Source organism: Acinetobacter sp. CY79 (assembly GCF_059515845.1).
In genome coordinates this window covers 57,672-173,014 of sequence record NZ_JCAKMY010000001.1, presented here as the reverse complement: position 1 = coordinate 173,014, position 115,343 = coordinate 57,672, and the positions used below count along the sequence as shown (strand labels likewise).

The following is a 115,343-nucleotide window of genomic DNA, read 5'->3' as shown; positions in this document are numbered from 1 at the left end:
TTTGCCCTGATGCAATCAGAGTACCTTGCGGACTTTGTAGAGTATTAGAAGATGAACGAGTTGAACTTTGAGCAGACGCTTGTGTTGCACCTAAACCATTTGAATATAAATTGTTGAAACGGCTGGTTACACGACGTACGTAGTCTTGAGTTTCTCTAAAGGGAGGAATCCCGCCATACTTTGCTACATTCCCTTCACCTGCGTTGTATCCAGCTAAAGCCAAACTGGTATTGCCATTAAAACGCTTTAATAACCATGCTAAATATTTTGCACCTGCGAAAATATTTTGTTGTGGATCATAGGCATTACTCACATTAAAGCGCTTCGCCGTAGCAGGCATGAGTTGCATCAAGCCTTGTGCACCGACTGGAGAACGTGCATGGATATTAAAGCCAGATTCAGTGTGCATGACCGCTTTAATTAGACCTTCTGAGACACCGTGTGTTTGAGCCGCTTGACGAATATAGTGATCATACGCATTTTTATTTCGATTTTGGCTGGGGAGTACTGAAGCTTCAGAAGTACCCCAGTTACTATAAGCATGAATGTTACTGTCAGGGTAGTAGGTTTTCTTTTCGACTTTGAGTGAATTATAGCGATTCTTTTTATTGGTGAGTAAGGTTGTTCCATTTGAATCTTTAAGTTGATAAATCGTTTCACCTGCGAGAGTAGTAGGTAAAAATTGCGAAATGCTCAAAGCGCTCAACAAAAATGGAAAATGAAAACGCTTAAGTTGTATCGAATATGATTTTTTCATTATTTATAGTTTAAAAATTACGATCCCCAAAGTCATTTTGAGTTTATCAAAGAAAGTTGTATAGAAAAACAATGAATTAATTATTAACAACAGATTTTTCAAAAATCAAGACTTAATTGTTGAGTAAATATCCAAAAAAAATATTTATTTTTATTTAATCTAAGCGACTTGACTTAGTTAAGTTGTTGAATAATATTAAAAATATAAAGTGGTTAAAAAATGATCAATTTAAAGTAGAAGCCCATTTTACCACGGGAAAAGTTTGTCAAGCCCCTAGCCATCCACAATTTTATCCACAGCTTTTGTGGAAAACTGTGGAAAAGTCCAAAATATAAGCGTTGTGATTAAAAAATGAACTGAGCCGTCTATTTTAAATAGGTGAATAAGACAGGAATATGAAAAAAAATGAATAAAGCTTAAAAATAAAAATTCTTTAGATGCGGTTGAGCAGTGAATCAGATAAAATTACGCAGTATTTTTTTTATGGTTAATTTCGTCTATGTACTCGCCAGTTGAGTCCGATCAAGGATTTAATTTTAAACCTGAACCGCCTACGAGTTCTGCATATTATCGCCTATTGAAAAAACTTCGCCGTCAAGTAGGTCATGCGATCCGTGATTATAAGATGATCGAAGAGGGTGATAAGGTCATGGTCTGCGTGTCTGGTGGTAAAGACAGTTACACCATGCTCGATATTTTGTTGCAGTTCAAACGTATCGCACCGATCAATTTTGACGTTGTCGCAGTGAACCTTGACCAAAAGCAACCCGGTTTCCCTGAGGATATCTTGCCACGATATATGGAAGAAAATAACATTCCGTATTATATCTTGGAAAAAGATACCTATAGCATCACGAAGAAGTTGACCCCGGAAGGGAAAACCTATTGTGCCGTATGTTCACGTCTACGTCGTGGCTCATTGTACGGTTTTGCTCAAGAGATTGGCGCGACTAAAGTGGCTTTGGGGCATCATCGTGATGACATCATGGCAACATTCTTCTTGAATCTTTTCCATGGTGGTAGCTTAAAAGCAATGCCGCCTAAATTGTTATCTTCTGACAAAAAGAACATTTTGATTCGTCCTTTGGCTTATGTTGAAGAGAAGGACATTATCAAATATGCAGAAATGCGTAATTTTCCGATCATTCCGTGTAATTTATGTGGTTCGCAGGAAAATCTGCAACGTGCCATCATCAACGACATGTTGCGTGAGTGGGATAAAGCGCATCCTAAGCGCTTGCACAGCATTTTTGGTGCAATGCAGAATGTGTCGCCATCTCAATTGGCAGATCGTGACTTATTTGATTTTGAAGCCTTAGATGCGCAACGTGAACTTGATTTCACGGGTAGTTGCTCAACTGAGGAAGATACAATTCAAAACAAGCGAATTAATATGGTCAATTTAGGCTTTGCAGCAGAATAATATCTGCTGAGTCAGACCATGTTTTGATAAGAAAGGCGCTTTTTAAAAGCGCCTTTTTTTACGTCTTTCAAAAAGGTGATTTTGGATTGTTGCTATAAATAACCCGAATCGCGGATAAGGATTCTTCTTTAAAATCATAATATAAATATAATTTTATGATTGATTTTTAGCGCTATCAGATCAAGGAACAGACTTTTTTATGATCAAAATGATGGATAAGCCTCAAGATGAATGGTCTTATTTTCTTAAGCAGGATTCGGGTTATAAATAAAATTGTACTTTAAATAAAACTGAACTTTCGATTATTTGAATAGACGATGAAACATTAAAAAAATGGATGAAAAAAAGTGAATCTTTTTGAGAAAATGATTTTTTATATCATTTTTTTAAACGGCAAGATATTTTAAATCATTGACTAAAATAGCTTCGAAACCAAATTTAGATTTGTTAATGATTTAATAATAAATTCCGATAAAAATTGAACAGTGAGTACAAAAAAAGGGGTGGATTAATGAAATTTACGTGCTATAACAATAAGCAAGCATTATGCTTCATCATGTGGTTATCTTGGATTGGTAACACAATAAATTGAATAAATATATCGAGGAAAGAACATGCCTGCATTTTTAACTGATGATTGGTTTGCGAATGTTGAAAAATTAACTGCTGAAGCTGGTGACTTAAATCTACCTGCATCATTATCTAACCTAGCATTGAATTTGGTGGTTACTGGTGGTGAAGGAACAACTGAACTTGCATTAGACAGCGGTAAAATCGTAAAGGGCGCTTCTGCAAATGCAAAAACGACATTAACGCTCGATGCTGAAACACTTCGTAAAGTGTTCCTTGAGTTTGATATGGCTGCAGCAATGCAAGCATTTATGACAGGCAAAATCAAAGTACAAGGTGATATGTCTCAATTGATGGCACTTCAAACAGCGAAGCCAAGTCAAGAGCAAAAAGATCTATTCAAAAAAGTACTAGAGCAAACTTCTTAAGTTTTATCTTGATTCTTTTGAATCAAAAAAAGCTTACCCGAGGGTAAGCTTTTTTATTGCATTTAAGAAAGTATCTTAGATCTAATTAGATAAATCCCAATTAAATGCTCTGGAGTTGGGGGGTAGTCTTAATATGCTCTAAATAGGCACGAATACGTGTTACATATTGAACAGCTTGCTTGTAGCGACTGTTACGAGATTGATTGCGATTTAAGTACTCATACACTTCAATCCAATCATGTGGGTTTTTACCTTGAGCGCGTAAACGCTTCATGATTTGATCTGTCGCACCAGGTCCCATGTTATAAGCAATCAAAGCATACCAATAACGATCTTGTAATGGGATTTGCTCATAGCGCGACATCATGAGATCAAAGTATTTTGCACCACCGTGTATACTTTGTGATGGATCTACTCGATTAGAAACACCCATCGCACGGGCAGTACCGTTCGTTAGCATCATAATGCCACGTACACCTGTTGGTGATACTGAGTCTGGCTTAAGATAAGACTCTTGATAACCGACTGCTGCTAGGAAATGCCAATCGAGATTGTATTTTTTTGCAGACTGTTTAAAGCTGGCTTTATAAATCGGCATACGATTACGTAGATCACGTTGAATCGTTTTCCAATCATTTTCCTTCACAACTTTACGGTTGTAGAAAGAAGCCATTTGCTGAATCGAACCATCTTGTTTACTTTGGCATACAAATCCGCTGGCAATGTCTGTCAGAGGATCATCAGCACGTTTGAACACCCAGTTAATGTCGGCATTCAAACCATTTTTGTTCAGACTATTCAAATCACCGCAGGCAGCTGAAAAGCCAGTGAGGTTTTTAGATTCGATGGTGGCGGTTGAGGCCGTGGTCATAGCAAAGTTAGCCTTACCTTGCTGAACCATTTTCAAAGCAGCTTCATTTGAGGAAACTGTTTTAAAATCAAGTTTTACATTCAGACTTTCTGCATAGCTGGTGACTAAGTCATAACCGAAACCATGCTTGAAGTTACCATCTTTAAATACAACCGTAGGATTGGATACAGCAACGACAGTTAATTTATTGCTGTTGACCACTGAGTTGTACTGATTGGTCTTTGTTGCATTGATCGAATGAAATGGAATAAATGCTGTAGCGAGAACCAACGCTTTAAATGTGAGAGAGGAAGTAAAAGAATTAAGGCTAGGCCTAGATCCTGACTGTGAACTACTGTGCATGTTGTCTCCGCTACAAGTAATTTATGCCCAAAAAAAGCAAAAGCGAACCCGCTTTAAAACTTTAATTTAAAGTTGATAAATTCAATAAGGGTGGGCGTCATGAACGTCATTCAAAATGACATGTGGGTGATGAAAAATAAAGAAGAAACCTTCTTTGTATAAAAAGTAAGCAAGCTAAACAATGAGCGCATAATAAACATCGAAATATACATTGTCAAATTTTGTACATGAAAAAAAGAAAATTTGACAATTAACACCATGATAAATATAAGAAATAAAAATTATAAAATGATTGTTTGTGGAAATAGGGTATAAAATATTGCAATGTGTAGCCACTTTGTAAGCAAATTTGCTGAAAAATTAATGAAAAAATCGAACCTGATTACACGTTCTGGACACGATAAGTTGGTCGCAGAATTAAAGCATTTATGGCATGAAGAACGTCCTGAAATCACTCAAAAAGTCAATTGGGCGGCCAGTCTCGGCGATCGTTCTGAAAATGCAGATTATCAATACAACAAGCAAATTTTAAGAAAAATAGATCGCCGTGTTCGCTATTTGGGAAAAAGACTTGAGGAGCTCAGAATTATAGATTTTTCACCTGAACAGGAAGGGAAAGTTTATTTTGGTGCTTGGGTCGAAATAGAAAATGAACAAGGCGAAGTGAAGACTGTGCGTATCGTGGGCATTGATGAAATTTATGATCATCACCCACAACATATCTCGATTGATGCTCCTATGGCACGAGCGATGTTGTCAAAACAAGTCGATGATGAGTTTGAAGTCATTACACCTCTTGGTAAAAAAACCTGGTTCATCAATAGTATTCGATATGAAAAACTCGATAATTCATAAAATCATCCCATATTGAATTAATTTTGAACATTCGCGAATAAAAATGAATAAAAGTATTTGCCAAGCTTGGTTTTTATTTATATGATAGCCGCCATTGGAAGCGTGGCAGAGCGGTTTAATGCACCGGTCTTGAAAACCGACGAGGGCTTATACCCCTCCGTGAGTTCGAATCTCACCGCTTCCGCCAAATACAAAAAACCCTGATCATTGATCAGGGTTTTTTATTTTTAGTTGCTTATTTACAGTCAATTAATTTTCATTGTGATGTGCTAATGAAAATCATGCGAGTATTACAAGCAAGGAGCAGTGAGTGATAGATCAAATTCTTCGATTTTATATTCAAGTTATAGATAAATAGCTTTATAACTTGAATAGTCGACACTGAAATTAGCGAGGTAAATCAAACCAAATCATTTGTGTGTTTTGATTTGCTTTAACACTGGAATCCTCATCAAACATCAGTGCATCGCCTGTTTTTACAATCTGACCTGCAATTTCAACTTCTCCTTCAACCACATGGATATAGTTAAAAGTTTGCGTTTTATTTACATCTAAAGATTGACCTGCTTCTAATACAGCAGTTTTCACCTCAGCATCTTGACGTAAATGCATAGGGGCATTGTCATTTGGACCTGCAATCAAGTGCCACTGATTCGGTATATCTTTAGGATCAAGTTTAATCTGTTGATAGGTTGGGTCGGCATCTTTAATATTGGGAATAATCCAGATTTGAAATAGATGGACATCTTCGTCATATTGATTGATCTCGCTATGGCGAACACCTGTACCCGCACTCATCAACTGCCATTCGCCAGCATTGATATTACCCGCATTACCCATACTGTCTTTATGGGAAATGGCACCTTTAAGCACACAAGTGAGAATTTCCATATTGTCATGTGGATGTGTCCCAAAACCATTATGTGCTGCAATATGATCATCATTAATCACACGTAGCGGGCCAACACCCATCAAGTCAGGGTTATACCAGCTACCAAATGAAAAGCTGTGATGCGTGTTGAGCCAACCTGCTTGAACATGACCACGATCTTCACTGCGGTGTAAATAAGTTGTCATCTCGGTTCTCCAATTCTTAGTATATGTTTAATAAAGCTATCTTAGCTGAGCTTTGATTGAGATGAAATCGAATAAAAGAGACATATTGTTTTATTTATAGGATGATGACTCATTATTTTTTCGAGTGTAATTGAGCTCAATGTTTGATACAAAAAACCCACCCGAAGGTAGGTTTTAATATTCCGTTGAAACCAGCTTCGATTACTCTAGGAAACGAACCGTCACGCCAGATTTCACTTTTTTACCTAAATCATTTGCATCCCAGTTGGTTAAGCGAATACAGCCATGGGAAGCAGTTTTAGAAATAGTCGATGGGTTTGGTGTGCCGTGAATACCAAATGATTTTTTACTCAAACCAATCCAAATATTACCCACTGGACCATTTGGGCCTGGTGGTAAAGATAATGGTTTTAAGTTTTTACCTTGTACGAAGTTACTTGGTGAATAGCTATACCATGGATTTGGTGCTACACCTGTTATTTTATACGTACCTGTAGGTGATGGTGTGTCTGAGCTACCAATCGTTGCAGGGAATGATCCCACCATTTGGTTTTGCGCATTAAACAGGTACAACTGTTTTGCACCTTTATGTGCAACGATCAAATGAATGTTCTCTGGTAATTCATTGCGAATATTCGTCACAATGATTTTTTCACCCACTTTGTTAAATGTTGCTTTTGGATTCAGTTTCTTCAAGAAACCTTCATCCATGTGAAATTTTTCACCCAACATTTCACTAACACGTGTGTAATACAATCCTTTCATTTTGGATTGTAATGCATAGTCATGTGGAATTGATTTCGCATATGGACCTTTTAAATCCGCGGCAGTAATGGTGTATTCCACATAAGCAGGTTTACCCGCTTGACGTGCAACCAAAGCATCCCAAGTTTCTTGCGTCAATACGCCAGTGGCTTTGATTCCATTCATCTGTTGGAAAGAAGCAATGGCTTTCAGCGTATTTTTACCGCTTGTACCATCAATTGCACCTGGAGAAGCGTGTGCATTGTTCAACATCACGTGAGCACGTGCATAAACAGGGAATTGACCTTTACCAATATTATCTGACCACGATGCGTTATTTAAACCATCGAGTGTCCATGAGGCTTTCGCTGCAGAACTGGTTGCTTCAGAAGAAGCAGTAGTATCAGGTGTAAAGGTTGTTGCAGTTGATGCTGGAGCAGCACCAATATCAGCTGTCGTATCTTCAGTACTTTCTAAGTTTTGTAATGTTGAAGCAGCTTGATTCAAATCTTTTTGTTCTTGCTGAGAAATTTGAGCTTCACCGCCCTGTGTACCTGCAGATGAATCAACAGCTAAAGGATCAATCGGATCTTGGATAGCAGCAACTTGATTCACTTTTTTTGGTGCTAGGGGTTGTTCCGCATTTGTATTTGCGGCAAATGCCGTACCTGACAAAATACAACTCAGACTCAAAGCAAGGATTGAGCGAACGAACATGTAATTCAACCTTAAGAATTATTCATTTAGAATTTTAAAAAACCTGTCAAAGTATTGCAGAAAAAATAACGTTATGCAGTAATTGTTTTGTTTAAAATCACATTTTTTAGATCGTGATCATCATGATTTTTAATCTTGGGAATCGTTCCAGTCACACCCTTTTTTGGTATGATGAATGAAAATTAACTTTTGCATTGGAAAAGTAAATGACGACCCTAAAGAATGATCGTTTTCTACGTGCTTTATTACGTGAACCTGTAGATTGCACGCCAGTATGGATGATGCGCCAAGCAGGCCGTTATTTACCTGAATATCGTGCGACACGAGCAACTGCGGGTGATTTTCTTTCACTGTGCAAAAACCAAGATTTTGCGTGTGAAGTGACTTTACAACCACTGCGCCGTTACGATCTTGATGCTGCGATTTTATTTTCTGATATTTTGACTGTGCCCGATGCATTAGGTCTAGGCTTATATTTTGAAACGGGTGAAGGACCAAAATTCCATAAAACGATTCGCACAGAGCAAGATGTCGCAAACTTACCTAAGTTTGATGCCAAGTCCGATTTGGATTATGTGATGCGTGCAGTGAGTACGATTCGTTCTGCATTGGGTGGTCAAGTACCACTCATTGGTTTCTCTGGCAGTCCATGGACACTTGCAACTTACATGATTGAAGGCGGGTCAAGCAAAGACTTCCGTTTCACGAAGCAAATGATGTACTCGCAGCCTGAAGTGTTGCATGCGCTTTTAGATCGATTAGCAGATGCCGTCATTGATTATTTGAATGCGCAGATTGATGCAGGGGCTCAAGCGGTTCAAATTTTTGATAGTTGGGGTGGGGCGCTTGCACACCGTGAATACTTAGAATTTTCGCTTAAATACATGCAAAAAATTGTTGCAGGTTTAAAACGTGAAAATGAAGGACGAAAAGTACCTGTCATTTTATTCACTAAAGGTGGTGGTCAGTGGTTAGAGCCAATGATTGCGACAGGTGCAGATGCATTTGGTTTAGATTGGACAACGCCGTTAAATGTAGCGCGTCAAACCGTAAATGGTCGTGCCGCACTGCAAGGTAACCTTGATCCTGCAACGTTGTATGGCTCGCCGGCAAGTATTGAAAAAGCAGTAAAGTTAATGCTTGATGATGCTTATGCCAATGGTGAAAAAACCGGTTATGTGGCAAATCTTGGACATGGCATTACTCAATGGGTAGATCCTGAACATCCCAAAGCTTTCATTGATACGGTGCATGAATACAGCGCAAAATATCTATAATAAATCCCTTAAAATTGAGTACTATATAGAGGTACCCAATTTTAGAAAATCGATAATGATCTTTTTAAAAGGAATTTTAGAGTTCATCCGTAAGGCAGCCTTCGCTGCCTTATTTGGTATTTTATTACTTATTGCATTTGCAGTGACCGCACCAATGGGTAGTCAGGAATATTGGGGTTTTTTTCGTTATGATTATTTGTTGTTCTATGCACTCATTATTCAAATTTGTTTAATCTATACCAAGCTTGAATCTTGGGCTGAAGCAAAAGTGATTGCGCTGTTCCATATATTGGCGATGATTATGGAGATTTTCCTCACTCATCCGCAGATCGCTTCATGGGTCTATCCCCAACCCGCTCTATTCAAAATCATGACTGTGCCGCTTTTTGCAGGCTTTATGTACTCTGCTGTCGGGAGCTTCTTTGCACGTTGTTTAAGATTATATAAGGTTTCTTTTACTCAGTTACCTACTTTTGCAATGATGCTGACCTTATCAGTCCTTGCTTATATTAACTTCATGTCGAAATTTTTTATCCATGATTTTAGATATCTATTGTTTTTGTGGAGTATTTTGATTTTTTGGAATACCAAAATTCACTTTGAACTTCAACAATACAAAGTCAGGCTGCCGATGTTGCCCATTTTGTTGGTGTTGGCCTTTATTATTTGGGTGGCGGAAAACATCAGTACTTTTTATCAGATTTGGCTTTATCCGTCACAGCAAGATGGTTGGCATATGGTGGGGTGGGGGAAACTCGGTTCATGGTATTTATTGTTGTTATTGAGCTTAGTGTTGGTGCTCAAAATCCTCGGTACGCGTGAAAAAGATGGAGCATGGAAAATAAAAGATAAATAAGATGAGTGATTTAAAAAATAATCATCAAAAATGAATGATTTTGTTTTGCGTTATCAAAAAGATAACGTTATCTTAGCTGAATGCTAATTAAGCATTAATAATGAAATAAAATATTCTAAAATTGATAACTCTGGAGAACTATTATGTTAAAAAAAATCGCTTTAGCTGCTGTTTTGGCTGTAGGTTCAACTGCTGCATTTGCTGATAAAGATGTAGGTTGTGGTATCGGTTCTCAGGTGTGGGCTGGTCAATCTGGTAAAGTGCCTAAAATTTTAGCTGCAACAACGAATGGTTTGTTTGCTAACCAATTGTTTGGTATTACTTTTGGTACTTTAGGTTGTAGCGGTACAGGTACGGTTACTGCTCAGGCTGTGACTTTTACCAATGAAAACGCTGAAACGCTTGCACGTGATATGGCTGTTGGTCAAGGCGAAAGCTTGAATGTTTTAGCTTCACTTCTTAATATTAAAGCTGAAGACAAAGCACGTTTCTTCGCTGTATCTAAGCAAAATTTCTCTGAAATCTATTCAGCTGACAACAAAGATTCTTTACAAGTATTGGCTTCTTTACAGTCAGTGATGGCGAAAGACGAAGTATTGAAAGCTTACGTTTAATACTTGATTTAAACCCTGTCACATGACGGGGTTTTTTCTATCTAAAATTATTAAACCTTAAAAAGGTTATATCAAAATTTCAGCCATCCGATTGAATAGATTTGCATGATCAAACAAAAGTTATCTCTTATTTTACTTAGTCTTTGTGTATTGACGCCTCAAATTGTATTTTCAGAAATGATTGAGCATCCAAATTCTTCACTCAATAGTAACCTCGCTGATCACACACAAAAATATATTATAAAAGCAGATGCATTGAATCTAGAAAATCATCAAACATGGCAAGGGCTGATGTATGTTGATCCTAAAAATCAGCAAAGTGACATCAGGTATAAGGGCTACTTTTTTTCTGATTTAAGTTCATTTAATTTAAAACAAGAACTACACGCGAATATTCAACAACTTTTTCTAACGACAGATGCAAATCAATCCATTCGATGTCGTTTTCCTGCGAGAAGCGATTGGCTCATACAACAACTATCGATTCAAGAAAATGAATTACCACAAGTGCAATGCCCTGAGTTAGAGGAATGGCTCGGGCAGATCAAGCCTCACAAAGCCACATTAATCTACGCAACAGATTTTATGGGTAATCCAAGCTCCATGTTTGGGCATACTTTATTGCGGTTAGATCCTAAGGATCAGCAAGAATTAAATTTAGTCTCGTATGCTGTAAATTACGCGGCAACAGTCACCAGTGGTGATGATTTGGCTTTTGCATGGAAAGGTTTAACAGGACAATATCCGGGCGAGTACTCGTTGATGCCATATTATCGAAAGGTAAAGGAATATGGTGATTTTGAAAGTCGTGATTTATGGGAATATGAACTGGCACTGAATCCTGAAGAAACCTCATTTTTAGTTAAACATATTTGGGAAATGAAGCATGTCACTTTCCCTTATTATTTTGTCAGTGATAATTGTGCCTATCGACTCTTGGGTTTAATTGATCTCGTGAGACCTGAGGCAAATTTGACGGAAAAATTCAAAGTTGCAGCAATTCCCATTGAAACCATTAAAGCTGTACAACAACAAGGGTTAATTAAAGATACAGTTTATCGCCCAGCTTTAGAGACGCAATTGTTGGCACAAGCTAAGCGACATGGATATGATTTGGCGAAAGTGGCACATCAAGTTGGATTTACTGAACCTGAACTGATGTCCGAATCTTTGGATAAATACTCGGTATTAGATCAAGCTAAGATTCTAGAAATGGCGTATGACGATTTATATCTACATTTTATTGGGCTTAAAGTAGAGGAGTCTTTTGCGCAACCTAGACTGAGGACGTTGTTGCAATTGAGAAGTCGTAGTACGGCAGACAAACAAAGAGCGAATCCTGAACAGCCTAAAACAGATCCATCGGCATCACATAAAGCTCGCCAATTATCATTTCAAGCAGGCGAAGTTCAGGGTCAGAAATATGTGGAGTTGGGTCATCGTCAGGCTTATCACGATTTAATCGATCCTCAAGGTGGGTTTCGTACAGGAACTCAGTTGATGTTCTGGGATGGATCAATTCAGTATCGTGATGATAAATTGAAATTTAATCATTTTGATTTTCTGAGTGTGAATTCTTATAACCCCATCACGCCATTTAAAATGCCACTCAGTTGGGGCTTTAATTTGGGCTGGCAACAAGAGGCATTGGATGCCGATGGGCAGTTTAGTGAATTCGAGCAGCACGGTGTTGCAAGCTTTAAAACACAGTTTGGCTACACGATGGCGGATCAAGATCGCCAGCATCTATGTTATGCACAAATTCAGAATCAGGTCCAAGCATCGAAAGCACTAGATCAAGGTTGGCGAATTGGGGTGGGGCCAACCCTAGGCTGTCAAAATATTTGGTCAGATCAAGTGAATTCCTTGGTACAAGTTGAATTGCCGTATTGGGAAGACCGTCATCAATGGAATTTAAAGCTCAAGACGCATCTTCAATATGTTTTAAATCAGCAAAATGCATTAAGACTCGGTTGGGAATATCAATTGCAAAAAGGTCTAGATTGGGATAAATGGAGTTTGGGTTACGTCAAATTCTTCTAAGTTAAAACAGTACGGATAATGAAACAATTAACTATAAGTAATTACTGCCCCTCAATTAAGCAATGAAACATATTTGGACCATTGCTTTTAATTTGCTTATACGACTCGAAAATCAGCATCACTTTTAGCATAATATAAGTATTACTAATTATTTATATCATGTTTTATTATGAATGAGTTGTTGTCGGCTTTTATTGGCGGTGCCCTACTTGGTTTGTCGGTCATTGGTTATTTGTATGTGCATGGTCGAATTGCAGGGATTAGTGGTTTAATCGGTCAAATCTTAAATCCAAAGACAATCTTCAAAACGCCTGCATTGTGGTTTATTCTGGGTATTTTAATCGTCCCATTTTTCTTTCAAACTCAACTTAGTCAATCTGTCGAATTAAATGCTACGCCGTGGTTGATGGTGATGGCAGGTTTAATTGTCGGTATAGGAACTCGAATGGGTTCGGGGTGTACCAGTGGTCATGGTATATGCGGAATTAGTCGTCTATCCAAACGTTCGTTGATTGCGACAGCTTGTTTTATGTTGACAGGAGCGTTCACTGTATTTGTGATGCGTCATGTGTTGGGAGCAAATGGATGAAAAATTTAGTTGCCTTTGGATTGGGTGGATTATTTTCATTGGGCTTGATGTTGTCTGGTATGGCAAATCCTGAAAAAGTATTGAACTTCTTAGATGTTTTTGGTGCATGGGACCCATGTCTTGCATTGGTGATGGCAGGTGCGATTGCTGTCGCATTTATACCGTTCCAAAAAGTGCTTCGACATCCTGAAACGAAGACTATTTATGGTGAAAAAATTCAATTACCCACCAAGCAAAACATCGATAAAAAACTCGTTTTAGGAAGCGCTTTATTTGGTATAGGTTGGGGCATAGCAGGGATTTGTCCAGCGCCAAGTTTAACCTTGATTGGTCTAGGTCATTATCAAGCACTGTACTTTATCTTTGCTATGTTTCTAGGCATATGGGTTTATGACTTTTTAAGCGCTAAGTTCATAAAGCAGAGCTAACGAGAGCATATAAATGAATAAGAACTTTGATAAATATATGTCTGTTTCATTTGATCAGCCACCAATGAATATGCAAATGCAATCCTTCTTTGATGACGCAACTTATACATTTCGTTATGTGGTTGCAGATACGGAAATAGGGTAATGTGCAATTATTGATAGTGTATTGAACTATGATGCAGCTTCGGTCATTACTCAAACCACATGAGCTGATCAAATCGCGGGTTATATTCAGCACAATACATTGCAGGTTCAATGCTCATGCAGATCATTTGAGTGCAGCACAACGCGATTCAATTTAACGCTCATATCAGTTGCTAGAACATTTAGAGTGTTTTTGTGTCATGACTATTTGCTAGAGCCCCGTACTGAATCTATTACTTTGTCAGATTACTTTTTAAGTTCTAATTTATCGATAAGAAACCTGCCGAAGCAGGTTTTTTAATTAAGCAGGAATGGCTTTGGCTTTTTCTTCTCGAACCCAATGACGATGTTCTTGAATGGCTTTTTTAAAATCTTTTTGAACATCTTTAAACGATTTAGAAATAAAGATCGCATCATCTTTTTCTAAATCGAGTAATTCAAGAAGTGTCTCTTTGTCACCTAACAAGACAAAGGGTTTTAAATGCTTATAAGTTTCTTGAACATAATGTTTTGCAACACCATCTGCTTTGAAAGCATCTGAATTATTACCATCAATAACAACTACTGCATCATAAGTAATCGAAGGCTCACCATTTTGTCGACCATCAACCGCAATTTCCTCACCATTTTTTGATTTAACTGGTGCAGCATTCGGAGCGAGCACTTCAGCGATGGCATTCTCTGATTTAGCCCAAGCTTTGACTGCATCCACCGAAGCAGAATTTGCACCGTCATGTACTAAAACGGCAATTTTACGTTGTTTAATATCGGGTGCAGGGAAGGCTTCAATGGATAACTTTTTAGACACCTGAATCGAAGATTTTGATTTAGGAGTTTTTGTCGCATCTTGAGTTACTTTTTTAGACACTTTAAGACCAAGTTCATCTGCAACAAACTTTGCTAGATCAACATCAATATTTACTAAAACTTCGTCAATCACACGTTGTCGAATCGCAACACGATTGACTTTAGAAAGTTCAAAGGCATAAGCGTCCTTAATATGTTGCTGTTCGTGTTTTTCTAGACTGCTATAGTTTAACGTTGCTTGTGAGAAATGATCGGCAAAGCTTTCTGGTCGAACTCTTAACTTGCTGCCTTCCACTTTTTCTGCATGTGTGCGATAAGCATGCTGATCCTCAGTGGCTTCACGCGGATAGTTATCATCTATAGAGTTGGGTTCATAATTGGCTTGACCCTTATGAATATGATGATTTGCGAAACCGCCACGTCGGTTGGTATGGAAAGGGCAGACAGGCTTGTTAATTGGAATTTGATTGAAGTTAGGCGTGCCTAGGCGATGTAATTGCGTGTCTGTATAACTAAATAAACGACCTTGTAGTAATGGATCATTACTGAAATCAATACCAGGAACAATATTCGCAGGGCTAAAAGCAACTTGCTCCGTTTCAGCAAAGAATTCATCAGTATTGCGATTGAGCACAAACTTACCCAATGGCGTTACAGGAACTAATTCTTCAGGTACGAGTTTTGTCGGGTCAAGAACATCAAAATCCCATTTCGCTGCATCTTCTTCAGTAAATATTTGTGCACCAAGTTCCCATTCAGGATAGTTACCTTGATTAATCGCATCCGTTAAATCACGACGATGGAAGTCGGGATCTTTACCATTCAGTTTTAAAGCTTCATCCCAGACCACTTGAGCAACCCCTTGCTTAGGCGTCCAATGGAACTTGACTAAATGAGCTTCGTTCTTTGCATTAATCAATCTAAAGGTATGAACACCAAAACCTTGAATGCTTCTTAAATTTCGTGGAATAGCTCGATCTGACATGACCCATGTGGTCATATGTGCGGTTTCGGTGTTTAAGGAAATGAAGTCCCAAAATGTATCGTGTGCAGATTGACCCGTTGGGATTTCATTATGATCCTCAGGTTTAACCGCATGTACAAAGTCTGGAAACTTGATTGCATCTTGAATAAAGAATACAGGAATATTATTGCCGACTAAATCATAGTTGCCATCTTGTGTATAAAATTTAATGGAAAAACCACGAACATCGCGGACAACATCAGCTGAACCACGTCCCCCTTGGACAGTTGAAATACGTACAAAGATGGGTGTTTGGTTTTTTGTATCTGTTAAAAATTGTGCTTTAGTCCATTTTTCATTGCCTTCATAAGCCTCAAAATAACCATGTGCACCAACACCACGCGCATGTACAACGCGCTCAGGAATACGTTCACGATCAAAGTGAATGAGTTTATCTCGTAGTAAGAAATCCTCAAGCAATGTCGGTCCGGTACTACCCGCTTTTAAGCTATTTTGATTATCTGTAACTTTCACCCCAAGTGAAGTGGTCAGCGTTGTATTTTGAGGGTCTGAAAAAGCTTCATTTTCAAATTGTTTAATTTTTTGATTGTCTTTCTTTTTCATGTTCATCTCGCTATAGATTAAAGATCAATAATAATTTGGCTGATGAAAAAACTTTTAGGTCGTATATAGACTTTCTAACTATGATTAGTTGTAGATAGTAAATAAAGAGCACCTCAAAGTGATTCACTCTTTGAGGTGTCAAAATTTATTTTGCTTTAGATTTAGTCGGCTTTTTAGCAGTTGCTTTTACGCCTTTGGATTTGTCACTTTTAGACTGAGTCGTGGCTTTAGTTTTTGATGTTTTAGAGGTCGATTTTGCTTTACTCTCCTTCGCTTTTGAGTCTTTTGACTTAGAATCTTTATCTTGAGTCTCTTTAGCTTTAGCGGATTTTGTACTCGTTTTCTTGTTTGATTCTGCTGCTTTACCATCTTTTGCTTTGCTATCTTTTTTAGCAGCCGTTTTGGTTGATGATTTGGCTTTAGAATCCTTTGTGCTCGATTTTTCAGCAGATTTTTTAGTCGATTTCTCTGCCTTACTATCTGCTTTGTCATCTTTGGCTTTTGTCGATGATTTGGCAGGTGTTTTCTTTTTGGTTTCTGCAGTTTTTTTAGATTTTGAACCTTTATCTTTATCTAAAGATTCAATGGTTTTTTCAAGTTCTTCTTTTACAGTTTTTAAAAGCTCTTTTGCTTTGCTAGAACCTTTAGAATTAGTGGTTTGAGTCGTAGATTTCTTAGAAGTGTTTGTTTTCTTTTGTGTAGTAGCCATGGGCAAAATCCTTTATGAAATACGTTGTTGGAATGCCGAAAAAATTCGTCACAACTTCAATGTAACGTTTTAAAAATTAAGTTGTGTGTACAATATGTGACCAATTATTTAATTGTAAATTTTAAATTATAAGGGCTTGATAAACTTATTAAAAATAAATTTTAAATGTAATTTGTATTACATTATTATTACATATAAGGTGAGAAATCTAAAATTAGTTGAAGAGAATGAGTATATATTTATCTTAGAAATAGCAAATTATATTGAATAAATTTAAAGTCTTAGAGTGAGACTTCAATATGTTAAAGAATCATTTATTAAAAATTCAGAAGTTCAGACTTCAACGACAACATAATATTTTTTAACTGCTTTAATCACTTCAAAAGTCCCCTGAAATGCGGGAGGAATAATGCCTGCTTGACCCTCTGTCACTTCAATGAAGTTTCCTGAATGATCGTGTATACGGACTATGCCTTCAATCACAGTAAAGAATTCTTGTTTATTGTCCGCGAATACAATATTCCAAGCACCCACTTCGCACTCCCAAAGGCCGCAGTTCATATTTGGATGTTCATAAAGAGTATGTGTAATTCTTTGAGGATTTCCTGAAACCAAACGATCTGGTCTAGGATAATCGATCGTCGGTTCTGCTTGGCTGAGATCTTGACCTGCAATAAAAATAGATGTCATTTTAAATATTCCTAAATACACATTAGAAATCAGAAAGTACTAAAACATGTTTTAAAGTTAAGACAAAATAAAACCCCAACATGGGTTGAGGTTTTGAGACAACATCAATGGCTTTCAGGGACGGCACTTAAGAATTCACGACGGTCTTCTTTATTGGTTTTGAAGTCACCGATGAATGACACGGTTCGAGTCGTAGACTCTTGTTTACCCACACCACGCATCATCATGCACATATGCGCAGAATCAATCACGACAGCTACACCGCGAGCACCTGTCACCTCAGCAACAGCTTCAGCAATTTGCTGTGTTAGATTTTCTTGAATCTGTAAGCGACGTGCAAACATTTCCGTGATTCGAGCAAATTTAGATAAGCCCAAAACATTGCCTTCAGGTAAGTATGCAATATGCACACGTCCATAGAACGGCAGTAAATGATGTTCACATAATGAATAAAATTCGATGTTTTTCACCAAAACCATTTCACGGTTATCTGAAGGGAAGACCGCATTGTTGGTCACTTCTTCAAGCGTTTGGCTGTAGCCCGACGTTAAATACGAAAAAGCTTTTGCAGCACGCATTGGCGTATCTTTTAGACCAGGACGAGTAAGATCTTCACCAACGGCTGTAAGGATGTTGGCGTAGGATTGCTGCATAGACATAAGACGTGTTCACTTACACTGATATCGAACAAGGACGGCATTGTAGCAGAAAACTATTACAATGCCCTGATTTGGGGAAAAAATCCGATTATTGATTAAATTTTGGGTTTTTCTCAGCACGTTTGAGCAAAACAAGGACAGCCCCTGTGCCGCCTTGCTTTTCAGGTGCGCTGACAAATGCCAAAACATCACGGTGCTGGCGAAGCCAACCATTGACATACGTCTTTAAAATCGCATCAGGCCCTTTACCATGTACAATTTTTAAGACATTTTGATTTTCGTCTTTGGCAATTTGAATGATCTGTAATACAGCCTGACGTGCTTCTTCTACGGTACAGCCATGTAAGTCGACCGCTTCAAACCAACGTAGATTTCCAGCTTTTAAATCTTCAAACACTTTATGTTGAAGCGTAGCAATTCGATAGCTGAGATTCGCTTGACTGCCAACAGGGTTGAGCATTGCTTGAGTATCTGATAATTCAGCTAAGTCCGTTTGCATTGGACCTTCTGCAGCAGCCCGTTTTGCAAGAATTTGAGCACTGGGCTTTTTTGAATTTGATTTGTCAATTTTCGCAATATTGCTGTTATCCATTTTTTGGACACCTTGCATTTGTTTGCGAAATAATTCGAGATCATCTTCAGGCTCGGATTGGACTTGAGCTTGTTCCTCGACAGCCTTTTTGATTGCTGTTGTATGAGGATGGGTAATTTGCTTTTTAAATGATTTCAATAAGTCATACTGCGCTTTTGAGAGCGAAGAATCATGTTTACTCATAGTTGAATGAAACATCTAAATAGAAGGATTTGAGGATGATTATAATCGGAAAGTCGATAATTTTGAACTGGATTGAGATTTCAGCTGATTTTTAATCGTCTTATCCGCAGCCTGATAACAATCTCATTAGAAGAAATAGGAAGCCTTCTTAGTAATTTCCTTAAGAGAATATAGTTTAATTTTTTGTGATGCTTAAATTTTTCAATTGTGCTTCACAGCCCGTCTTCTCGATAGGATAAGTATGAGGCGTATCTTTGTTTCAACTGATTGATGAGATTATCGTTGGGAGTGATAAGATCTATCCCACCATCATAAGGGGCAATAATGATATTTTTTTCAAAAGAAATGAAAAAAGCATGAGTTTCGTCATTGGCTATTTGGGTGAGTAAGTCATCGTGTAAATTTTGCGACCATATTGATTGAATAAAGTGCGGAGTAAAGTATCGATTGTTATCTTCACCATCATCAAAATATGTTGGATCTATAGTATGTAAATGAATTGGTTTACCTATTTCAAAATCATAAAGATGAAATGGACTGAGACTGTCATCAGGTGAGCTAATATCTCCATAGGAATAATGACCCGAAACAATATGGATCATAGCTTCTGAGCCAAAACAATCTGAAATGATTTGGTTTTGATGGCGTAGCAACAGTTTCAGCTCAATTTTGCTTTCAGCGTACCTTTTGGCATGAGGAAGACTGTAAATGCGTAGCCAGCTTTCAGAAAAATAATATTTAAACAAATAGCTTATTGGAATTTTTTGAGGGAAAAAGAGATTCCATGAAATTTCAAAATTATGATCTGATGAATTATTCATATTTTTTTAATGATCAAATTAAAATAAAAAAGAAGAGGGTAAACAAACCCTCTTCTTAAATTTAGTTATAACTGTATTGGCTTACCAAACAATTCTGCAAATGCATGATCAGGGCGTGGCTGTTTCATAAAACTTTCCCCAACTAAAAATGAATGAATGTTATTTTCTTGCATCATGGCAACGTCAGCAGGCGTCGCAATACCGCTTTCAGTCACCAACAGGCGAGAAGGTTCTAATAATTTTTTCAAACGGATCGAGGTATTTAAATCGACATCAAATGTTTTCAGATTTCGATTATTGACACCTAAGATACAACGCTCATTCAAGCGAAGTGCACGTTCCAATTCTTCATCATCATGTACTTCAACCAAAACATCTAAGTTTTGCTCAAAGGCAGTTTTAGACATTTCTTCCAGTTGTTGATCCGATAAACACGCCACGATCAATAAAATACAGTCAGCATGCAAAGCACGAGCTTCAATCACGCCGTAAGGATCAATTAAAAAATCTTTACGAAGTGCAGGTAAAGCGCAATGATTACGTGCAATCTGAATATTTTCATCCGCGCCATGGAAGAAATCCACATCAGTCAAAACCGATAAGCAAGCAGCACCTGCAATTTCATATTGCTGAGCAATTTCTGCTGGATTAAAGTTTTCACGAATGATGCCTTTTGACGGTGATGCTTTTTTAATTTCTGCAATCACACCTGGTTGTTTGCTCAGTAAAGACTGAGCAAAACCACGAACAGGTGTTGCGGCTTGAGCAAATTGTTCTACATCATACAAACTACGTTGCTTTAAACGAAGTACAAACTCTTCATGTTTACGATCAATAATTTTACCTAAAATCGTATTTGCGATATTCACCATGAGTCGTTTCCTTGCTTAAGCTTCGTATTGTTTTAGTGTTTTAGTGAATTCAGATAAAACGCTGAGTTTTTCTAAAGCTTGTCCACCATAAATAATGTCATGCGCCAGTGCGACACCTTGTTTATAGCTGGTCGTTAAACCAGACACATAGATACCTGCACCTGCATTGAGTGCGATCATGTTGGCAGCTTTCTCACCAATCGCTGATTTCTTTTTACCGAGTGCATCTTGGATCAATTTAAAGCTATGCGCAGAGTCTTCGATCATCAGACCCGTTAAAGTCTGAGATTCGATATCAACGTCTTCAGGTGTAATGGTATATTCGGTGACTTCACCATTTTTAAGCTCAGCCACATAGGTGGTTGACGCTAGGCTGATTTCATCTAAGCCATCACGTGAATGAACAACCATGACATGTTCAGCACCAAGTTGTTGCATCACTTCTGCAATCGGACGGCATAGTTCTTGCGAGAACACACCGATCACTAAACGTTTTACTCCTGCCGGATTCGTAAGCGGGCCAAGGAGGTTGAAAATGCTTCGGAATGCCAATTCACGACGTGGGCCAACTGCATATTTCATTGCTTTATGATGATTCGGTGCAAACAAGAAACCCACACCCATTTCACGGATACAGCGCTCAGTCTGAGCCATGTTTAGATCAAGATTGATTCCTGCAATTTCTAGCAGATCAGAAGAGCCTGATTTGGTTGAAACACCACGGTTGCCATGCTTTGCAATAGTTGCACCAGCGGCCGCGATGACAAAAGCAGACGCCGTCGATACGTTAAACAAGTTTTGACCGTCACCACCTGTACCTACGATATCAACCAAGTAGGGCACATCGCTGACATCAATCTTGATGGCAAATTCGCGCATCACACGTGCTGCTGCAGTGATTTCATCAATACTTTCACCTTTTTGGCGAAGTCCCATCATCAAAGCGCCAATTTGGGCATCAGTGGCTTCACCATTCATGATGGTACGCATCACGTCTTCCATTTGCGGTTGAGTGAGTTCGATATTTTTAGTGATGTTATTTAAAGCTTGTTGCATGTTCATAATCTGTTTCGCACTCTATCTAAGCGTAAATTTCTAAAAAGTTTTTAAAGACTTGATGACCGTGTTCACTGAGAATTGACTCTGGGTGGTACTGCACGCCTTCAATAGGCAATGTCTTATGTTTTACACCCATAATTTCTTCCATCGAACCATCGGCTTGATTGGTCCAGCATGTGACTTCTAGGCATTCAGGTACAGTCGCCTGATCAATCACCAAAGAGTGATAACGCGTTGCAGCAAATGGAGAAGGTAAATTACTGAAAATACCAGTATTTGAATGATACATATCTGAAAGACGACCATGCATCACTGTTTTTGCACGAATGATATCACCACCAAAAGCTTGCCCAATCGCTTGATGACCAAGACAAACACCTAAAAGTGGAATCTTTCCTGCAAAATGCTGAATCACAGGAATCGAAATCCCTGCTTCAGAAGGGGAACATGGACCAGGACCAATCACGATGTATTTCGGTTGCCATCGCTCAATTTCTTCTAATGTGACTTGATCATTCCGAACAACTTTTACTTGTTGATCTAACTCGCCGAAATATTGGACGATGTTATAAGTAAAGCTATCGTAATTGTCTATCATTAAGAGCATGAGACTGAACCTACTAACCTATTGAAATTTATGCACTGAATTGTGCTTTATAATCCGTTTGCTATCCATGGCATAACGTTTAACATTCATTTGAAGAATGTCCATGTAAGAAATGGATATAGCGCCATCATAGCAAAAAATTAAATATAATCAGTTTAAAAATTAAGTTTTACTGATCACAGTTGCAACTTTTAAAAATGACGCACCTCACTGCATATTCAAGATGATCAAAACAGTATTTTTCAAACAATTTATAAATGTGTGTTTAATTGATATTTAACTGTATCTAAATAATATGTATTAGATCCTATCTGATTGAAAATGAAAACTAAATTTCGTCAATTTTGAGTTATAAAGTTTCGAAACAAATGCTATATTCGAGTTTAAACATAGAGTGATAAATCATCATTTATATGCTTAAAAAATAATTCATAGATCTAATTAGATGAATATTTTTTACAAAGATACGTCGGCTCTAGTTAGAGTTGTTTTTAAATTTTACATTTTATCGTTATTAAAATGAGAGGGTTGAATGAAAGAACAGATCAAAATAGCAGTCTTTGGTTTGAGCCTGAATGTGCTGGAGAATTTTAAATATAAATTAAGCAGTATGTTCGAAGATCTGTTCAAAATTTCTTGGGTTAATATTGGTGATCCGCAGCTAGAAATTTTATTGGTGAATGATATGTTTTTTGGTTCACCAACCATTCAAAATCTGGTGAGTTCCAAACAGCTCCCGTATTTACGCTTGATTACTCAAGCAGAAAGATCGGGATCGATTGTGAATGACACCCTGTATTTACCCTTTACTGAAAATGATCAGGTGAGAATCTGGTTCAAGGACCGTTATGCCAAAGTTCCGCTTAATCAAAAGTTGAGTAAAGAAGTCACTCAAAAACAGTTTGAAATCTCAAAAATTTTAGAAGAATTGCTAAACGAGCGAAACGGAAACCTACAAGTTTTTGATTCTAATGGCCCTATAGGATTGGTAAATACTCGTTCAGAACAAATTTGGTTAGATCCATCTCGGAAAATTGAAGGTACCGATGAAACCTTAAATTATACCTATGCCACCATGCAAATGATGCAAAATGTGAGCTTGACCCAAGGCAAAGATTTGCGATCTTTTTTGTGGAATATGATGTGGTCTTCTAATCGCTTGATACAGGTAAAAAGCACGCAAAAATATTATAAGTTACAGTACTGGCCACACAGTAATTCAGTCAGAGAGCGTACACAAATTTTTAAAATAGCAGCGTGCTTTGAGCGTGGAAGTAATATTAAGCATGTAGAAAACAAATTGGGATTATCTGCTGAAATCATTGAAAAATTTGTTTCTATTGGTTTAATCACGCAAATACTCAAAGAAATTGATGAAGAGCAAGCGCAATTTATCTCTGAACAGGTTGTGGAAAAACAAGGTGTGATTAAAGGTTTTTTTGGTAAGTTGAGAAAAAAACTAGGAATTTAAAAGATTCCAATTATTCATAATATTTTGATCGAATTTTATTAAGAGCTTAGGGGACCAAGATGATTCTACAACAATATAAGATTGTATTTGGTGGAAAAATGGGGGCTGGTAAATCTGAGGCAATTCAGTCCATTTCTGAAACAAAGGTTCTTTCTACAGAAGCATTAAACACAGATCAGGATGCACACAGCAAAGCTTTGACAACTGTTGGAATTGATTATGGAGAAATCCAAATCGAAGATGATATTACTGTCGGTTTGTATGGTACACCGGGTCAGGAACGCTTTGATTTTATGTGGCCCGTCATCTGTGAAGGGGCTATTGGCGCGATCATACTGATTGATCATTCTAGCCGCTCAGCTCTAGATGACTTAGCGTATTACTTTGAAACTTTTAGTAAATTTATTTCAAATCTAGTCATTGGAATTACTCATGTTGATGAAGACTCACAACAGTTGTTAAAAAAATACCGAAATTGGATGGATATGAATAATATTCACTTACCAATTTTTGCAGTAGATGCACGTGTAAAAGATGATGTTCTGTTATTAGTTGAAGTGCTTATTGCACGTGCTGAAGTGCAGTATCTTTAGAAAAATCTCTCCGATTTGGTGCAATAAACAATAATAAATACGCAAAGAAATCAAAGATGATTATTTTCTATTTTAATTGAGATTCCGTCTGATCATGTTTAAAAATCCGAATTCTGGTTAAGGAAGTAAGATTTTTCATCTTGAGACCGATTCAGTATTTTAATTATGAAAAAATCTATGATTTGATTTGGTAGCACCAAAATTGGATTCAAATGAACCAAAAATTAAATTTATTTCATAGTCTTGAATAAAAAAGATTAGCCTTGATTCGGGTTAAAGAAGATTTAAATAATCAATCGACAATGGGTAAATGTTGACTGAAGGATTTATTTTTTTCTCAAAGTGGACTTACATTGAGCCTAACGGGGCCTTAAGCTCTTTTTAGAGGCGTAAAATGCACTAAAATGGTGCGACATAAGTTTCTTGAAAATATAAATATAGTTCTATGTGTGAATATGGTGCATTTACTTTTTGACACAGTATAATAAAGACATTAGCAAATAGTCTAAGCTCGTTTTCTCATAAGGATTTCAAGATTTTAGATTTATTTGTGAAAGTTGGTATGAGAATTGCTTAAGCTATATCAACTTCTAACACGCACTTGAAAGTGCAACAAAAAATTCATTGGAGCAAATGAGCATGGCGAACAAGGTCCTTCAACTCATACAAGAAAGTGGCGCAAAATGGGTCGATTTTCGCTTTACTGATACTAAGGGTAAAGAGCAACACGTGACTTACCCCGCTGACACAATCGATGAAGATTCATTCGAAGACGGTAAAATGTTCGATGGTTCATCAATTGCAGGTTGGAAAGGTATTGAAGCGTCTGACATGATTTTACGCCCGGATGCTGAAACTGGTTTTATTGACCCGTTCTTCGCTGAGCCTACAGTTGTTGTGACTTGTGACGTTATCGAACCATCTACAGGTCAAGGTTATGATCGTGATCCACGTTCGATTGCTCGCCGTGCTGAAGAATATTTAAAGTCTACAGGTATTGGTGATACAGCATTCTTTGGTCCAGAACCAGAATTCTTCGTATTTGATGAAGTTAAATGGGAAATCGACATGTCTGGCGCTCGCCATACATTGATCGCTGAAGAAGCTGCTTGGTCTACGAACAAAGACTACGAAGGTGGTAACTCAGGGCATCGTCCACGTGTCAAAGGCGGTTACTTCCCAGTTCCTCCGGTAGATTCTTCACATGATATGCGTGCAGAAATGTGTGCAAAAATTGAAGACATCATGGGACCTGGTCGCGTAGAAGTTCATCACCACGAAGTTGCATCTTGCCAATTAGAAATTGGTGTGAGTTTCAATACCATGGTGCGTAAAGCGGACGAAGTGCAACAGTTTAAATATGCTGTTTGGAACGTTGCGCACCAATATGCGAAAACTGCGACGTTTATGCCTAAACCAATGGTTGGCGATAATGGTTCTGGTATGCACGTGCATATGTCGATCTCAAAAGATGGCAAGAACTTGTTTGCTGGTGATGAATATGCGGGTTTGTCAGAAATGGCGCTTTACTTCATTGGCGGTGTGATCAAGCATGCGCGTTCATTGAATGCAATCACGAACCCTTCTACGAACTCGTATAAGCGTTTAGTGCCACATTATGAAGCACCAATTATGTTGGCTTACTCAGCGCGTAACCGTTCTGCATCTATCCGTATTCCTTATGTTTCTAGCCCGAAAGGCAAACGTATCGAAGCACGCTTCCCTGATCCAATGATGAACCCGTACTTAGGTTTCGCAGCATTATTGATGGCGGGTATCGACGGTATTCAAAATAAGATTCACCCAGGTGAAGCTGCAGATAAGAACTTGTACGATCTTCCTCCTGAAGAAGAAGCGAAAATTCCTACAGTTGCACACAGCTTAGATATGGCGCTTGAAGCACTTCAAGCGGATCATGACTACCTGCTTAAAGGTGGCGTGTTCACGAAAGAAATGTTGGATGCTTATATCGAGCTTAAAACTGAAGAAGTTCGTCGTTTGAACACGACAACTCACCCAGTTGAATTTGACATGTACTATAGCCTGTAATTTATTTTTAAATAACACTATAAAAAGAACCCGCGCATGTCGCGGGTTTTTTTAATCTCGCGTATTGTTGAGTTAAGATAATGCATTGATTAATAAATTGAGTTGTCATGGCAAAACCACGTAAAAAACATACAGGATTTTTTCCTTGGGTTGATCCACAAGATCATGAAAAAGGTTTTAAGTTGAATTTTTCAGAAGTAATTTATATAGAAATAGGGCGAACGATTGAGGGATATAAGCAAGCTGAATTTATAGAATTGAAAAATCCAGAATTGGCTTTAAGTTTTGATTATCCAAAAATCTTTTATATCAGTGCTGAAGGTTTGATTTTGATTAAAACCCCTCAAGGTCAATTTCAAGTGATTGCTAAAACAGACAATGCTTAGTCATTGAAATATTATGGTTTAAATGTATTGATTTGATGAAGTTTTAAAATTAGCCAATGAGTGATTTATGCAGCATATTCCAAAACAACTAAGTCCTTGGCTAAGTGCATCTGGATCATTGACTCAGCAATTGACAGATCTAGCAAACGGATCATTTAGAGTTCAACCTGTTAAAGAGCACTTTCAAAGATTAAGTTTTCAAGATGCCAAATGGATGCAAATGCCCAAGCATCATACTTCATGGGTGCGAGAGAGTTATCTTTACGGTTGTGAAGAACGGCCTTGGGTGAAGGCAAAAAGTATTTTTCCAATCTTAAGTTTGCAAAAAAAAGCGCGAATATTTCAGCACATTGGTACTAAGCCTATAGGATTATTTTTGTTTCAACGGACTCAACCCGCATGTGATCGTCGTGTGATCTTGCTTGAAGATGGTTGGACCCGTCAGAGCTGTTATACTTGGCATGGGTGTAAATTTATTGTTCAAGAAACTTTTTTACAGAGTTTTGAGCGATTTATACAACAAAAAACTTAATTAAATGTGGTTAAAGACGAATGACTGTGACGGAGAGTATCACTTGGCGTGAACGCTTAGAAGCCTACTATTATTTATGTCGTTTTGATAAGCCGATTGGTACTGAACTGGTATTTTGGCCAACCATGTGGGCATTGTGGATTGCGAACTCGGGTACACCTAGTTTGCCAATACTGATTCCGATGATTCTCGGGACAGTATTTATGCGTGCCGCTGGCTGTGCCATCAATGATTTTGCAGATCGCAAGGTAGATGGTGCCGTAGAGCGAACTAAAACTCGTCCATTGGCAACAGGTGTGATTCGAGCAAGGGAAGCAATCTACGTATTTTTAGCGCTCGTATTCGCCAGTGCGTGTATGTTGTTTTTCTTGCCGATTGAAACATTTTATTGGTCTTTTGGGGCATTATTTTTAGCTTTCATTTATCCATTTATGAAACGCTACACTCACTTGCCACAAGTGTTTTTAGGCGCAGCATTTTCATGGTCTATTCCTATGGCGTATACCGCCATTGGGCAAACGCCTGATTTAACTTGCTGGTTGCTTTATTTTGGTAATTTGGCGTGGACAGTGGCATATGATACTCAATATGCGATAACTGATCGTGAGGATGATTTAAAAATTGGTGTGAAATCTACCGCGATCTTGTTTGGGCGATTTGATATTCAAATCATTTCAATATTGCAGTTGTTCAGTCTAATTTTATTGGGTTCTGCACTCTGGTTGGAAAGTTTAATCATTCCATTTGGGGGGCTTGCGTTGTTGGTTGTTGCAATGGATTTTATTTATCAATGGACACGAACACGTGATAAAAATCCTCAACAGTGTTTCTGGGCATTTAGACATAACCGATGGGTGGGACTGATGATTTTTATCGGCATATTCATCGCTACCTTATAATTTTTGGTTTTTTGAATAAAAGCATCCTAGCCAGATGCTTTTTTTTATGCTTAATTAAAACAAGCCAAAATGGCTTTGAAAAATATAAGAAAAGGATTTAATAATGAAAAAGGTATTTCAACGATCACTGATCGCCTTGATGTGTTCATCTATATTGTTATTGACAGCATGTAACGATGACGATGATCACAAAGACTATCAGCAAATGCCCTCGGTATATCAATCTGAAGTGAAGTATCAGCTGGACTCATTAGATGAGGCCTCACGGATTAATGTCATGACGTATCTTATGCCTAATGTTCAAGGTAAGACATCAAAAGCAACAGCATTGGTGATGTTTCCTAAGACACCTCAGCCTGCAGGTGGGTGGAAGACTGTGGTTTGGGCGCATGGAACAACGGGGATTGGCGACAGTTGTGCACCAAGTAATAATGTATTCCATGAAAGGTTTGAAATCCTAGCCAAAAGTCTTCTAGCGGCAGGTTATGTGATCGTCGCACCTGATTACGAAGGTTTAGGAACATCAGGGATACATCCTTACCTCAACTTAGACAGTGCTGCAAACTCTGCGTTATATGCTGTTAAAGCGGTTCAGGAGAAGTATAAAAATGAGCTGAGTACGTCATGGATGTCGATTGGTCAATCTCAAGGTGGACATGCGTCATTGGGCATTGCTGAACATGCAAATCAAAATCCTAACTTCAAAGGTGCTGTAGCAACCGCACCTGCATCAAGCTTGGGTTATATCATCACTCAAGTCGCCCCTCAGGCGATTGCAGGAATTGAAGCTGGCGAAGGGGTGGGTGACGCGTACCCTTATCCTGTTGGCGCGTCTATAGCTGTATATGCAGAGCTATTGGCTTATGCGGCATTAACGGGCGTAGGGATTAAAGCCTATGAACCTCAATTTGACTTGAGTCAGATTTTTCAGGATGACGCAAAACTGATTGCAGAAAAAGCTGAAGGAACCACAGGTGAAAATGGCTTGTGTTTGGAACCGTTAATGGGCGCATTCATGGCTGATATTACTAAGTTTAAGTTGAGTAATCCTGATAAAAAAATTATGGATTACCCAGGGCTTAAAGCTGGTTTTGAGCAGGATCCCGTGATTGCTAAATTCTTAATTGAAAATCAGCCTGCAACCAAGACCATGAACAAGCCGATTTATGTGGTACAAGGTGAAAAAGATACAGCAGTACCTTATCAAGTAACGGCAGAGCTGGTTCGTAAACTCAATGAGGACTTAAAATCTAACCCTAAAGTACTCCTTGAAATTGTAGCAGATGCAAGTCATACCGAGGCAATTGTCAAAAGAAATGCTGAAGTTGTTGCGTTTATTCAAAAAAATATGCCGGCTCAGTAGTTGAATTAATCATGACTGCATAAGTATGGTATAGGTCTAAAAAGAGGGCATAGTTCCTCTTTTTTGTATATTGATGTTTATGAAAGAAAGGCAGCCGATGTGGCAAACTAAAGATCAATCTTTGACGCTTTGATTGCTCCTGATCATTTGCTTTTCATTGAAGAGTTTAAATAGGCATTGAGCGTGTATAGTCATTTTAAACCTTTCTATCACCTTTTAACTCTGAGCAATATTCGTGTATGGAAATCGAAAGTGATTTGTCATGACGAATGTGTATAATTCGAAGGCTAAGCTGAGACCTATAGGGAGACTACATGATCTTCAATATAAGTTCAGGCTGACGAGATCTATATTTCTTCTGTTAAAGCAGTTAAGGGCAAACGGCATGTCTCAATCTCAAAAAATCCCTAAAGCATTTATATTTGGCACGATAGGGATCATGATTCCTGCCATCATTATCGCGATTGCATTTATGGCTATTCAAAGTGATGCTAAAAATAAGGCTGAATATGATCGCTTACGTGCAGAACAAGTGCAGCGTATCACCGATAAAGCTAAATCTGATGCTACATTGGTACATCAACAAGCAACTTCTACAGCACAGATACTAGAATAAAATCACGAGACAATATCTTTTCTTAAGACTTTAATTGTTGGGATATCTGTATAACGATAAACCTGATATCCCGCTTCATATAGCATCGCATCACGTTGTGCATCTTCAACTTCTTTACCGATATGCGATGGATCATCCAGCTCAATAATCGCGATGACTTTTAATTCTTTATCTAATAATACAAAGTCAGTGACTTTACGATTAAATTTGGATCGAATCTTTAAATGATCATTGGTGATGAGCGCGCTAAAAGCCACTTGCGCCATCACATGATATTGTGGAAAAGCTTCTTTTAGCCGATAAAACATTTTAGTTTCATAACGTGTGATGATGCGCTTTGCATAATATTTTTGCTTAGGGCGATATAGCTGTTGTAGGAAAATAGTTAGTAATGCAAGACTCGCAATACACCCAATGATAAAGAAAGTAATTTGACTGGAATCGAACACGAACGAAATTTCTAATAAGTAGATAAGAAAAAACCCACTCGATGAGTGGGTTTTTAGAATCTTGGCTCTCCAACCTGGGCTCGAACCAGGGACCTGCGGATTAACAGTCCGTCGCTCTACCGACTGAGCTATTGGAGAATCTGGTACGCATTCTAGGGTTCAAACCGAACTTGGTCAAGCCTCAAAACTTAAAAATATAAGAAAAATGAATCAACTGATTTAAAATTAATCTAAATAATGGTTAATTTATATTTTTGATTGCTTTAACTTAATGTTCACGACTTTATTAAGGGAAGGGTTTGTCTACATTCGTTCATCAGCCTGATTAATTGCTTATCAGTCGTATTGGTTTGAATTGAGCTTTTAGTCTGCTGGATGAGTTGAGTATGTGTTTGGGGATTCAATTCATTCGTGCAATGAAAAATACGTTCATCCATCAAAGCTAGAGCAGATTTATTGGACTCCGTCTTTTGCGAGCATTGAAATATGAATATGATTATAGAAATAATGATGATTCAAAGAATCGTAGATTTAAGCCAAGTTTGATTCATATGTTTAGCTTTTTAAATCCGAGTTATTTAATTTAAGACAAATGTGAGTGGATTGATCTTCAAATTTTTAAATAAAAAAAAGCCCACTTCATCATGAGTGGGCTTTTTAGAATCTGGCTCTCCAACCTGGGCTCGAACCAGGGACCTGCGGATTAACAGTCCGTCGCTCTACCGACTGAGCTATTGGAGAATCTGATGCGCATTCTATGGGAGGAATGGAAGTGGGTCAAGACAAAATGTTGAAGAAATCATGAATATTGATTTGTTTGGTTTTTTTATCAACATGAATTGTTTAATTAAATCAAAATGTAGATTTGAAGCACAGACTTCTAGGTCTGTAATATTATAAATTTTTTATAGATTTTCAGAAATTTCGATAATATTTAAACTTATAAAGTTAGAGTTTATTTTTAGCGTGGGGTGTTTAAGAGAGAAATTATTCTGAATACAGAAAAAAAGCCCACTTCGCAATGAGCGGGCTTTTTAGTATTTGGCTCTCCAACCTGGGCTCGAACCAGGGACCTGCGGATTAACAGTCCGTCGCTCTACCGACTGAGCTATTGGAGAATCTGATGCGGATTTTAGAGATGAAAACCAATAAGGTCAAGAGCTTAATTCAAAGAAAGTGTACGATTGCTTTATAAATATTCAGATCTGCACCAAAAAATAAAAAATCACCCTTTATGGGTGATTTTTTAAACTAGAAATCAGGCTTTAAGAAAACCTTATTTCTCTACGCCAGCTTCTTGACCAGCATATTTCGCATTGGCGTAATCCCAGTTTACAAGGCTTTCTAAGAAAGTTTTGATGTAAACAGGACGTGCATTACGGAAATCGATGTAGTAAGCATGTTCCCAAACATCGATTGTTAATACTGCAACTTTGCCATGAGCAAGTGGAGTATCAGCATTTGAAGTTTTAAGAATAGATAAGTTACCGTTTACTTCATCAGCAACTAACCACGCCCAACCTGAACCGAACTGAGTTGTTGCAGCAGCAGCAAATTCTTCAGCGAATTTTTCATAAGAACCGAACGCTTCATCAATTTTAGCAGCTAAAGCGCCAGTTGCTTTACCGCCACCGTTTTTAGCCATACAGTTCCAGTAGAACGTATGGTTCCAAACTTGAGCAGCATTGTTGAAGATCCCTGCTTTAGACGCATCACCAGCAGAAGCTTCAATGATTTCTTCTAAAGTTTTGCCTTCAAGATCAGTACCTTTAATTAAGTTGTTTAAGTTAACAACATAAGTATTGTGATGCTTGTCATGATGGAATTCTAAAGTTTCTTTGCTGATGTGTGGAGCAAGATCTTCGTAACCGTATGGTAAAGCCGGTAAAGTAATCGTTGTCATGTTTTCAATTCCTTGCATTGTGCTGGGTTTTGACATTAAGTGGCTTTATTGTAATAGATTCTGAGGGCAAATTGCGCATTGCTTATAAATAACAATACAGAATAAAGCCCGAATTTATACGTATAAAGAAAAATGCCAAACGCAGTCCAGATAAAATTAAATCGGGTTATTTAATTCGAAATAAATATACTCAATATTAAACTGTTCTGAAATAGCTTTGGCTAAACGTTGAACCCCATATTTTTCAGTAGCATGGTGACCACAAGCATAATAATGCACATTCAATTCTTGCGCTTGATAAAAGGTGCGTTCACTGACTTCACCTGAAATATAAGCATCACAATTTTGATCAGCAGCTTTAGAAATGTAATCTTGAGCGCCTCCTGTACAGAAACCTACTTTGTAAATAGATGTTTTATCCGCAGGTAAATGGATCGCATCAAAGCCTAAACGCTCAGAAACATACGTTTTAAATGCTTCAGGTGACATAGCTTGCTTTAAATAGCCGATATTCCCAATTGGATGTCGCTCAGTCGGATCAAGTTGTTCAAGATTTCGCAGTTCGAGTAAGTCGGCAATGGCAGCGTTATTACCTAAAGTAGGGTGACTATCTAAAGGTAAGTGATATCCGACCAGAGAAATATCATTTTGAATGAGGCTTTTGATTCTTTTTCCACGCATACCTGTAATGGGGTAGGGCTCGCCTTTCCAAAAATAACCATGATGTACCAGTAGCATGTCAGCACCATATGCAATCGCCGCTTCGATTGCAGTTTGGGATGCAGTCACCGCACATAGAATTTTTTTAACCTCGGGTTTGCCTTCAATCTGCAGTCCATTGGGTGCATAGTCTTTAAATTCGGGCGATTTCAGGTTTTGATCGCACCATTGAATAATCTCGTTTAACGTTGCCATAAATGTCCAAAAAGCTAAGATATTGAGTAAATCAAAACATATTTTTTATTGTAACTAAAGCTGAACAAAAGTCTTTTATGAAATTTATGTATAAGTGGCAATTTTGATTACAATAAGCAAATAGAAAATGCTTTCGCATCAATAAATTAAATAATTCTTAGAGGTAAATCAAGTGCGCCGGTCCTTTACATGGTTACCATGGGTGTTACTCATTATTGTGATTATCAGTTTTGTTACTTGGCAGAAGGTACATCAGCCGAAAGCGCCAATAGCAGCTGATGGGGTCAAAATGCCTGCTGAAAAAGTTAAGCCTTTGGTGGACACTTCGCGTTCAGGTGGAGTGGTGTCGTATAGTGCTGCGGTTAAAGTGGCAGCGCCAGCCGTGGTCAATATTTTCACCACGCAGAAAGTCAAACAAATGAATCATCCAGTGCTCAATGATCCTATGTTCAGAGAGTTTTTCGGAGATCAATTACCAGAACAATTCAAACAAGGCCCGAATGAGAATAGTTTGGGTTCGGGTGTCATTGTTCGTCCAGATGGATATATTTTGACCAACAATCATGTGATTGCTCAGGCTGACCAAATTGTAGTCGCGTTACAGGATGGCAGACGTGCTGTTGCCAAAGTGATTGGTACAGATCCTGAAAGTGATTTGGCAGTGATTAAAATTGAACTGGATAAATTGCCCGTACTGCCATTCAAATTAAGTGGTAATGAAGTAGGGGATGTCGTCCTTGCGATTGGTAATCCATTCGGTGTAGGGCAAACGGTTACTCAAGGAATTATTTCTGCGACAGGTCGCTCTGATTTAGGGATCAATACCTATGAGGACTTCATTCAAACCGATGCTGCAATTAACCCAGGTAATTCGGGCGGTGCTTTGATTGATGTGGCTGGTAACCTGATCGGTGTTAATACCGCAATTTTCTCGCAATCTGGTGGTTCAATGGGGATCGGTTTTGCGATTCCAGCGAAGATCTGTCAGCAAGTCATGAATGCGATTTTGAAAGATGGTCGCGTCATTCGTGGATGGCTAGGGATTAGTTTGGTTCCACCTAATCAAGAGGATGTACTTAAACCACGTGAAATGGGTGTAGTGATTGCTGATGTACTTCAGAATGGCCCAGCTGCTGGGGCGGGTTTGAAAGTTGGTGACAAAATTATGCAAGTGAATGGTGAAGTGATTAGTTCATCATCACATCTAATTAATTATGTTGCGCTACAAGCACCCAAGACCACGATTAAAATTTCGATCATTCGTAATGAACAACCGATGGATATAGATGTTGTTGTGGGAGAGCGTAAAGTTCAACATTCGGATGATTCACAATTCATCCCATTGCCGCAACGTTAATCGTCTATATATAAAAAATATTAAAACCCTCTCTGGAGGGTTTTTTTGATTCAAAATGCTATGCGAATAATTAAATTATTCATTAGTATAAAACCATCTATCTATGGAATACAAAGCAATAAAATGAAAACAATAGGATTAATTGGTGGGATGAGTTGGGAGTCGACAGATTTATATTATCAAAAGATTAATCGGCAAATTCAAGCAAAGCGAGGTGGGCTAAATTCAGCGCAAATTATTCTGTACAGTGTCAATTTTCAAATCATTGAACAGTTTCAACGAGAAAGTAAATGGGATGAAGCTGCTACATATTTAGCGAATATCGCTCATAAACTAGAAGTTGCGGAAGTAGATGTGATAGGTTTGTGTACTAATACCATGCATAAAGTCGCAACTGATATTCAAAAACAATGTTCGATTCCTTTGATGCATATTGCAGATCCAACGATTAGTGCAATTCAAAGTCAAGCTTTAAAGAAAATTGGGCTTTTAGGGACTCAATTTACCATGGAGCAAGATTTTTATATTTCCAAGTTTATTGAAAAGAATATTGAAGTTATTGTTCCAAACTCTAAAGAAAGATTAAATGTTCATCAGATTATTTTTAATGAGTTGTGCCAAGGCATAGTACGAGCAGAATCCAAAAAAGAATTTCTTAAAATTATCCATACCATGATCAATGATGGAATAGAGGGCATCATTTTAGGATGTACTGAGATAGGCGTACTGATACAACAAGAAGATTTAAATATTCCTGTTTTTGATACAACAGAATTGCATGTTAATGCATTGGTGGCATTTGCATTAAATGAATCATAATTTTTGAGAGTCATTGATCAATATTTAAAAACTTAAATTCTTAAATAAAAAAACCAGTGACGAGTCACTGGTTTTTTTTGAACCAATTAGAAATTAGCTTTCTTGCTGAATACCAGCCACTAACCAATCCTGCGTTGAACCAGCAGGTTTAACAAAATGCCAAACTTCTGCAAATGGTTGAGGCAAGCTGTTTAAGTCTTCACTGACAGTACCTGTAAAACGCACGCTTACAACATACTGACCATTTTCAGTTGCAGTATCAGCAACCATCGCATTCAAGTTTGAAAACTCTGCAACATCTTGATCTTGGTTGGCCATGATGTCTTGATACATTGATGAATAAAGATCAGGTGTTAAATAACGCTGAATTTCAGTAATGTTGCTTGCAGTATTCATGGATTGAATATGGTTAAAACGCTGACGTGCAATACGCAAAAACGCAGCAGGTTCAGTACCATCAGGAAGCTGACTACCACTGTTGGTATAAGCCGAACCAAAAGGTGCGTTAGTTGCTGGAGCAGTACCAAACGGAGCATTATTTACTGGTGCATGGGCAGCAGTGTTACCACCTACGTTTTGACCGAAGATGTTGCTGTTATCGCCTGTAGAGCGTGGTGCATTGGTTTGACCAAATGGTGCAGATGTTGGACCTGCACTATTTGGTGCATACGGGTTATTCGCTGCTAATTTTTTTTTTGCTCCGAATTTACGGAAGATGAAGAATGCAGCACCAGCAATTAAAAGAATCCAGATCCAACTCGGGATCCCATCTTCTTCTTTTTGCTCTTCAGCGACTTGAGCTTGGCTTGTTGGCGCTGTATCGTCAGCCATCGCATTCGCAGCTACTGCACCAATCGCAGCACCTGCAACACCCGCAGCCACCATACCACCTACGCCTGGACCTGATTTTTGAGGTGCAGTCGCTGGAGCGGCAGGTTGTTGAGCTGGAGTAGCTTGACGAGGTTGTTGGTAAGATTGGCTAGGTGCAGCAGAACGGTTCATACCATGACTTTTACCGCCACCAGCACGTTTCGCTTCTGCAAAAGGAGCGACCAATAATGTTGCAGCTAAAATTGCTGTAACCAAACCACGCTGTCGAACTTCCATCTATTTCTTCCTAAACTTAATAAGTGAATTTGTTAGACTGTATATATGCAGTCTTTTTACTGTTTTTTCAATCAATATTCACAATATTTCAATAAATTTGTTTTTAAAATATTTTGCAATGATTAAGTGAGTTCATCAGTTAACTGCATGGCTTCATTGAGTGCTTCATGCAAACGTGCAACTGAAATAATTGTGACACCGCTAATACTTTTTTGAGGGGCATTGCCTCGAGGGACAATAATGTATTTAAAGCCATGTTTAATCGCTTCTTTTAAACGTTCTTGACCATTTGGCACAGGACGAATTTCACCTGATAGTCCAACTTCACCAAAAACTGCCAATTGTTGCGGTAGCGCTTTAGAGCGTAAACTGGATGCACAAGCCAAAAGCACAGCCAAGTCTGAACCCGTTTCTGTGATTTTTAAACCCCCAACCACATTGACATAGACATCTTGACCAGAGGTTTGAACGCCACCATGACGGTGCATCACAGCAAGTAGCATGTTTAATCGGTTTTGATCTAAGCCCAGTGCAACACGTCGTGGTTGTCCATGGGCGTCATCCACCAAGGCTTGAACTTCGACTAAAAGAGGGCGAGTGCCTTCACGACTGATCATCACCACTGAACCTGGAATGGCTTCATCATAACGACTGAGGAAAATGGCAGAAGGATTTGAAACCTCTTTCAATCCTTTATCCGTCATACCAAACACACCCAGTTCATTCACCGCACCAAAACGGTTTTTCACAGCACGAATCATTCGGTAACGTGAATCAGATTGTCCTTCAAAATATAGGACACAATCGACCATATGTTCTAAAACACGTGGGCCTGCTAAAGCACCTTCTTTAGTGACATGTCCAACAAGGAATAATGCGGTGCCACTGTTTTTGGCAAAGCGGGTTAATAGTGCGGCAGACTCGCGAATTTGAGAAACCCCACCCGGGGCAGATTGAAGTGTTTCGGTATACAGCGTTTGAATAGAATCTAAAATGGCAACCGCAGGGCGAACTTGAGCTAACACTTCACAGATACGTTCAACACATGTTTCAGCCATGACTTTTAAATGGTCTGTAGGAAGGTCTAAACGCTGTGCTCGTAATGCAACCTGCGAAAGTGATTCCTCACCAGTGACATAAAGCGCAGAGCTTTTTTCAGAAGCCATATGTGTTGCTGTTTGTAGCAAAATAGTAGATTTACCAATGCCAGGGTCACCACCAATCAACACTACCGAACCAGTAACCAATCCACCACCGAGCACACGATCAAACTCGCTGATTCCTGTTTGTAAACGAGTTTCATGAGATACAGAAATTTGATTGAGCGTGGTAATAGCTGAGGCTTGACCTGCATAGCCACCTGTTTTAGGTTGCGCTCGATGTGTGACCGCAGGAGCGATAGTAACTTCTAATAAGCTATTCCATGCACCACATTCAGCGCATTGACCAGACCATTTGGGATGATCTGCACCACATTGTTCACAGCGATAGACACTTTTAGCTTTAGCCATAGATTCAAAAAAAATAAAGCAAATTGGTTTTTACAGCATAGCGTTGAATGTTAGTGAAAACAAAGTCTTTCAATTTTAAAAAAGAAGATGGAGACAATCTATGTCGCTTTGATCAATTATGGCTGTCATCTCATAACATACGAACTATAATAGTGATTAGACTAATTTGAATGGAACACGTCATGCCACAATTACTGAAACATATTGATGCGATAGCGCGTGAAAAAAATCGTGATGTGTTATTTATTCATTTTGAGCATTATGAATTCAGTGAAGAGGGTGAGGAAGACACTGATTCAGTTCGAGATATTGTGATCGCTTGGCTTGAGGATCATGGTATTGGCTATGATCTATGCATGGGGTTAGAGCAAGAAGGTTTTGTCGATACTTATGCGGGAGATATTTATATTGATCTACCTTATGATGAATCTAACCCTGCATATCGTGAATTAAGTCTGTATTTAGAAGATGATCAAGGCAATATGATGATTGAGGGTGTTCTCTTCTTTGTTTTGTCATTGGAGCTTGCTTTGGAAATTGAAGCAGAGCGAAAAGTGTCTGAATTAGATGAACAACTTTGGGCGGGTAAGCCTTCTTAAAAAATAGTGATTTTAAACCGATTTAAGTTCTCTTAATTAAAAAAGCCACTTTTTAAAAGTGGCTTTAATTTAATACATTATAGTTAAGATTGTAGTTTTGGAGTCTGGTGTCGGCTTAGTACAGCTCGCCAGTTTTACGTCGAGCAATGAAGTCTTTTGATTCCTTCACAATCACACTAGAAAGAAGCAAGAGTGCGATACAGTTTGGTGCAGCCATTAAACCATTGAAGGTATCGGCAAATAACCAAACAAGATCAAGCGTCACAACACAGCCAATAAATACCGAAGCGATATAGATCAGGCGATAGATCAATACTGATTTTTCACCTAATAGATAGGTGCAACATTTTTCACCATAATAGCTCCAACCTAAAATGGTTGAATAGGCGAAGAAAATAATACCAAATGTCACCACCCAGCCACCAAAACCTGGAAGGAGTTGGTCAAATACGCTAATCGTCAGCACAGCACCCGTTTGATCACCAAAGCTATTTCCAGCCATGATGAATCCCATTACCAATACAATACCTGTGATTGAACAGACGATAATCGTATCTAGAAATGTTCCTGTCATAGAAACTAAACCTTGACGCGCAGGGTGATCTGTTTGTGCAGCAGCGGCAGCAATCGGTGCAGAACCCATACCTGCTTCGTTTGAAAAAACACCACGAGCCACACCGTAACGAATCGCAGCACCAATTGCACCGCCAGCAGCAGCTTCACCTGTAAAGGCATAGGTGAAAATCATTTCTAAGGCAGGAAGAATTAAATGGGTATTGTTTAAAATGATAATTAGACCACCAATGACATATCCTAATGCCATAATGGGAACAATGATTGACGAAGCTTTAGCAATGGTTTTGATACCACCCAAGATGACAAGTGCAGAAAATGCAGTAATGGCAATTGCAGTTATCCATGTTTCAATACCTAAACTATTCTCTACTGCTAGTGCTACTGTATTCGATTGAACAGAACTGCCAATACCAAAGGATGCAAGTGTTCCAAACAACGCAAAGAGCACAGCTAACCATTTCCATTTAGGGCCTAAACCGCGTTCAATGTAATACATTGGACCACCGTTCATTTCCCCCTTTTCATTTTTATGACGATACTTAACGGCAAGTACACCTTCTCCATATTTGGTTGCCATACCAAATAACGCCGTCATCCACATCCAAAATACAGCCCCAGGTCCACCCAAAACGCATGCCGTTGCAACCCCTGCAATATTACCTGTACCAATAGTTGCAGAAAGAGCAGTCATAAGGGATGCAAACTGAGAAATATCTCCTGAGTCTTTTTTATTGGGATGTTTTCCAAACACTTGTTTAAAGGCCAATGGCAACATACGGAATTGCCAAAACAACAGTCTAAAGGTGAGAAATACACCTGTACCCACAATGAGTACCAGCATGTAAGGGCCCCAAACCAGCCCACTTAAGGTTTCCATAATCGATTGTAATTGTTGCATCATTCATCCTTATTCTTGCTAATGTTATTAACCTTCTTCAAAGCAAGGCCTGTGCCACAACTTTGTTTTAATAGCGAAACTCCTTTCGCACTCTTATTTTTGATACTTAACGTATTCATTCTATTAGTTACATATCTATGATTATTTTTCAATCGATTTGTAGGTTGTATCCTTGATGAATCATCGAGCTGTAGCACAAAAAATAGAGGTATAAGAAAAAGGAATAATATTTTGCAAATAAAAAGAAAATTTAGATGGTCACAGATTTCTTTTTGCAATCATCAGTTTTTGGAGTAATTTGACGACTTGAGTACATAAGGTGAACTTAATAATGTCGGATCAAATAACAAATTCGCCTACTGAAGATGGTGATTTACAACGTAGTTTGTCAAATCGGCACTTGCAGCTGATTGCCATTGGTGGGGCGATAGGAACAGGATTGTTCATGGGTTCAGGGAAAACCATTAGCCTTGCAGGACCTTCAATTCTATTTATTTATATGATTATCGGTCTAATGGTTTTTCTCGTCATGCGTGCATTGGGCGAGCTATTACTATCAAACTTGCAATATAAATCGTTTATCGATTTTTCAACGGATCTGATTGGTCCTTGGGCAGGCTATTTTGTCGGATGGACGTACTGGCTGTGCTGGATCACGATTGGTATCGCGGATCTGTCAGCCATTATTTATTATTTACAGTTCTTTAATAATGGTTTGCCCTTTACGCCTCTAGAAGGGGTGTTGATTAGTGTTGCTGCAATCATTTTCATCACAGGATTAAACCTTGCAACCGTAAAACTCTTTGGTGAGATGGAGTTTTGGTTTGCGATGATTAAGATCATCGCAATTGTGGTATTGATTGCTGTCGGTGCATGGATGGTCTTTACAGGCTTTACATCTACTGCAGGCGAAGTCGCAGCATTTTCGAATCTGTGGAGTCATGGTGGCATGTTCCCAACAGGCTTGGGTGGTTTCTTAGCGGGCTTCCAGATTGCAATTTTTGCTTTCGTGGGTGTTGAGCTCGTCGGTACGACGGCCGCTGAGACCAAAGATCCTGAAAAGAACTTACCAAAAGCAGTGAACTCTATTCCAATTCGTATCATCATTTTCTACGTACTGGCACTCGTGATTGTGATGGCAGTAACGCCATGGAACAAAATTGATCCGTCGATCAGTCCATTTGTAAACTTGTTTAGCCAAGCCGGTATTGCTGCTGCAGCGATTATCATGAACTTGGTGGTACTGTCATCGGTCATGTCCTCTATGAACAGTGGTGTATTTTCAACGTCACGTATGCTGTTCGGTTTGTCTCGTGATGAACAAGGTCCTAAATCATTTGGTAAATTGAATAAGCGCGCAGTTCCTGCGAATGCTTTATATTTCTCTACCGTGTGTTTGCTGGCAGGTGCTGCACTTCAGTACTTTGTTCCAAATACAGTTGAAGCATTTACTTTGGCAACCACCTTGTCAACGATCTTGTTCATTTGTGTGTGGTTGATGATTATTTGGAGCTACATGGTGTATTACAAAACACGCCCTGAACTTCATGCAAAATCAACCTTTAAATTACCTGGTGGATTATTCACCTGTTGGATTGTGATTATTTTCTTTATTGGGATGATCTATGTTCTTTCACTTGAAGCGGATACTTTAAGAGCGCTGATGGTGAGTCCAATCTGGTTTGTGATTTTGATCATTGGTTATTATGGTTTCTTCAAAAAGCGTTTGAATAAATAAAACCAAGATGAAATAAGCTAGGTTCATTTCAATAATACTTTCAATAATACACAGATAAAAACGTCAGCAATGTGCTGGCGTTTTTTTTGACTTATCTTATAAACTCACTGCTTAAACACTTTGGTCGAAAGCTTGATCAATGTATACTTTCCAAAATTTATAGGATTGGGTGAACAGATGCGTATCGCCATTTGCAGCATGGGTTTATTGGCAACGACACTATTAATAGGGTGTGGGCAAACAGGTAATTTGCAGTTACCGACTGATCCGAATTACGATAAACGTGCTCAATACTTACTCTATAAAGATGGTGAAAAGTCAGTCAATGTGCAGCAAAGTGATGCCTTTCGAGCCACTGAAAAAGTTTCATTAGAAAATAAAGATTTAGATAAAGCAGACTTAGAACGCGCAGACAAGCAAGCTGCAGCTTCAGACCTTATTGAAACAAATTAATCTCTCGTTACCGCTTCATTGAAAGGATACATTCATGGGTTTTTCTCGTATTGAAGGTGTTTTGCACGCAGAACAATGTTCATTGGATCAACTTGCTCAGCAGTTTGGCACACCACTTTATGTTTATTCAAAAGCATCATTTGAAAAACATTATTTAGATATGGATCGTGCATTTAGCTTTATTGATCATCAAATCTGTTTTGCTGTGAAATCAAATTCGAATATCGCAGTATTGAATGTATTGGCTAAGCTTGGTGCGGGTTTTGACATCGTCACTGGCGGTGAGTTGGCAAGAGTTTTGGCTGCTGGCGGTGATGCATCTAAAATTGTATTTTCAGGATTAGGCAAGTCTGAAGCAGATATTCGTAAAGCACTTGAAGTGGGGATTGCATGCTTCAATGTTGAGTCTTATGCAGAACTTGATCGTATTCAAAAAGTAGCGGCTGAATTTGGCAAAAAAGCCCCAATTTCTCTACGTGTCAATCCAGATGTTGATGCAAAAACACATCCATATATTTCAACGGGTTTGAAAGAAAACAAATTTGGTATTCCTTCAGATGCTGTATTTGAAACTTATGCGTATGCAGCCTCATTACCTAACTTAGATGTTGTGGGTATTGATTGCCATATCGGTTCACAGTTGACTGAAACGCAACCATTCGTTGATGCGCTTGATCGTGTAATCGCAATGATTGATCGCTTGAAAACGATGGGTATTAGCCTCACTCATATTGATATTGGTGGTGGCCTTGGTGTGACGTATAAAGATGAAGTTCCACCTACAGTTGCTGAATATGCCAATGCAATGAAACCTGCTTTAGAAAAGTTAGGTTTAAAAGTGTATATGGAACCGGGTCGTAGTATTTCTGCCAATGCAGGTGTACTTGTGACTAAAGTTGATTTATTGAAACCCACCAATCATCGTAACTTTGCGATTGTCGATGCTGCAATGAACGATTTGATTCGTCCTTCTTTATACGAAGCGTGGATGGATATTCAAGAAGTAAATGCAAATAACACGACAGAGAAGAAAGAGTGGGATGTCGTTGGTGCAATTTGTGAAACGGGTGATTTCTTAGGTAAAGAACGCCAATTGGCAATTCAAGCCAACGATAACCTTGCGGTATTGGGTGCGGGTGCATACGGTTTTGTGATGAGCTCGAACTATAATTCACGCGGTCGTGCTGCTGAGGTCATGGTAGATGGTGAAGTTGCACACTTGATTCGTGAACGTGAAACAATTGAATCATTGTGGGAAAAGGAACGTTTATTACCTGCGGAGTAAATGACGATGTTATTAGAATTTACAAAAATGCATGGCTTGGGTAATGATTTCATGGTGGTTGATTTGATCAGCCAACGTGCTTATTTGGATACTATGACGATTCGCCGTTTGGCAGATCGTAACTTCGGTATTGGCTTTGATCAATTACTGATAGTTGAAGCGCCTGAGCATCCTAACGTTGATTTTAAATATCGAATTTTCAATGCAGACGGTTCTGAAGTAGAACAATGCGGTAATGGTGTGCGTTGCTTCGCAAAGTTTGTGCATGACCGTAAGTTGACCAACAAAACCAAATTTAAAGTTCAAACCAAAGCAGGCATTGTTGAACCTGAATTGGGTTTAAATGGTTGGGTTCGTGTCAATATGGGTATGCCGAAATTTTTACCGAATCAAATTCCATTCATGGCTGACCAGCCTGCGGATGTTTATGATATCACTTTGTCCAATAATGAAAGTCTGACGATTGATGTCGTGAATATGGGCAATCCTCATGCGGTCACCATTGTTCCTGATGTATTAAAAGCGGAAGTCGCAAAGATTGGACCGCAAGTTGAATCACATGAGCGATTCCCAGAGCGTGTCAATGCAGGCTTTATGCAAATTGTGGATGAAAACAATGTACGTCTACGCGTTTTTGAGCGTGGCGTTGGTGAGACTTTAGCCTGCGGTACAGGGGCTTGTGCTGCAGCTGTATCGGGTATGCGCCGTGGTTTATTGTCCAATAATGTGAAGATTGAGCTGGCTGGTGGGACTTTGCAAATCGAATGGAAAGAGGGTGATGTGGTTTGGATGACCGGTCCAACGGCAACCGTCTATGAAGGTCGATTGGATTTAAGATACTTTCAACCTGAGCAATAATGGATAACTGATGAGTTGTTGCTCTGAAAAGCGCTGATTCATCAGCGCTTTTTTATGCGCTCAATATTTCTATATATGCGAAAATTTATGGTTCGAAACGAATACTCTTCATTTAAACAAAAACTTCGTGAAGATGGATAGTTTGCTAAACTGTATTTCAATTTGATTTACTTAAAAACGAGGAGGGCTAAATGCAACAAGGCGCAATGCAATTGCTCTCTATATGGCTGAAAGAGCGCAAAATTCAAAATCAATCCGAACATACTTTAGATGCATATTTTAGAGATGTATCAGGCTTTATTGATTTCTGTTATGCCAAAAATCTTGAGTTAAATGCGGTTGAGGCTTCTGATTTACGTGAATATCTTACTTATAAAGTGGAAAATGATGGACTGAATTCAACCAGTTTACAGCGTCATCTCACCTCTATTCGTCAATTTATGAAATGGGCGAATGAAGCCAAACATTTACACATGAATCCTGTGAATGACTTTAAAATCAAACGCCAGTCTCGTCCCTTACCCGGGATGATTGATATAGACACAGTCAAACAAATACTGGATCAAAAAGCTCCAGAAAAACCTTTAGAACATCAACTTTGGCTCAGAGATAAGGCGATTTTAGAGTTACTCTACTCAAGTGGATTACGTTTGGCTGAAGTTCAAGGATTGAATATTCGCGATATTGATTTTAGTCGACAACTTGTGCGAATCACAGGTAAGGGGAATAAAACCCGTATTATCCCTTTCGGTTCAAAAGCTCGGGAGAGTTTAGTTGAGTGGCTTAAAGTTTACCAAATCTGGATGGGTAAGTTTGTTCAAGATTCTCCAGTTTTTATTAGTCAAAAAGGCAATGCACTGACACCACGACAAATAGAGAATAGGGTGAAGTTGCAAGCTCAGCGAGCAGGGGTAAGTGTAGATTTACATCCACATTTACTTAGACATTGTTTTGCCAGTCATATGTTGTCAAACAGTGGTGATCTTCGAGCAGTACAAGAAATGTTAGGGCATAGCAGTTTGTCGACGACACAAATTTATACGCAACTCGACTTCGATCGTTTGGCGCAGGTTTATGATCAAACTCACCCGCGCGCAAGTAAAGTTAAAGCCTAAATGAAATCAAAAATTTCAAATTTAAAAAATAGCATTGAGTGCATCTATTGTAAATTTATCACGAGAAAATAAGCTAAAGGATAATTGTTTTACCTAAAAGTCTACTGTATATGTTTTATACAGATTGAAGTGTTGTGGCAAAGTATGCTGCTGAGCTTTCAATCTGAATAAATGGACAGAATCTTCAATACATTAATTGGACTAGTTAGGCTTAAAAATGATTTCCGACATTCAAATAAAATATGAACAACTGAGTGCCAAGCAAAAAGAAATATTTGCGGGCTATGGTTTACGTCAGGTCAAACACTTTGTGGAAATTAGCCTACCCAATATAGAAGCCGTTTTACCTGATGGCGCAAAGGTTCAAGGAATTAATGGTGAAGGTAAAGTTCAAGCCATTAATGCGCAGAATAACAAAACCTATCTCTGGATTTCGGATCTTCAGTGGCAAGAACGAGCGATTTCTACAGGTAAAGTTGATTTAAAAGAAGATTTAATTGCAGTCTGGAAAATATTTGGTTTAGATCAGTATGAGTTGATTGATTTAAGTCATGTGCATCGTGACTTTTTAAATGAACTTTCTGTCTGATCACATGCAGAATCATTTATTAGGCGTTGCTGTTTTATATGTGAATTAGGTCAAATTCTAAAAGCATAGTTTTATTATGCTTTATGTATTGGGATTTTGAATTTTATACAGAATATGCGGGTTCAAAGCGCTCTTTTCATTAAGATCTGGGTGAATAAATGATTTTACTTTATTCATGCCTAAGCGTTTCATTAGCTTCTGAGGTGGAAGATTTGAGTGAGCTGTAAAAGCCACTATTTCATTGAGTTTTAAATCCTGAAAGCCAAAATCTAAACTCGCTTGTGCTGCTTCAAAAGCAAAACCTTGTCCCCAAGCTGAACGTTTTAAACGCCATCCAATTTCAGTGCATGGTGAAAAATCATATTTTGTAGGTTGATGATGTAAGCCTGTGAATCCAATAAACTCTTGCGTTTCTTTTAACGCTAAAGCCCAAAATCCCCAACCTTGAGCATCAATAAAACTTTGGATCAGATTTGCTAATTTGTGACTTTCAGGTTGGGTCAGAATATTTGGAAAATAACGCATGACTTCACTGTCTCGAGACATCTGTGTAAAGGCTGTTAAATCAGAATTATTCCAAGGTCTTAAGATGAGTCGATCGGTTAGGATTGATATACTCATCAGTAATTATCTGACTCAGATCTGATCCAGGGGTAATTGGAAACTTTGTTTAATAATTTGGCTAGGTAAGTCAGTTTTAACACTGGTAATCCCGTTTTTTTTGGTCAAATGAGCCGATTGGAATTTTCGGTAACTTTCCAAATCAGCAACTACAACTTTGAGCATTGCATCACATTCACCTAAAATAATATAGCACTCCATCACTTGGGGAAGTTCTTTCATCGCCTCAATAAACGTGTCAATCGTTTCGGCATCCTGACCGACCAACCAAATTCTTGAAAATAAAATCAGTTGTAAACCAATTTTTTGTGGATCGACAATGGTGGTGTAATTCTGAATGACGTGAGCCTCTTCAAGTAATTTCACTCGTCTGAGACAAGATGAAGGAGAGAGTCCAATTTCTTTAGCTAGATCGTTATTCTGAATTCGACCATTTTTTTGCAAACACCGAATGATACTTTTATCGATTCGATCTAATTTTACTGAAATTGATTTAGATATAATTTTCATAAATTAGAATTTAATTCGAAAAATAATTTTAATTATAGAATATTTTGAAATCCTATTTTACATATTTTCGCAGATACTATTTTTTCAATTTCAGTTGATTGAAAGGAAACAGAAATGTCTGTGTACTTACTCTTTGCGCTCATAATCATTCCTCTAATTTTTACTCCTGGTCCAGATATGCTTTTTATCTTGTCGCAAGTTATGGGTAAAGGTACAAAGGCAGGCATTATGGCGACGCTAGGCGTATGTTCTGGATATTTAGTTCATTCGATCTTGGTTGCTTTGGGTATCGCAGCGATTATTGTTTCGTTTTCTGTGTTCTTTGAAACGATTCGTTGGCTGGGGATCGCTTATTTACTTTTTTTGGCACTGACATTAATTAAATCCGTGTTTAGTCAAAATAAAATTATGATTGAAAATAAGCAAACCTCCTCACCAATCAAAAAAGGTTTTTTTACAGCTTTACTGAATCCAAAAGGGATGTTGATTTACTTTGCGATTCTTCCGCAATTTATGGATAAATCTGGCAATACCATTGCACAGGGATTATTGCTGTCTTTTATTTTTATTAGCTTGTGTTTGATTATTTATAGTGGATTAAGTGTGGGATTGGCTAAATTGACTCAAAAGACTGCTATCGATGTGAAGAAGCAAAAATGGATTGATGGCGGTTCTGGTGCATTGTTGGCCGGAGCTGCCACATGGCTGATGATGAACTAATCTATTTCCCTCTTAGTGAAATTGCAAATGAATTTAAAGGATATAAATTAAAACAGTACTTTAGTATAAAGTGCTGTTTTAATTTTAGCCGATAAGGTATACATTGAGTTTAGAAAAAAGAAATGTATCTTTTATGCAAATAATTGATTGAAAATGTCACTAGATTTTATTTTTTCTATCCGAATTGACAGTCTGACTCTCAGGTGAAATGGGTAATTTATTCTCTTAAGAAAGCTCAAATAACATGAGAAAAAATAAGATAAAGATCAGAACTTTTGATGAACTAAATCAAATAAAAAAATATTAAAAATCAATGTTTAAAATATAAATTAAAAATTTATAGATATGAACTAATTATTCAACAATTAAAATCTTTGAACGCACCGTTCAACTAAAAATACGCTTTTTTACAACTCTTTTAGTAATTGTGACTTGACCGAAATGCCAAACGCATTGCAAGATAGGACACCTAAAAAATTTGCATGAAGAGTTACTATAACTTTTCTAAACTTTTACTTTTGTTATAACAGCCGAGGATTACATGAAGGCTCTTGTTGCTGTAAAACGTGTGGTTGATGCCAACGTTAAAGTTCGCGTTAAAGCGGACAATAGTGGGGTAGATCTTACTAACGTTAAAATGTCGATCAACCCATTCTGTGAAATCGCTGTTGAAGAAGCGGTTCGACTAAAAGAAAAAGGGACTGTGACTGAAATCGTTGTTGTTTCAATTGGTCCTAAAGAAGCTCAAGAACAAATTCGTTCTGCAATGGCTCTAGGTGCTGATCGTGGTATCTTGGTTGAAGCAAATGATATTGAATTGGGCGCTTTAGAAGTTGCTAAAATTCTAAAAGGTATTGTAGAACAAGAACAACCAGAATTAATTCTTCTTGGTAAACAAGCGATTGATGATGACTCTAACCAAGTGGGTCAGATGCTGGGTGCTTTACTTGGCGCTGGACAAGGTACATTCGCTTCAGTAGTTAAAGTTGAAGGTACGAAAGTACAAGTGACTCGTGAAATCGACGGTGGTTTACAAACTGTTGAATTAAACACTCCTGCAATTATCACAACAGATTTACGTTTGAATGAGCCACGTTATGCTGCTCTTCCAAACATCATGAAAGCGCGTAAAAAACCGCTGGATACTAAATCTCCTGCTGATTATGGTGTTTCTGCTTCAACTAAACTTAAAACAGTTAAAGTTGAGCCACCAGCAGAGCGTAAAGCTGGTGTACAAGTGAAATCTGTAGATGAGCTTGTTGAAAAACTTAAAAATGAAGCGAAAGTGATCTAATACAGAAGGATAAAAATCATGAGTATTTTAGTTATCGCTGAGCACGACAATAAAGCACTTAACGGTGCAACACTAAATGTTGTAGCTGCAGCACAAAAAATCGGTGGTGATATCACTGTATTGGTTGCTGGTTCAGGTGCACAAGCTGTAGCTGATCAAGCAGCTAAAGTTGCAGGGGTAAGCAAAGTATTAGTTGCTGACAATGCTGTTTATGCGAACCAATTGGCTGAAAACGTTGCTGCACTAGTGGCCGATTTAGGCAAAGGTTATACACATATCCTTGCTGCATCGACTACAACCGGTAAAAACGTACTTCCGCGTGCTGCTGCATTACTTGATTCAAGTATGATTACAGACATCATTGCGGTTGACAGCGCTAAAACTTTCAAGCGTCCTATCTATGCGGGTAATGCGATTGCAACTGTAGAATCTGCTGAAGCGATCGTTATTGCTACAGTACGTGGTACTGCTTTTGATGGTGTTGCTGCTGAAGGCGGTTCTGCGACTGTTGAAGCTATCAGTGATGTTAAAGACGCTGGTATTTCTAAGTTTATTTCTGAAGAAATCGTGAAATCAGAACGTCCAGAATTAACAGCTGCTCGTATCGTGGTTTCAGGTGGTCGTGGTGTGGGTTCAGGTGAGAACTATCATACGGTACTTGATCCATTGGCTGACAAGTTGGGTGCTGCACAAGGTGCATCACGTGCTGCAGTGGACGCTGGTTTCGTACCAAACGACATGCAAGTGGGTCAAACAGGTAAAATTGTTGCTCCTGACTTGTATATCGCAGTAGGTATTTCTGGTGCAATTCAGCATTTGGCAGGTATGAAAGACTCTAAGGTGATCGTTGCGATCAATAAAGATGAAGAAGCGCCAATCAATGCAGTTGCTGACTACTGGTTAGTGGGTGATTTAAATACTGTTGTTCCTGAATTGGTTTCTAAAATCTAATTCTTTGGAATAACAGAAAGCCCTGTTATTTTGCAGGGCTTTTTTGTATTCTAAATATAATGAAGCCTAATGATAATTGTTATGTTATGTAATGTGAAGTAATTGATAAGATTGGGGAAATATGAATATTTAAGTATGTGGATAGCAGAATTGTTGTTCAATATAGTCTTAATAATCATAAATATACAACAGAGCATTCTGTTTTTAAGACATTATTTTTCTTATAGAAATACTCTGAAATATGATACTATTCGTCCTCATTTTTAAGCTTTACTCATTATTTAATCTATGAATGAGTGAGGGGTGACGATCTTGTTGTTAGATACGCGGCTGACTTGGCCTATTGCTTTTATCCTAATCTTAAGCTGTATATTCCCTGTAATAGAAGCATTTAATCTGTTAAGTTATCTAGCAATTTCAGTACGTTCCATTGAAAATATTCAAGCGATTCTTCTGCTGTCTTTTGCCATTTTCACTTTTGCATTTATGCGTCCTATTCAATTACAGAGTGGCCAAAAACAATTCTGGCTTTGGGCTGTGTGTTGGTGGTTACTGCTATTTGGTCGTAGTACCAGTTGGGGGCGTGATTATTTCCCGGAAGTCCCTAAAGGCTTTTTTAGAGCAATTTCGGTGGTACTCATAGGTTCAGTGTTATTTCCATTAATAAATGGTGTATTACGTCGTGAGATTGCACTCAAGTTTAAAACTGCATCTATTTCATTATGGGGTGTTGTTCTAGCTGTATCAGGTTTGATTATCTCGGATTCTATCGAACATGATCGGATGATCAGTGCTTTTTTTTTACATGATCAAGCACATAAAAATTTTGTAGAAGAGGTATTTGAGTTTCCTCTTATTTTGGGCTTGTTTATCGTCGCTTATGGTTTGATGGTGCAAGATAAGACAAAGTCGACCCAATAAAAAATATTGAATCATTTAAACCTCCGATAAAGGAGGTTTTTTTATAAATGGATGATCAATAATAATCAAATTTAGTGAATAATTTGATGAAAAATAAGGTCATTTCAAAAGCGATAAAAAAACTTAAAAATTTAAGAAAATTAACAAGATTAAGATCAATGATAAGACACAAGAAATTGACTTTTTGTGCTATAATATTTGGCTGAATTTTAGATTTTAACTCTTCATTTTTGGAGTTAATTTTTTACAAGATTGATATATAAAACGAGCGGTTTATTGCTGTTTGTAATAAGGAGTATGCATGAGCCTATCGGAAATTAAACCGATTGCCATTGAGGATGAGTTAAAGAGCTCATATCTCGACTATGCGATGAGTGTAATTGTTTCTCGTGCATTACCAGACGTGAGAGATGGCTTGAAGCCAGTTCACCGTCGTGTGTTATTTGCAATGCACGAGCTCGGCAATGACTATAACAAAGCTTATAAAAAATCTGCGCGTGTAGTCGGTGACGTTATCGGTAAATATCACCCACATGGTGATTCTGCGGTGTACGAAACAATTGTACGTATGGCTCAAGATTTTAGCTTGCGTTATCAATTGGTTGATGGTCAAGGTAACTTCGGTTCTGTCGATGGCGATAGTGCAGCAGCAATGCGTTATACCGAAGTTCGTATGCGTAAGTTAACCCATGAACTTTTAGCTGATCTTGAAAAAGATACCGTTGAGTGGGAAGACAACTACGATGGTTCTGAGCGTATTCCTCAGGTGATGCCTACACGTGTTCCTAACTTATTGGTGAATGGTGTAACGGGTATTGCAGTCGGTATGGCGACCAATATGGCGCCACACAACATGACTGAAGTTGTGAATGCGTGTTTGGCTTATGCAAATAATCCGAATATCAGTATCGAAGGGTTGATGGAACATATCTCTGGTCCAGATTTCCCGACTGGCGGTATTATTTATGGTAAATCAGGCATTGTAGATGCATACCGCACAGGTAAAGGTCGTCTGCATATCCGTGGTAAATACCATTTTGAAGAAGATCCAAAAAACGGTCGTACCACGATTGTCTTCACTGAAATCCCATATCAAGTCAACAAAGCAAAAACGATTGAGCGTATTGCTGAGTTAGTGAAAGAGAAAAAGCTTGAAGGTATTTCTGAGCTTCGTGATGAATCTGACAAAGATGGCATGCGTATTGCGATTGATTTAAAGCGTGGTGAAAACGCTGAAGTGATCGTGAATAATCTGTTCCAAAATACGCAGCTTGAAAACTCTTTCAGTATTAATATGGTTTGCCTAGACAATGGCCAACCGAAGTTAATGAATTTAAAAGATATCATTGCTGCTTTTATTCGTCATCGTCAAGAAGTCGTTACACGTCGTACCATGTACGAGCTACGCAAAGCACGTGAGCGTGGTCATATCTTAGAAGGTTTGACGGTTGCACTTGCAAATATCGATCAAATTATTGAAACCATCAAAACGTCTGCAAACCCTGCCGAAGCTCGCGAACGTTTACAAGCGGGTGAGTGGGCCGCGGGTGGTGTAACAGCTTTACTTGAAAAAGCAGGTTCTGTTTCAGTTCGTCCAGATGTGATCGAAGGCGAAGACCTTGCCAAACCATTTGGCTTTGATGGCAATATCTATCGTCTATCACCGACGCAAGTGGGTGCGATTCTAGAATTACGTTTACATCGTTTAACGGGTCTTGAACAAGATAAGTTACACGCTGAATATTCTGATATCTTGGCACAAATCGCTGAGTACACGGCGATCTTGAATGACTTCAATTTATTGATGGATGTGATTAAAGAAGAGCTTGCTTTAATTCTTCAAAATTACGGCGATGCACGTAAAACATCGATTATTGAATCTCGTATTGATTTCTCCCGTGAAGATTTGATTCCAGAAGAGCAAATGGTTCTGACGGTTTCAAAAACTGGTTATGCGAAAACTCAACCACTGTCTGATTATGCTGCTCAGCGTCGTGGTGGTCGTGGTAAGTCTGCAACAAGCATGAAAGAAGATGATTACATTCAACATCTGATTGTAACGTCGAACCATGCGACAGTGCTTTGCTTTACCAATGTTGGTAAGGTTTATCGACTGAAAGTATATGAAGTGCCACAAGCATCTCGTGGCTCTAAAGGTCGCCCAATGGTGAACTTGCTACCATTGGATGAGAATGAAACGATTACAGCAATCTTGCCTGTCATTGATGCACCGAAAAAATTTAAAGATCGTTTAACAGATTTCAAAGCGTTTGTGAAAACCAATGCAGCCAAACTTCAAGAAAATGAAGTGATTAATGGTCATTTTGTAGAGCTTGAAGCGGCACTCAATGATTCAGAAGACGGTGCAGATGATATTTCGGAAGCATTGCGTACGCAGTTAAAACAGCTTGGTCTAGAACTTTCTGCGACTGATCTGGATGACGACATTATCAATGACTTTGCTCAGCAAGCAGAAGCAGTTCGTAAGAACTTCTATGTGTTTATGGCGACTGAGTACGGCACGATCAAACGTGTTGAGTTAGAACAGTTCTCTAATGTTCGTTCTAACGGTTTACGTGCGATTGAATTGAATGGCAATGACACGTTGATTGGTGTTGCGATTACGGATGGTGAACAGCAAATTATGTTGTTCTCTAATGAAGGTAAAGCAATCCGCTTCGCTGAGACTGATGTACGTTCAATGGGTCGTTCTGCTAAAGGTGTACGTGGTATGCGTGTCACCATTGGTGCGGCAGCGTTACTTGAAGAAAATGATGATAACGACGTTGATTCTGATGATGAAGATGGTTCAGATTCAGCATTGATCAGCCGTATTGTGTCATTGGTGGTTGTGCCTGAAACAGGTGAAGTGCTGTGTGCTTCTGAAAATGGTTATGGTAAACGTACCCCTGTAGATGACTTCCCAACCAAGAAACGTGGCGGTAAAGGTGTGATCGCAATCAAAACTTCTGAGCGTAATGGTCAGTTGGTTGGTGCGGTAGCGATTGATGAAACCAAAGAATTGATGTTGATTTCTGATGGTGGAACTTTAGTCCGTACTCGTGCTTCTGAAGTGGCTCAAACCGGTCGTAACGCTCAAGGTGTTCGTCTAATCCGTCTAGGTAAAGAAGAATTGCTTGTGGGCGTGGTGTCAGTTGAAGCTGTGGAAGAAGAGGAGTTTGTAGAAGCCGTTGAGGGTGCAGAAGTTTCAACAGATTTAGTTGAAAATACTGAAGCACAGGAAGTGGATACAACGGATAATGATGAAAAGTCTACAGATGAATAATCTGTAGAAAATTAAAAAAAAGGACGCTGAGGCGTCCTTTTTTTATTAATTGGTTTAAAGCCGCATTATTGAGTAGAGATTTATTACAAGTATAGTTAAGTTCCATATATTGATTTTATGGAAGATGTATCTTTTATAAAATAAGAAATATAAAACAAGTTAAATTTTTATAATCCAAGGGTAAGCAATGAAAATGTTGAAGCAAATCCTATTGTCTGTCCTATTACTAGGATCACTAACAGCATGTTATAAGTCGGAATCGGCGACTGGTCATGAAGCTGTGGTTTCTAAAGATAAAGAAAGGGCTGCAAGCGCTGTCTATCGTGGCTTAATGTATGGAAAGCTTGAGCAAATCCAACCTTATGTGTCGGTTGATCTATATGAAATATTATCAACCGATTCAGCGCAACTAAAACAAATTCGAGCCACGATTCCTAAGCAAGAGATACTGGAAAAAGAAGTCTATGCAACCAAGTCGAAAATGAACTTACTTTTTTTTAAACATGAGCCATTAGAGGTGGTTTATCATTATAAGTATTCAGATAAAATAGTGGTCTATACGGTTCATTTTGATCATAAAACGTCGCAGATTGTTGAATTTACAATACAGAATACTCCTATGTTCGTAATTGAATAGAAATGGATCAAAGTCTATGTTAGATATTGAACGTGGTGTGATTAAAAATTTATCTATGATCTTAATTGAGTTTTTAACTATAAATAAAAATTTGCATTGAAATTATTGAAGCTTAAATTAATGCAAGCTATGGCGATCTATGATTAAATGCCATGATTTTACTGTGTTTCACTTTGAAAGGAAAAAACATGCGCGCGTACAACTTCTGTGCTGGTCCAGCTGCATTACCCACTGCCGTTTTAGAAAAAGCTCAAGCTGAAATGCTCGATTGGCAAGGTAAGGGACTTTCCATTATGGAAATGAGTCACCGTAGCAAAGACTATGTCGCTGTCGCAGAAAAAGCAGAAGCAGATTTACGTAAACTCATGAATATCCCTGAGAATTACAAAGTGCTGTTCTTACAAGGTGGGGCATCATTACAGTTCTCTGCGATTCCACTGAATTTGTTGGGTAAAAACAATAAAGCAGATTACATTCATACAGGGATTTGGTCTGAAAAAGCTTTAAAAGAAGCACAGCGCTATGGCGACATCAATGTCGTTAAAGCAGGTACAACGATTGATGGTAAAAGTGCAATTACAGATCAAAGCACTTGGAATTTATCTGATGATGCAGCCTATGTACATTATGCAGATAATGAAACCATTGGAGGTCTTCAGTTTGCTGAAATCCCAAAAACAGATAAACCATTGGTTGTAGATTTATCTTCAAGTATTTTATCTGCACCGATTGATGTAACAAAGTTTGGTTTAATCTATGCAGGTGCTCAAAAGAATATTGGTCCTGCAGGTTTAACATTGGTCATCATTCGTGATGATTTATTGGATCAAGCAAAGCCTGAAATTCCAAGCATTCTGAAATATGCAGACCAAGCAAAAAATGATTCTATGGTAAACACACCATCAACCTATGCATGGTATTTATCGGGTCTAGTATTCGAATGGTTGTTGGCGCAAGGTGGGGTAGAAGCAATTCATAAAGCGAATATCGCTAAAGCTGAATTGTTATATGGCTATATTGATTCTAGTGATTTCTATGCCAATCCAATTGCAGTAGAAAATCGTTCGATCATGAATGTGCCATTTACATTGGCGAAGCCTGAACTTGAAAAGCAATTCCTTCAAGAAGCTGAAGCACATCATTTGTTGAATTTAGCAGGTCATCGCTCTGTGGGTGGTATGCGTGCAAGTATTTACAATGCTGTACCTTTAGCAGGTGTTCAAGCACTTGTAAACTTTATGGATGATTTTGCCAAGCGTAATGCTTAATGCTTATAAAATGATTTAAATGTTCCTATAAAAAGCCCTCATATTTGAGGGCTTTTTTGAATTCATCGATAGGAATCAAAACGATTTGATTAAAGTAAAACTAGAATGTTGGTAAAATGCCAGTCATGTGTAAAATTATCGCGGACAGAAACATACCTAAAACAAAAAAGCAAAAAGCACCCGTGTCCACTCGAAAACGAAGACTGCTATGTGAGATTAGAGTTGTTGATTGTTCCGGTATAATTTTCATTTAGGAGCCTAAATTCTAATTTATAGTTAAATCCTATTTATTTGATGTATTTTTAGCATAAATATTCGCCTGAATCCATATGTTTCCACGAATATATTGTCCAATTTCGAATTTTTTATATAAATTATCTTTAGTTGCGATTCGAATCAGGGTTGCAGGCTGATTTTCATCTAAAATCAAGGTCACATCGTAGAGTGTAAAGGTATCATTCATAAATGACATTTCGGTTTTGCCGACAACTTTACCCTGAAACCAAGCCTCATCTTCTAAGCCCATTGTTTCGCCGTACAGATAAGCCACCATCTTCGAAAAATCAACAGTCACAGGCTCTTTGTCGGCTTCAGTTGTAGGTTGCCATGCATCAATTTGTTCTTGCAAGTTGGAAGGTGCAACACCCTTATTTTCACTTAAAATTTCATTTAAAGCACGGTGATGTTTAATCGATGCAGGATCATCCACAATGATTTGTTCATGGTCAGAAACTTTTTCTAGTTCATAAGCCCAAGCATTGAGTTGAACTTTATATTCTTGGTCTTTCTCATATTGGTTGTGATTGACTGAATAAAGAGAATCAAAAGCATAGACGACACTATTAGGGCTCACCTGAAGTTGCAACACAGCTTGTGTATTTGACTTACACGTGATAATTCGGTCGATTTTGGCTGAAAGTGTATATGGACTATTAAAAATAGGGAAAGCCGTCTTCACTGTTTTAGGCTTATTGCCTTCAACTTCGATCACTTGTGCAAATTGAACAGATGATTGATTTGGGCCTTGGATCAACCAAGTAGATGGATCCATATCTGCTTCGTTTAAACACAGTCCCATTGGCATCACAGGAGCATCTAAAGCTAGACCTAACCATTTTGGAACTTCGGTTGCTGGGTTGTCTGTAAGCAAATTCCAGTGCTCTACGTGGCTTCCAAAGTTTTGATCTTCAATGGTAATGATATCTGGTCTATTTTGATTGTTCATATGCTCATTTTGATAGTGAGTGACTTATGACATTAATATCGTGGGTAAATGCTAGATTTCAAGTCCGAATATGTTTTTTTGTGATTTAAAGCAGAGATTTAGATGGATTTCTTTTTCAAGGCTAAAAAAAGAGCACTGAATGTGCTCTTTTTAAATTGGTGATTGAATTAAAATTTAAAGGTTATGTCGGCGATGAATCTTCTACCTTCTTCTGAGTAAACTTTATTATTGGTACTGACAGCCTTATTTTTTTTATTTAAAAGATTACTTATCGTAAGACCAATAATAATATTTTGGGTGGCGGTTAAGTTCCAATTATGGGTGACACGAGTATCCCATGTAAATTTGCTTGGGAAGTTTTCTTTCTCATAGATTGTTGCTGTTATATCACCAAAATCTAGACTATTTTTTGTAGCTGTATAATTTGTTGAGCCTGAACGATAATTGAAGAAGTTATTCAATGTCCAAGATGATTGAGGTGATTGAATTAACCAATTAAGTCGAGCAGTAAAAGGAGAATCTTTGGTTGGGATGTTACCAACTTGGTATAAGGTGTGATCTGCATACGCCCACTTATCTTGGCTAGTACTGTTGTTATCACGATATGTCGAAGTATAGGTTTCATCTTTAACATAACTGAGTCCGAGATTTAAGCTTTGCAATGTACCCCAGACGTTATATGGCACTATATTACCTACAGTAAATGCATATGTTTCTGCTTGGCCTGAATCGATATTTTCATAAGATTTAAGGAGTGCATTTTGACGTATCGTATCTTTAAAATCTCGATTCACCCATTTTAACCCCCACTGTAAATTAGCGATTTCACCGTTTAATCCAAACATAAGTTCATTACTATAAGGCGTATCTAAATCGGTTGCTTTTGTACCTTGAGATTGTTCAAGTTCAATTTTCCATCCGAAATTATTTGAAGCATCCCATGTTGAATCATATTGATCAGCACGTGCTATTGACCCTTTATAGGGGTTTTGTTTTTCTTGTAATTCAGTAATTAAATAGGTCGACCCATAATAACGGTTAAAACCACCTATTAGTTTAAGCCTTGAATTATTAAAAGGGCTGTATTCAATATTGCTACGAGGGGCGAAGTTAAGATTTGAAGCTAAGGAGTCATAATCTGCACGGATACCGAAACGCGCTTTAATATTATGCCAAATGATTTGGTCTTCAACGAAACTAAACCATTGATCTTGTCTGGCTGTAAGTTTTGCAGCACCATACCATGTACCATTTTTTAGATATTGACCATTCCATTGCTGTGTATTTTTATCGGATGTACTTGGTTTATAGGATAAATCAGCTTCTGAGCATAAGATATCTCCTATTGCACATTCAGCATCACCTAAATTGCCACGACTCGGTACTTTATTTCCAAATTCATCTTTTAAGTCTTCATATTTACCTTGGCTATTTAAAACTCTCTTATAACCAGATCCTGTATAGGCTGCATGGTCTGTTGGACGATCCCATGTCCCTTCATTGTGTTTATAACCTGCACCCATTTTAAATTGGTGGGTTGTACTTTTGAGTTTTATAGGATTAAAAGTGGCTTTAACATCATAACTTAATGTTGATTGCTGGTTGATTAAATCACCACCACTACCTCCTTCGTTAATAGATGTGGCACTCTTTGAGTTAGGAATCCAATGTTTGTCACCTTCGGCATATGCCCAAGTAACGGAATAATCCTGATCAATTTTTCGCTCTGAATCAGTTGTGCGGTAATTTAAATTATTTTCCAATTTGAACTGATCAAAAAGATGCTCAGACTGTATAAAAAAAGTATTGGTAACCGTATCTATGCTGTAATCTGAGCGAATATTGTTCGATAAATAACCATCACGGTTGTAGTCAAAATGGTCAAAACCAAATTGGTATTTGCTTTTATCATTAGGAGCGAAAAATGCAATTAGACCTATACTATTGTTATTTTCTTCAGTATCAATTGTTTTATCTGAATAACCACTTAAAACTGGAATGATTGAATTACGCATGCTTGAATTTAAGCTTAGCCCCCATTTTTCATTCACATTTCCATAGAGGGTTGTACTTAGACTATATATATCGTATTCACGGTGATATTGATTGGAAGTCACATTTTCAAGTTCTTCGGATTCTAATTCTTCATCAACATCAGCAAAGTTAAAACGAGACCATGCACTGGTGGTGTAATCAAAGCTAACACTACCATGTATTTTACCTACTTCTGTTTTAGGAGCACATGTTCTTGCAGAAATAACGCCACCTAAAAAATCACCATGTTCAGCACCCGCATTACTGTCAATGACTTCGAGTTCACAGATTAAATCGGTATTAATATTCGCTGTTTGTGATTGAGAGGGAACACCTGTGTAAGTAGTATCGGCACTTTCTCCAACCGGATCAAAGATATTTGATGTATTTACCCCGTTGATGACAAATTTATTATCATAGAAATTTGCACCATTGATACTTATCTTTTCAGGTGCTAAAGAGGCTTGCTTTCCAGCGTTTAAAGACTCTCTAGTAAATTGAACATTTGGATTTGTTCTTAAAAATTCACTAATTGTTTTTTTGCCATTAGGCATGTTTTCTAATTGCTCTTTTGTATAAACAGTTTTACCGACCTCATTGTTTTTATCAGCTTCAACCACAATGGTATTTAGACTGACTAAAGGATCGTCATTGTTGGTTTGAGTCTGGTTTTCGTTAGCAAATGCAGGCGTTGTTAATGTAGCAATGATAGCTAAACTTAATTTTGAGCGAACGAAGAACATAGTGAGATTAAAGATAATAATAACGAGATTGATTATCATTAAATAATTATAATTAATCAATAATAATGAGAATTATTTGCAATAGAAATAAACAATTAACTCATCGCTCTTAGGTATAAGAATAAAAAAAGATTTTTAGAGGGGAAGGGTAAAACGAGATTGGCGTCCCTACGGGGATTCGAACCCCGGTTACCGCCGTGAAAGGGCGATGTCCTAGGCCTCTAGACGATAGGGACGTTTAGAAGTAGCGGTATCTTATTGATCCGCTACCAAAGTGTCAAGCAGGTGAGGGCTGAGTTTGTTCAAAATATAGCAGAACAGTTCTGCAGTTTTCTGAGTGTCGTATAGTGCAGAGTGTGCCTCTTTACCATCAAACTCAATTCCAGCTTGAATACATGATTTTGCTAACACAGTTTGACCAAACATCACCGCACTGAGAGTCACTGTATCGAATACAGAAAAACTATGGAAAGGGTTTTGATTTTTAGTCCCTGTACGTGCAATCGCTGCTTTTACAAAACCTAAATCGAAGTGTGCATTGTGACCAACAAGAACTGCATGTGTACATTCTTGTTGCTTACGAACTTCATTGATCGCTTTAAACATCCGCTTTAAGGCAGATTTTTCATCTTCAGCCATAGCAACCCGCATAGGATTGAAAGGATCAATACCAATAAAGTCTAATGAGCGTCGATCAAGGTTTGCACCTTCAAAAGGATTAATATGTGCATGGTGAGCTTCACCTGGAACAAATTGACCTTCATCATTGTAAATAATCGGAATACATGCGATTTCAAGTAATGCATCAGTATCCGCATTAAAACCTGCAGTTTCTACATCAACAACGACTGGCAAAAAGCCACGAAATCGTTGTCCAATCACAGGTTGTTTTTCAGTTGTCACACCTTTCTCCAATGGATGGTTTTACCCGCATATAAAGGAATGATTTTCTCTCCATCCAGATAGTCGAAACTTTCAGGGATGATTTGATCTTCCTTCACAAGTGTAATGGTATTGGTATTACGAGGTAAACCGTAGAAGTCAGCACCAAAATGGCTTGCAAAACCTTCTAAACGTTCGATTTTGCCCACTTGATCAAATGCTTGTGCATAGAGTTCAATCGCTGTTGGTGCACTATAGCAACCTGCACATCCACATGCATTTTCTTTCGCATTTTTAGAATGCGGGGCACTATCAGTACCTAAGAAAAATTTAGGGTTGCCACTGGTTGCCACTTCAAGCAAAGTTTGTTGATGTGTTTGGCGTTTTAAAATCGGTAAGCAGTAAAAATGGGGCTTTACACCGCCAACCAGCATATCATTACGATTAAACAATAAATGCTGTGGAGTAATGGTTGCAGCAACATGGCGATCATGTTCTAACACAAAGTGAGCTGCTTCGCTGGTTGTGATGTGCTCAAGCACCAATTTTAATTTTGGAAATTGTTTTAGCAATGGCGCTAACACTTCATCAAGGAAACGTTTTTCACGATCAAAAATATCAACGTGATTATGGGTCACTTCACCATGCAGTAATAAAGGAACTTGATATGCCTCAAGTTGCTCAATTACGCTATACACTTTGCGAATGTCGCTTACACCATTATCCGAGTTGGTGGTCGCACCAGCAGGGTATAATTTGATTGCATTTACAAACTCAGAATCTTTTATTTTCTTGATTTCATCTGGTGAAGTTTGATCTGTAAAGTAAAGCACCATACGTGGATCAAATTGAACCCCTTCAGGCACATGTGCCATGATGCGTTCACGATAAGCATTTGCTTCTTCAACTGTTTTAACTGGGGGAACGGTATTCGGCATACAGATCGCACGGTGAAATTGTTGTGCAAGATCAGGAACAGTTCGTTTCAGTGCAAGCCCATCACGTAAGTGAGCATGCCAATCATCAGGTTGCAGCAGAGTAATCGTATTCAAGGCAATATACTGAAAAAAATAAATCAAATGATAATCGAATTCTCCCTAAATTGATAACCACAAAAATGAATAAAGCCCATTAATCATGCAGAACTAAAACCATATTTTTTAGAATGGTTTGCTTTCGTATGTTTTGTATTCAATTTGAGCTTGGATTGAATATGAGATGCTTGAATAGTACTGAATCGTAGTCAATTCTCGTTTACAAATTAATTGTTAGACTAGGTTTTATTAATCTTAATATAAGTGTGATATATGTCTCGTATGTTTAATGAGTTCATAAAATAATATTTTGATTTAATTGAATAAATGTTAATCTATATCTATAAGCAATCATAAAATATTAATGGAAAAGGAAAGTAGCTTCCTCGTACATTATTTAAAAATATGAAATTAGAATCAGACGTAGATCAGCTTCAAATTCAAAAAGCGAAGATAGAACAGCTGCTTGAGAATCAGAAGCTCAACATTAATTCCAAGTTTGATGCGGATTTCGAAGCACAGTTTTGGAAGGATCGTGAAGATCGTCTTGTTAAGATGATTGTTAGAGCAATTCGTCCAGCGATTATCATTTTTATTATTTTTGAGCTCATCAGTTTACCGCTTAATTATTTAACCACGACACCAGAACACCGTTTTCATGACGTTGGTTTGACCATGATTTCATATTCAGCGGGATGGATCGCGTTATTTACTATCTTTGCTATGGCTAAAAGACCTGCATGGAATAAATATTATGCACAAGTTGTCGCAAGTATTATTTGCTTTGGATTAACGATTGTCCAAAGTGTTTTATTATCTACCCATGCATTATCAATGACTTGGCGTGGAACACTGATTATTGCTTTTGCAATCATGTTCGCCTATTTATGTTCTGGGCTGCGACCAAGAGTCACTTTTTTAGCATCAATCAGTGCAGGATTGTTGACTACTATTTTCTTAATATTGACCGGATTTGATTTACCAGCTTGGGTGGTTACGAATACTTTAATTTTATCGAATCTTGTAGGTTTGGCTTTAGCAACATTAACAATTTCTACTGAAAGAATTCGATTTTTACAATCGATTATTATTGATTACGATAAGCAAATTTATTCGAAATTAAATCAGCATTTTATTCTTTTAAGTCATCAAGATACTTTAACCTTATTAGGTAATCGACGTGGTTTTGAACAACAATTGAAAGCGTGTATTGATCATACCAAACTGACGAATTCGCCATTCGCCATTTTGTTCATCGATGTTGATTATTTCAAACTATATAACGATCTATATGGTCATGATCATGGTGATAATGCGTTGATTCGCGTTGCGCAAACTTTGCTTAGACACATTGATGAAGGTGATACTGCGATTCGTTATGGTGGTGAAGAATTTGTGGTTTTAATTAAAGACACAACCCGTGATGAAGCAGAAGCTATTGCAAAAGATATATTGGAAGATGTTCGCAATCAAAAAATTGAGCATAAAAACTCATCAATTGCTGATTATCTAACGGTAAGTATCGGTCTGACTTTGTATAATGGTGAGGACGATGTCACTTATCCGGAAATACTTAAATTGGCAGATCAAGCACTGTACTTGGCGAAAAATGAAGGGCGAGATCGTTATCAGGTGCTTAAGATTAATAGTACTTCAGATTTGTATCAGACATCTTAAATTCACAATTAAAAATTATTACTCTGCGCTTATGTAGCTTATGTAGCTTATGTAGCTTATGTAATAGGATAAAGTTGTTTTTTGAGCATTAACAAAATATTTTTAGTTGTTTTAACAATCAGTAATAAAAAACCGCTCAGTGAGCGGTTTTTTTGCTTTAAACAAACTTATTTGTTTTTGTCTTTCAACTGTGGAACAGCAGAACCTGTACCTACAGCCAATAAACCAGAGTTTGTATAAATACCTAGTTTTTGACGTGTATCAGTAATGTCCAAGTTACGCATGGTTAACTGACCAATACGATCCATTGGGGAGAACATCGAATCACCTTTTTCCATCGTTAAGCGTTCAGCTTCGTATGTCAGGTTTTCAGATTCAGTGTTCATGATGGTGTAATCATTACCACGACGAAGTTCTAAAGTCACCGTACCTGTCACTGCTTTCGCAACCCAACGTTGAGCAGTTTCACGAAGCATTAGCGCTTGAGAATCGAACCAACGACCTTGGTACAATAAACGACCTAAACGTAAACCGTTAATGCGGTATTGTTCGATCGTATCTTCGTTATGAATACCTGTTACAAGGCGCTCATAAGCAATATGAAGAAGCGCCATACCCGGAGCTTCGTAAATACCACGAGATTTCGCTTCAATAATCCGGTTTTCGATTTGATCCGACATACCTAGACCATGACGACCACCGATACGGTTCGCTTCAAGAATGAACTCAACTGGATCTTCAATACGACGACCGTTGATTGCAACAGGGAAGCCTTCTTCAAAAGTAATTGATACTTCTTCAGCTTTCACTTCTACATCATCTTTCCAGAATGCAACGCCCATGATTGGATCAACGATTTTGATACCAGCATCAAGATATTCAAGATCTTTCGCTTCATGCGTCGCACCCAACATGTTTGAATCTGTTGAGTATGCTTTCTCTTTTGACATTTTATAGTCAAAGCCATTGTCGATCAGGAACTGTGACATTTCTGCACGGCCACCGAGTTCGTCAATGAAAGTTTGGTCTAACCAAGGCTTATAAATTTTAAGCGCAGGGTTGGTCAATAAACCGTAACGGTAGAAACGTTCAATATCGTTTCCTTTATACGTAGAACCATCACCCCAGATATTTACATCATCTTCTTTCATTGCTGTAACAAGCATAGTACCTGTTACTGCACGACCTAATGGAGTCGTGTTGAAGTAAGGAACACCGCCAGTCGAGATGTGGAACGCGCCACATTGAATTGCAGCAATCCCTTCGAGCGCAAGCTGTAATCGGCAATCAACTAAGCGAGCTTTCACTGCGCCATACGCTTCCGCTTTTTTAGGAATCGCATCGTAGTCGTCTTCATCAGGCTGACCTAAGTTTGCTGTATAAGCATAAGGTTCTGCGCCTTTTTGTTTCATCCACAAAAGAGCAGCCGAAGTATCTAGACCACCAGAGAAGGCAATACCCACTTTTTTGCCAACTGGGACATTCTGCAAGATAGTTGCATTATCAGTCATTGTTAATCCTAATGATAGAAAATAGGTACCAAGAAAAGGTGACCTAGGAGAATACATATTTCTTTAATTGTAGCACTTTTGAATGCAGAATTTTTCTTTAAAAAGTCACTCTACTCAAAAATATTAGATCAAAGTCATGACTTTAATCGTTTCAGAAAATGTTAATTTAATAAAATAGGATGGTTCTTGAGTAGAAGAATCACTAGGAATTAGATTTAAAATGCTGAAAATACCGGGATTGATGAAATAATGATTGAAGAATTACCTCCTAAAAACAAGGTGTTGTCATGGTTGCACTATATCGTTGCGGTGGTTGTCGTTTTTGATGCGGTATATATTTTAAATTACAGCTTGGATTTATCTCAAGACAATTCGAGTTACTTGATTGGAAGTGTGGTCGGGAAGATCATTTTAGTGGCGCTACATGTAACCGCTGCCAAAACAGTGAAAAATGGTCGGACGAAAGATCGTATTTTTTCTCTATTTCTCACATTGTTTGTTTTGGCTTCATTTCCAATTGGGACAATGATGGGCATCGTGATGCTATTCTTTATATTTAAGTGGCAAGCTGAAACGACTAAATCGACAGTGGATGGTTCATAAGATTAAAAAGATTCATAACTCGTGTTTTGTGATTCGAAGCATTCAAGCGATTTCTTGATAGAGGAAATTGACTTTAGGGTCAGCAAAAAAAAATTATCAGTCATCCAATATTTAAAAAAACACGTTAATATTTTATGCAACAAGTTGCAAAGCTTATAATTAAAGGACATGCCATGACAACTCGCTATGCAAATATATTAAAACCATTAGATTTAGGCTTCACGACCCTTAAAAACCGTATCGTGATGGGTTCAATGCATACAGGCTTAGAAGACCGCTTTTATAATTATCCAAAGTTAGCCGCTTATTTTGGGGAGCGTGCAAAAGGTGGGGTGGGCTTATTGATTACAGGCGGTATTTCACCTAACCGTTCTGGATGGCTGCTTCCTGCTGGCGGAACGATGAATACTTTGGGTGATGTGGCGCCGCATCGGTTAGTCACCCACGCCGTGCATAAGCATGGCGCCAAAATTTTGATGCAGATTTTGCATGCAGGGCGTTATGGATATCAACCATTTGTTGTTTCTTCAAGTCCAATTAAGTCACCAATTTCCCCATTCAAACCTCGTCAACTATCTGAAAAGCAAATTCTAAGTACGATTGATGATTATGCAAACACGGCCAGTATTGCTAAAAAGGCGGGATATGATGGCGTTGAAATCATGGGTTCGGAAGGCTACTTACTGAATCAGTTTCTAAGTCGTCATGTCAACCAACGAACAGACCGTTGGGGTGGGGATATTGAAAATCGTATGCGCTTTGCTGTCGAAATCGTAAAAGCTATTCGAGCAAAAGTTGGTGAAAAATTTATTATTTGCTTCCGGTTGTCGATGCTTGATCTTGTTCACGACGGTAATACCATGGATGAAGTGATTGTCGTTGCTAAAGCTTTAGAAAAAGCAGGTGTAACTTTACTGAACACGGGTATTGGTTGGCATGAAGCACGTATTCCTACGATTGTGACCTCTGTACCCCGTGCGGCATTTGTTGATTATACCGCTGAAGTTAAGAAGCATGTTTCAGTTCCTGTGATTGCTTCAAACCGAATCAATATGCCAGATACCGCTGAAGAGATTTTGGCGACAGGCAAGGCTGATATGGTTCAAATGGCTCGTCCATTACTTGCTGATCCTTTTTGGGTGAATAAAGTTGCGACGAACCGTGTTGATGAAATTAATACGTGTATCGCATGTAACCAAGCCTGCTTAGACCACACCTTTAAAAATAAACGCGCAACCTGCTTGGTGAATCCGCAAGCCGCTTATGAGACTGAGCTGGTTTATCTCAAAACGAAGAAACCTAAAAAAGTCGCTGTTGTTGGTGGTGGTGTCGCTGGGATGTCTGCTGCGACTGTGGCTGCAAGTCGAGGTCATCAGGTGACATTATTTGAAGCGAGTCACGAAGTCGGTGGTCAGTTCAATTTAGCCAAAGTTGTGCCAGGGAAAGAAGAGTTTCACGAAACCATTCGTTATTTCAAAGTTCAAATTGAAAAAACAGGCGTAGAGCTTCGTTTGAATACCAAAGTGAATCGTGAGCAACTTGAACGTGAAGGCTTTGAAGAAATTATTGTTGCAACAGGTGTTATTCCTCGTGCACTAAAAATTGATGGCAGTGATGCACCACAAGTGCTGTCATATGCTGAAGTTTTACGTGGCGCACCAGTGGGTCAAAAGGTTGCTGTCATCGGTGCTGGAGGTATCGGGTTTGATGTCTCTGAGTACTTGCTTAAACCTGAAAATCAACCACAACCGCAACCGTTAGAAGATTGGAAACGTGAGTGGGGAGTAGATCCTAATCCGAACTATTTGACTGAAGGTGGTTCTGTGCCTGCACAGGTAGATCATCCTGTACGCGAAATTTATCTACTGCAACGTAAAACCACACCTTTAGGTGCTGGCTTGGGTAAAACGTCGGGTTGGGTACATAGAGCACAATTGAAAAAGCATGCAGTACGCATGCTCCGTGGTGTCCAGTATAAAGCAGTAACGGATGAAGGTTTATGGATTGAGACGGATGGTCAAGCACAACTTTTACGTGTGGATACCGTTGTTGTATGTGCAGGTCAAGAGTCTGTAAAAGACATCATGCCTAGTGAAACAGATAAAACACTGGCAAAATTCCACATTATAGGTGGAGCAAAGCTGGCTGCTGAGCTTGATGCTAAACGTGCAATCCGTGATGGCGCTGAAATTGCAGCCAAAATTTAATGCTTTTGAGTGTTTTTGCTGAAACATTATGCAGTTAGATGCTTTAGTTGAATTTTTTACTTGTCATACTACGAAAAGCTTCGTATTATGGCGCACATGGAAGCGTGGCAGAGCGGTTTAATGCACCGGTCTTGAAAACCGACGAGGGCTTATACCCCTCCGTGAGTTCGAATCTCACCGCTTCCGCCAAATTCAAAAAGCCCCAATCGAAAGATTGGGGCTTTTTTATATTTTACTTATAATAAAAAATCTTATTTTTCATATTTAATGATCTGATTTTAAAAGATTTAATTAATTTTTTTTATAAATAGAATAAGTATATCTAATATTAATGGTTCAACATTTTTTCGATCATTTTTAGACTCATACTCTTAAGCATGGATAAAATAATTTTTAACCATAAGAAACTTAATAGAAATATAAAATGTTAGGGAGGTGTATTTGAATTGGATATATATACAGAGTGTTTTACCTCAGTTTTATACTGCTACGCTCACCACACTAAAGATCTCGATCATTGCGATTATCATTTCGATCATCGTGGGCTTAGTTTGTAGCCTGATTACGATTCATCGTGTTTTTATTTTGAGTAAAATCGTTGCCATTTACATCGAGCTTTCAAGAAATACCCCACTATTAATTCAGCTTTTCTTTCTGTATTACGGCTTACCTAAAATGGGTTTAAAAATTGATGGATTTACTTGTGGAATTATCGGATTAACTTTCTTGGGTGGAAGTTATATGACTGAAGTCTTTCGTGCAGGGTTACAAGGGGTGTCAGAAGGACAGATTGATTCAGCCAAGAGCGTGGGTTTAAGCTCATTTCAGGTCTTTCGTTATGTCACTTTGCCACAAGCTTTGGCGTTCTCTATTCCTGCCATTGGCGCAAATTGTCTATTTCTGATTAAAGAAAGTTCAGTTTTAAGTGCCATTGCCATTGTTGAACTTTTATTTGTCACCAAAGACTTGATTGGTATGAATTATAAAACCACGGAAGCACTGTTTTTATTGATTTGTGCTTATCTCATTATTCTATTGCCTGTCTCGGCATTGACCCGTTATTTCGAGTATCGCAGCCGGAAGGTCAGCCATGGGACTTGATTTTCTATTTCAACCCAGCCATGTGCTCAGGCTGCTCTCTGGTTTATGGGTGACGATTCAAATTGCACTGATTTCGGTATTTCTGTCCGCCTTATTGGGCGCCGTTTTGGGTGTGATGATGACCTCAAAAAATGTGCTGATCAAAATCCTCTGTTTTATCTATTTAGAAACGATGCGCGTCATTCCGATTTTGGTTTTGCTGTTTGTTTTCTACTTTGGTTTTGCAACATGGTTGAATTGGCAATTTTCTGCATTTTGGGTCTGCATCTTTGTCTTTGTCCTCTGGGGAACCGCAGAAATGGGAGATCTCGTCAGAGCAGGGATTACTTCTATTGATCAACATCAACGTGATTCGGCTGCCGCATTAGGGTTGAGTACATTTCAAGTGCTTATTTTTGTCGTATTCCCACAAAGTTTAAAAAGAATAACACCAGGTGCGATCAACTTATTTACTCGAATGGTGAAAACCAGTTCTTTGGCGGTGTTAATTGGCGTGGTTGAAGTCTTAAAAGTGGGGCAACAAATTATTGAAAATTCGTTACTGGTTGTCTCGAACGCCTCACTTTGGATTTATGGCTTAATTTTCTGTATGTATTTTATCATTTGTTATCCCTTATCACTGTTATCGCGCCATTTAGAGAAAATTTGGGAATAGCCATGTCATTACTACAAATAAAAAATTTAAAAAAATCGTTTGGTGAATCAGAAATTTTAAAAGGAATTGATCTTGAGGTATCTAAAGGCGAAGTGATTGTTATTTTAGGACCATCAGGTTGCGGTAAAAGTACGCTATTACGATGTATTAATGGTTTGGAATCCATTCAAGAAGGACGCATCATTTTAGACAATGTGGGTGTATTAGGCAAAGATTTGCCTTGGAGCCATGTGCGTCAAGAAATCGGCATGGTATTTCAAAATTATGAGTTATTCGGTCATATGAACGTGATCGACAATATTCTATTGGGTCCGGTTCAAGCACAAAAAAGAAAACGTGCTGAAGCAGAGCAGGTTGCCGATGCATTGCTTAAACGAGTCGGTCTTTATGATCGAAAATTAGATTATCCAAGACAATTATCAGGTGGGCAGAAACAACGAATAGCCATTGTACGTTCTTTGGTGATGCAACCTAAAGTGATGCTGATGGATGAAATCACCGCAGCGCTTGATCCTGAAATGGTGCGTGAAGTTTTGGATGTGGTCTTGGGTTTGGCACAGGAAGGTATGACGATGCTGATCGTAACCCACGAAATGGGTTTTGCTCAAAAAGTGGCGGATCGAATCATTTTTATGGATCAAGGCAAAATTATTGAAGAATCCACGCCAGAAACATTTTTCAGTCAGCCCAAAACAGAACGTGCCCGATCATTTTTAAATATTTTAAGTTACTAAACAAATGAATCAGAATAAGAGGATAAAAATGAATCTAACTCAATCCATCACAACCATAAGTACATTGATTGGAGCATGTTTTCTCAGTGCATGCCAGCCAGCTCAACCGACAAAAGATCAATCAGCTTCTTCACAAATATCAACCATCGAGCAGATTAAGAAAAATGATGTGATTCGAGTTGGCGTATTTGCAGACAATCCGCCGTTTGGTTATGTCGATAGTCAAGGTAAACATCAAGGTTTTGATATCGCTTTGGCAAAACGAGTGGCACATGACTTATTGGGTGATGAGAACAAAATTCAATATGTCGTGACTGAAGTGGCTAATCGGGTTGAATTTTTAAAATCAGACAAAGTCGATATGGTGTTTGCCAGTTTTTCAGTGACGCCTGAGCGTAAGGAGGTGGTTGATTTTGCTGAACCTTATTTAAAAGCGTCACTTGGCATCACGTCTCCAAAATCCAATCCGATTACGGATATCAAACAACTGCAAAATCGAACATTAATCGTCAATAAAGGCTCGAGTTCTGACAGTTTCTTCAGCAAAAATTATCCAAAAGTTAAGTTACTTAAATTTGAACAAAATACCGATGCATTTAATGCATTAAAAGATGGTCGAGGCGATGCAATTTCCCAAGACAGTACTTATGCATTGGCTTGGGCTGCACAAAACCCTGACTTTACTGTTGGAATCCCGCAAATTGGTAATGAAGACTTTATTGCGCCTGCAGTCAAAAAAGGCAATGTTGAATTACTCAATTGGCTCAATACTGAAATAAAAGCATTAAGAGAAAGTGGTGAAGTTCAAAAAATTTATGATCAGACTTTGAAACCAATTTATGGGGATAAAGTCGATTCTAAAATTTTCCTTGAAGTTCAAACTAACTCAAAATGAGGTTGAATTTTCTATAGATGATGAAAAGAGTTTATTCAAATCATTGAAAAGAGGTATAAAAATGAATATTAAATTACATTTTAAAAAAGCATTTACAGTTTCATTATTAGGTTTAAGTAGCTTAAGTCTGATTGCATGTAATCAAAGCGCCACACCCAAAAAAGCAGAAGATGAAAACGCTCAAATTTCATCAATTGAACAAATCAAAAAAAATGGGGTGGTGCGTATCGGGGTGTTTAGTGATAAACCACCTTTTGGATATCTGGATGCGCAAGGCAAGAATCAAGGTTTTGATGTGGAAATTGCCAAACATGTGGCTAAAGACTTATTAGGTGATGAAAATAAAGTGGAATTCGTGCTGACTGAAGCCGCGAATCGTGTTGAATATTTAAAGGCCAATAAAGTCGATATTATCTTTGCAAACTTTACGGTCACGCCTGAGCGTAAAGAAGTGGTTGATTTTGCTCAGCCTTATTTGAAAGTGGCTTTGGGGGTTGTGTCCTCAAAAGATCAACCGATTACTGACATTAATCAATTAAAGGATAAAATTTTATTGGTCAATAAAGGCACAACAGCGGATTCGTTTTTCACCAAACAACATCCTGAGATCAAATTGCAAAAGTATGAGCAAAATACAGAGACCTTTGATGCATTAAAGGATAAGCGTGGTGTGGCTTTAGCGCATGATAATTTATTGGTTCTGGCTTGGGCGAAAGAGAATCCTGATTACACAGTAGGGATCGCCCATTTAGGTGAGCAAGACTTCATTGCACCTGCGGTTAAAAAAGGCAACACCGAATTGTTGGATTGGCTAAATAAAGATTTAGAAAAACTTTCAAAGGAAGGTGTGATCCAACAAGCCTATGAAAAAACACTGAAACCTGTTTATGGAAATGGGATTTCTCAGAAAGATTTGTTGGTTGAATAATGGGTTCATTGCATCGATTGAACCGTCTTATGACGGTTTTTTATTTGCTGAGTGTTCATATCACAAGGCTCGACATAGTCAGCTTAAGGTCAAAGCGCTATCATAGGGTGAATTGGCATTTGGGTTGAATTATGAAAATTGTTGCAGATGAAAATCTAGCATTTACCGACTACTTCTTTTCTGAATTTGGACAGATTGAGCACAGAGCGGGGCGGACACTGACACACACAGATGTGAAAGATGCAGAAGCACTTTTGGTTCGCTCAGTGACTCAAGTTAATGAAGCACTGATTCAAAATACGCCGATTCAATTTGTAGGGAGTGCAACGATTGGCAAGGATCATCTTGATATTCAAGCTTTAGATCAGCATCAAATTGCATGGTCAAACGCAGCAGGCTGTAATGCTCAAGCGGTTGCAGAATATGTCATCACTGCCTTACTAAAATTACGTCCTGAACTGATTGATGCCAATGAAAGCTTCACGCTCGGTATTGTAGGTTTAGGTAACGTCGGTTCGCGTTTAGCGTACATGGCAGGCTTGTTGGGTTGGAATGTGATTGGGACAGATCCATTTGTAGAGCGTGAAGATACCAGACAGGTGGATTTAGAACGATTACTTCAGCAAGCTGATGCGATTTCTATTCACGTTCCTTTAACAAAATCAGGTGAACATCCAACCTATCATTTAATCAATACAGAGGCTTTATCGAAAATGAAGCCTGAAGCGATTTTGATTAACTCTGCACGTGGTCCTGTGGTTGAAGAATCAGCTTTAATCTCAGATATTCAAAACACAACACGTCAAGTCGTTCTAGATGTCTTTGAACATGAACCAGAAATTTCAGAAGAATTATTGAATCTTATTAGCATAGTGACACCGCATATTGCAGGTTATAGCTTAGAAGGTAAAGCACGCGGGACACAGCTGATTTATGAGGCATTTTGTAGAACATTTAATCACGACATCAATAAGCGGTTCGACACACAATTGCCTGAATGTGAAGCGTTCTTTCAAGGGCAAGATTTGAAAGTTGTCTTAAAAGAAAAGTTATCAGAAATCTATGATATAGAGCGCGATGATCGAAACTTAAGAGCATGCTTAAAAGATGGAAAGGTGGATCAGAAAGCCTTTGATCATTTACGCAAAACCTATCCATTACGCCGCGAATGGGCTGCTTATGGAGGACCGAAAGCGTGAATCACTTGGATCAAATTCAGTATCAACCGACATGCGATTTAAAAGCCATTCAAGCTCGTGCCAAAATGTATGCTCAACTTCGTCAGTTTTTTGCTGAACGTGATGTGATGGAAGTAGAAACGCCAGTTTTGTCGCAAGCAGGAGTGACCGATGTGCATTTAGCATCAGTTCAAGCTTTACGTCATATCGGGGGCCGAAAACAAACGCATTATTTGCAAACTTCTCCTGAATTTCCAATGAAGCGATTACTCGCGAGTGGGAGCGGAGCAATTTATCAAATCTGTAAAGTCTTCCGTGATGATGAACATGGACGTAAACACAACAGTGAATTTACCATGTTGGAATGGTACCGTCCTTCATTCACCCTTAAGGATTTGATGTTTGAAGTCAGTGACTTACTTAATGTAACTTTGGGGCATTGCTTCGGTGAAATTCGTCCGACAGTGCTCAGTTATAAACATGCATTTATGGATCGCTTGGATATCAATCCTTTGCAGGCATCTTTGAAGGATTTAAAAGACGCGTGCCATCGAGTCGGGTTAACCCTTGATTTGGGTGATGATCGATTAGGCTATATGGATCTGTTGTTTTCACATATGGTTGAACCCAGTCTTGGATTTGATACAGCAGTATTTTTGACGGATTTTCCACCTGAAATGGCATCACTTGCAAAAACGAGAACTGATGAAGAGGGTGAGTTGGTCGCAGCGCGGTTTGAACTTTATATCGAGGGTCTAGAACTCGCCAATGCCTATGATGAACTGATCGATGCAGATGTGCTACGTTCACGCTTTGAAGCTGATAATGCAGCGCGTGAAAAGCTTGGCTTGCATGTCATGCCACTCGATGAATATTTGTTGGCAGCATTGCCGAATATGCCTGAATGTTCAGGAATTGCTTTAGGTGTTGATCGTTTATTGATGGTTGCGACTGAGAACATGAAGTTGGAGCAAGTGCTAACTTTCCCTGCTGAACGATCTTAAATCAATGTTTAAATACATCCTGAATACATCGTTAACGTTGTATTCAGGTTATGATGCTGATCTATATCATCAGATCATGATTTAAAAAATAATAATAAAAGGTAGCTTATGGATGTTCGATTAAGACAATTGGCGATATATCGTTCACTGTATTGCTCTCAACGATCAAAGTGCTCCAATCCATTCCCTAAATCTGATTCTATTCTACAAGGAACACGTGCAACCTTGGATATTATTCAACATTTGGGATATGTTCAGATTGATACCATTTCAGTGGTTGAGCGTGCACATCATCACGTACTTTGGAGTCGTGTAGATGATTACCAACAAGATCATTTAAATACATTGCTCGAAAATAAACAGATCTTTGAGTATTGGTTTCACGCAGCTTCATATATGCCTATGTGCGACTACCGTTATGCACTTCGACAAATGAATGCCGTGAGACGAGGGGACAGTAAGTATTTTAATCGTGGTGATCAACATCTCATGCGAGAAATTTTAGCGAGAGTAAAATCAGAAGGGGAGATCAGGTCGCGCGATTTTATCGACAAAAATCAAAATTCTAGTCAAACGTGGTGGAGCTCAGGAATTGTAAGAAACTCTATTGAGCAACTCTATATGCAAGGCGACCTGATGGTATGTCAGCGTTCAGGTGTAGAAAAAGTCTATGCATTGACAGAGGATTATCTGAGTTCGAGCGTCGATTTGACAGAGCCTTCAATAGCTGAATATGCACGTTACTTATACGAGACAGTTAAAAGGTCACAAGGCGTTTTTACATGGAAACAGTTGATTCATTTAAAGACCGGCGCTGAGCTTAAAAAAGCAATGCAAAGCATCATCGATGAGCAACTGGATGCAAAAGTGATTCAACAGATGCGTTTAGCTTCAGGTGAATTGGTGTATGTGGATGCGGAAGGAATTGAACAGATCCCTAATATTGAAAGCGTGGTGAAAATCCTTTCTCCTTTTGATAATTTGGTGATTCATCGTGATCGCTTAATGGCATTATTTAATTTTAACTATCGTTTAGAATGCTATGTTAAACCTGAAAAACGTCAATACGGTTACTTCAGTTTGCCTATTCTTTATGGAACAGATTTCGTTGCAAAAATAGACTGTAAGGCGCATCGTGCAGAAGGTATTTTAGAAATTGTTAATTTTCATGTGCAAGAAGTGATTCACAATAAAGCTAATTTTGTTGAGTTACTGACGGTGGAGCTTAAACAATTTGCAAAGTTTAATCATTGTCAGCTCGATCCTCATTTTTATCAAAAGTTAAAACTATAAAATTTCGGTGTAAATATTCTTATGTCTTTTACGGTCTTTTTCTCATTTGTACTTTATTCATTTGTCACGTCAATCACTCCTGGTCCTAACAATATTATGCTCGCTGCATCTGGAGTGAATTTTGGCTTTAAGCGGTCGGTTCCTCATATTTTAGGCATTGGTTGTGGCTTTGGTTTTATGGTTGCAGTTGTAGGTCTGGGCATAGGTTCATTCATCAGTTCAAACGTCATACTCTATGAGTGCTTGAAAATTATCGGGATCATATATCTACTTTATTTGGCTTCTAAGATTTATGGTTCAGGTGGGATGGATACAGATGCCAAGCAGTCTAAACCGTTGACTTTTATACAGGCTGCCATGTTTCAGTGGGTAAATCCAAAAGCTTGGGTGATGGCTTTGGGCGCAGTAACAACCTATCTGGCGGCTGATAGCGCAGCGTATTGGTATTTAATACTGGGTTTGACGTATGGTCTGGTAGGTATACCGAGTACAGGTGTGTGGGCACTCATCGGTGAAAAATTACAAAATGTGATCCATGATGCCAAACGTTTAAAATTATTTAATACCACGATGGCACTTTTATTGGTCGCATCTGTACTGAAGCCGATCTGGGATTCGGCATTTTTTATAATTGGGTTAGTGATGAAATAAATATAGAGATTCCCTCTTGTTCATGAGCAAGAGAGAATTTTGTGTTAAGCACTAAACTTCAGGATCAAACGTTTCAAGCATTCAATTGTGCGTGATGAAGCTTAAGATCAGCTAAAGCTTCAATCCGTTTTTGAATCAGCATTTCACCAATATCAGGTCCTTTGATATCTGCTGGCAAATCAGATGCTTTAATGGTGCGAACCAATTGCATGGCTTCCAAAATGTAACGACCTTGTGGATAATCTCGATCTTCAAGACCTAAACGACCTTTTGCATCACATTCACAGGCTTGTATAAAAGCTTCAACGCGCTCAGGTCGTCGAAGGACATCTAAACGTTGAAGTAACCGCCATAAAGTGCCTGCTTTTAAAGTAAATGCTTGATGGCTTTTTAAATGTTCCTTACATACAGCAATCGCAAGTTGTTTGGTATTGGTCGGGACTTTGAGACGATCACAAATGTCATTCACAGGTGCTACGCCACGTTCTTCATGCATAATATGACGTGGTAATTGATCTTTAGGGGTAAGGGCTTTGCCTAAGTCATGCACCAAAACGGCAAATCGAACATCTAAGGAATAATTCGCAAGACAAGCCTGTTGTAAAGACATGAGAGTATGAATCCCACAATCAATTTCAGGATGATATTCAGGGCGTTGTGGAATACCGAACAGTGCATCAATTTCAGGAAATAACACTTTTAAAGCACCGCACTGACGTAATGTTTCAAAATAAACATCTGCATCACGTTCCATTAACGCTCTTGATGTCTCTTTCCAAACACGTTCAGGCGTCAATGCTTTTAACTCACCAGAATCTGCGAGTTGTTGCATCAAGGCTAAGGTTTCTTCTGCGACGGTAAAGCCATACTGATGATAACGAGCAGCGAATCGAGCCACACGGAGTACACGCAGAGGATCTTCTGCAAAAGCATCGGAAACATGACGTAAAATTTTATGGTTTAAATCGTCATGCCCATGATAAGGATCATAGATTTTTCCATCATCATCCATCGCGATGGCATTGATGGTCAAGTCACGACGGATCAAATCATCTTCAAGCGTAACGCTGATATCCGTATAAAACTCAAAACCATGATACCCATGACCTGATTTACGTTCAGTACGGGCTAACGCATATTCATCTTTGGTTTCTGGATGTAAAAAAACAGGGAAATCCTTCCCCACAGGCTGGTAACCTTGAGCTAAAAGTTGTTCTGGCGTTGCACCAACAACAACATAATCCTTTTCGTGATAGGGGTGTCCGAGCAACTGATCTCTGACAGCACCACCTACTAAATAAACTTGCATGAAAAAACCTCTATTCTTCAAGCAATCATGCTACAGAATAGAGGTTTTCTCAAGTCACATCATGTGACTTCGATAATAAATAGCCTCAACTTTGGTGGAAGCTATAATCTGATTTTAAATCAAAGTGCTGCATTCTCAGCTTCTTGAATTTCTGCCACAGTCAAAGCCGTCATATTGACTACACGACGAGTCGTTGCTGTTGGTGTCAAGATATGCGCAGGTTTGGCAGCACCGAGTAAAATAGGACCGATGGTCACATTGTTACCTGAAGTCGCTTTCAACAAGTTAAATGAAATGTTCGCTGCATCCAAGTTAGGCATAATCAACAGATTCGCCGAACCTTTAAAGCGAGAGTTTGGGAATGCAAAATGACGAATATTTTCATCAAGTGCTGCATCACCGTGCATTTCACCTTCCACTTCAAGCTCAGGCGCAATTTCACTTAAGAGATCAAATACTTTACGCATTTTTTGAGCGCTTACATCATCTTGATCCGAACCGAAACTGGAATGAGAAAGAAGCGCAACGCGAGGTGTGATACCAAAACGACGTACTTCTTCAGCCGCTAAAATCGTCATCTCGGCCAATTGTTCCGCCGTTGGATTACGGTTGATATACGTATCTGCAATAAACAGGTTACGATCTTCAAGCATCAAAGCATTCAGCGTAAAGAATGTGTTACGACCCTCTTGAAGCCCGATGATGTTACTCACGAAATCCAAATGGATGTCATAGCTTGAATAAGTACCACACAACATACCATCTGCTAAACCATGTTTAACCAACATTGCTGCGATCAAGGTAGAACGACGACGAGTTTCACGCTGTGCATATTCAGGCGTTACACCTTTACGCTGCATAATGCTGTAGTAATCATCCGCAAATTTTTCGTAATCAGGATTTTTCTCTTGATCGACGATGGTGATATTTACACCATGCTCAAGACGTAAACCGAGTTTCTTAATATTTGCTTCAATGACCGCTGTACGACCCACCAGAATTGGGAAAGCTAAGCCTTCGTCTACCGCGATTTGAACCGCACGTAGAACACGTAAGTCTTCACCTTCAGCATATGCAATACGCTTAGGATCAGATTTTGCTTGAGCAAAAATAGGTTTCATCATAAATGCTGAGTTATAAACAAACTCAGACAAGCGCTGACGATAGTGTGAGAAATCTTGAATTGGGCGAGTGGCTACACCTGAATCCATTGCAGCTTGTGCAATTGCAGGTGCAATTTCAAGAATTAAGCGTTGGTCAAGTGGACGTGGAATTAAGTAATCACGACCAAAAGATGCAGATTTTTCACCATAAGATGCAGCATCTGCTTCAACGTGCGCCATACGAGCAATCGCATGAACACAAGCAATTTTCATTTCTTCATTAATCGTCGTTGCACCAACATCAAGCGCACCACGGAAAATGTATGGGAAACAAAGTGCATTGTTCACTTGGTTCGGATAGTCAGAACGACCTGTCGCCATGATCACGTCATCACGTACTTCATGTGCGTGTTCAGGTAGAATTTCTGGATCTGGGTTGGCCAACGCAAAGATAATTGGATCTTTCGCCATCACTTTAACCATCTCTTTGGTTAAAATGCCTGCAGCTGAAAGACCCAAGAACATATCAGCATCAGCAATCACATCTGCAATTTGAGAGCCTTCAATGTCTTGCACATAAGCTTTCTTAGATTCATCTAATCCTTCACGCTTTGTTGTAAGCAAACCACGTGAGTCAGCAACGACGATATTTTCCTTCTTCGCACCAAGGGCACAAAGCAAGTTTAGGCAAGACAGGGCAGCAGCGCCGGCACCTGAAGCAACAATCTTGATTTCATCAATTTTCTTGCCGTTTAACTGTAAAGCGTTCAGCAATGCTGAACCCACAATGATCGAAGTACCATGTTGATCATCGTGGAACACAGGAATGTTCATGCGCTCACGAAGCTTTTGCTCAATGTAGAAGCATTCTGGTGCCTTGATATCTTCAAGGTTAATACCACCAAACGTTGGTTCTAATGCAGCAATGATATCAACAATCTTATCTGGATTGTTTTCGTCAATTTCGATATCGAATACATCAACACCTGCGAACTTCTTAAACAGTACGCCTTTACCTTCCATCACAGGTTTTGAAGCTAAAGGACCAATATTTCCTAAGCCAAGTACCGCAGTACCATTGGTGATCACAGCAACCAAATTACCACGTGCAGTATAAAGCGCAGCCTTTGATGGATCTTTTTCAATTTCTAAACATGGAGCTGCTACACCTGGAGAGTAAGCTAACGCTAAATCATGTTGGTTAATAAGTTGTTTGCTTGGTGTGACACTAATTTTTCCTGGAGTGGGAAATTCGTGATAATAAAGTGCTTGCTCTTTTAAAGATTGATCGTCCATCTGAATCCCAGTTTTTACAGTATCCCAGCGTTGCTGGTTTTTTGATTATTTCACTTTGAATATACCACTAGTTCCACATTGATCCCAGTTAAAAAGTCGATAATTTACACAGCTTAAGACTATGGTTCTAGGAAAAACATTCTTACTGGATCAGTTTTTCTCGAATGAGGAATTCTGTACAATCTTCAGCATTTAAAGGGCGTGAGAAGTAATAGCCTTGGAAATAATCACAACCTTGTTGCTTTAAGTATATAATTTGCTCTAAATTTTCGACACCTTCAGCCACAAGTTTCATCCCCATTGCTTTACCCATGGCAATAATTGCATTCACAATGGCATTATCTTTAGTCGAACCAATTTTAGTGATAAATGCACGGTCAATCTTAAGCGTGTCAATGGGGTAAGCCGCCAGATAAGCCAATGATGAATACCCTGTGCCAAAATCATCTAAAGCAATTTTGATATTTCGATCTTTAATTTGTTGTAATAAGTCAACCACAGATTCTGACTTATCTAAAAGTGAGGATTCGGTCAGTTCAAGTTCAATGAATTGAGGGTCAAGCTCATAGCGAGTAAGGGCTTCATCAATTTGATTGAGGAGTAATCCACGATGAATTTGTTGCGCAACAATATTAATAGAAATTCGTATATTGCTGAGACCTTGAGCTTGCCATTGTTTGATTTGTCTACATGTTTCAAAAAAAACGAACTCACCAATCTCAGAGATCATGCTGGTTTCTTCTGCGATCCCTAAGAAGCGATCAGGCATGATCATGCCATGTTTAGGATGATTCCAGCGAATCAATGCTTCGAAGCCAATCGTTTTCATGGTCTCGCTATCGACTTTTGCTTGATAATAGATTTGAAATTGATTGTTCTTGACTGCATTTTTCATATCGATTTCAAGTTGTAAGTCGCTACCTTGGATGGTATCTGATTTGTTTTTATAATAATAAGCTGTATTTCCACCGAGCTTTTTGGCTTTCAAAAGCGCAATTTCTGCGTGACTGTTTAGACTACCAATTTGACGACCATGATCAGGATAGATCGCCACCCCTAAAGATACCGTAACTGCATGTTCTTCATCATAAATTTTAAATGGTCGACTACACACTGCGATGATTTCATCAATCTTTTGTTGAATCGTGAAATGTGTATTGCTTAAATTATAGATAATTGCAAAATCATCATTGTTCAGATAGGCGATCAGCACCGCATCTGGGCAGGTATTTTTAAGTCTTTTAGATATTCTTTTTAATAACTCATCGCCAGCTTGATGAGTAAGAAACTCATTAAAGTTTCTAAATCGGTCAACATTTAATCTTAAAATAGCAAAATGATTCAAAGGTTTGGTTTTGTTAATAAGGTACTGATGCATTTGAAGATTAAAATAAACGCGGTTAGGCAAATCTGTTAATAGATCGTAGTTCTCTAAATAGGCCAGTCTTTCTTCATGCTGTCGACGTTCTGTTAAATCTGTAACCGCGCCAACATAGTTGATAATTCTGTTTTTATCGTCATATACGGCATTAATATGTAGCCATACGGTCAGTGATTTTCCAGAAATAAACTCATCATTGACTTCAGCATTGAAATATCCTGTATTCAACACTTTTTGAGAAATTTCAGCGTGTATTTTACTGATCTCAAAGTGAGTATTAATCGTGATATCAAACATATGTTTTGCAATGATTTGCTCACGTGGAATATTGACTAATTCACAGAAATAGGGGTTCGCATCCAAGAAACATAGATTGGTATCTAAAACGAAAATCCCTTGAGCCGCTTGATTAAATACAATGGATGCCAGTTTCAATTGATCTTGGTCGATTTTTTCTTGTTCGATATCCTGATGAATCCCAACCATTCTCAAAGGTAAACGCGTTTGTGGATCACGTGCAATGACTTTACCGATATCTTTAATCCAACGCCATTTTCGATTATGAAAGACCCGATAGTTGGCTTCAAAACGATCAGAATACCCTCTGAGGTGGCGTCTCATCAGTCGGTTGTAAATAGGTTTGTCATCGGGGTGAATCAATACATCGATTTGATCTTTATTATCGTATTGGATCACTTTAACTTCTGACTTTTTGCCAGACAGTTCGATGGTTCTTTTATCAATATTCCATAACCAAGAGTGTATGCCTGCGGTTTCATGAGCAAAATCTAAGTTGGCTTGATGATTCTGTAAGCTTTCATTGATGCGGTTAATATCATAAGTACGTTCTTTCACTTTTTGCTCAAGTAATTGATTGCTGAGCTGCAACTCGTTTTCTATATTTTTGGATTTAGAGATTTCTTGCTGAAGCTGTTTTTGGAGGACTTCGGATTCATTCAAATGAATTTTCGATTGCTTTAAATACAGTTGATTGTGAGTATTAAGTCGATTTAAATGACGATGAATTTTATGGGTTAAAACAGCACTGACCAGAACAACCGCAGACCATGAGTAGAAAATAAAATTATAAACATCGGGAACATTGTCATGAAAAAATGTTTTGGCAAGTAATACCGGCACTGTAGTGGGTATAAACATAAATAAAAAGTAACGTAATCTTTGTGTGAGATAAACGATACCGATAATGTAAATACTTGAGGTCATCAGGCTTGAAAGTAGAATGTGTACGCCTGTAATTTGACTGTTTTCCACGATCAGGAAATGGTTGATGATCAGTACACCAATACCGAGGCTAGTCCCACTGATGAGACAGACCAATTGGCACCATGCATCTAAATTAAATAAACTAATTTTTTTGGAATCGATCAACTGCTGGGTAATAAACCAAGCAGCAATATTAATTGAACTATTTATAAAGAACCAAATATTGTAATTGGCAGATTGATAGTTGAAAAATTGATGATAAGTAACAATGTTATAAAAAGTAGTAAATACCACCCATACGAGAAAAAATCGTAAATGATATGCCGCTGTTTTGATTTGTGATTCAGTAACACCTTTAGAAAGATGTTCATCCTGAACGTCATACATAATGGGGAGTTACCTTTTCATTATTTCATTTTGATTATTAGAATATATAATTCTTAGGATTATTTAATTCAGTTAAAAATATTGGCTGATGACATAGTTGAAGTTACTGTTAATTGTTGCAAAAATCAACAAAAACGTAATGTAATTAACATATTTTTTTTATTCATGATTTAAATTCTATAGTTCAAAATAGAAAGTGCAACAACAGGCGCTGTCTCTGTTCTCAGAACACGCTCTCCAATACACCAATTGATAAAACCTTTCTGATTTGAAGCAATAATTTCTTCTTCGCTCAAGCCACCTTCAGGACCAATGAGTAAAGCGATATCTGAAGTGGCATCTGTTAATACATCGACTTCATCTTTGTTCGGTGCAAGCACCAACTTTGTCGTAGGTAGTACTGATTCAAGCCATTTTTCAAGTGAAATAGGCGCTAAAATTTTTGGCACAATATTGAGACCGCATTGTTCGCAGGCTGCTATGGCAATACCTTGCCAATGATCAATTTTCTTTTGATCGCGATCATATTTAAGTCGCATTTCACAACGATCAGATGTGAGTAGTTGAATTTGGGAGACACCCAGTTCAACCGCTTTTTGAATGGCATAATCCATCCGATCGCCTTTACTCATCACCTGACCCAGTAAGGCCTGAAACTTGGGTGTGCGATTGGCAGGATTAAATGCTGAAATGAAAACTGACGCAGATTTTTTTGCAACATCAACCAATTCAACCTCGTACTCGCCACCTTGTCCGTTAAACAAAGTGGCTTTTTCACCATTTTGAGCACGTAAAACTTTAACCCAATGATGAAATACAGTTTCAGTCAGTTCAACGGTGGTATCTACTGCTAAATCAGTTTCAATATAAAAACGTGGCATTAAAGTTTTACTCTCAAAATAAAGAACGGTTACTTAAGCAAGACCAAGGTCGTGAACAAGTTGGCGTGTAGGATCAGTGGTATTCATGGTGTAGAAGTGCAAACTTGGCGCACCACCTGCAATCAGACGTTCGCAAAGTTTAACAATCACTTCATGACCAAAAGCTTTGATCGAAGCGGTGTCATCACCATAAGTTGCGAGTTGCTTGCGAATCCAACGTGGCACTTCAGCACCTGTACCATCCGCAAAACGAATCAAATTGCTGGCATTGGTGATTGGCATGATGCCCGGCGCAACAGGAATATTGACCCCTTCTTTTTGGATGCGTTCTATAAAGTAGAAGTATGCATCTGGATTAAAGAAGAATTGAGTCAAAGCTGCATTTGCACCTGCATGGGCTTTTTCACAAAAACGTTGAATGTCTTTGTCAAAACTGTCTGCTTGGGGATGCATTTCAGGATATGCCGCCACTTCAATATGAAAATGATCGCCTGAATGTTCACGGATAAAGCGAACCAAGTCTTGTGCATAAGGCAATTCGCCTAAACCCACTTGACCTGAAGGTAAGTCACCACGAAGCGCAACAATTCGATCAATCCCTTGAGATTTATATAAATCTAAAAGTTCAGCAATACGTTGTTTGCTGTCACCAATACAAGACAGGTGAGGGGCAACAGGTGTGCCTTTGCCATTGAAATCATTCAAAGTGGAGAGCGTACGTTCACGGGTTGACCCCCCTGCACCATAGGTCACAGAGAAAAACTCTGGATTAAGCAGTTGTAGTTCTTTGTGAACCGTAATGAGTTTTTCCGCACCGGCATCAGTTTTGGTTGGGAAAAACTCAAAAGAAATTGGAATCTGTTTTGACATGTTCAAATCCTATTTTTATAAATACTGATTCATATTTTCACCTCTCCTAAATCCTCTCCTGAAAGGAGAGTACTTAGCCTCGAAAATATTCATGTTGTAATGAATATTCCCTCTCCTGAACATGCTTTAACATTGCTTTAAAGTTCAGTGCAAGAGAGGGTTAGGGAGAGGGATTAAAAACTTAGTATTTATAAGTCTCAGATTTAAATGGACCTTCAACAGCAACACCTAAGTAGTCTGCTTGTTCTTGAGTCAATTGAGTCAGAACACCACCAAAACCTGCAACCATTGCAGCGGCAACTTCTTCATCTAATTTCTTCGGAATCAGTTCTACACGGATTTTTGCAGCTTTTTCAGCTTCTGGAAGATCAGCAAATTTCTCAGCGAATAAATGCATTTGACCTAAGACTTGGTTGGCAAATGAACCATCCATAATGCGTGATGGGTGACCTGTTGCATTACCAAGATTCACTAAACGACCTTCAGAAAGAAGGATCAGATAGTTATTTTCATCTTCTGAACGATACACTTGGTGAACTTGTGGCTTCACTTCAACCCACTTGTAACCACGTAAGTAGTTGGTGTCGATTTCAGTGTCGAAGTGACCGATGTTACATACAACAGCGCCTGCTTTGAGTGAATCAAGCATTGCTGAGTCACATACGTGGTAGTTACCTGTGGTCGTCACGATGAGGTCAGTATTTTGAAGAAGATCAACGTTTACGTCTTCTTTTTTACCTGTTTGTACGCCATTTTTGTATGGAGATACAACTTCATAACCGTCCATGCATGCTTGCATCGCACAGATTGGATCTACTTCAGTCACACGGACAATCATGCCTTCTTGACGAAGTGATTGCGCAGAACCTTTACCCACATCACCGTAACCAATCACAAGCGCACGACGGCCAGATAAAAGCATATCTGTACCACGTTTGATGGCATCGTTAAGTGAGTGGCGGCAACCGTATTTGTTGTCGTTTTTAGATTTAGTCACAGAATCATTTACGTTGATTGCAGGCACTTTTAACGTACCATCACGTAACATTTCATATAGACGTTGAACACCTGTGGTGGTTTCTTCAGTTACACCGTGAATTTTAGCAATCACTTCTGGGTATTTTTCATGAACAAGTAGCGTTAAGTCACCACCATCATCCAAAATCATGTTGGCATCCCAAGGCGTGCCATTGACATTGATTTGTTGTTCCAGGCACCACATGTATTCTTCTTCAGTTTCGCCTTTCCAAGCAAAAACAGGAATACCCGCAGCAGCAATCGCAGCAGCAGCATGGTCTTGAGTTGAGAAAATGTTACAAGAGGTCCAGCGAACTTCTGCGCCCAATTCAACCAAAGTTTCAATGAGAACTGCAGTTTGAATGGTCATGTGGATACAGCCGAGGATTTTCGCGCCTGCAAGTGGTTTAGCCGCAGCATAACGCTTGCGAAGACCCATAAGAGCTGGCATTTCAGCTTCTGCAAGTTTGATTTCTTTACGGCCGTAATCAGCAAGTGAAATATCGGCAACTTTATAATCTTTAAATGAAGCATTAACCGCGTTCATCAGGATCTCCTCGTTATTAGATGTGTAATAACAGTAAAAAATGGATTGGATCGTTATGTTCGCGGATGCCGTTTTTGGTTCAAAAGAATGTTTGGACCGATGGTCGAGCCTAGCGAGTTTACATGACAATTTTTTAAAATCAGACTGTAAACACGTCGCAGCACCCCTCGACTGAGGCATAGTTTACAATGAGTTTATTTTATTTCAATGTGAATTTTATGAATTCATGTCTAAAGCAATTGAAATTAAGCTCAATTAAAGAACGAAGCTGATTTCGACTGTGTAAGTGATGATCAAAAGAGTTTAAAAAGGGTGTACTGAGCTAAAAATAAACCAAGCCCAAAATTGAAGTGAGCGATCAAACTATTTTTTATACTTTGTGTTGGTCGTGGCGTTTTAGATGCAAAAAAACCAAACCCTAGAATGGGTTGCATGATGATCAAAGGAATTAAAGTCGTGAATAAACCAAATAGAATAGATGAAATAAAAATATTGGGTTGTTCATTGAAGATAGGAGTTTGGAGGTAAATGAAACTCAGACTCACACCAATCGCGTAATGAAGTAGCCAACCCACGATCATTTCGTATTTAACCACAGGGCTTGAAGTTATATTGTTGTATAAGAATTTAAAATTTTTAAGTGATAAAGTCCATCTCCCTATGAGAGCATAATTGAATGATTTCGATTGAAAAAAATGGAATCTAAGCAATGCCAATAAGTCCATGATGAGCGTAGAAAGTAGACCTAGAATTATACTGTGTATAAAGATATTCATTAAATATTTGACTCTTTATGGTTTGAATTATGCTAGTTTGAAACTTAAAGTTAACTTCAAGTCAAGGTGTCTTTGTGGAAATTGATATCGGAGATTTATCTCATCAAACTGAAATTTCAACGGCAACGATAAGGTTCTATGAATCTAAGGGATTGATAAAATCTATAGGGCGTAAAGGGCTAAGACGTCAATATCCAACATATACGCTTCAAACGCTTGCACTTGTAAAAATATTGCAAAACGGAGGAATGTCTCTGAATGAAATTAAAGAACTCACAATTCATGATGCTAAAATTAAAATTGCTCGTGCGATTATTCCTGATGTAAAAATAGTGATTAGAAACAAAATAGAGGCTTTGAATAATTTATCGGTTATCTTGAGTCACATTGAAAAGTGTCCTTATCAAGATCATTTGAGTTGTCCAGACTTTTTAAAATTATTAGCTGCTCCACAACAGTAATATTGAGATTAGATTATTTGCAGAATGATTCACTAATATTTTGTAAAATATTAATAAATTTTAAATATTTAACTTAGAACGATTGAATAAAATATGTATAGAAAAATAATAATATTGGGCTTATCGCTATTACCAGTTCAAATGCTCATGGCGAGAACTAGAGGTGATGTTGGACCTCAAGGTTTAGCGATGCTTATTGTGGTGGTGATTGGTGCAATTGCGATTTGTGTTTTATCGAATCGCTTAAACAAATTTACACAGGGTATGCATTGGTTTTTAAAATTATGGTCAATGCTCGCTGCAATAATTTTTACCATATTGATTCTATGGGGTGTTATCGCGATTTTAATTCCTGTTTTTGAATATATCCCTGAAAAATGGTTTATGTTGTTTGAATAATTGAGTTTACTTGTAAATTAAAACTAGAAAAAGATAGAAATATGATGAAAAAATCAATGGTGTTTTGTGGATTATCTATGCTGTCAGTACTGTCCATTGCGAATGACAGTACAGGCTTTGTTGCAACAGGTGGTATTCAATATTTAAAAAATAAAGATATTCAAATGTACAGTGAAGATCTATTTGTTAGCAAAAAACAGATTAAAGTTGATTACCAATTTAAAAATTTAACGAATAAAGATATTACCGAAATGATTCTGTTTCCGTTACCAAAAGTTGATAACTTTTTTGAAGCCGATTTTGCTGATACAGCACAATTATTAAAAACGTTTAAAGTGACTGTGAATGGACACAAGATTCAGCCCAAAATTCATGTACGGACATTTATCCAAAAAGATGAAAACTCAAAAGCGATAGATACTACAGAGTTATTCAAACAGTGTGGTTTTTCTGAGTCTGAAATGCTTAATCCATGGAATCGAAAAAGTTACGAATATTCTAATTTTGAAGATAAATTAAGGTCTTGCAAAGTTCCTCAATTACAAAAGCTACTTAATGAATATAAAGATGATGTTATCCCGTGGTCATCACAAGTCATCTATAGTTGGCAACAGACGTTTAAAGCGAATTCAATGACCAAAGTGCAACATCAATATTCCCCTTTGGTCGGAGGTTCTGTTGCATTTTCAACTGAATATGAGGGTAAAGAATATTGTATGGATCCGAGTTTTAAGGCAGGTTTGAAAAAAGCTCAATCCGAAAATGCACCTTATTCCGCGTTGGGCTATATTTTAAAAACAGGTGCGAATTGGGCGAAAGAGATTCAAAATTTTAAATTGACGATCGAACGAGACGCGAATGAGTTGGTCTCATTTTGTTGGGCAGGAAAAGTGAAGAAAGTTAGTCCAACACGGTTTCAAATGGTAGAGAAAAATTTTAAACCAAAGCAAGATTTGAATATTATTTTTGTGAAAAAGAGATAAGCATGAAAAAGCCCTTTTAAAAGGGCTTTCCTAATTTATTGATCTTTATGATGCTCTTCAGCTTTCTTCGTCCAATAATCTGCTTGCTCTTCGTTCGCTTCTACACCCATCCCATTTTCATAGATGAATGCTAAATCACGCATCGCTTGAACATCACCAAGCTCAGCTGCTTGTTTGACTAAAGCGACAGATTTCGCTTCATCTTTTTCAATCACATCACCTCGACGGTAATAGCCTGCAAGCTCTAAAGTCGCAGCAGCGTGTTTTTGGATATTAGCTTTAGATAACCAGTAATAGGCTAACTCAAAGTGAGCTTTAGATTCTTCAGGGTCTTCTTCTCGAAGTTCCTTGGCATAAACGGTATAGCCTTCACCTAACCAATACATCGCTTCAACTTGACCATTTTCAGCAGCTTTGAGCGCCCATTCCTCAGCTAAAGTAATGTCATCATCATGCTCACTTTGCATATATAAATCAGCAAGCTCAAACTGAGCTTCCGCATTTCCAGCAAGTGCACGATTTGCAAGTTCAGTTGGGACAGTAATACGTTTAGGCATAAAAATTCCAAAGCCACTTCATAAAGCAGACGATTAAAAATAAAAAAAGCCAATATATAAATTAGCCTGTTCATTATAGCTTAGATTAAGGATTCATAATGTTGAAAAAACAAACCAAACAATTCATTTGGATGATGAGGAAACCTTGCAAAGTTCTCTGATTTCTTAAAATCATGTCAAATGATGAAAGGATTAAGACTTAAAAAATGGCTTATGAAATCTTATACATATTAGTTGGGTGTGATGACTTAGAGTCTTGTCAAATAACGATATGAAATACGAATCCAACGATAACTCAAGCCTATCGTTGATTGCTGATTTGATGGTAAAAATACTAAAAATGGTCGTATTTGATGCTTTTAGTAGATTTTATAAGACTTTTGCATAACTTTTTCCTATCGCTAAAAACATGCTTAATAGCCTCAATTGAGGAGTTTTGACATGACGACAGCAAAAAAATATAGCACTGACGTGATTATTATTGGTGCAGGCCCAGTCGGCTTAACCATTGCCAATGGTCTAGGACAATCGGGCGTTAATGTGACAGTCGTAGAGCAGTTGGATCAGTTGATTGACTATCCACGTGCGATTGGTATTGATGATGAGTCACTCAGAACCCTTCAATCAGTCGGTTTGATTGATCAAGTTTTACCACATACCACGCCTGACCATGCGATGCGTTTTTTAACGCCTTCAGGTCGTTGTTTTGCAGATATTCAACCCAAAACACGTGAATTTGGTTGGCCTCGCCGTAATGCATTTGTTCAACCCTTGGTTGATGCTGTATTACTGGAAGGTTTAGAGCGTTTTAAAAATGTAGAGGTTCGTTTTTCACGTAGCGTGCAAACATTTAAACAATTCCAAGATCATGTTGAAGTTCAAGTACAAAATAAAGATGGCGAGATTGAAGTCATCACTGCAAAATATTTGGTTGCATGTGATGGCGGGAACAGCTACGTACGCCGTATGCTCAATATTCCATTTGAAGGGAAAACTGCGCCAAATCAATGGATTGTCGTGGACATCGCCAATGATCCATTAGCAACGCCACATATCTATTTATGCTGTGATCCTGTGCGTCCATATGTATCAGCAGCTTTGCCACATGGTATTCGCCGTTTCGAATTTATGGTGATGCCAGGCGAAACTCAAGAAGAATTGAGCCAACCTGAAAATATGGCAAAATTACTGTCTAAAGTATTGCCGAACACTGAAAATATCGATGTGATTCGTAATCGTGTTTATACCCACAATGCCCGTATCGCCAGTCGTTTCAGAGAGGGTCGCGTACTGTTGGCAGGTGATGCAGCCCACATCATGCCCGTATGGCAAGGTCAGGGTTATAATAGTGGCTTACGTGATGCATTTAACTTGTCATGGAAACTTGCCATGGTTGTGCAAGGCAAAGTTTCAGAAAAAGTATTGGATACGTATCAAGTCGAACGTCATGACCATGCTAAAGCCATGATTGATTTATCAGTCACTGCAGGTCATGTACTTGCGCCACCGAAGAAATGGCAAGGTACCGCGCGTGATGCGATTTCTTATGTATTGAATTACATCAAACCTGCGAAGCAATATTTATTGGAAATGCGTTTTAAACCGATGCCACAGTACAAAGCAGGCGTGTTGGTCGGTCAAGTGAACAAAACTTCTGCGATTGGGAAAATGTTTATTCAGCCCAAAATGCAGGACAGTTCAGGCAAAGTTCAATTACTGGATGAGTTTATTGGGACTGATTTTGCCGTGATTGCTTGGGGGGTCAACCCAACTTGGGGCTTAAAACCTCAGACATTGGCGAAGTGGAAAGCACTCGGTGTAAAATTTATCAAAGTGATTCCACCTGAGCAGTTGCCTACCACGCCTCAAGAAAATGATGACGTTCTGACTTTAGGCGATACTGAGCATGCCATTCGTGCTTGGTTTGGCAAAACTAGTGATTCAATGGTGTTCTTACGTCCAGATAAGTTTGTTGCTGCTTTGGCAATTCCACAAATTAGTGAACAAACCAGCCAAGCCATTTTTGAAAAGTTAGGTGTTTAATCGTATTTTGAACCTAAAGTTTCATTTGAGATGAAATGTATTTTCAAAATCTCTCGATGAAAACCGTTAAGTAAACTTATTTCAGGACGGGACGAAATACCTTAAAAAAAGCCTGTATTGATTGCAGGCTTTTTTAGGTATTCACTTTCTTATTAAAATGAATATATTTCTAAATAGCTCAATGAGGGATTAAAAGATATCACAATGAAAATGTTGACTCAGAATAGATTTGACTAACTTTAAACGATCACTTTCATCATTTTTACGGTAGTTCAAATACAGTCCAATATTGGGTAGGGGAACAGATGTTTTTTTAATCATAACATTCGGTCCTAAGAAGTCTTCCACGTAAGCTGGAACGATCGTCCAGCCCATCTGCATACCGACCAAATTGACATTCATCAAAATATTACTCGAATGCTGTGAGATCTGCATCGTGGCATTTAAATTTTGAAAAATCTGTTGGGTCTTTTGAAAAAGTACTGGTGAAGCCATTTCTTCACTGAGAATAAACTTTTGTTGTATCAAATCTTCTTTTGAAATCAACTCAGTCTGTGCAAAAGGAGATTGGCTAGGAATAAGTAAAACCAACGGTTCATTAAATAATTCGATTGAAGCGATATGCTCATCATTGATGCATTGACGGGTAAAGGCAACATCAATTTTATTGTCTTTTAAAGCTTGGATTTGAGCCAGACAACTCAAGCTATGAAATTGAATATCCAACTGTTCTTGCTGCGCGCGGATGATCGGCATGACATAGGGAAATATTTTCATTTCAGCAATCGGTAGGAAGCCGATATTAAGCTTATTCTTTTTGGCATCACTGATGGTTTTTACATTTTGAATGGCTTGTTGAGACAGCTCTACAATATGTTTTGCATCCCGATAAAATTGTTGTCCTTCTTCAGTCAGGCTGAGCGAACGGTTTTTACGTGAGAATAATAGGCAACCTAATTCATTTTCAAGGTCTTTGATTTGTTGGCTTAATGAAGGCTGTGCGATAAAAAGCTTTTCAGAGGCACGGGTAAAATTCAGTTCTTCGGCAATACAAATAAAATAGCGTAAATGTCGAAGTTCCATGTAACAGCCTGATGAATGAAAAAATGAACGTGAATTATATCGTGTTGGTTTTCAAATGCGAATGAAAGGAAAGAGCATAGTTAGAGCATGATTGAAAATTTGATTGCAATGTTGGAGATTCCAGCAAACTCTATGCATTAGGCTTTATCGTGATATTGCTGAATTCTGAAATGAAATTTAAAAAAAGGTCACTCATATTGAGATGAGCGAACCTTTTTTTAATGAATCAATTCAATGTGTTGAAGTTTTAAATGATTTTTAGATGAAATACAAAATCAGACTGATGATCGCAATGATGCCTGTGGCGATCCAAATCTGTTTCACTTTCGATTCAAAATAACTCAGACTCAGTCCAACCCATAAGCTTGCAAAAGTGATTACACCAATCCAATAGCTAATCATATTACTGAGCTGAGCGTGTTGGATGCTGAGGATCAGCGCAATGATGAGTAAAACCCAACCTAAAATAGTCGCAAGTCGTATTTTTTTGCTCGGAAGCTTTTGACCAAAGATTTGTTTTTGGTGTTTTTCCATTGAAGTTGCCAAGGCAAAAAGACCAACGGAGCAAATCGACCAAATCATGAAGAAGAAAATCATCCGTCTTGCTCCTCAACATGGGGCGCTACTTTGCCATTTTTAGCGGCTAAGCCTTTGTGGTTTTTAACTTTAATGAAGCTAAAGAAGAATAATGCAGCCAATACCCACATCGCTAAGTCGAATGAAGCAATCACCCATTGACCATTGGTAATGGTATTCCACAGCGCTTGACCACCAGTCATAAAGTTCATGATTGGTAAGAGTGCAAAAGCAATGGTGGCAATCATTAAAAGTTCTAACCATGCTTGACGATGTGTACGACACGCCGCATAAATTAGGGTCAACAGCCATACGATAAAGAAGGTTCGGATTTCCCAGTTAAGTCGCATAGGTAGATCAGCAGGGATGAAACGATTGGCATAAAAATATGCAGCACAGGCAATCGGCAATCCAATAATGGCAGCAATGTTGGTCACTTCAACCACACGATATCCAAAAGATTTAAAGCCTTGTTTTTGTTGTTGAGGCGCACGTTTTACACACCATAAAATCAAGCCTGTCGCGATCATAATGGTGCCGACAACACCGGATAGGAATAAGATCCAACGCAAGGCCAAATCGACACCGCGAGCTTCATGCAAAACAGTCACGACATTATATATTCCGTTCGGAATCGATGGATTTTTTAACTTGGCAGATTCATCCGTAATGTTTTGACCTGTAACGCCATTGAAGTCTAAAGTTTCATAAACACCACGATGCGCCACACTCACTGCATTAAGCGCACGTAGTTCAATTTTAGCTTTGGTGGTATTTGGTGCGGTGATGCTAATGCTCGCAACAGGATTGTCTTTCCATTTCTCTTGAGCTTGCGTCAAGATTGGCGCCAAATCAGCTAAGGGTGCAGGTTGAGAACGCTCTTTATTTTTACCACGTCCTTCACCTCGACTACGGTGCTGTTCACTTACTTCGCCACGTGCTTGGGTATTTTCTCCCATGGCAGATTGACGATTAGCATTGAGTTCACGATTAGGGGTTTCACCACGCGTTGAATTTTCACCACGAGCCGTTTGTTCTGGCTGATTTTCAGTATTTTGTTCTATTAAAGAACGTCGCTGATCTTGTAAGAAAGCACCGCGATTTTCATAAATCTGATTAACACCCCAAGGCATGATGGTGAAGAGCAATAAAAGCAATCCACTAAAAGTAATCATGATATGGAAGGGAAGTGCAAATACTGCGGTCGCATTATGTGCATCTAACCAAGAGCGTTGCCCTTTACCTGATCGGAATGTAAAGAAATCTTTGAAAATTTTCTTATGGGTAATGATGCCGCTGACAATCGCCACCAACATGAACATGGTGGCAATACCCACGATCCAACGAGACCAAATGCGTGGCATACCATAAAGTTCAAAGTGGAAACGATAAAGGAAACTACCGCCACGCGTTTCACGTGCTTCTAGAACTTCGCCTGTACGACTATCAATCGTAACCCGTTCACCACCACGGCGTGCACGTGGGTCTTCGCCTGTTTTACGAATATTCAGTGTCGTGACATTTTGACGTGAATTGGGCAGTTGAATCGTCCAACTACCTGCATTGGCGTGATGTTCTTGTAAATAATTTAACGCCACTTGGGTATGTTGAATTTGTGATTGACTCGGAACAGACTGATGGAACTCAGGTTTCATCCATGTGGTGATTTCAGTTTGAAAAAAACTCAGTGTTCCTGTTAAGAAAATTGCATACAGCAGCCAACCCAGAATCAAACTTGACCAAGTATGTAACCAAGACATGGATTGGCGAGGACCTTCGACTTTTCCATCTATTCTCATTTTTAGTTACCCATGGCCTTATAGCAAATAAATAAAATCAGGCTTGGAATCATGATGCCTAGACTGGCTTTGAGGGTTTTATTGACCATAAACACCCAAATAAAAGCTGCACAACTGAGGCTAAACGCAATCAAAGTTGCAGCCATCGCTGCGCTGGATTGATATGCGGCGAAATACTGAGCAATGACCACAGCTGAAAGTGATGCAAGAACGTATCCACCGACAGAAGCCAATAGAAATCGATAGGCAATCATGATGCGATAGGGAGTTAGTTCAGGTTTCGTTTTAGTTTTGGTTTTTTGGGATTTGGTCGTTATAGAAGGCGTACTCTGTAACTCAAATTCAGTGCTAGACATAGAACTATCAATTGTGAAAAGGTGTAATTAATGCAAATGATAACAATTATTATTACAGTTTAGAATAGGAGAATTTGTGTTAATGAATAATTATGAACCTAAAAATCGATTTAATCCGAAGTATCGTGCTTTAAAAAAAGACTAAAAGTTACTGATTAGTTGCATTTTTAAGTAGGGTGATAATACGGACTTTAAACACTAAAAATGTTGGTTCACTTTAATTGGCTGTAAACAATGTATATAAAAAATGAAGGAATCCAAGTATCTTTAAAATGGGAGAGTGAGCAAGAGTGAAATGTATAGGGGTACGCAAAGCTGATTTCAATCATAAATGCTGAAATCAGCTGAGTTTAAAACCATAGCTTTAAAGTTTAATTTTAAAGTCTAGTTTCAATGCTTAATTTCAAGGTTGAGTCTCAAAGTATGCAGATTTTAAGATCTAGAATATTTTAAACGTTAAGATCAATGAACGAAATTTTATGCATTGTCTTCATTTATGCATTGCCCTCATTCTGTTGATATTCTTGAATCACTTCTAAGGCTGCTCGAAAGGCTTCTTGCGTTGTAGGCGCACCACAATAAGGCAAACTATGCAGTAAGACTTCTTGTATTTCTTCAACGGTTGCGCCGTTATTCAATGCACCACGAACATGACCTTTGAGTTCCATCGGGCTTTTTTGCGCCGTTAAAAATGCAATGGTAATGAGCGAACGATATTTACGCGGTAATACGCCTTCACGTTGCCATGTTGAACCCCAAGCATGTTCATTGATCCAGTCTTGTAGAGGTTGAGTAAAAGGAACGGTATTGTCTTGAGCACGTTTTACAAAAGATTCGCCCATGACTTCTGTTCGAACTTTCAAACCATTTTCATAATCTTGTTTTGACATTTTAAGCTCTCTAAAAAAACGCATCCGAAGATGCGTTGTTGAATCAAAAATTAGGCTGGAATCTCAATGGCAATCGCAGTGGCTTCACCACCACCAATACATAATGTTGCAATGCCTTTGGTTTTTCCTAAACGCTTTAATGCATAAATGAGCGTTAAAATAATACGTGAACCAGAAGAACCCAATGGATGGCCTAGGGCACATGCACCGCCATTGATGTTTACTTTTTCAATATCTAGATCAAAGGCGTCAATCGCTGCCATGGTCACCATGGCAAAGGCTTCATTAATTTCCCACAAATCAACATCTGCAACAGACCATCCAGTTTTTGCTAAAACTTTCTCAATGGCACCCACGGGTGCAATGGTAAATTCAGACGGGTGTTGTGAATGGCTCGCATAGGCTTTAATGCTTGCTAAAGTGCTTAAACCTTGTGCTGTAGCATATTCAGCTGAAGTTACCACAAATGCAGATGATCCATCGCTGATGGAGCTGGCATTGGCTGCGGTAATGGTGCCATCTTTGGCAAAAGCAGGACGAAGCGTTGGAATTTTATCTATTTTGGCATTGAATGGATTTTCATCTTGAGCAACAGTCACATCACCTTTGCGGCCACTGACGGTTACAGGTGTAATTTCATCTTTGAAATAACCTTGTTCAGTTGCATGTTGTGCGCGTGTTAAAGAGCGAATGGCAAATTCATCTTGTTGTGCGCGGGTATAGGATTTTTTATTCGCCATTTCCTGAGCCAATACACCCATCGAGAGTCCTGTTTCTGCATCTTCCAAGCCTTCTTGAAACATGTGATCGGTGACTTTGCCATGCCCCATACGGAAGCCCGCACGTGCTTTGTCCATCAGATAGGGTGCATTACTCATTGACTCCATACCCCCAGCAATAACCAGTTTCGCAGAGCCAGCTTTGATTGCATCTGCAGCTTGCATGACCGCTTTCATACCTGAACCACAAATTTTATTGATTGTTGTTGCACCGACATGATCTGGGATACCAGCAATACGCATCGCTTGGCGTGCAGGACCTTGTTTTAAACCTGCTGGAAGGACACAACCCATAATCACTTCATCAACATTTTCAGCTAAAACATTGGCGCGCGCGAGGGCAGATTTGATTGACTCAGCACCAAGCTGAGGAGCGGTTAAACTTGCAAGGCTACCTTGGAAACTTCCCATTGCTGTACGGCTTCCTGCCACAATCACGATGTCTTGACTCATTATTTTCTCCATTAAATTATTCGATCTTGCATTATTCAATACTGAGTCCATAGACCCTTGATGCCATGCTTAAGCTTTTTATAAACCAAATTCTCTTCGCGTTATCTTGATTTTCAACCAAAGCGAAACTCACTCATTTTATGGATAAAACCATATCATAAAAAATGAATAATGATTCATTAATTTGCAATGAAATTTATTTTGACAGTTTTTGCTTTGATTACCATTGCACTAAAGTCAAAGTTTATGTGCTAAGCAAAGAGGGAATATTTTCTAAATGAATAAAAAAATGATGCTGAACACAGCATAAGTCAGCCGAAAGTATTCATCTGGACGATTTATCAATATTTCTTAATAAAAAAACGGCTTCTTTAAGCCGTTTTTCTCTAAAAATTAAAAAATTAATAGTTATCGTGTTTCAAAATCATAATGCTCTATAAAACGATGCAGACCAGTAGAAGCACGTCATTTGGCTCAACTGTATCTCGCTATAATGTTTGAGTAGAGGGGGCTCCATTCTGTGGATCAGACTGATTGAGATGCGGATTCTCTAAATCTAAATGTTGATTCAGCTCAATATCAAAAATATCGGTCAACATGCTATCAAAGCGTTTGGCATTGTAAGTCGTCAACTGATCAGCTTCCGCTTGATTGATAAAGTTTGTCTTCAAAGCCGCCTCGATGTGGGCTTCAAAAGTTAAACCTTCAAACTGTCCTTTAGATTCAGCCTTTTTGAACTTATTCCAAAGCTCCTCGACTTCAAGCAACATCAGGAAAGTTGATTCCATACGACCTGTGACATCATCTGCGTCTGTGCTGTAATAAACATGCTGTTTCAGTTGATCGCGGAAGGCATTTTCTTGCATGATCAATTCGCCCGCTTGCAGTTTAAGTTTGTCACTCGGTTTTTGTACCGGGCGACCCAGTGGGAAGCAAATCAATTTAATCAGTCCCGATGCAAGTTTGATTGGGAAATTATCAAATAGTCCAAAGAATGCTTCTTGTGCATTAAATAAGGCTTTTTCTAAAGCCAACTGCGCATGGATCTGTTCGGCTTCTGTACGTTGTCCATATTCATAAAATTTTAAGATCGCTGTCGCAATAAATAAATTCGAATGAATATCGGCAAGACGACCTGACAGCATCTCTTTACGTTTGATATCACCCGCCAATAAACCTAAGCACATATCAGCAGTCAAGGCGAAGTTGGCACTGAGACGATTGATGGTTTTATAATAAGGACGACTAAATGCATCGGATTTTTCAGAGGCATCCGAAGGTCCACCGATATAGCCATAGGCAAAAGAACGCGCGGTACGGTTAAAGGTATAACCTAAATGTTTGTACAGCATCTCATTAAAAGTATTTAATGCAGTGTCTTTATCCTCAGCTTGTAAAAGCTGTAATTCTTCAAATAGATAAGGGTGACAACGCATAGAACCTTGACCAAAAATCATCAAAGAACGACTCAGAATATTGGCACCTTCAACCGTGATGGAAACAGGAATCGCTTGATAATTTAAAGCCAAAAAGTTACGTGGCCCCATTTGAATGGCACGCCCACCGACCACATCCATGCCATGATTCACCACTTTACGCATGGTTTCCGTGGCATAGTATTTGGCCATAGCGGTCATCACCGCAGGTTTACCGCCTTGATTGAGACCACACGTGACTAAATATCTAAACGCTTCCAGCATATAGGTGTCCGAAGCAATATCACTCGTCGCTTCTTGAACACCTTCAAATTTACCGACTGAAATTTTGAATTGTTGACGGATTTTGGCAAATGCACCGACTGTTAAATAACTCATTTCACCCGCAGCGGTAGATAGAGCAGGCAGGGAGATACCACGCCCTACTGCAAGGCATTCCATCAGCATACGCCAACCTTTACCTGCATTTTTAACCCCACCAATAATCCAATCGAGTGGGATAAAGACATCCTTTCCATCCACCGTACCATTCATAAAGGGTGAGCCGGGATTATGTCTTGCGCCGACCTTGACACCGTCATGATCAGCAGGCAATAGCGCACAGGTAATGCCATATTCAGTTTTTGATTTATCACCCAATAAACCTTCTGGGTCATAGAGCTTGAACGCTAAACCGACCACTGTGGCAATGGGTGCAAGCGTAATCCAACGTTTGGAGAAATTCATGCGTAGTCCGAGCACTTGTTTGCCTTCAAATTCTCCATAACACACCACACCTGTATCTGGAATGGCACCTGCGTCCGATCCTGCTTCAGGGCTGGTTAAACCGAAACAAGGAATTTCTTCACCTTTGGCTAAACCCGGTAAATACCGATTTTTTTGCTCTTCTGTACCATAATGAAGTAATAATTCACCCGGTCCAAGTGAGTTCGGCACCATACAGCTGACAGCGGTCGTGAGTGAGCGCGAAGCGATTTTGCTCATGATGCGACTTTGTGCAAATGAGCTAAAGGCTTTACCGCCATATTCTTTAGGAATGATTAAGCCTAGAAAACCTTTTTCTTTAATGAACGCCCATACTTCAGGTGGTAAATCTTTTAAATGATGATGGATTTCCCATTCATTCAGCATCGCGCAGAGCTGCTGCACTTCGTTGTCTAAGAATGATTGTTCCTCGATTGAAAGGGTCGGATAAGGATAGGCATCAAATTTTTTCCAGTCGGGTGCCCCCATAAACAGCTCTTTTTCCCACCAACTGGTTCCTGCATCCAAAGCTTCTCGCTCCGTGGTGCTCATACTCGGCATGGCATTGGCTAACGTTTTATAAGCAGGTTTAGTGATGATTGCCATGCGTAACGGATCAATCATCATAATCAGACTGATGAGTATCAGCGGGAGACCTAGCAATAGTGACCAAGGACTGAGTATGGCTGTTGCAATCGACACAATAATGGTCAAGATTGAACCAGAAGTCCGAGACAACGAGCAGAAAAAGATCAGCCATAATATAAAAATCTGAATCAGTATCGCGATAAGAAAAAGCACAAAAGACATATAACCACTCCGCATTTCGAATTTAGGTTGGATGGTCTTGAGTTGAGCAATAGAAAATTAAAAGTTATTTGAATGAAGCTTTTCTATAGTGGCTTAATGAAGCTCAACTGAAGGATTTAGAAATGAATTTTTCGAAAGTTTATTTTTTAATCAATGTCTAGTGTAGGTTATAAATCAAAAAGAAGTATGGTCTAGAACCAAAAGGATACATATGTAGAGTGAAAACTCACTTAATGTATTAGCTGTAACATTTTATATATCTAAAATATTTAACATTAATTTTTTAATAATAATTGGATGGATTGAAAAGCATGAACAATTTATATCAACGGATTGCACTGCTGACGACTTTATCGGCGTCATGTACTTTAGGCTTTGCTGCGACTTGCTCTAAAACCATGAGTAACAATATGGTCAATGATAATTTGAAAATTCCAGCCAATGCGGTCTGTGTTTTAAATGGAACGATGGTCAATGGCAATATTGAAGCCTTAACAGGCGCTACTTTGATTTTAAATGCTGCAACAGTCAATGGAAATATTGAGTCCAAGAAAGCCAAAGTCATTAAATTCAATAAATCTACCATTCAAGGCAATGTAAAACTTGAACAGACTAGTTCTGCTATTGTGATCGATAATTCCGTGATTGATGGGGATTTAAGTTGTTCAGGTAATGTTGCGTCTAAAGGCAGCATGAATGTAATCAATGGTGACATTGAAGGACAATGTCGTTAATTGATGATTCAATCTAAAATTGATTTCAATAATTTAAAGACATAAAAAAGCCCTCTGAATTCAGTTCTAGAGGGCTTTTTTATTGAAGTTTAAAAGAATTAAGCTTCGATCACTTGGACTGCAATTTTCTTTGCAGGATCTGCTTTACGGCGGACTGCTGGCACAGGCTCGCCATAATATTGACGATCTGCAAAATAGCTTGAACGCACCATCGGCGCTGCCCAAATATTACGAAAACCTAATTTTTGACCATGAGCTGTATAACGTTCAAATTCTTCAGGAGTTACAAAGCGGTCAATGGGAGCGTGCTCTTTTGAAGGCTGTAAATACTGACCAATGGTCACGTAATCCACGCCGTGTGCATGCAAGTCATCAAGTAATGCAATCACTTCTTCTTCAGTTTCACCAATACCCACCATCAAACCACATTTAGTTGGAATATCTGGGCAGTATTCTTTGAACATTTTCAATAAATTGAGTGAATGCTGATAGTCAGAACCTGGACGCATTGCTTTGTATAAACGAGGCACAGTTTCAATGTTGTGGTTAAACACATCAGGTGGACATTCTGTCATGATCCGTAGGGCAATATCCATACGACCACGGAAGTCAGGCACTAAAATTTCTAATAAGGTTGTTGGACTTAAAGCACGTGCTTCTTTAATACAGTCCACAAAATGTTGCGCACCACCATCCAATAGATCATCACGGTCTACAGAAGTGATCACCGCATATTTCAAACCTAAGTTGGCAATGGTTTCTGCCATGTGGCGTGGTTCATCTGCATCTAAAGCATTTGGACGACCATGGGCCACATCACAGAACGGGCAACGACGGGTACAAATATCACCCATAATCATAAAGGTTGCAGTACCACCACCGAAACATTCTGGTAGGTTCGGGCAAGCAGCTTCTTCACAAACGGTATGTAATTTTTGAGCGCGTAATGTTGTTTTGATACGTTGAACTTCTTCAGGCGCTGCCATTTTCACACGAATCCAATCGGGCTTTCGTGGAGTTTCAACCGTAGGAATAACTTTTACAGGTATACGAGCAACTTTCTCAGCGCCACGAAGTTTTTCACCCTGTACTGGTTTACGGTTATCAGACATATTCAACTATTCCACTGTTTTGGGACGGGGGATATTTTAAAAAAATAGCGCTATTAGTATAACGAAATTGCATTGAAATGGGGTAAAAACGATATTCATTTAATAAATGTCGTCATCAAGCAATATATGAAATTGAAATAAAGCAAAGTCATATAAATTCAGTCATAATAGGGTATAGATATAAATGATATGAACATTAGGAGCATTGAATGGCGCGTAAGAAAGAGGTCGTGAGTGGAACCTTTGTAAAATACGATGCAGTTGTTTTAGGTTCGGGACCTGCAGGTGAAGGTGCTGCAATGAAGCTTGCCAAGTCAGGCATGCGCGTTGCAATCGTTGATATACGTGAACAATTGGGCGGTAACTGTACCCACGTAGGTACAATTCCAAGTAAAGCGTTACGTCAAACGGTTTCAAGCATTATTCGCTATCAACGTGATCCAATGTTTCAAAAAGTGGGTGAGTGGAAACAGTTCACCATGAAACAAGTGCTGCAAAATGCACATAAAGTCATTCAACAACAAGTACAAACGCATTCACGTTTTTATGATCGTAACCGTATCGATATCTTCCACGGTCGTGCGTACATTCAAGACAAAAATACAGTATTGGTCTTTAACCCTGAAGGTGTGACGGAAACCATCGTATTCAAGCAATTGGTTGTCGCTACAGGTTCACGTCCTTACCGTCCTTCGGTCCTTGATTTTAATCATAAGCGTGTATTTGATTCAGACAAAATTTTGGATCTTGATTTTACAATCCAAAAAATCATCATTTACGGTGCGGGCGTGATTGGTTGTGAATATGCATCGATCTTTATTGGTCTAGATCATAAAGTGGATTTGATTAATACACAGCCAAAGCTACTTAGCTACCTCGATGATGAAATTTCTGATGCATTGTCGTATCGCTTGCGTGAGCAAGGTGTACTGATTCGACATAATGAGCAAATTGATCATCTTGAAACTTTTGATGATCACGTTGTATTGCATTTACAAAGTGGTAAAAAGATTAAAGCGGATGCGATCCTGTGGTGTAACGGACGTTCAGGCAATACTGATGGTTTAGGTCTTGAAAATGTAGGAATCACGCCGAACAGTCGTGGTCAATTAACAGTCAATGATCAATACCAAACTGAAGTTGAAAATATCTATGCTGCGGGGGATGTGATCGGTTGGCCATCTCTTGCTTCGGCTGCTTATGACCAAGGTCGTTGTGCAGGTTCGAACATGAGTGGTGAAATTGGTGTTGCTCCTGTGACAGATATCCCAACAGGGATTTATACGATTCCTGAAATTTCTTCAATTGGTAAAACTGAACAACAGTTGACTGAAGAAAAGATTCCTTATGAAGTGGGTCAAGCATCCTTCCGTCACTTGGCACGTGCTCAAATTACAGGCGATACAGTGGGCGAACTTAAGATTTTGTTCCACCGTGATACTTTAGAAATTTTAGGTGTGCATTGCTTCGGGAATAACGCGGCTGAAATTATCCATATTGGACAAGCTGTGATGCAAAGTGGCAGAAATACCATTAAGTATTTCGTTGAAACCACATTCAACTATCCAACCATGGCAGAAGCGTACCGTGTTGCAACTTTAAACGGAATGAACCGTTTATTCTAAGTTGATGTTTGGTATAGAAATGCAAAGCCCGTGAGTGAAAACTTGCGGGCTTTTGGTTTTATGACTATTTTCAAAACATAACCATGTATAAGAAAAGTGTACAAGATAAATAAAAGAGTTTTATTCATGATTCGCTCTATAACCATTAAAGGCTTTCGTTCTGTTCGAAATCTGACGCTACCACTTGCTCAACTCAATTTGATTAGCGGGGCAAACGGTTGTGGAAAATCAAATCTATATAAAGCTGTACGATTATTGCATGAGGCTGCCAATGGACATTTATCTCAAGCCATAGCATTGGAAGGTGGTATCCAAAAAATTATGTGGGCAGGTGGCGGGCGCAAAGGGGATTTTGCCAAAGACCCTAAGCGTATGAAGCTGGCTGTAGAAATGGAGCATTATGAATACCAACTTGAAATTGGTTTTCCTGAACCTTTAATTAGTTTATTTGGTTTAGATCCATTGGTAAAGAAAGAAAATATTTGGATGAGTGGCTATCAACGCCGTAACATGAGTGTGTTGATGGAGCGTACCAATCAAGCGGCATTTCTCAAAAATATAGAGGGAGAAAAGATCACTTATCCGATGACACTGACACAGGAAGATTCAGTGTTTGGACAGCTATCCGATCCACATTTATATCCTGAAGTTTCTCAAGTGAGAGAAAGCATGAAAAATTGGCGCTTTTATCATGAGTTTTCGGTAAGTTCACATTCACCGATGCGAATGCCACAGGTGGGAATACGCTCTCCGATTTTGTCGCATGATGGTACCAATTTGGCAGCTGCATTTGAGACACTGAGAGAGCGTGGACAAACAGAAACACTTTCTGAGGTTTTAGATAAGGCTTTTCCGAACACACATTTTTTTGTAGATGCACAAGGCGGTCGTTTCCAAATGATGATGCAACGAGAAGGCATATTGAGACCACTTGAAAGTGCAGAGTTCTCAGATGGAACCTTACGTTTTTTATGCTTGGCAGTTGCTTTACTCAGCCCGAGACCGCCGTTGTTTATGGCACTGAATGAGCCTGAAAATAGTTTACACCCGAATCTGTTGCCTGCATTAGCCATGCTCATTGCTGAAGCCAGTCGATATACTCAACTTTGGGTCACCAGCCATTCAACTGTTTTGGTGGAAATGATCCAACAATATTGTGAAGTACAGCATTTTCAGTTGGATCAGAAAGAGGGTGAAACGGTTGTGGTTACCATCAATGGACAGGCAACATGATTTAAATTTTAAGTAATTTAAAACCTTTGCTCTTCAATGTTTTTTAAAAAGAATGAATCGACATCAATAAAAAATAATAAGCACTAAAACTTGAAATAATCGTGACGACAACAGGTATTTTCGTACGAAGTAAAAGTACGATCCATATCACAAAGCCAATATCTATCCAGCTTTTGATATAACTTTCTGTCATTTGCACAATCAAACACAGTAATAGACCAATCACCGCAGCATTGATGCCTTCAACAGCGCGATAGATTTTTTCCTGTTTCATCAGCCAAGACCAATACGGCAATGTGCCAAAGATGAGAAAAAATGAAGGCAGAAAAATAGCACAGGTTGCAATAACAGCATTGAATAGCATGGAATTGGTGATGGGCAATAACGCTCCCAAATAACTTGCAAAGCTGAAAAGAGGACCGGGCATTAACTGGACAACAGCATAGCCTAAATCAAATTTTTCATTGGAAATGAATCCACTGTCCACAAAGTCTTGATGCAACAAAGGTAATACAATGTGACCGTTGCCAAACACCATCGAAGCTGAAGCGTAAAAGCCTTCGATGCTGAGTAGTGCAGGATGGTTGAACTGAGTTTTTAATACTGCAAAGATCGCAAAAGGGGCAATAAAAGCAACCAGCCATAGATATGAAGCTTTCAATGCTTGAGGACATTTAAAATGATTTGATGAAGCACGAGTCGGAGGTGCTTTTGTACCATTTTTCGTTAAGCTTTTCGTATTGTTATGCTTACTATTTTTCTTGATTGTTGTCTTTGAAAAAATCAGACCACAGAGTGCTGCGACAAAAATTAAAATGATTTGGCTGAGACTTAAGTCACTCGTGTAGATAAATAAAGCGGATAGAAGCATGAGTAAGTATTGCCAAACCGTATTGCAAGCGCTTTTCAGCATTTGCCAGAATGCAAAAATCACAACCGCCAATACGATCAGTTTTAAAATGTGAAATATTTCTACATTTAAATGACTAAAAAAATATTGTCCAAAATAAGCCACACACGTCATAAGGATAAAGGAGGGGAGTGTGAATCCTAACCATGCACTAAGAGATCCCAAATAACCTTTGGTCAAATAGCCAATGGCAATACCCACCTGACTACTACTCGGTCCGGGAATGATTTGTGACAATGCCACCAGTTGAGTGTATTGTTCACCAGTGAGCCATTTTAACTGTTGAACAAATCGTTGATGGAAAAACACCAAGTGTGCGGCTGGACCACCAAAAGATATACATCCTAATTTAAAAAAGATGAGAAAAATTTGAAACTGAGTGATGTGTAAAGATCTACGCTGATCCATGGATGGGGTATGTTCAGGACTTGTATTTTGATGAAGTTGAACAGGAGATTTGATCATGGCAATCTTAATAGTTTTTAAAAATATGATAGCGCTCGAACATGACATTCTTTTGAAAAAAATAAGATAAGTTTAGATATATAAATGAATAACCCACACGAGGTGGGTTATTGCAAATGAGCATATGACTTTACTGAATGGTTTTGCATATAGTTATATCTACAGCTTAAGCAACTGATTATGCAAGCGATTAAGTAAAGGTTAAGCAAATTGACCTTTTTGGAAATCGGCAAAGGCTTGATGAATTTCAGCCTCACTGTTCATGACAAACGGACCATGTGCCACGATGGGTTCATGAATTGGCTCACCACTACCGATGAGTAATTTACTCTCTTCAAGCACTTCAATTTCGACCTCGGAAACATCATGGTTCAGATATACCGTTTGAAGGTGATTAAAGATTTGACCATCAATTTTAATCGAACCACTGAGTACAAATATGATGTTGTTCCAAGTTGGATCAAAGTTAAGTTGAACAGATTTACCCGCATTTAACCTTGCATCCAATAGGTTTAAAGGACTATAAGTCAATGCAGGACCTTGTGCCATTGTTTTAGCATGAACGTATTCACCCGCAATGACTCGAATGATTCCCTGACCATCCTTCAATGTAATTTCAGGAATATTCTGTTCGTTAAGTTCCTGATAACGAGGTTCAACCATTTTCGAGTGACTTGGTAAGTTTACCCAAAGTTGAACCATATCAAGATGACCACCATTTCTTGCAAATGCTTTTGAATGATGTTCTTCATGCATGATGCCACGACCTGCAGTCATCCATTGCACTTCATTTTGACCAATCGTGCCGTGATTACCTTTTGAATCTCGATGTTCTAACTCACCTTCATAGACAATGGTCACTGTTTCAAAGCCGCGGTGAGGATGCATACCAACGCCACGCTGATGCGAAGTTGGTGCAAATGGATATTTTTCAGTATATCCCATCACTAAAAATGGACTGGTTGCGCTACTCATGTCGCTCATTGGTAACATCGAGTTGGTTTTAAAACCATCACCGACCCAAGTACTGCGATCACTGGTATATACTTTCCGGATTGAGTTCATTGATTTACCTTTAGATTATGTTTGTCTTAAAGATAAAATGGCGTTCATTCGGTATAATTACAGGCAGTTCAGCACAACAGATAATTCTAAAAATGGAACAATTATGCAAAATTTGAATGATTATTATCATTTTGTTCAGGTCGTGAAATATCAAGGTTATACCAAAGCCAGTGAAACCTTAGGGATTACCAAATCCAAATTGTCACGCAGGATTACAGATTTAGAAGAACGCCTTGGGGTTCGACTCATTCAGCGCAATACACGTAAATTTACGGTGACTGAAATGGGGCAAAAGTTTTATGAATATTGTTTAAAAATATTAGACGATGTCACTGCTGCTGAAAACTTTATCCAAAGTGCAAAGTCGGATGAGCCGTCAGGGCTGATTAAGTTGTCATGTCCGATAGCGTTGGTTGAAATGCCAGTGGGTGAAATGGTGGCGCAGTTTATGCGGACATATCCTGAGGTTCAGGTGCATTTATTGGCAAGCAATCATCGTGTGGATTTGATCGAAGAGGGAGTGGATTTAGCCATTCGCGTGCGTAATTCAGCGCTTGAAGATAGTGAATTGATCGTGCGTGATTTAGATGCCTGGGAACACGTATTGGTTGCTGTTCCTGAATTATTTAAACGATTTAAATATCCACAGACTTTGGACGATTTAAAAGGATTACCCAGTATCGGTTTTCAAAGTCCAAAACAATCATGGCGATTTAAAAATCAACAAGATGAAATCGTGGAAATCGAATTTGAACCGCGTTTAAAAACCGATAATTTTTCAGCAATGAAAACAAGCGTTCTTAATGCGGTGGGTATTGCTTCATTGCCCCGTGTTTTTGTATTTGAGGAATTAAAAAGTGGAGCATTGATCGAGGTATTGCCTGAGTGGCATTTACCTAGAGGCGTGATCCATATTGCCTATGCTTCGAGACAAGGCATGATGCCTGCGATGCGTTTACTTTTAGAGTATTTGATTGAGCAGTTTAAAATTCGTAATTGCGGAGCAAAGACTCGAGTTTAGGTCTTCGCTGACATTTCCATGTTTTAGTCTATCTTTTAGAATAGAGTAAAGTAATGAACTGAAAGTTTTATACTTTCAGTTCATATTTATCTTCATTTTATATTCATCTTTCAATGTGCGCAGAATGCTTGGTTGAAGTATTCAAACATATCAGGGGTTTGCCACCACAATGTTATTGCAAGAAAAATAAACAAAATCACCATAACTGCAATCGAGGATTTTAACCAAAAGTCTGAATTAGTCATGAACAATTGCCTCCTCATTGACATATAAATGAACCAAAACACCAAAAACACTGAGTGCGATAGAAAGTGCCCAAATGATGTTGTAGTTTCCAGTTATATCATGATTCAAGCCACCCAACCAACCACCGAAAAATGAACCAACTTGATGGGTAAAAAATACAATCCCGCTGAGCATGCTGAGGTATTTAACACCAAACATATTGGCAACGATGCCGTTGGTGAGAGGTACAGTAGAAAGCCAGAGTACTCCCATGATCATGGCAAATGCGTAGATCGTCCATGTGCTGAGCGGTAACATTAAAAAGGCAATCATGGCAATGCCACGTAAACCATATAATCCCATCAATAACTTGGGTTTAGAGTATTTATCTCCTAACCAACCTGCGGTATATGTCCCAACAATATTGAATAATCCCACTAAGGCAAGAAATACGGTGCCTGTTGTGGTGCTAAATCCATGATCAGTAAGATAACCAGGAATGTGAATACCTAAAAAGACCACTTGGAAACCACAAACCAAGAAGCCTAATGCAAGCCAAATAAACGGTTTATGGTTTTTAGCAATGATCAGAATTTCTTTAAAGCTCATGGAGGGTTTAGTAATGACAGGAACATTTGGATCGACGTACATCGGTGCTTTTAACATGAACGCTAAAGGTACGATCATGACCACTAAAATGGCAGTGATCAGTAAGGCAGATGACCAGCCAAATTGTTTGAGTAATAAGAGGGTGGTCGGCAACATGATAAATTGACCAAATGAACCAGCAGCACTAGCAATACCCATGGCTAGGCTTCGTTTGCTTGGATGCGCTGCACGTCCGACAGCTGATAAAAGAACAGGGAACGAAGTTGCCGATAAGGCTAAACCGATGACTAAACCTAGACTCATATTAATGAGTAACCCCGTGGAGCTGAATGCCATCATGACTAAACCAATGGCATACAGTAATCCACCACCAGCAACAATAAGCTTGCTGCCATATTTATCGGCTAGAGCTCCTGTAAAGGGTTGAACAGCACCCCAGAGTAAGTTCTGAAAAGCGATCGCTAAACTAAAGACTTGATGACTCCAGCCAAACTCATGACTCATAGGGACTAAGTAAAGTCCAAATCCATGTCGAATACCTAAAGACAGCGCTAAAATAAAAGCACTACCAATCAGCATAAATATGAGTGGTTTGGAAAAACGTGTATCCGTGGTCATCATGAATCCTGAGACTATGTCAGCGGTTATTGTAATTTATGCACTAAATCATGACGACAGAATAAAAATTTATCAATCAATAAAAAATATTCATGAGTGTATAAAATGATACAGAGGTGAACCATCACCAAAAAAAGCGATCTACTGGAGATCGCTTTTTTTTGCTCAAATGAAACCCATATTAGAAGCGGTAACCCACACCTGCATAGCCTAAAATTGGATTAATTTCGATATCAGATTTAGCATCAATCAATTTTCCTAGTTTTTCATCTGTCACCGTAATGGTTGTTTCACCAGTGAGGTGGGCGTAGGAAACAGAGCCAACTGCAAACCAACGATCATTAAAGTCATAGGTGAAACCAGCAGTCGCTACAGGTGCAAAGGCATCACTGGCATCTAATTTAACTTTAGGGTTGGCACTACTTGCTATTCCATCTAAAGCTTTCCCTGCCTCGCCATTTTTAATGTTGGCAATCTTATGCCCTGCATTGATTAGATCTTTCTCAAGATTAGGATTCATTTCGAGATCATTGAAGTAGGCATACATCATGCCTAAACCAACGTATGGGCGGAATTTATTCACGCCTGTTTTACCGAAGTGATATTGGAATTCAAAGGCAGGTGTCCAAGCACGTGCTTCAGCGACTTTTCCATGTGCTGATAAATCAGTGATAAAGATATCTTGTTTTAAGGGTAAATCACCACCTAACACTAAGCCAGCGTCTAAATCTGCAACGATTAAATCAACACTTCCTGGATCAGCTTTTCCTCTCAAAGGCGCATGAATTTGACCTTTACCTTGTATATCTACTTTTGGTGGAATACCCGCTTTTACTTCAAGTGAAATATTATCGGTAAAGAAATAGTTGGTCATGATTCCTAAAGTGGTGACATCATCAGCTTCTAAGCCTGTACCTTGGGCTTTCCATTGCGAGAGACCATCAATAGTCGCAGTCCCTGCAACATTTGGTTTTAAATACTTTTCACCATTGATCGTGTCAACGATTAAAGGGCTAATCAGTCCAGAATTAGTTAAAGTTTCTAATTTGTTATGTTTAGACCGACCATCTTCAGTTGAGGTGTCGATAGCATTTAATACTGACTTCGTTGTAACACTTCCAACGGCAGCTTTTTGTCCTTCAGCAACCGCAGTATTGATATTAATAGGTTGTGCCTTACCTTGTGGCATCACATGTAATGCACCTACAGATACAGAGAAACGCTTAAATCCATCGCCATCTTTAAAACTAAAATAAGGCGAATCAGCGTAACTGATCATTGGTAAAGTTAAAATTGATACGGAAATTGCTGTATGAAGCAAAGTTTTTTTCATCTCGGGACTCCGTGTCCAAAAAATTAATGTATTTGTTTTTGTATGGGAGAGTATGAAAACAAAATTTGATCACATTGTTGTTTTAAAAAGAGCCATCAGTGGTAATCGTGTAATTTTTGAATGAATATGTATTAATTATTTTATTGGCATGCTTTAATTTTGTAATGTCTTCTCTATTTAATTTCAATAGCTTAATAAAGGGTTAAATATGATTGTAAATTTTCTGTGATCTGATGTGCATCTAACTAACTCATTCATTTAGAAGAATAAACATCGAATAAAATATCTTACATCTGAGTTTTTAGTCTTTTCAGGAAATAGAGTTTCTGTGATAAGTGTGCCTATAATTTAAAAGACCCGAGAGTTCGGGCCTTTTAAATCTATATTCTTAAATTAGAAATTACTGAAAACGAGAAAGATCTTCCTCAGGACGTGCAGTCAAAACTTCTAAGCCCGTTTTAGTCACGAGAATCGTGTGTTCATATTGTGCTGATAAACTATGGTCTTTAGTCACGACAGTCCATTTGTCACCGAGAAGTTTAGTTTTCCAGTCACCACCATTGACCATCGGTTCGATAGTAAAGGTCATGCCTTCCTCTAAAATCATGCCTGAATTGGCCTGACCATAATGAAGAACTTGTGGCTCATCATGAAACACTGTACCAATACCATGACCGCAATATTCACGAACGACGCCGAAACGTTCAGACTCAACGTATTTTTGAATCGCGTGCCCAATATCCCCGATGGTAGAACCCGGTTTTACTGTTTCCATACCGCGATACATTGCTTCTTGAGCGACTTTGCATAAACGATCAGCAAGAATTGAGGTCTCGCCACCCACGATATACATCATATTGGTATCGCCGTGATAACCATCTTTAATCACGGTCACATCAATATTTAAGATGTCGCCTTTTTTTAACTTTTTAGCATCGGATGGAACACCGTGACAAACGACATGGTTTACAGATGTACAAATCACATGTTGAAAAGCAGGGCGTCCAGGTGCTGCGCCGTAGCCTAAGCAAGCTGGAATAGCATCTTGTTTATTGACGATATAGTCATGACAAATCGTATCAAGCTCTAAGGTGGTTACCCCTGGAACAATATGCGGTTTGATCATATCCAAAACTTCTGCCGCCAGTCGTCCCGCCACACGCATTTTTTCAATTTCTTCAGGTGTTTTAATCAGTCGACGTGGAGCCTCGTAAGTACTGTTCATGATCTTTAAAAACTTTTGGAAATTTGTGTGTGACTATGGTATAAATAGCCGCCCAATTTATCAAATGCTTTTTCGTGTATCTATGCACGAATGTTATTTGAAATAGGCGAAACTAAATCCGCACATATGTCGTCACATTACTCTGGGTGCCCTTTAGGGTGGAGAATGCTGGACATATGGAGGCCTAACCCAAACTTTAAGGTAAAGAAAATGGCAGATTACAACGTAAGTATGCGTGACCTTCTTCAAGCAGGCGCGCACTTTGGTCACCAAACTCGCTTCTGGAACCCAAAAATGCGTGAATACATTTTTGGTGCGCGTAACAAAATTCACATCATTAACCTTGAGCACACTGTTCCTGCGTTAAACGATGCTTTGAACTTCGTTAACAATCTTGCTAGCAAAAAGAACAAAGTATTATTCGTTGGTACTAAACGCGCTGCTTCTAACATCATCCGTGAGCAAGCTCAACGCGCTGGTCAACCCTATGTAGATCACCGTTGGTTAGGTGGTATGTTGACGAACTGGAAAACACTTCGTCAATCAATCAACCGTTTGAAAGATCTTCAAACTCAATCTCAAGACGGTACTTTCCTTAAGCTAACTAAACGTGAAGCTTTAGAACGTACTCGTGAGATGGAAAAACTTGAACGCTCTTTAGGCGGTGTTAAGAACATGGGTGGTTTACCTGACGCATTGTTCATCATCGACGTTGATCACGAAGCGATCGCGATTAAAGAAGCTAAAAACCTTGGTATTCCAGTCATCGGTATCGTTGATACAAACTCTAACCCAGATAACGTAGATTTCGTTATTCCTGGTAACGACGATGCGATCCGTGCTGTAACACTTTATGCTTCTGCTATGGCTGATGCGATTCTTGCTGGTAAAGAATATGCTCAAACTCAAGCTAATGCACAAGCTAAAGGCGAAGAAGCTGCTAAAGAAGCTCCTGAGGCTTAATGCGATTTGACGCGGACTTGTCATTTTTGCGACATCTGATGGTGGCAAACTAAGCGTTGAAATGCAAAACGGCCCAGAGAACACTTTGGGCCGTTTTTGTTGAACAGATTCATTTTCTACCGTATTTAGGAGAATAACATGACTGCTATTACTGCAAGCATGGTTAAAGAATTACGCGACCGTACTGGTCTTGCGATGATGGAATGCAAAAAAGCATTAACAGAATCAAATGGTGATGTTGAGTTAGCGATTGATAACCTTCGTAAATCTGGTCAAGCTAAAGCAGCTAAAAAAGCGGGTAACATCGCAGCTGACGGCGCGATCACAATTGCTCAAGAAGGTAACAAAGCTTTACTTTTAGAAGTGAACTGCCAAACTGACTTCGTTGCTAAAGACGAAAACTTTGCTGGTTTCTCTGCTAAAGTTGCCGCTGCTGCGCTTGCTGCTAACGAAACTGATGCTGCTAAAATTGCTGAATTAAAATTAGAAGATGGTGCTACTGTTGAAGAAGCACGTATTGCTCTAGTTCAAAAAATCGGTGAAAACATCCAAGTTCGTCGCGCAACTATCGTTGAAGGCGAAAACATTGCTGTTTACAAACACGGTTTAAAAATCGGTGTTGTTGTATCTTACACAGGTGATGCTGCGACTGGTAAAGGTATTGCAATGCACGTTGCTGCGTTCAATCCAGTAGCTGTAAATGCTGAAGGTGTTTCTGCTGAACTTATCGCTAAAGAGAAAGAAATTGCTGAAGCTAAAGCAATCGAATCTGGTAAGCCTGCAAACATCGTTGAGAAAATGGTGACTGGTTCTGTTGAGAAATACTTGAACGAAGTTGCACTTGATCGTCAAATGTATGTAATCGACAATGACAAAAAAGTTGCTGACGTTCTTAAATCAACAGGTACTGTTGTTGCACAATTCGTTCGCTTCGAAGTAGGTGAAGGTATTGAGAAGAAAGCGGAAATGAGCTTCGCTGACGAAGTTGCTGCTGCTCAAGCTGCTGCTGCACAATAATTTTTGCCTTTAAGTGGAAGTTAAAAAAGCCCCATTCGGGGCTTTTTTTTAGACTATAAATT

At 38.7% G+C, this 115,343-nt stretch carries 104 protein-coding genes and 6 tRNA genes (2 of these 110 cut by a window edge); 57 read left to right on the top strand and 53 right to left on the bottom strand.

The window, feature by feature from the left end; all coding sequences use genetic code 11:
- On the bottom strand, positions 1-709 hold the 5' portion of the coding sequence (locus tag AC5YCE_RS00865; protein ID WP_496170476.1) for a lytic transglycosylase domain-containing protein. Its footprint begins 191 nt before the window's first position; the window shows 709 of its 900 coding nt (coding positions 1-709); the start codon lies at positions 707-709; the stop codon falls past the left edge of the window.
- Positions 710-1,256: 547 nt separating this feature from the next.
- On the opposite strand from AC5YCE_RS00865, the gene ttcA reads away from it, so the two are divergent.
- Positions 1,257-2,180, top strand: a complete 924-nt coding sequence (gene ttcA / locus AC5YCE_RS00860) for a tRNA 2-thiocytidine(32) synthetase TtcA (protein WP_496125047.1) — start codon at positions 1,257-1,259, stop codon at positions 2,178-2,180.
- A gap of 614 nt (positions 2,181-2,794) precedes the next feature.
- On the top strand, positions 2,795-3,178 hold the full coding sequence (locus AC5YCE_RS00855; RefSeq protein WP_496125046.1) for an SCP2 sterol-binding domain-containing protein: 384 nt from the start codon (positions 2,795-2,797) through the stop codon (positions 3,176-3,178).
- Between the two features lie 100 nt (positions 3,179-3,278).
- On the opposite strand, the gene AC5YCE_RS00850 is transcribed toward AC5YCE_RS00855, so the two are convergent.
- Positions 3,279-4,391, bottom strand: coding sequence for a transglycosylase SLT domain-containing protein (locus AC5YCE_RS00850; RefSeq protein ID WP_496170454.1), 1,113 nt, complete (start codon positions 4,389-4,391; stop codon positions 3,279-3,281).
- Between the two features lie 363 nt (positions 4,392-4,754).
- On the opposite strand from AC5YCE_RS00850, the gene greB reads away from it, so the two are divergent.
- Positions 4,755-5,246: a transcription elongation factor GreB gene (greB, locus tag AC5YCE_RS00845; protein ID WP_496125044.1), complete on the top strand. Its 492-nt coding sequence runs from the start codon at positions 4,755-4,757 to the stop codon at positions 5,244-5,246.
- A 96-nt stretch (positions 5,247-5,342) separates the two neighbouring features.
- Positions 5,343-5,433 (top strand) — tRNA-Ser (locus AC5YCE_RS00840).
- Positions 5,434-5,633: 200 nt separating this feature from the next.
- Here the strand turns inward: AC5YCE_RS00840 and AC5YCE_RS00835 are convergent.
- Together AC5YCE_RS00835 and AC5YCE_RS00830 are read right to left on the bottom strand one after the other, a co-directional pair.
- The gene (locus AC5YCE_RS00835; protein WP_496170452.1) at positions 5,634-6,323 is read right to left on the bottom strand and encodes a pirin family protein; all 690 of its coding nucleotides are present in this window, start codon (positions 6,321-6,323) and stop codon (positions 5,634-5,636) included.
- A 201-nt stretch (positions 6,324-6,524) separates the two neighbouring features.
- Positions 6,525-7,784, bottom strand: coding sequence for a L,D-transpeptidase family protein (locus AC5YCE_RS00830; RefSeq protein ID WP_496125042.1), 1,260 nt, complete (start codon positions 7,782-7,784; stop codon positions 6,525-6,527).
- A 206-nt stretch (positions 7,785-7,990) separates the two neighbouring features.
- On the opposite strand from AC5YCE_RS00830, the gene hemE reads away from it, so the two are divergent.
- The 6 genes from hemE (at position 7,991) to AC5YCE_RS00800 (ending at position 13,591) form a co-directional block, all read left to right on the top strand.
- Entirely contained in the window at positions 7,991-9,061 is a 1,071-nt protein-coding gene (gene hemE / locus AC5YCE_RS00825) for a uroporphyrinogen decarboxylase (protein WP_496125041.1), read from the top strand.
- Positions 9,062-9,116: 55 nt separating this feature from the next.
- On the top strand, positions 9,117-9,917 hold the full coding sequence (locus AC5YCE_RS00820) for a DUF817 family protein (protein ID WP_496170450.1): 801 nt from the start codon (positions 9,117-9,119) through the stop codon (positions 9,915-9,917).
- 143 nt (positions 9,918-10,060) lie between these two features.
- Positions 10,061-10,531 (top strand): DUF3015 family protein, encoded by a 471-nt coding sequence (locus tag AC5YCE_RS00815; RefSeq protein ID WP_496170448.1) that lies wholly within the window; start codon positions 10,061-10,063, stop codon positions 10,529-10,531.
- Positions 10,532-10,708: 177 nt separating this feature from the next.
- Positions 10,709-12,574, top strand: a complete 1,866-nt coding sequence (locus AC5YCE_RS00810) for an Lnb N-terminal periplasmic domain-containing protein (protein WP_496170474.1) — start codon at positions 10,709-10,711, stop codon at positions 12,572-12,574.
- A gap of 169 nt (positions 12,575-12,743) precedes the next feature.
- The gene (locus AC5YCE_RS00805) at positions 12,744-13,163 is read left to right on the top strand and encodes a YeeE/YedE family protein (RefSeq protein WP_496170446.1); all 420 of its coding nucleotides are present in this window, start codon (positions 12,744-12,746) and stop codon (positions 13,161-13,163) included.
- Positions 13,160-13,591 carry a DUF6691 family protein gene (locus AC5YCE_RS00800; protein WP_496170444.1) on the top strand — a complete coding sequence of 144 codons (432 nt, stop codon included), beginning with the start codon at positions 13,160-13,162 and terminating at the stop codon, positions 13,589-13,591. Before AC5YCE_RS00805 ends, AC5YCE_RS00800 begins: the two co-directional genes overlap by 4 nt.
- A gap of 445 nt (positions 13,592-14,036) precedes the next feature.
- On the opposite strand, the gene AC5YCE_RS00795 is transcribed toward AC5YCE_RS00800, so the two are convergent.
- From AC5YCE_RS00795 to AC5YCE_RS00755, 9 genes are all read right to left on the bottom strand, one after another.
- Positions 14,037-16,130 carry a catalase gene (locus AC5YCE_RS00795; protein WP_496170442.1) on the bottom strand — a complete coding sequence of 698 codons (2,094 nt, stop codon included), beginning with the start codon at positions 16,128-16,130 and terminating at the stop codon, positions 14,037-14,039.
- Positions 16,131-16,275: 145 nt separating this feature from the next.
- The gene (locus AC5YCE_RS00790) at positions 16,276-16,839 is read right to left on the bottom strand and encodes a hypothetical protein (RefSeq protein ID WP_496170440.1); all 564 of its coding nucleotides are present in this window, start codon (positions 16,837-16,839) and stop codon (positions 16,276-16,278) included.
- Between the two features lie 333 nt (positions 16,840-17,172).
- Entirely contained in the window at positions 17,173-17,529 is a 357-nt protein-coding gene (locus tag AC5YCE_RS00785; protein ID WP_496170438.1) for a cupin domain-containing protein, read from the bottom strand.
- 104 nt (positions 17,530-17,633) lie between these two features.
- Positions 17,634-18,182, bottom strand: coding sequence for a GTP cyclohydrolase I FolE (folE, locus tag AC5YCE_RS00780; RefSeq protein WP_496170472.1), 549 nt, complete (start codon positions 18,180-18,182; stop codon positions 17,634-17,636).
- 94 nt (positions 18,183-18,276) lie between these two features.
- Positions 18,277-18,963, bottom strand: coding sequence for a Smr/MutS family protein (locus AC5YCE_RS00775; protein ID WP_496170436.1), 687 nt, complete (start codon positions 18,961-18,963; stop codon positions 18,277-18,279).
- A 212-nt stretch (positions 18,964-19,175) separates the two neighbouring features.
- A complete protein-coding gene (locus AC5YCE_RS00770) occupies positions 19,176-19,784 on the bottom strand; it encodes a DUF3885 domain-containing protein (RefSeq protein WP_496170434.1) in 609 nt (202 codons plus the stop codon).
- A gap of 65 nt (positions 19,785-19,849) precedes the next feature.
- Complete coding sequence (gene trpC, locus AC5YCE_RS00765; RefSeq protein WP_496170432.1) at positions 19,850-20,656, bottom strand: indole-3-glycerol phosphate synthase TrpC; 807 nt, start codon at positions 20,654-20,656, stop codon at positions 19,850-19,852.
- Positions 20,657-20,671: 15 nt separating this feature from the next.
- The gene (gene trpD / locus AC5YCE_RS00760) at positions 20,672-21,718 is read right to left on the bottom strand and encodes an anthranilate phosphoribosyltransferase (RefSeq protein ID WP_496170430.1); all 1,047 of its coding nucleotides are present in this window, start codon (positions 21,716-21,718) and stop codon (positions 20,672-20,674) included.
- A 19-nt stretch (positions 21,719-21,737) separates the two neighbouring features.
- Positions 21,738-22,322, bottom strand: a complete 585-nt coding sequence (locus AC5YCE_RS00755) for an anthranilate synthase component II (protein WP_496170428.1) — start codon at positions 22,320-22,322, stop codon at positions 21,738-21,740.
- 532 nt (positions 22,323-22,854) lie between these two features.
- Here AC5YCE_RS00755 and AC5YCE_RS00750 point away from each other — a divergent pair.
- The 8 genes from AC5YCE_RS00750 (at position 22,855) to AC5YCE_RS00715 (ending at position 30,231) form a co-directional block, all read left to right on the top strand.
- Positions 22,855-23,793 carry a hypothetical protein gene (locus tag AC5YCE_RS00750; protein WP_496170426.1) on the top strand — a complete coding sequence of 313 codons (939 nt, stop codon included), beginning with the start codon at positions 22,855-22,857 and terminating at the stop codon, positions 23,791-23,793.
- A 59-nt stretch (positions 23,794-23,852) separates the two neighbouring features.
- Positions 23,853-24,386, top strand: coding sequence for a GTP-binding protein (locus AC5YCE_RS00745; RefSeq protein ID WP_496125026.1), 534 nt, complete (start codon positions 23,853-23,855; stop codon positions 24,384-24,386).
- A 633-nt stretch (positions 24,387-25,019) separates the two neighbouring features.
- Positions 25,020-26,435: a type I glutamate--ammonia ligase gene (glnA, locus tag AC5YCE_RS00740; RefSeq protein WP_496170424.1), complete on the top strand. Its 1,416-nt coding sequence runs from the start codon at positions 25,020-25,022 to the stop codon at positions 26,433-26,435.
- A gap of 107 nt (positions 26,436-26,542) precedes the next feature.
- On the top strand, positions 26,543-26,821 hold the full coding sequence (locus AC5YCE_RS00735; protein ID WP_496170422.1) for a hypothetical protein: 279 nt from the start codon (positions 26,543-26,545) through the stop codon (positions 26,819-26,821).
- A gap of 67 nt (positions 26,822-26,888) precedes the next feature.
- Positions 26,889-27,353: a chorismate--pyruvate lyase family protein gene (locus AC5YCE_RS00730; RefSeq protein WP_496125023.1), complete on the top strand. Its 465-nt coding sequence runs from the start codon at positions 26,889-26,891 to the stop codon at positions 27,351-27,353.
- A gap of 20 nt (positions 27,354-27,373) precedes the next feature.
- Positions 27,374-28,252 (top strand): 4-hydroxybenzoate octaprenyltransferase, encoded by an 879-nt coding sequence (gene ubiA / locus AC5YCE_RS00725; protein WP_496170420.1) that lies wholly within the window; start codon positions 27,374-27,376, stop codon positions 28,250-28,252.
- Between the two features lie 103 nt (positions 28,253-28,355).
- A complete protein-coding gene (locus tag AC5YCE_RS00720; protein WP_496170418.1) occupies positions 28,356-29,615 on the top strand; it encodes a prolyl oligopeptidase family serine peptidase in 1,260 nt (419 codons plus the stop codon).
- 385 nt (positions 29,616-30,000) lie between these two features.
- Positions 30,001-30,231 carry a hypothetical protein gene (locus AC5YCE_RS00715; RefSeq protein ID WP_496170416.1) on the top strand — a complete coding sequence of 77 codons (231 nt, stop codon included), beginning with the start codon at positions 30,001-30,003 and terminating at the stop codon, positions 30,229-30,231.
- Between the two features lie 2 nt (positions 30,232-30,233).
- Here AC5YCE_RS00715 and AC5YCE_RS00710 read toward each other — a convergent pair whose 3' ends face one another.
- The 6 genes from AC5YCE_RS00710 to AC5YCE_RS00685 all read right to left on the bottom strand — a co-directional run bounded on the left by AC5YCE_RS00710 (position 30,234) and on the right by AC5YCE_RS00685 (position 33,498).
- Complete coding sequence (locus AC5YCE_RS00710) at positions 30,234-30,680, bottom strand: DUF2726 domain-containing protein (RefSeq protein WP_496170414.1); 447 nt, start codon at positions 30,678-30,680, stop codon at positions 30,234-30,236.
- A 62-nt stretch (positions 30,681-30,742) separates the two neighbouring features.
- A tRNA-Asn gene (locus AC5YCE_RS00705) sits at positions 30,743-30,818 on the bottom strand.
- A 527-nt stretch (positions 30,819-31,345) separates the two neighbouring features.
- Positions 31,346-31,421, bottom strand: a tRNA-Asn gene (locus AC5YCE_RS00700).
- 301 nt (positions 31,422-31,722) lie between these two features.
- Positions 31,723-31,798: transfer RNA gene (locus tag AC5YCE_RS00695), tRNA-Asn, on the bottom strand.
- 158 nt (positions 31,799-31,956) lie between these two features.
- On the bottom strand, positions 31,957-32,583 hold the full coding sequence (gene sodB, locus AC5YCE_RS00690) for a superoxide dismutase SodB (protein ID WP_496125017.1): 627 nt from the start codon (positions 32,581-32,583) through the stop codon (positions 31,957-31,959).
- Positions 32,584-32,739: 156 nt separating this feature from the next.
- Entirely contained in the window at positions 32,740-33,498 is a 759-nt protein-coding gene (locus tag AC5YCE_RS00685; protein ID WP_496170412.1) for a Nif3-like dinuclear metal center hexameric protein, read from the bottom strand.
- 172 nt (positions 33,499-33,670) lie between these two features.
- Here AC5YCE_RS00685 and AC5YCE_RS00680 point away from each other — a divergent pair, with 172 nt between their 5' ends.
- A complete protein-coding gene (locus tag AC5YCE_RS00680; RefSeq protein WP_496170410.1) occupies positions 33,671-34,855 on the top strand; it encodes a trypsin-like peptidase domain-containing protein in 1,185 nt (394 codons plus the stop codon).
- 45 nt (positions 34,856-34,900) lie between these two features.
- Positions 34,901-35,674, top strand: coding sequence for an aspartate/glutamate racemase family protein (locus AC5YCE_RS00675; RefSeq protein ID WP_496170408.1), 774 nt, complete (start codon positions 34,901-34,903; stop codon positions 35,672-35,674).
- Positions 35,675-35,767: 93 nt separating this feature from the next.
- On the opposite strand, the gene AC5YCE_RS00670 is transcribed toward AC5YCE_RS00675, so the two are convergent.
- The gene (locus tag AC5YCE_RS00670; protein ID WP_496170406.1) at positions 35,768-36,781 is read right to left on the bottom strand and encodes a Tim44 domain-containing protein; all 1,014 of its coding nucleotides are present in this window, start codon (positions 36,779-36,781) and stop codon (positions 35,768-35,770) included.
- A gap of 122 nt (positions 36,782-36,903) precedes the next feature.
- Positions 36,904-38,292 (bottom strand): DNA repair protein RadA, encoded by a 1,389-nt coding sequence (gene radA, locus AC5YCE_RS00665; RefSeq protein WP_496170404.1) that lies wholly within the window; start codon positions 38,290-38,292, stop codon positions 36,904-36,906.
- A 182-nt stretch (positions 38,293-38,474) separates the two neighbouring features.
- On the opposite strand from radA, the gene AC5YCE_RS00660 reads away from it, so the two are divergent.
- Positions 38,475-38,891, top strand: coding sequence for a hypothetical protein (locus AC5YCE_RS00660; RefSeq protein ID WP_496170402.1), 417 nt, complete (start codon positions 38,475-38,477; stop codon positions 38,889-38,891).
- A 115-nt stretch (positions 38,892-39,006) separates the two neighbouring features.
- Here the strand turns inward: AC5YCE_RS00660 and AC5YCE_RS00655 are convergent, their stop codons facing one another.
- Positions 39,007-40,365 (bottom strand): alanine/glycine:cation symporter family protein, encoded by a 1,359-nt coding sequence (locus AC5YCE_RS00655; protein WP_496125010.1) that lies wholly within the window; start codon positions 40,363-40,365, stop codon positions 39,007-39,009.
- A gap of 331 nt (positions 40,366-40,696) precedes the next feature.
- Here AC5YCE_RS00655 and AC5YCE_RS00650 point away from each other — a divergent pair, with 331 nt between their 5' ends.
- The 6 genes from AC5YCE_RS00650 to AC5YCE_RS00625 all read left to right on the top strand — a co-directional run bounded on the left by AC5YCE_RS00650 (position 40,697) and on the right by AC5YCE_RS00625 (position 46,403).
- Complete coding sequence (locus tag AC5YCE_RS00650) at positions 40,697-42,103, top strand: amino acid permease (RefSeq protein ID WP_496125009.1); 1,407 nt, start codon at positions 40,697-40,699, stop codon at positions 42,101-42,103.
- A 177-nt stretch (positions 42,104-42,280) separates the two neighbouring features.
- Positions 42,281-42,556: a hypothetical protein gene (locus AC5YCE_RS00645; RefSeq protein WP_496170400.1), complete on the top strand. Its 276-nt coding sequence runs from the start codon at positions 42,281-42,283 to the stop codon at positions 42,554-42,556.
- A 34-nt stretch (positions 42,557-42,590) separates the two neighbouring features.
- Positions 42,591-43,841, top strand: coding sequence for a diaminopimelate decarboxylase (gene lysA / locus AC5YCE_RS00640; RefSeq protein ID WP_496170398.1), 1,251 nt, complete (start codon positions 42,591-42,593; stop codon positions 43,839-43,841).
- Between the two features lie 6 nt (positions 43,842-43,847).
- A complete protein-coding gene (gene dapF / locus AC5YCE_RS00635) occupies positions 43,848-44,699 on the top strand; it encodes a diaminopimelate epimerase (RefSeq protein ID WP_496170396.1) in 852 nt (283 codons plus the stop codon).
- Between the two features lie 221 nt (positions 44,700-44,920).
- On the top strand, positions 44,921-45,814 hold the full coding sequence (locus tag AC5YCE_RS00630) for a tyrosine recombinase XerC (protein ID WP_496125067.1): 894 nt from the start codon (positions 44,921-44,923) through the stop codon (positions 45,812-45,814).
- Between the two features lie 217 nt (positions 45,815-46,031).
- Positions 46,032-46,403: a hypothetical protein gene (locus AC5YCE_RS00625; protein WP_496125005.1), complete on the top strand. Its 372-nt coding sequence runs from the start codon at positions 46,032-46,034 to the stop codon at positions 46,401-46,403.
- A gap of 81 nt (positions 46,404-46,484) precedes the next feature.
- Here the strand turns inward: AC5YCE_RS00625 and AC5YCE_RS00620 are convergent, their stop codons facing one another.
- Both AC5YCE_RS00620 and AC5YCE_RS00615 read right to left on the bottom strand, forming a co-directional pair.
- On the bottom strand, positions 46,485-47,024 hold the full coding sequence (locus tag AC5YCE_RS00620) for a GNAT family N-acetyltransferase (protein ID WP_496170394.1): 540 nt from the start codon (positions 47,022-47,024) through the stop codon (positions 46,485-46,487).
- Positions 47,025-47,039: 15 nt separating this feature from the next.
- On the bottom strand, positions 47,040-47,534 hold the full coding sequence (locus tag AC5YCE_RS00615; protein ID WP_496170392.1) for an Lrp/AsnC family transcriptional regulator: 495 nt from the start codon (positions 47,532-47,534) through the stop codon (positions 47,040-47,042).
- Positions 47,535-47,648: 114 nt separating this feature from the next.
- Here AC5YCE_RS00615 and AC5YCE_RS00610 point away from each other — a divergent pair, with 114 nt between their 5' ends.
- From AC5YCE_RS00610 to serC, 7 genes are all read left to right on the top strand, one after another.
- Positions 47,649-48,254 carry a LysE family translocator gene (locus tag AC5YCE_RS00610; protein WP_496170390.1) on the top strand — a complete coding sequence of 202 codons (606 nt, stop codon included), beginning with the start codon at positions 47,649-47,651 and terminating at the stop codon, positions 48,252-48,254.
- A 541-nt stretch (positions 48,255-48,795) separates the two neighbouring features.
- Complete coding sequence (locus tag AC5YCE_RS00605; protein ID WP_496125001.1) at positions 48,796-49,548, top strand: electron transfer flavoprotein subunit beta/FixA family protein; 753 nt, start codon at positions 48,796-48,798, stop codon at positions 49,546-49,548.
- A gap of 18 nt (positions 49,549-49,566) precedes the next feature.
- Complete coding sequence (locus tag AC5YCE_RS00600) at positions 49,567-50,499, top strand: electron transfer flavoprotein subunit alpha/FixB family protein (protein WP_496170388.1); 933 nt, start codon at positions 49,567-49,569, stop codon at positions 50,497-50,499.
- A gap of 303 nt (positions 50,500-50,802) precedes the next feature.
- On the top strand, positions 50,803-51,420 hold the full coding sequence (locus AC5YCE_RS00595) for a hypothetical protein (RefSeq protein WP_496124999.1): 618 nt from the start codon (positions 50,803-50,805) through the stop codon (positions 51,418-51,420).
- Between the two features lie 301 nt (positions 51,421-51,721).
- Complete coding sequence (gene gyrA / locus AC5YCE_RS00590) at positions 51,722-54,706, top strand: DNA gyrase subunit A (protein WP_496170386.1); 2,985 nt, start codon at positions 51,722-51,724, stop codon at positions 54,704-54,706.
- Between the two features lie 187 nt (positions 54,707-54,893).
- Positions 54,894-55,343, top strand: coding sequence for a hypothetical protein (locus tag AC5YCE_RS00585; protein WP_496170384.1), 450 nt, complete (start codon positions 54,894-54,896; stop codon positions 55,341-55,343).
- 188 nt (positions 55,344-55,531) lie between these two features.
- Positions 55,532-56,611 (top strand): 3-phosphoserine/phosphohydroxythreonine transaminase, encoded by a 1,080-nt coding sequence (gene serC, locus AC5YCE_RS00580; RefSeq protein WP_496170382.1) that lies wholly within the window; start codon positions 55,532-55,534, stop codon positions 56,609-56,611.
- 283 nt (positions 56,612-56,894) lie between these two features.
- Here the strand turns inward: serC and AC5YCE_RS00575 are convergent, their stop codons facing one another.
- From AC5YCE_RS00575 to pyrC, 5 genes are all read right to left on the bottom strand, one after another.
- Entirely contained in the window at positions 56,895-57,836 is a 942-nt protein-coding gene (locus AC5YCE_RS00575) for a hypothetical protein (RefSeq protein ID WP_496170380.1), read from the bottom strand.
- Between the two features lie 167 nt (positions 57,837-58,003).
- Entirely contained in the window at positions 58,004-60,613 is a 2,610-nt protein-coding gene (locus AC5YCE_RS00570) for a TonB-dependent receptor plug domain-containing protein (protein WP_496170378.1), read from the bottom strand.
- Positions 60,614-60,773: 160 nt separating this feature from the next.
- Positions 60,774-60,849 (bottom strand) — tRNA-Glu (locus tag AC5YCE_RS00565).
- Between the two features lie 19 nt (positions 60,850-60,868).
- Positions 60,869-61,528 (bottom strand): ribonuclease T, encoded by a 660-nt coding sequence (gene rnt, locus AC5YCE_RS00560; RefSeq protein WP_496124993.1) that lies wholly within the window; start codon positions 61,526-61,528, stop codon positions 60,869-60,871.
- On the bottom strand, positions 61,513-62,547 hold the full coding sequence (gene pyrC / locus AC5YCE_RS00555; RefSeq protein ID WP_496170376.1) for a dihydroorotase: 1,035 nt from the start codon (positions 62,545-62,547) through the stop codon (positions 61,513-61,515). Before pyrC ends, rnt begins: the two co-directional genes overlap by 16 nt.
- Positions 62,548-62,934: 387 nt before the next feature.
- Here pyrC and AC5YCE_RS00550 point away from each other — a divergent pair, with 387 nt between their 5' ends.
- A complete protein-coding gene (locus tag AC5YCE_RS00550) occupies positions 62,935-64,206 on the top strand; it encodes a GGDEF domain-containing protein (protein WP_496170374.1) in 1,272 nt (423 codons plus the stop codon).
- Between the two features lie 167 nt (positions 64,207-64,373).
- Here the strand turns inward: AC5YCE_RS00550 and argG are convergent, their stop codons facing one another.
- A complete protein-coding gene (gene argG, locus AC5YCE_RS00545) occupies positions 64,374-65,717 on the bottom strand; it encodes an argininosuccinate synthase (protein WP_496124990.1) in 1,344 nt (447 codons plus the stop codon).
- Positions 65,718-65,966: 249 nt separating this feature from the next.
- On the opposite strand from argG, the gene AC5YCE_RS00540 reads away from it, so the two are divergent.
- The 12 genes from AC5YCE_RS00540 (at position 65,967) to AC5YCE_RS00485 (ending at position 76,966) form a co-directional block, all read left to right on the top strand.
- Positions 65,967-66,320, top strand: coding sequence for a hypothetical protein (locus AC5YCE_RS00540; RefSeq protein WP_496170372.1), 354 nt, complete (start codon positions 65,967-65,969; stop codon positions 66,318-66,320).
- A 173-nt stretch (positions 66,321-66,493) separates the two neighbouring features.
- Positions 66,494-68,527 carry an FAD-dependent oxidoreductase gene (locus AC5YCE_RS00535; RefSeq protein WP_496170370.1) on the top strand — a complete coding sequence of 678 codons (2,034 nt, stop codon included), beginning with the start codon at positions 66,494-66,496 and terminating at the stop codon, positions 68,525-68,527.
- A gap of 98 nt (positions 68,528-68,625) precedes the next feature.
- A tRNA-Ser gene (locus AC5YCE_RS00530) sits at positions 68,626-68,716 on the top strand.
- A gap of 252 nt (positions 68,717-68,968) precedes the next feature.
- Entirely contained in the window at positions 68,969-69,628 is a 660-nt protein-coding gene (locus AC5YCE_RS00525; RefSeq protein WP_496170368.1) for an amino acid ABC transporter permease, read from the top strand.
- Positions 69,618-70,283 carry an amino acid ABC transporter permease gene (locus AC5YCE_RS00520; protein ID WP_496124986.1) on the top strand — a complete coding sequence of 222 codons (666 nt, stop codon included), beginning with the start codon at positions 69,618-69,620 and terminating at the stop codon, positions 70,281-70,283. The genes AC5YCE_RS00525 and AC5YCE_RS00520 overlap by 11 nt, the downstream gene beginning before the upstream one ends.
- Before the next feature lie 2 nt (positions 70,284-70,285).
- A complete protein-coding gene (locus AC5YCE_RS00515) occupies positions 70,286-71,017 on the top strand; it encodes an amino acid ABC transporter ATP-binding protein (RefSeq protein WP_496124985.1) in 732 nt (243 codons plus the stop codon).
- 28 nt (positions 71,018-71,045) lie between these two features.
- The gene (locus AC5YCE_RS00510) at positions 71,046-71,912 is read left to right on the top strand and encodes a transporter substrate-binding domain-containing protein (RefSeq protein WP_496124984.1); all 867 of its coding nucleotides are present in this window, start codon (positions 71,046-71,048) and stop codon (positions 71,910-71,912) included.
- A gap of 61 nt (positions 71,913-71,973) precedes the next feature.
- A complete protein-coding gene (locus tag AC5YCE_RS00505) occupies positions 71,974-72,840 on the top strand; it encodes a cysteine ABC transporter substrate-binding protein (RefSeq protein WP_496124983.1) in 867 nt (288 codons plus the stop codon).
- Positions 72,841-72,971: 131 nt separating this feature from the next.
- Positions 72,972-74,039 (top strand): 4-phosphoerythronate dehydrogenase, encoded by a 1,068-nt coding sequence (locus AC5YCE_RS00500; RefSeq protein ID WP_496170366.1) that lies wholly within the window; start codon positions 72,972-72,974, stop codon positions 74,037-74,039.
- Positions 74,040-74,044: 5 nt separating this feature from the next.
- A complete protein-coding gene (gene epmA, locus AC5YCE_RS00495; protein WP_496170470.1) occupies positions 74,045-75,022 on the top strand; it encodes an EF-P lysine aminoacylase EpmA in 978 nt (325 codons plus the stop codon).
- Positions 75,023-75,130: 108 nt separating this feature from the next.
- Positions 75,131-76,315, top strand: a complete 1,185-nt coding sequence (locus tag AC5YCE_RS00490; RefSeq protein WP_496170363.1) for a winged helix-turn-helix domain-containing protein — start codon at positions 75,131-75,133, stop codon at positions 76,313-76,315.
- A 21-nt stretch (positions 76,316-76,336) separates the two neighbouring features.
- Positions 76,337-76,966: a LysE family translocator gene (locus tag AC5YCE_RS00485; protein WP_496170361.1), complete on the top strand. Its 630-nt coding sequence runs from the start codon at positions 76,337-76,339 to the stop codon at positions 76,964-76,966.
- A gap of 73 nt (positions 76,967-77,039) precedes the next feature.
- Here AC5YCE_RS00485 and AC5YCE_RS00480 read toward each other — a convergent pair whose 3' ends face one another.
- The 7 genes from AC5YCE_RS00480 to AC5YCE_RS00450 form a co-directional block, all read right to left on the bottom strand.
- Complete coding sequence (locus AC5YCE_RS00480) at positions 77,040-78,275, bottom strand: multifunctional CCA addition/repair protein (protein ID WP_496170359.1); 1,236 nt, start codon at positions 78,273-78,275, stop codon at positions 77,040-77,042.
- A 119-nt stretch (positions 78,276-78,394) separates the two neighbouring features.
- Positions 78,395-80,674: an NADP-dependent malic enzyme gene (locus AC5YCE_RS00475; RefSeq protein ID WP_496170357.1), complete on the bottom strand. Its 2,280-nt coding sequence runs from the start codon at positions 80,672-80,674 to the stop codon at positions 78,395-78,397.
- A gap of 142 nt (positions 80,675-80,816) precedes the next feature.
- Positions 80,817-83,666: a sensor domain-containing protein gene (locus tag AC5YCE_RS00470; protein WP_496170355.1), complete on the bottom strand. Its 2,850-nt coding sequence runs from the start codon at positions 83,664-83,666 to the stop codon at positions 80,817-80,819.
- A 170-nt stretch (positions 83,667-83,836) separates the two neighbouring features.
- Positions 83,837-84,547, bottom strand: a complete 711-nt coding sequence (locus AC5YCE_RS00465) for a 16S rRNA (uracil(1498)-N(3))-methyltransferase (protein ID WP_496170353.1) — start codon at positions 84,545-84,547, stop codon at positions 83,837-83,839.
- 33 nt (positions 84,548-84,580) lie between these two features.
- Complete coding sequence (gene metF, locus AC5YCE_RS00460; RefSeq protein ID WP_496170351.1) at positions 84,581-85,417, bottom strand: methylenetetrahydrofolate reductase [NAD(P)H]; 837 nt, start codon at positions 85,415-85,417, stop codon at positions 84,581-84,583.
- Positions 85,418-85,598: 181 nt separating this feature from the next.
- Complete coding sequence (ahcY, locus tag AC5YCE_RS00455; protein ID WP_496170349.1) at positions 85,599-86,981, bottom strand: adenosylhomocysteinase; 1,383 nt, start codon at positions 86,979-86,981, stop codon at positions 85,599-85,601.
- 293 nt (positions 86,982-87,274) lie between these two features.
- Positions 87,275-87,757, bottom strand: a complete 483-nt coding sequence (locus AC5YCE_RS00450) for a DUF2938 family protein (protein WP_496170347.1) — start codon at positions 87,755-87,757, stop codon at positions 87,275-87,277.
- Positions 87,758-87,831: 74 nt separating this feature from the next.
- Between AC5YCE_RS00450 and AC5YCE_RS00445 the strand changes: the two genes are divergently transcribed.
- The 3 genes from AC5YCE_RS00445 to AC5YCE_RS00435 all read left to right on the top strand — a co-directional run bounded on the left by AC5YCE_RS00445 (position 87,832) and on the right by AC5YCE_RS00435 (position 89,600).
- Positions 87,832-88,218: a MerR family transcriptional regulator gene (locus AC5YCE_RS00445; RefSeq protein ID WP_496170345.1), complete on the top strand. Its 387-nt coding sequence runs from the start codon at positions 87,832-87,834 to the stop codon at positions 88,216-88,218.
- Positions 88,219-88,365: 147 nt separating this feature from the next.
- The gene (locus AC5YCE_RS00440) at positions 88,366-88,617 is read left to right on the top strand and encodes a hypothetical protein (RefSeq protein WP_496170343.1); all 252 of its coding nucleotides are present in this window, start codon (positions 88,366-88,368) and stop codon (positions 88,615-88,617) included.
- 41 nt (positions 88,618-88,658) lie between these two features.
- Positions 88,659-89,600: a DUF4424 family protein gene (locus AC5YCE_RS00435; protein ID WP_496170341.1), complete on the top strand. Its 942-nt coding sequence runs from the start codon at positions 88,659-88,661 to the stop codon at positions 89,598-89,600.
- A gap of 35 nt (positions 89,601-89,635) precedes the next feature.
- Here AC5YCE_RS00435 and AC5YCE_RS00430 read toward each other — a convergent pair whose 3' ends face one another.
- Positions 89,636-90,157, bottom strand: a complete 522-nt coding sequence (locus AC5YCE_RS00430) for a tetratricopeptide repeat protein (RefSeq protein ID WP_496170339.1) — start codon at positions 90,155-90,157, stop codon at positions 89,636-89,638.
- A 441-nt stretch (positions 90,158-90,598) separates the two neighbouring features.
- Between AC5YCE_RS00430 and AC5YCE_RS00425 the strand changes: the two genes are divergently transcribed.
- Positions 90,599-92,200 carry a bifunctional 3-(3-hydroxy-phenyl)propionate/3-hydroxycinnamic acid hydroxylase gene (locus AC5YCE_RS00425; protein WP_496170337.1) on the top strand — a complete coding sequence of 534 codons (1,602 nt, stop codon included), beginning with the start codon at positions 90,599-90,601 and terminating at the stop codon, positions 92,198-92,200.
- A 189-nt stretch (positions 92,201-92,389) separates the two neighbouring features.
- Here AC5YCE_RS00425 and AC5YCE_RS00420 read toward each other — a convergent pair whose 3' ends face one another.
- The 7 genes from AC5YCE_RS00420 to AC5YCE_RS00390 all read right to left on the bottom strand — a co-directional run bounded on the left by AC5YCE_RS00420 (position 92,390) and on the right by AC5YCE_RS00390 (position 101,126).
- Positions 92,390-93,283: a LysR substrate-binding domain-containing protein gene (locus tag AC5YCE_RS00420; protein ID WP_496170335.1), complete on the bottom strand. Its 894-nt coding sequence runs from the start codon at positions 93,281-93,283 to the stop codon at positions 92,390-92,392.
- Between the two features lie 258 nt (positions 93,284-93,541).
- Complete coding sequence (locus AC5YCE_RS00415; RefSeq protein ID WP_496170333.1) at positions 93,542-93,880, bottom strand: DUF3325 domain-containing protein; 339 nt, start codon at positions 93,878-93,880, stop codon at positions 93,542-93,544.
- Positions 93,877-95,658 (bottom strand): PepSY-associated TM helix domain-containing protein, encoded by a 1,782-nt coding sequence (locus AC5YCE_RS00410; protein ID WP_496170331.1) that lies wholly within the window; start codon positions 95,656-95,658, stop codon positions 93,877-93,879. Before AC5YCE_RS00410 ends, AC5YCE_RS00415 begins: the two co-directional genes overlap by 4 nt.
- 2 nt (positions 95,659-95,660) lie before the next feature.
- Positions 95,661-96,014, bottom strand: a complete 354-nt coding sequence (locus tag AC5YCE_RS00405) for a hypothetical protein (protein ID WP_496170329.1) — start codon at positions 96,012-96,014, stop codon at positions 95,661-95,663.
- Between the two features lie 494 nt (positions 96,015-96,508).
- Positions 96,509-96,904: a carboxymuconolactone decarboxylase family protein gene (locus AC5YCE_RS00400; RefSeq protein WP_496124967.1), complete on the bottom strand. Its 396-nt coding sequence runs from the start codon at positions 96,902-96,904 to the stop codon at positions 96,509-96,511.
- 50 nt (positions 96,905-96,954) lie between these two features.
- Entirely contained in the window at positions 96,955-98,136 is a 1,182-nt protein-coding gene (locus AC5YCE_RS00395; RefSeq protein ID WP_496170327.1) for a thiolase family protein, read from the bottom strand.
- 488 nt (positions 98,137-98,624) lie between these two features.
- Positions 98,625-101,126 (bottom strand): acyl-CoA dehydrogenase, encoded by a 2,502-nt coding sequence (locus AC5YCE_RS00390; protein WP_496170325.1) that lies wholly within the window; start codon positions 101,124-101,126, stop codon positions 98,625-98,627.
- Positions 101,127-101,437: 311 nt separating this feature from the next.
- On the opposite strand from AC5YCE_RS00390, the gene AC5YCE_RS00385 reads away from it, so the two are divergent.
- Positions 101,438-101,860, top strand: coding sequence for a hypothetical protein (locus AC5YCE_RS00385; protein WP_496170323.1), 423 nt, complete (start codon positions 101,438-101,440; stop codon positions 101,858-101,860).
- Positions 101,861-101,958: 98 nt separating this feature from the next.
- Here AC5YCE_RS00385 and lipA read toward each other — a convergent pair whose 3' ends face one another.
- Complete coding sequence (gene lipA / locus AC5YCE_RS00380) at positions 101,959-102,972, bottom strand: lipoyl synthase (protein ID WP_496124963.1); 1,014 nt, start codon at positions 102,970-102,972, stop codon at positions 101,959-101,961.
- Between the two features lie 209 nt (positions 102,973-103,181).
- Here lipA and sthA point away from each other — a divergent pair, with 209 nt between their 5' ends.
- Positions 103,182-104,597: a Si-specific NAD(P)(+) transhydrogenase gene (gene sthA, locus AC5YCE_RS00375; protein WP_496124962.1), complete on the top strand. Its 1,416-nt coding sequence runs from the start codon at positions 103,182-103,184 to the stop codon at positions 104,595-104,597.
- A gap of 126 nt (positions 104,598-104,723) precedes the next feature.
- The gene (locus AC5YCE_RS00370) at positions 104,724-105,830 is read left to right on the top strand and encodes an AAA family ATPase (RefSeq protein WP_496170321.1); all 1,107 of its coding nucleotides are present in this window, start codon (positions 104,724-104,726) and stop codon (positions 105,828-105,830) included.
- A gap of 43 nt (positions 105,831-105,873) precedes the next feature.
- Here AC5YCE_RS00370 and chrA read toward each other — a convergent pair whose 3' ends face one another.
- Positions 105,874-107,148, bottom strand: a complete 1,275-nt coding sequence (gene chrA, locus AC5YCE_RS00365; RefSeq protein ID WP_496170468.1) for a chromate efflux transporter — start codon at positions 107,146-107,148, stop codon at positions 105,874-105,876.
- A gap of 258 nt (positions 107,149-107,406) precedes the next feature.
- Positions 107,407-108,270 (bottom strand): pirin family protein, encoded by an 864-nt coding sequence (locus AC5YCE_RS00360; protein WP_496170319.1) that lies wholly within the window; start codon positions 108,268-108,270, stop codon positions 107,407-107,409.
- 103 nt (positions 108,271-108,373) lie between these two features.
- Between AC5YCE_RS00360 and AC5YCE_RS00355 the strand changes: the two genes are divergently transcribed.
- Positions 108,374-109,291: a LysR substrate-binding domain-containing protein gene (locus AC5YCE_RS00355; RefSeq protein ID WP_496170317.1), complete on the top strand. Its 918-nt coding sequence runs from the start codon at positions 108,374-108,376 to the stop codon at positions 109,289-109,291.
- Positions 109,292-109,401: 110 nt separating this feature from the next.
- Here AC5YCE_RS00355 and AC5YCE_RS00350 read toward each other — a convergent pair whose 3' ends face one another.
- The 4 genes from AC5YCE_RS00350 to map all read right to left on the bottom strand — a co-directional run bounded on the left by AC5YCE_RS00350 (position 109,402) and on the right by map (position 113,301).
- A complete protein-coding gene (locus AC5YCE_RS00350) occupies positions 109,402-109,536 on the bottom strand; it encodes a hypothetical protein (RefSeq protein ID WP_496170315.1) in 135 nt (44 codons plus the stop codon).
- Positions 109,529-110,746 (bottom strand): MFS transporter, encoded by a 1,218-nt coding sequence (locus AC5YCE_RS00345; protein ID WP_496170313.1) that lies wholly within the window; start codon positions 110,744-110,746, stop codon positions 109,529-109,531. The genes AC5YCE_RS00350 and AC5YCE_RS00345 overlap by 8 nt, the downstream gene beginning before the upstream one ends.
- A gap of 178 nt (positions 110,747-110,924) precedes the next feature.
- Positions 110,925-112,076 carry an OmpW/AlkL family protein gene (locus AC5YCE_RS00340; protein WP_496124956.1) on the bottom strand — a complete coding sequence of 384 codons (1,152 nt, stop codon included), beginning with the start codon at positions 112,074-112,076 and terminating at the stop codon, positions 110,925-110,927.
- A gap of 400 nt (positions 112,077-112,476) precedes the next feature.
- Entirely contained in the window at positions 112,477-113,301 is an 825-nt protein-coding gene (gene map, locus AC5YCE_RS00335) for a type I methionyl aminopeptidase (RefSeq protein WP_496124955.1), read from the bottom strand.
- A 210-nt stretch (positions 113,302-113,511) separates the two neighbouring features.
- Here map and rpsB point away from each other — a divergent pair, with 210 nt between their 5' ends.
- Positions 113,512-114,264 carry a 30S ribosomal protein S2 gene (gene rpsB, locus AC5YCE_RS00330; protein WP_496124954.1) on the top strand — a complete coding sequence of 251 codons (753 nt, stop codon included), beginning with the start codon at positions 113,512-113,514 and terminating at the stop codon, positions 114,262-114,264.
- A 138-nt stretch (positions 114,265-114,402) separates the two neighbouring features.
- Positions 114,403-115,281 (top strand): translation elongation factor Ts, encoded by an 879-nt coding sequence (tsf, locus tag AC5YCE_RS00325; protein ID WP_496124953.1) that lies wholly within the window; start codon positions 114,403-114,405, stop codon positions 115,279-115,281.
- Between the two features lie 53 nt (positions 115,282-115,334).
- Here tsf and AC5YCE_RS00320 read toward each other — a convergent pair whose 3' ends face one another.
- Positions 115,335-115,343 carry the 3' end of a hypothetical protein gene (locus AC5YCE_RS00320; protein WP_496170310.1) on the bottom strand. It continues 606 nt past the right edge of the window, so only the last 9 of its 615 coding nucleotides appear in the window; the start codon falls outside the window, past its right edge; it ends in the stop codon at positions 115,335-115,337.

What these genes read in the sequence shown, in the direction of transcription:
- sodB (WP_496125017.1), bottom strand. Translation starts at nt 32,583, where the DNA reads ATGACAACGATTACTTTACCGGCTTTACCATACGGTTACGAAGATCTT.
- AC5YCE_RS00400 (WP_496124967.1), bottom strand. Translation starts at nt 96,904, where the DNA reads ATGTCAAAACAAGATTATGAAAATGGTTTGAAAGTTCGAACAGAAGTC.
- AC5YCE_RS00510 (WP_496124984.1), top strand. Translation starts at nt 71,046, where the DNA reads ATGAATCTAACTCAATCCATCACAACCATAAGTACATTGATTGGAGCA.
- trpC (WP_496170432.1), bottom strand. Translation starts at nt 20,656, where the DNA reads ATGGTGAATATCGCAAATACGATTTTAGGTAAAATTATTGATCGTAAA.
- AC5YCE_RS00660 (WP_496170402.1), top strand. Translation starts at nt 38,475, where the DNA reads ATGCCACAATTACTGAAACATATTGATGCGATAGCGCGTGAAAAAAAT.
- AC5YCE_RS00815 (WP_496170448.1), top strand. Translation starts at nt 10,061, where the DNA reads ATGTTAAAAAAAATCGCTTTAGCTGCTGTTTTGGCTGTAGGTTCAACT.
- dapF (WP_496170396.1), top strand. Translation starts at nt 43,848, where the DNA reads ATGTTATTAGAATTTACAAAAATGCATGGCTTGGGTAATGATTTCATG.
- AC5YCE_RS00750 (WP_496170426.1), top strand. Translation starts at nt 22,855, where the DNA reads ATGAAAGAACAGATCAAAATAGCAGTCTTTGGTTTGAGCCTGAATGTG.
- serC (WP_496170382.1), top strand. Translation starts at nt 55,532, where the DNA reads ATGCGCGCGTACAACTTCTGTGCTGGTCCAGCTGCATTACCCACTGCC.
- AC5YCE_RS00410 (WP_496170331.1), bottom strand. Translation starts at nt 95,658, where the DNA reads ATGAGAATAGATGGAAAAGTCGAAGGTCCTCGCCAATCCATGTCTTGG.
- AC5YCE_RS00735 (WP_496170422.1), top strand. Translation starts at nt 26,543, where the DNA reads ATGGCAAAACCACGTAAAAAACATACAGGATTTTTTCCTTGGGTTGAT.
- hemE (WP_496125041.1), top strand. Translation starts at nt 7,991, where the DNA reads ATGACGACCCTAAAGAATGATCGTTTTCTACGTGCTTTATTACGTGAA.
- ahcY (WP_496170349.1), bottom strand. Translation starts at nt 86,981, where the DNA reads ATGAACGCGGTTAATGCTTCATTTAAAGATTATAAAGTTGCCGATATT.
- AC5YCE_RS00360 (WP_496170319.1), bottom strand. Translation starts at nt 108,270, where the DNA reads ATGAACTCAATCCGGAAAGTATATACCAGTGATCGCAGTACTTGGGTC.
- AC5YCE_RS00800 (WP_496170444.1), top strand. Translation starts at nt 13,160, where the DNA reads ATGAAAAATTTAGTTGCCTTTGGATTGGGTGGATTATTTTCATTGGGC.
- AC5YCE_RS00810 (WP_496170474.1), top strand. Translation starts at nt 10,709, where the DNA reads ATGATTGAGCATCCAAATTCTTCACTCAATAGTAACCTCGCTGATCAC.
- AC5YCE_RS00795 (WP_496170442.1), bottom strand. Translation starts at nt 16,130, where the DNA reads ATGAAAAAGAAAGACAATCAAAAAATTAAACAATTTGAAAATGAAGCT.
- AC5YCE_RS00515 (WP_496124985.1), top strand. Translation starts at nt 70,286, where the DNA reads ATGTCATTACTACAAATAAAAAATTTAAAAAAATCGTTTGGTGAATCA.
- AC5YCE_RS00450 (WP_496170347.1), bottom strand. Translation starts at nt 87,757, where the DNA reads ATGAATATCTTTATACACAGTATAATTCTAGGTCTACTTTCTACGCTC.
- AC5YCE_RS00855 (WP_496125046.1), top strand. Translation starts at nt 2,795, where the DNA reads ATGCCTGCATTTTTAACTGATGATTGGTTTGCGAATGTTGAAAAATTA.
- AC5YCE_RS00540 (WP_496170372.1), top strand. Translation starts at nt 65,967, where the DNA reads ATGATTGAAGAATTACCTCCTAAAAACAAGGTGTTGTCATGGTTGCAC.
- AC5YCE_RS00340 (WP_496124956.1), bottom strand. Translation starts at nt 112,076, where the DNA reads ATGAAAAAAACTTTGCTTCATACAGCAATTTCCGTATCAATTTTAACT.
- lipA (WP_496124963.1), bottom strand. Translation starts at nt 102,972, where the DNA reads ATGTCTGATAACCGTAAACCAGTACAGGGTGAAAAACTTCGTGGCGCT.
- AC5YCE_RS00785 (WP_496170438.1), bottom strand. Translation starts at nt 17,529, where the DNA reads ATGACATCTATTTTTATTGCAGGTCAAGATCTCAGCCAAGCAGAACCG.
- AC5YCE_RS00610 (WP_496170390.1), top strand. Translation starts at nt 47,649, where the DNA reads ATGTCTGTGTACTTACTCTTTGCGCTCATAATCATTCCTCTAATTTTT.
- AC5YCE_RS00395 (WP_496170327.1), bottom strand. Translation starts at nt 98,136, where the DNA reads ATGAGTCAAGACATCGTGATTGTGGCAGGAAGCCGTACAGCAATGGGA.
- folE (WP_496170472.1), bottom strand. Translation starts at nt 18,182, where the DNA reads ATGCAGCAATCCTACGCCAACATCCTTACAGCCGTTGGTGAAGATCTT.
- AC5YCE_RS00475 (WP_496170357.1), bottom strand. Translation starts at nt 80,674, where the DNA reads ATGGACGATCAATCTTTAAAAGAGCAAGCACTTTATTATCACGAATTT.
- ubiA (WP_496170420.1), top strand. Translation starts at nt 27,374, where the DNA reads ATGACTGTGACGGAGAGTATCACTTGGCGTGAACGCTTAGAAGCCTAC.
- AC5YCE_RS00585 (WP_496170384.1), top strand. Translation starts at nt 54,894, where the DNA reads ATGAAAATGTTGAAGCAAATCCTATTGTCTGTCCTATTACTAGGATCA.
- AC5YCE_RS00770 (WP_496170434.1), bottom strand. Translation starts at nt 19,784, where the DNA reads ATGAATAATTCATCAGATCATAATTTTGAAATTTCATGGAATCTCTTT.
- glnA (WP_496170424.1), top strand. Translation starts at nt 25,020, where the DNA reads ATGAGCATGGCGAACAAGGTCCTTCAACTCATACAAGAAAGTGGCGCA.
- AC5YCE_RS00645 (WP_496170400.1), top strand. Translation starts at nt 42,281, where the DNA reads ATGCGTATCGCCATTTGCAGCATGGGTTTATTGGCAACGACACTATTA.
- AC5YCE_RS00670 (WP_496170406.1), bottom strand. Translation starts at nt 36,781, where the DNA reads ATGGAAGTTCGACAGCGTGGTTTGGTTACAGCAATTTTAGCTGCAACA.
- AC5YCE_RS00715 (WP_496170416.1), top strand. Translation starts at nt 30,001, where the DNA reads ATGTCTCAATCTCAAAAAATCCCTAAAGCATTTATATTTGGCACGATA.
- AC5YCE_RS00520 (WP_496124986.1), top strand. Translation starts at nt 69,618, where the DNA reads ATGGGACTTGATTTTCTATTTCAACCCAGCCATGTGCTCAGGCTGCTC.
- AC5YCE_RS00790 (WP_496170440.1), bottom strand. Translation starts at nt 16,839, where the DNA reads ATGGCTACTACACAAAAGAAAACAAACACTTCTAAGAAATCTACGACT.
- AC5YCE_RS00720 (WP_496170418.1), top strand. Translation starts at nt 28,356, where the DNA reads ATGAAAAAGGTATTTCAACGATCACTGATCGCCTTGATGTGTTCATCT.
- map (WP_496124955.1), bottom strand. Translation starts at nt 113,301, where the DNA reads ATGAACAGTACTTACGAGGCTCCACGTCGACTGATTAAAACACCTGAA.
- AC5YCE_RS00435 (WP_496170341.1), top strand. Translation starts at nt 88,659, where the DNA reads ATGATGAAAAAATCAATGGTGTTTTGTGGATTATCTATGCTGTCAGTA.
- AC5YCE_RS00535 (WP_496170370.1), top strand. Translation starts at nt 66,494, where the DNA reads ATGACAACTCGCTATGCAAATATATTAAAACCATTAGATTTAGGCTTC.
- AC5YCE_RS00620 (WP_496170394.1), bottom strand. Translation starts at nt 47,024, where the DNA reads ATGAGTATATCAATCCTAACCGATCGACTCATCTTAAGACCTTGGAAT.
- AC5YCE_RS00465 (WP_496170353.1), bottom strand. Translation starts at nt 84,547, where the DNA reads ATGCCACGTTTTTATATTGAAACTGATTTAGCAGTAGATACCACCGTT.
- AC5YCE_RS00420 (WP_496170335.1), bottom strand. Translation starts at nt 93,283, where the DNA reads ATGGAACTTCGACATTTACGCTATTTTATTTGTATTGCCGAAGAACTG.
- AC5YCE_RS00655 (WP_496125010.1), bottom strand. Translation starts at nt 40,365, where the DNA reads ATGCAACAATTACAATCGATTATGGAAACCTTAAGTGGGCTGGTTTGG.
- AC5YCE_RS00350 (WP_496170315.1), bottom strand. Translation starts at nt 109,536, where the DNA reads ATGACTAATTCAGACTTTTGGTTAAAATCCTCGATTGCAGTTATGGTG.
- AC5YCE_RS00835 (WP_496170452.1), bottom strand. Translation starts at nt 6,323, where the DNA reads ATGACAACTTATTTACACCGCAGTGAAGATCGTGGTCATGTTCAAGCA.
- AC5YCE_RS00685 (WP_496170412.1), bottom strand. Translation starts at nt 33,498, where the DNA reads ATGGCAACGTTAAACGAGATTATTCAATGGTGCGATCAAAACCTGAAA.
- AC5YCE_RS00390 (WP_496170325.1), bottom strand. Translation starts at nt 101,126, where the DNA reads ATGTCTTTTGTGCTTTTTCTTATCGCGATACTGATTCAGATTTTTATA.
- AC5YCE_RS00730 (WP_496125023.1), top strand. Translation starts at nt 26,889, where the DNA reads ATGCAGCATATTCCAAAACAACTAAGTCCTTGGCTAAGTGCATCTGGA.
- AC5YCE_RS00415 (WP_496170333.1), bottom strand. Translation starts at nt 93,880, where the DNA reads ATGATTTTCTTCTTCATGATTTGGTCGATTTGCTCCGTTGGTCTTTTT.
- AC5YCE_RS00755 (WP_496170428.1), bottom strand. Translation starts at nt 22,322, where the DNA reads ATGCTCTTAATGATAGACAATTACGATAGCTTTACTTATAACATCGTC.
- ttcA (WP_496125047.1), top strand. Translation starts at nt 1,257, where the DNA reads ATGTACTCGCCAGTTGAGTCCGATCAAGGATTTAATTTTAAACCTGAA.
- AC5YCE_RS00425 (WP_496170337.1), top strand. Translation starts at nt 90,599, where the DNA reads ATGACGACAGCAAAAAAATATAGCACTGACGTGATTATTATTGGTGCA.
- AC5YCE_RS00470 (WP_496170355.1), bottom strand. Translation starts at nt 83,666, where the DNA reads ATGTATGACGTTCAGGATGAACATCTTTCTAAAGGTGTTACTGAATCA.
- sthA (WP_496124962.1), top strand. Translation starts at nt 103,182, where the DNA reads ATGGCGCGTAAGAAAGAGGTCGTGAGTGGAACCTTTGTAAAATACGAT.
- AC5YCE_RS00505 (WP_496124983.1), top strand. Translation starts at nt 71,974, where the DNA reads ATGAATATTAAATTACATTTTAAAAAAGCATTTACAGTTTCATTATTA.
- AC5YCE_RS00615 (WP_496170392.1), bottom strand. Translation starts at nt 47,534, where the DNA reads ATGAAAATTATATCTAAATCAATTTCAGTAAAATTAGATCGAATCGAT.
- rpsB (WP_496124954.1), top strand. Translation starts at nt 113,512, where the DNA reads ATGGCAGATTACAACGTAAGTATGCGTGACCTTCTTCAAGCAGGCGCG.
- AC5YCE_RS00625 (WP_496125005.1), top strand. Translation starts at nt 46,032, where the DNA reads ATGATTTCCGACATTCAAATAAAATATGAACAACTGAGTGCCAAGCAA.
- chrA (WP_496170468.1), bottom strand. Translation starts at nt 107,148, where the DNA reads ATGGATCAGCGTAGATCTTTACACATCACTCAGTTTCAAATTTTTCTC.
- AC5YCE_RS00355 (WP_496170317.1), top strand. Translation starts at nt 108,374, where the DNA reads ATGCAAAATTTGAATGATTATTATCATTTTGTTCAGGTCGTGAAATAT.
- AC5YCE_RS00575 (WP_496170380.1), bottom strand. Translation starts at nt 57,836, where the DNA reads ATGAACAATCAAAATAGACCAGATATCATTACCATTGAAGATCAAAAC.
- AC5YCE_RS00440 (WP_496170343.1), top strand. Translation starts at nt 88,366, where the DNA reads ATGGCGAGAACTAGAGGTGATGTTGGACCTCAAGGTTTAGCGATGCTT.
- AC5YCE_RS00820 (WP_496170450.1), top strand. Translation starts at nt 9,117, where the DNA reads ATGATCTTTTTAAAAGGAATTTTAGAGTTCATCCGTAAGGCAGCCTTC.
- trpD (WP_496170430.1), bottom strand. Translation starts at nt 21,718, where the DNA reads ATGAACATGCAACAAGCTTTAAATAACATCACTAAAAATATCGAACTC.
- AC5YCE_RS00830 (WP_496125042.1), bottom strand. Translation starts at nt 7,784, where the DNA reads ATGTTCGTTCGCTCAATCCTTGCTTTGAGTCTGAGTTGTATTTTGTCA.
- AC5YCE_RS00345 (WP_496170313.1), bottom strand. Translation starts at nt 110,746, where the DNA reads ATGATGACCACGGATACACGTTTTTCCAAACCACTCATATTTATGCTG.
- gyrA (WP_496170386.1), top strand. Translation starts at nt 51,722, where the DNA reads ATGAGCCTATCGGAAATTAAACCGATTGCCATTGAGGATGAGTTAAAG.
- radA (WP_496170404.1), bottom strand. Translation starts at nt 38,292, where the DNA reads ATGGCTAAAGCTAAAAGTGTCTATCGCTGTGAACAATGTGGTGCAGAT.
- AC5YCE_RS00850 (WP_496170454.1), bottom strand. Translation starts at nt 4,391, where the DNA reads ATGCACAGTAGTTCACAGTCAGGATCTAGGCCTAGCCTTAATTCTTTT.
- AC5YCE_RS00480 (WP_496170359.1), bottom strand. Translation starts at nt 78,275, where the DNA reads ATGCAAGTTTATTTAGTAGGTGGTGCTGTCAGAGATCAGTTGCTCGGA.
- tsf (WP_496124953.1), top strand. Translation starts at nt 114,403, where the DNA reads ATGACTGCTATTACTGCAAGCATGGTTAAAGAATTACGCGACCGTACT.
- AC5YCE_RS00775 (WP_496170436.1), bottom strand. Translation starts at nt 18,963, where the DNA reads ATGAGTAAACATGATTCTTCGCTCTCAAAAGCGCAGTATGACTTATTG.
- metF (WP_496170351.1), bottom strand. Translation starts at nt 85,417, where the DNA reads ATGTCAAAACAGATTCCAATTTCTTTTGAGTTTTTCCCAACCAAAACT.
- greB (WP_496125044.1), top strand. Translation starts at nt 4,755, where the DNA reads ATGAAAAAATCGAACCTGATTACACGTTCTGGACACGATAAGTTGGTC.
- AC5YCE_RS00370 (WP_496170321.1), top strand. Translation starts at nt 104,724, where the DNA reads ATGATTCGCTCTATAACCATTAAAGGCTTTCGTTCTGTTCGAAATCTG.
- AC5YCE_RS00650 (WP_496125009.1), top strand. Translation starts at nt 40,697, where the DNA reads ATGTCGGATCAAATAACAAATTCGCCTACTGAAGATGGTGATTTACAA.
- AC5YCE_RS00600 (WP_496170388.1), top strand. Translation starts at nt 49,567, where the DNA reads ATGAGTATTTTAGTTATCGCTGAGCACGACAATAAAGCACTTAACGGT.
- AC5YCE_RS00570 (WP_496170378.1), bottom strand. Translation starts at nt 60,613, where the DNA reads ATGTTCTTCGTTCGCTCAAAATTAAGTTTAGCTATCATTGCTACATTA.
- AC5YCE_RS00605 (WP_496125001.1), top strand. Translation starts at nt 48,796, where the DNA reads ATGAAGGCTCTTGTTGCTGTAAAACGTGTGGTTGATGCCAACGTTAAA.
- AC5YCE_RS00550 (WP_496170374.1), top strand. Translation starts at nt 62,935, where the DNA reads ATGAAATTAGAATCAGACGTAGATCAGCTTCAAATTCAAAAAGCGAAG.
- lysA (WP_496170398.1), top strand. Translation starts at nt 42,591, where the DNA reads ATGGGTTTTTCTCGTATTGAAGGTGTTTTGCACGCAGAACAATGTTCA.
- AC5YCE_RS00485 (WP_496170361.1), top strand. Translation starts at nt 76,337, where the DNA reads ATGTCTTTTACGGTCTTTTTCTCATTTGTACTTTATTCATTTGTCACG.
- AC5YCE_RS00385 (WP_496170323.1), top strand. Translation starts at nt 101,438, where the DNA reads ATGAACAATTTATATCAACGGATTGCACTGCTGACGACTTTATCGGCG.
- AC5YCE_RS00500 (WP_496170366.1), top strand. Translation starts at nt 72,972, where the DNA reads ATGAAAATTGTTGCAGATGAAAATCTAGCATTTACCGACTACTTCTTT.
- AC5YCE_RS00805 (WP_496170446.1), top strand. Translation starts at nt 12,744, where the DNA reads ATGAATGAGTTGTTGTCGGCTTTTATTGGCGGTGCCCTACTTGGTTTG.
- AC5YCE_RS00745 (WP_496125026.1), top strand. Translation starts at nt 23,853, where the DNA reads ATGATTCTACAACAATATAAGATTGTATTTGGTGGAAAAATGGGGGCT.
- argG (WP_496124990.1), bottom strand. Translation starts at nt 65,717, where the DNA reads ATGACTGATAATGCAACTATCTTGCAGAATGTCCCAGTTGGCAAAAAA.
- AC5YCE_RS00405 (WP_496170329.1), bottom strand. Translation starts at nt 96,014, where the DNA reads ATGTCTAGCACTGAATTTGAGTTACAGAGTACGCCTTCTATAACGACC.
- AC5YCE_RS00490 (WP_496170363.1), top strand. Translation starts at nt 75,131, where the DNA reads ATGGATGTTCGATTAAGACAATTGGCGATATATCGTTCACTGTATTGC.
- AC5YCE_RS00430 (WP_496170339.1), bottom strand. Translation starts at nt 90,157, where the DNA reads ATGCCTAAACGTATTACTGTCCCAACTGAACTTGCAAATCGTGCACTT.